We start from the raw sequence: 115,343 nt of genomic DNA, 5'->3' as shown, positions 1-115,343 counted from the left end.
ATCGTCTGCCGCGCGAAGCGGATGCAGGGCGTCAGCGTGGTTCACCCGATGGGGTTCGACGCGTTCGGCCTGCCGGCCGAGGAGCACGCCATCAAGACCGGCGAGCACCCGCGGGTGCAGACCGAGAAGAACATCGCCACGTTCCGGCGGCAGCTGAAGATACTCGGGTTCAGCTACGACTGGGACCGCGAGATCGCCACGACCGACGTTGACTACTTCCGCTGGACGCAGTGGATCTTCCTGCAGCTGTACGACACCTGGTTCGACAAGGAGCAGCAGAAGGGGCGACCGATCGCCGAGCTCGATATTCCTGAGGATGTGCAGGAGCTGGGCGAGGACTTCGCCGCCCGCTGGGTCGACGAGCAGCGGCTCGCCTACCAGAGCGAGGCGCCGGTGAACTGGTGCCCGGCGCTCGGCACGGTGCTGGCCAACGAGGAGGTGATCGACGGCAAGAGCGAGCGCGGCGGCCACCCGGTCGAACGCCGCCCGCTGCGGCAGTGGATGCTTCGCATCACCGCCTACGGCGACCGCCTGGAAAGCGAGCTGGAGGGCCTCGACTGGCCCGAGGGCGTGAAGGCGCTGCAGCGGAACTGGATTGGCCGGAGCGTCGGCGCCGAGGTGGATTTCCGCCTAGCCGAATCTCAATCACCGGCGGAACCCGGCGGTTTTCCCGCCAAGCCCGCCGACGACGTGCTGCGCGTTTATACCACTCGGCCCGACACGCTGTTCGGCGCAACGTACATGGTGATCGCGCCCGAGCATCCGCTGGTCGCGAAGCTGACCACGGGTGAGCGGGCCGACGCGGTCAAAGCGTACGTGAAGGCCGCCTCGTTCAAGAGCGACCTCGACCGCACCGAGCTGGCCAAGGACAAGACCGGCGTGTTCACCGGCTCCTGCGCCATCAACCCGGTTAACGGCGAGCAGATCCCGATCTGGATCGCCGACTACGTGCTGATCAGCTACGGCACCGGCGCCATCATGGCCGTGCCGGCGCACGACGAGCGCGACTTTGAGTTTGCCCAGAAGTACAACATCCCCATCAAAGCCGTCGTGCAGCCGGCGAGCGCCGTCCCGCCGGAAGACGCGGCGAAGATCCTCGCCGGCGAGATGTGCTACCCGGCCGAGGGCGTTGCGATCAACTCTGGCGAGTTCGACGGCGCGCCGACCGCCGAGTTCAAGCCGAAAATCACCGCCTGGCTCGCGGAGAAGGGGCTGGGCCAAGAAGCGGTCAACTACAAGCTGCGCGACTGGCTGTTCAGCCGGCAGCGGTTCTGGGGCGAGCCGTTCCCGATCCTGCACGAGCTGAACGACGCCGGCCAGCCGACCGGCCGCGTGCACACCGTGGCCGAGGAAGGCCTGCCGGTCGACCTGCCGCACCTGGACGACTTCAAGCCGCACGGCCGGCCCGAGCCCCCGCTCGACAAGGCGCCAGACGAGTGGCTCTACCCGGTCATCGACGGGGTGAAATACAAACGCGAGACCAACACCATGCCGCAGTGGGCCGGCAGCTGCTGGTACTACCTGCGGTTCCTCGACCCGAAGAACAGCGAAGCGGCCATCGACCCCGAAATCGAGAAGGCGTGGATGCCGGTCGACCTCTACATCGGCGGCGCCGAGCACGCGGTGCTGCACCTGCTCTACGCGCGGTTCTGGCACAAGGTGCTGTACGACCGCGGCGTGGTGCACACCCGCGAGCCGTTCCAGAAGCTGGTGAACCAGGGCATGATCCTGGGCGAGAACAACGAGAAGATGTCCAAGAGCCGCGGCAACGTGGTCAACCCGGACGACGTGGTCGGCGAGTACGGCGCCGACTCGCTCAGGCTGTACGAGATGTTCATGGGCCCGCTGCCCGACAGCAAGCCGTGGAACATGGACGGCGTGGCCGGCGTGCGGAATTTCCTGGGCAGAGCCTGGAGGCTCGTCATCGACGAGCGGGCCGAGGCGATGGCGCTGAGCAACGCGATCACCGACGCCGAGCCGACCGAGGAGCAGCTTCGCACGCTGCACGCTGCGATCAAGGCCGTGACCGAGGACATCGACAAGCTGTCGTTCAACACGGCCATCGCGCGGCTCATGGAATTCACCAACTTCTTCACCAAAGAGGACTCGCGGCCCCGGGCGTGCATCGAGCCGTTCGTGCTGCTGCTGTCGCCGTTTGCACCGCACATCGCTGAGGAGATGTGGCTCGCCCTGGGGCACAACACTTCGCTCGCCTACGAGCCGTGGCCCGAGTTCGACGAGAGCCGCCTGAAGCAGGACACGATCGAGATCCCGGTGCAGGTGAACGGCAAGGTGCGGTCAAAGGTTCACGTACCCGCAGAGGCGACCCAGGGCGAAGCGCTGGCCGCCGCCAAGGCGGACGAGAAGATCGCCGACCAGATCGCCGGCAAGGAGATCAAGAAGGAGCTGTACGTGCCGGGAAGGCTGGTGAACCTGGTGGTGAAGTAGCAGCGGCGCGGCGTCCGCCGACGGTGCGCAATCCGCCTCCTGCGCACGATGGGAGGAGTGGGGCGACTCCGACGGAAATCATCACACGGTCGCAGGAATTGCCACAGAGTCGCACAGCCTCGTAAGAAGTTCACGATCGGATCTCTGTATCGACGACCCTAGCTGTGTTAGGTTGTCGCATAAGCGCGGGGTTGTCCCCGTGGCTCTTCTCTCACGTACGAACGTACTACGGCCCGGTTGGCCGGTATGGCAGGTGCATCCATGAAAAACGTCGTTGCAGTTGTGTTGGGTGGCGGTCGCGGGACGCGGCTGCAGCCGCTTACTACTTACCGCAGCAAGCCGGCCGTGCCGTTGGCCGCCAAGTACCGGCTGATCGACATCCCGATCAGCAACTGCCTGAACGCCGACCTGAACCACGTGTTCGTGCTCACGCAGTTCATGACCGCCAGCCTGCACCAGCACATCCGCGGCACGTACCGGTTCGACGCGTTCGGCGGCGGCTTTGTCGAGATCCTGGCCGCGCAGCAGACCATGGACGCCGACGCCACCCTCGACTGGTACCAGGGCACAGCCGACGCGGTCCGCAAGAACCTCCGCTACCTGCTGCAGCCGGGGTTCGACTACGTGCTGATCCTGTCGGGCGACCAGCTCTACCGGATGGACTTCGCCAAGATGCTGGCCGAGCACCAGGCGAGCGGCGCGGACGTGTCGATCGCCGGCAAGCCGGTCGACCAGTCCGAGGCGTCCGCCCTCGGCATCATGCGGCTGGACGACTCCGGTCGGGTGATCGGGTTCGTGGAGAAGCCGCAGACGCAGGAGCAGCTCGACCAGGTCCGCATGGACCCGGCCTGGATCGACGCCCGCGGCGTCCAGAGCCACGGCCGCGACTGCCTGGCCTCAATGGGCATCTACCTGTGGAACCGTCAGGCGATGGTCGAGGCCCTGGAGCAGAGCGACTCTTCGGACTTCGGCAAGGAGATCTTCCCGAACGCTATCAACCAGCGGCACGTGCAGGTGCACCTGTTCGACGGCTACTGGGAGGACATCGGCACGATCCGCTCGTTCTACGAGTGCAACCTGGCGATGGCGCGGGAGGACTCGCCGTTCTCGCTGGCGGACGCCGCGCGGCCCATCTACACCCGGCCCCGGTTCCTGCCGCCGACCCGCTGCGACGGCGCCACCATCAAGCAGAGCCTGATCGCCGACGGTTGCGAGATCGAGCCGGGCGTGACCATCGAGAACAGTGTGATCGGCCTGCGGTGCCGCATCGGCAAGGGCGCCGTGATCAAGGACTCGATCGTCATGGGCGCCGACATGTACGAGACCGCCGACCAGATCGCCGCGCTGCCGCCCGGCACGCCGCCGCTGATGATCGGTGCGGGCGCCGTGATCGAGAAGGCGATTGTCGACAAGAACTGCCGCATCGCCCCCGGTGTGAGGGTCGTGAACGACACCGGGCAGGACGACTACGGCGAGGGCCGCAACTGCGTCGTTCGGGACGGCATCCTGGTGGTGCCCAAGAACCACACGCTGCCGTCGGACTGGCGGCTGTAGGGCCGCCGGCAGAACCGGCCGAATCCGCATCTCCCGCAGGTTTTTCCGCGAACGTGGACGGGTCTGCCGCCGTACGGCATACTGACTGATAGGCCCCCGCTCCGTTGGCGGCTGGCCGCTTTTCTCTACTGCCCTGGATGCTCAGGAAACGTCCCGAAATGCCGCGTCACCCTCACGCCACGCCCGTCCTGCTCCCCGCCACGCCCGCCCTGGCCGTCCTGCTATCGGTTGGTGCGGCCGGCGTCGCCTGGTCGCAAGAGAAGCCCTCCGCAAAGATCGAGCCCTACACGGGTCCGGCGGTCTACCTGGAGGAGAGCAGCGAGTCCGTGCCGGCGACCGTGGTGGGCTCGGACGTGCAGACCACCAAGTACGACAACGGCAAGGTGCGGATCGAACGCGGCCTGACCAAGTACTCCGATAACAGCCTGGTCAGCAACGGCGTGTACCGCGAGTTTTACCCCAACGGCCAGCAGTTCGTGGACGGACAGTACAACAGCGGCGACCCGGCCGGCGAGTGGTCCTACTGGCACCCGAACGGTCAACTGGCCAAGAAGGTGACCTACGAGCAGGGCAAGCCGACCGGGACGATTGAGCTGCACCGCGAGGACGGCACGCTCGAGGCCCGCCGCTCGTTCGCCGCCGGCAAACGCGACGGCGTGTGGGAAAATTTCGCCGCCGACGGCGAGACGCGGCTTGCCGAGTACGCCTACGCGGAGGGCGTGCCGACCGGCACGTGGAAGTGGTGGTACGAGTCCGGCAAGCCCCAGCGCGAGCTGAGCTACCAGGACGGCAAGACCGAGGGGATCGCCACCGAATGGGCCGAAGACGGCTCGAAGAGGGCCGAGGTGCCCTTCCGCGACGGCAAGCGGCACGGCGTGGCCACGCAGTGGACCGCCGACGGACGCGAGATCTCGCAGAAGTACGAAGACGGCAAGCCGGTCAACAATTAGACCCGCCGGGCTCCGCCCGCACCGCGATGTTCGCGGGTCGGCCGCCGCGTTCTGCCCCCAGCGCTGGGCTCCCTGGGTCCGCGCCGCCGCGATATCCGCTGCAACCGGCCGCTGCACGCGGCCCTCTTTGCCGCCAATTAGCGGCCTGACGGGCGTGGGGGCTGCCTCGTCACGCCCGGCGACGCGACGTACAATCTTGGGTCACGCCGCCTCCCCCACCCTCAGCTGGCGCCCCTGCGGGCGACCCAACCCTCCCGACATCCAGTATGGCTGATACCGAGCCCAACGACAAAAAGGCAGCCACGCCGGAAGAACGCCGCGCCCGAGGTGAGGATCCCAAGCAGCCGTCCGGCAAGCCGCCCCGCAAGCGGCCGGTGGCCCCCGTCGGGTGGACCATGCTGCCGCTGCTGCTGCTGGTAGGGCTGCTCTTCGCGTCCAACTTTGGCGATACCCGCGAGCAGGTGACCTACTCGTTCCTGCTGTCGCAGGTGAAGCAGGGCAACGTCAAATCGGCCTCGTTCGTGGGGTCGCGGCTGAACGGCGAGTTCGTCGTCCCGCCGCCCCGGCCGGCCGCGGTTGCAGCCAAGCCGGACGCGCAGGCAAAGACAGAGGCCGACAAGCCCGCCCCGTCGGACGGCGCGCCCAGCAAGTCCACCAGCACCGACGCAGACACCAAGACAGAAGCGGACGCCGACGCGCCGTCGACCGACTCCGACGACAAGACCACCGACGAAGCGGCCGACAGCGAGCAGGACGCCGCACCGACCGACGACCCACCCAAGCAGACCGCCACTCCTGATGTCGGGTCGGCCGGCAAGCCGCCCGAGACGATCAGCAAGAACTTCTACGTGGTGCTCTCGGGCAACGACCAGGTCGAGAAGGAGTTGTTCGACCTGTTGATCGCCAACGGCGTGGTCGTGACCAACGAGGAGGAGTACCCGATCGGCACGCTCATGACCTTCATCTGGTTCGTGCTGCTGATCGGCATGGTGGTGCTGATGTTCTCGTTCATGCGTCGCGCCCGCGAGCAGATGATGGGCGGCGGCATGCTGGGCAGCGTCACCAAGAGCCCGGCCAAGCGGTACAGCGCCGAGAGCGGCCCCAAGGTGACGTTCGACGACGTCGCGGGCCTGAAGGGCGTGAAGACGGACCTGAAAGAGATCGTCGAGTTCCTCCGGGAGCCCGAGAAGTTCCAGAAGCTGGGCGCCCGCGTGCCCAAGGGCGTGCTGCTCAACGGCCCCCCCGGCACCGGCAAGACGCTGCTGGCCAAGGCCGTGGCGGGCGAGGCGGGCGTGCCGTTCTTCTCGATCAACGGCTCCGAGTTCATCCAGCTGTTCGTCGGCGTGGGCGCCAGCCGCGTCCGCGACATGTTCAAGACCGCCAAACGCAGCGCGCCGGCCATCCTGTTCATCGACGAGATCGACGCCGTCGGCCGCCAGCGCGGCGCCGGGCTGGGTGGCGGCCACGACGAACGCGAGCAGACGCTCAACCAGATCCTCAGCGAGATGGACGGCTTCACGCCCAGCGAGACCGTCATCGTGATCGCCGCCACCAACCGGCCGGACGTGCTGGACCCCGCGCTGCTGCGGCCGGGCCGTTTCGACCGCCACGTCACGGTCGACCGCCCGACGCTCGAGGGCCGCAAGCAGCTGTTCGAGGTGCACACCCGCAACATCCCGCTGTCCGAGGACGTGAACTTCGACCGGCTGGCGCGGGCCACCGTCGGCATGACCGGCGCCGACATCCAGAACCTGGCCAACGAGGCCGCGCTGTGGGCCACGCGGCACAACAAGGCGTTCGTTTCGATGGAGGACTTCGAGTTCGCCCGCGACAAGATCATGATGGGCGCTAACCGTGAGGACCTGCTGTCGGAGGAGGAGAAGAAGGTCACCGCCTACCACGAGGCGGGGCACACGCTGGTCGCCTGGCTGCTGCCGGAGTGCGACCGCGTGCACAAGGTGACCATCATCCCCCGCGGCCGCGCGCTGGGCGTCACGCAGATGATCCCCGACGAGGACCGCCACAACGTGCCGCAGTCGCGGATGCACGCCACGCTCGCGATGGCGCTCGCGGGCCGGGCCGCCGAGAAGATCGTCTACGACGAGTTCAGCGCCGGCGCCGAGAGCGACCTGAAACGCGCCACCTCGCTCGCCCGCCGCATGGTCACCCACTGGGGCATGAGCGAGCGTCTGGGGCCGGTCGCATACTCGACCGGCGAGGAGAACCCGTTCCTGGGCCGTGAGATCGTGCAGGAGCAGCGGCACTTCAGCGAGCACACCGCGCAGGTGATCGACGAGGAGGTCTCGAAGATCCTGCACAACGCCGCCGACCGCGCCCGCACGCTGCTCACCGAGCAGCGCGGCAAGCTGGACGCGTTGACCAACGCGTTGCTGGAGAAGGAGGAGCTGGACGAGGACGAGATCAGCGAGCTGATCGGCCCGCCCGCGCAGGGCGACCTCGCCCCGATCGGGGCGTCGATCGAGATCGCGCCCCCGTCGCCCACCACCACCTCGCCCCGCGACAACGACTGATCACCGCGGCCGGGCCGACCGCCCGGTCCCAACTCCGGAGACCGAGTCCCGTGCTTGACCCCGCCAGCCAGAGCGTCGCTCACATGGTCTACTTCACGCTCAAGGAGCGGACGCCCAGCGCCATCGGCACGCTGGTCGCCTCGTGCCACGAGCACCTGGCGGGGCACGACGGCGTGGTCTACTTCAGCGCCGGCGAAAGGGCGCCGGAGTTCGACCGGCCCGTAAACGACGACCAATTCGACGTCGCGCTGCACGTGGTCTTCAAGGACCGCGCCGCCCACGACGCCTACCAGCAGCACCCCCGGCACCTCAAGTTCATCGAGACCAACAAAGAGTCTTGGGCTCAGGTGCGGGTGTTCGACTCGCGGGTCTAGCCGCGCCCGCCGCCAGCGGGCGCCCGCTGCGCGCAGCGGCCCGGCCGCCGACGCGGCGCCAACTGCTTGATGCGGCAGATTGGCTCAATTAGAGTGCGGGTGGCTACGTGGTCGTTCGACTGTGGGCTTCCTGTCGATGCGGAAGCCGTGTGGCGCCGGGCGGGTGAGGACGCCGCTACCTCGAGTGGGGCTCCTCCGCAACCTCGCCGGCGTTCTGGGCAATCCGGCTGGCGCCGTCTACTCGCGATGCGACACCTGCGAAACCTCGCGATCCTCCTCCCTCTCTCGGCGCTCACGCAGTGTCATCCGGCCGCTGCTGCGCCCTCCGTGGCGAGGATCTGGAACGAGCAGCTGCTGCACGCGATCAGCATCGACACGGCCCGCCCCACGGTGCACGCCCGCAACCTGTTCCACGTGTCGGCGGCCATGTTCGACGCTTGGTCTGCGTACGACCCGGCAGGCCATCAGTACTTCGGCGCAGTGAAGGCCGCCGCGGCCGACACGGAGGCAGCCCGCGCCGAGGCCATCAGCTACGCGGCCTACAACGTCCTGCTGCACCGGTTCGTCACCGGGCCAGGCGGGCTGGGGCCTGGCCGCTCCGCCACGGTCGTCAACATCCGCGACCAGATGACCGCCCTCGGTTACGACCCGGACTTCACGTCGCAAGCGGGCGACTCGCCCGCGGCCGTTGGCAACCGGATCGCGCAGGCGGTGATCGACCACGGGCTCGCCGACGGCGCGAACGAAGCCAACCGCTACGCCAACCCCGCCGGCATGTACCTGCCGGTGAACCCACCGCTGACGGTTGAGGACGTGGGCGTGGCGATGGACGACCCCAACCGCTGGCAGCCGCTCAACTTCCGCGGCGACCGGATCGACCAGTTCGGCAACACGATCCTGCCGTCGACGCAGACCAACCTGACGCCCTACTGGGGGGCGGTGACGCCCTTCTCGCTGACGCCCGCCGACCGCGGTCCGGGCGGGGTATACTTCGACCAGGGCGCGCCGCCGCGGCTCGGCGGGGCGGGGGACCAGGCGTTTAAGGCGAACGCCGTCGCGATGATCCGCTACTCCTCACAGCTCGACCCGGGCGACGGGGTGGTGATTGATATCTCGCCCGCTTCGCGGGGCAACACATTCGACGCGCCCCTCACCGAGTCCTACGCCCAGGCCGGCTACGCGGCGAACCCGGTGACCGGCCTGCCCTACCAGCCTCAGCTCGTCCGCCGCGGCGACTTCGGCCGCGTGATGGCGGAGTTCTGGGCCGACGGCCCCCACTCGACCGCGCCGCCGGGGCACTGGAACGAGATCCGCAACGACATCACCGACCAGATGGAGCTGCTGGGCGTCCCCAAGCAGATGGGCGGCGCCGGGCCGACGCTAACCGACGTCGAGTGGGACGTGAAGAGCATGTTCGCGCTCAACGGCGGCCTGCACGACGCCGCGATCGCGGCCTGGAACCACAAGGGGCACTACGACACGTCGCGTCCCATCTCGTTCATCCGCTACATGGGCAGCCTCGGGCAGTCGTCAGACCCCGGCGGCCCCTCCTACCACCCGGACGGTCTGCCGCTCGAGCCCGGGCTGATTGAGGTGGTGACGGGCGAGACCACCGCCGCCGGCGGCCGGCACGAGGGGCTGGCCGGGCACGAGGGCGCGATCGTGGTGCGCGCCTGGCGTGGGCCGGTGGAGGGGACCGCTCCGTTCGACAACCCCGCCGACCTCAGCGGCGTTGGCTGGATCCTGGCCGAGGAGTGGCTGCCCTACCAGCTCAGCAGCTTCGTGACGCCGCCGTTCCCCGGCTACGTGTCGGGGCACTCGACCTTCAGCCGTGTCGGGGCAGAGTTGATGACCCAACTAACCGGCTCTCCCTACGTGCCGGGTGGGCTGTTCGAGTACGAGATCCCAATCGGCGCCGGGCTGAACTTCGAGTACGGCCCGATCGAGAGCCTGCGGATCCAGTTCGCCTCGTACTTTGACGCCGCCGACATGGCGGCGGAGTCGCGGTTGTGGGGCGGCATCCACCCGGCGCAGGACGACTTCACCGGACGCCGCATCGGGCAACTCGTGGGCGCCGCCGCTTGGGAGCGAGCCGCGTCCTACTTCGGCGTGCCGGTCCCGGAGCCGGCGAGCGTAACGCTGCTGGCGTTCGCGGCGAGCCTCGTGTGGCGTCGTCATCGCAGCAGCTGACCAGCGGGCGGGGCGGCCCGGTCAATCCTCAGAACCGTGGGCGGATAGATGACACCTCCGTGCAGCTCACGCCGCCGCCCTGTATTGGCGCTGGCCTTCGTCGGCGCCGCCTGGGCGTGCGCGGCCAGCGCCCACGGCGTCACGTTCACCGACGTCACGACCGCCGCCGGGATCAACCACGTGCAGACGATCCCGGCGTTAATCGAGGGCCTGCCCGGCGACGCGTTCTTCACCGGCGGGGCCGCGGCCGGCGACTTCGACGGTGACGGGCGCGTAGACTTGGTGTTCACCCGCCTGAACGACTCGGACCTGCTCTACCGCAACCGCGGCGACGGCACGTTCGAGGCCCGCCCATTGACCGCCGGCTTCCCGCTGCCGACCTACACCAACGGGGTCGTGTCCGGCGATGTCGACAACGACGGCGACCTCGACCTCTACATGACCACGGTCAACTACACCCGCAACTACCTCTACCTCAACGACGGCGCCGGTGTGTTCACCGACGCCGGGGTCGCACACACGGCGGCGCTCGCCAGCGGCGTGTCGAGGAGTGGACAGGGGGCGACCTTCGGCGACTACGACAACGACGGCTACCTCGACCTGGCCACCGGGGACTGGGGCAACACGGTCGCGGACTCGCATTCCCGCCTGCTGCGGAACCTGGGCGCCGCCCAGCCCGGCGGCTTCGAGGACGTTACCGCGGCTGCCGGCATCGACGTGTACCGCGCAGACCGCACGTTCCGCTACGCCCCGCGGTTCGTCGACCTCGACCGCGACGGCCACACCGACCTGACGTTTGCGGCGGACTTCCAGACCAGCCAGCTGTTCTGGAACAACGGCGACGGCACGTTCTCCGACGGCACGATCGACGCGGGCGTGGGCACCGACTTCAACGGCATGGGCAGCACCTTCGGCGACTACGATGGCGACGGTGACCTCGACTGGTTCATCACTAACATCACCAACGACCCCCGGTACCCCGGCCCGTTCGGCGGGTTCAACCGACTGTACCGCAACGACGGCGACCGCCAGTTCACCGACGTCACCCAGGCGGCCGGCGTACGCGACTCGCGCTGGTCGTGGGGGACCACCTTCCTCGACTACGACAACGACGGCGACCTCGACCTCGCCGCCACCAATGGCTACAACGGTGCCGGGTGGGAGGACGACCGCACCTACCTCTGGCAGAACACCGCCGGCGTGTTCGCGGACGTGTCTGAGGCCTCTGGCGTGCTGGACCGGGACCAGGGGCGGGGCCTGATCCACCTCGACTACGACGCCGACGGCGACCTCGACCTGCTGGTGATCAACCACGCCGCCGCCCCGGTGCTGTACCGCAACGACGGCGGCAACGACGGCCACTACCTCCGCATCGAGACCGAGGGCGTCGTCTCTAACCGCGACGGGATTGGCGCCTGGATCACCATCACGCCGGACCTGGAGGACCCAAGCCGTGAGCTCGTCTGGGAGATCGACGGGGGCAGCAGCTTCTTGAGTCAGAGCGAACGCACGGCGCACTTCGGCCTGGGCGCTTCGGCCGAGCCGGTCGACCTGGTGACCATCGAGTGGCCCAGCGGCATCGTCCAGCGGCTCTACGACGTCACGGTCGACCAGACGCTGCGCGTTGTCGAAGCTGACGCGTCGCTGCCGGGCGACTACAACGCCGACGGCGTCGTCGACGCGGCCGACTACACCGTGTGGCGCGACAACCTGGGCGCCCCCGCCGGCGCACTGCCCAATGACACCGACGGCGGCCCCGTCGGCGCCGCGCAGTACGCCACCTGGCGGTCCGCCTTCGGCGAGGCGGCCTCCAGCTCACGCTCGGCCGCTCCTGAGCCGCAGGCGGCGATCCTGCTCACGCTCCTTGGCACGGCGCTCCAATGCCGTAGATGCCGGCGCCCGAGCGCGGTCTAACTAGTCGCCCTCAATTAGTCGCGCCCGGGCTTTCGCTAGGGAAATCGATCATGCCGGGATGACTACGTGCTGCCCGCCTGACCTGTAGGCCGCGCGACGCCTGCAGGGGTGAGGCTCTCCCCCCTTCTCTTCGTCGGGGTGAAATTGTTCGGCGCTGCGTCGTCCGGCTGACTAGTTCTTGGGCAGGCTGAGGTCGCGAATGCCCCGCAGCGCGGCTCCGCCGGTGCGGCCAGAAGGGCGGAGAAACTGCTGACCGCCGGGGTTTTGGGGGAACTGTCGCGACCGAGTCGGTTGCGGGCCGCCCGGCATCCATGGTCGGAACGAGACTTGCACGCTACCCTGGACTCCCCACAGGCCTCCCCAACCCCCGCCGAACCAGCGATGCCCGCCACCCGGTCCTACCGCCACACCAAGATCATCGCCACCCTGGGCCCGGCCACCGAGTCGCCGGAGATGCTCGAGAAGCTCATCGCGGCGGGCGTGGACATCCTGCGGCTGAACATGGCCCACGCGTCGCGGGAGTGGGTGATCGGCATCCTGCAGCGGATCCGCGCGGTGTCGGACAAGCTCGACCGCCACGTCGCGGTGATGATGGACATCAAGGGCCCCGAGATCCGCACCGGCGACGTCGAGGGCGCGGTGGAACTGAAACGCGGCGACCGGCTGGAGCTGTGCACCTCGCACGACGACCGCCCGCCGTCCGACGTGCTCCGCGTGTCGGTCAACTACAAGGGGCTGCCGAACGAGGTCACCGAGGGCCAGTTCATCCTCGTCGACAGCGGGCTGCTGCGGCTCAGCGTCGTGGAGAAGGGCGCCAACCACATCCTCTGCGAGGTGCTCACGCCCGGCGTGCTCGGCTCGCGGCGGCACATCAACCTGCCGGGCGTGCACGTGCACCTGCCGTCGCTCACGCTGAAGGACCACGAGGACCTGGCCGCCGGCGTCGAGGCCGGCATCGATTTGGTCGCTCTCTCGTTCGTCCGCCAGGCGGGCGACGTGGAGGAGCTCCGTCGGCACCTCACCGAGCTCGGGTCGTCCGCCCGCATCGTGTCGAAGATCGAAGAGCAGGCGGGCGTGCGGAACATGGTGGAGATCATCAAGGCGTCCGACGCGATCATGGTCGCCCGCGGCGACCTCGGCATCGAGATCGACTACCCGGAGCTGCCGCTCGTGCAGACCGAGCTGGTCAAGGCCTGCCAGGCCGAGGGCCGCCCGGTGATCATCGCGACCCACCTGCTCGAGTCGATGATCACCTCGCCGATGCCGACCCGTGCGGAGATCTCCGACATCTCCAACGCGGTGCGCGAGCAGGCCGACGCGGTGATGCTGTCCGGCGAGACCACCACCGGCGCCTACCCCCTGGAGTCCATCGAGGTCTTCAAGAACGTGATCCGCAGCATCGAGCCGTCGGTCGACTACAAGCTCAACTCGACGATCAAGCTCCGCGAGCCGAAGGCCAAGATGCTCCGCTCGGCGGCCACGCTGGCGCAGGACCTGGGCGAGTCGGGAATCGTGGTGTTCACCCGCAGCGGGTTCCTGGCGTACGTGCTGGGCGCGTTGCGGCCGCGCGGGGTGCCGATCTTTGCGTTCACCGACCACGAGGACATATTCCGCCAGCTCATGCTGCCGTGGGGCGTCGAGCCGTTCCTGATGCCGTTCTCCGAGAACCCCGAGAAGACCATCCAGGACGCGCTGGCGTACCTCAAGCGGAAGAACTGGTGCATGGCCGGCACGTGGCTGGTCGTGATCACCAACGCGCTGGCCGAGGGCCAGGTGATCGACTCGCTGCAGCTGCGGCAGGTGGACTGATTGCATACCCGGATTGCATCGAAAGGACCGGGGCTTGGCGATGTGTTGCAGTTGTTGGACCCGCGTCGTTCGGTTCGCTAAACTGCTGCGTATCACACCAACCCTTGCGTCGGCACGCCTCACCGCAACTTGAGAGTCCTCTTCATGGTTCGAGTGGCACGTCTGTTCGTGCTGGCCAGCGCCTGTTTTGTTTCATCACCGGCCCCAGCGGAACCGGGGAGCGGCAACACCGGCAAGCACACCAAGCCGCGGGTCATCAACACGACCGATCTCGGCGCCGACCCCGACGACGAGCAGTCGATGGTCAGGCAGCTAGTCTGCGCGAACGAGTTTGATCTTGAAGGGCTGGTGGTCGCCACGGGCTGCTGGAAGAAGCGGCAGCACGACGCCAAGATGCTCGATAAGCTGGTCGACGCCTACGGCGAGGTCCAGCAGAACCTGCAGGCCCACGCCGAGGGGTTCCCCGACGTCGAGCACCTGAGGGCGATATCGGTGATGGGGCAGCGTGGCTACGGAATGGGCGATGTTGGCGACGGCAAGGACAGCCCCGGGTCCGAGCTGATCATCGCTTCGGTCGATAAAGACGACCCGCGGCCCGTGTGGGTGATGTGCTGGGGCGGCGCCAACACGGCGGCCCAGGCGATCTGGAAGGTCCGGGCGACCCGTACCGCTGACGAACTGGCCAAGTTCCTCGGCAAGCTGCGGGTGTTCGACATCCTCGGCCAGGACGACGCCGGCGCCTGGATCGCAAGGAACTTCCCCGACCTGCTGTACATCCGCGCCACCAAGGTTTACGGCTGGCAGCCCTCCGACGAGTACCTGAGCGAGCACATCCAGAGCCACGGCCCGCTTGGCGCCATGTACCCGGACCGCAAGTGGGCCACCGAGGGCGACACCCCCGCCTTCATGCACGTCTACCCGAACGGCGTCAACGACCCGGACCGGGTCGACCAGGGGGGCTGGGGCGGCCGTTTCGACATTGCGAAAAAGGCCGGCATCCGCAGCATGTCGCCGGTCAAGAACGAGGGCGAGTTCGACCCCTACCTGATGCACGGCAACACCGCCGAGGGCGCCGCCGCCATCAAACGCTGGGCCGACGCCTACAACAACGACTTCGCCGCCCGCATGGACTGGAGCGTCACGGACGACTACGCCGCCGCCAACCACCACCCCGTGGCGGTCGTCAACGGCGACGCCAACCACCGGGTGCTGGAGCTGGCCGCCGCCGCCGGGTCGACCGTCGAACTCACCGCCGCAGGGACCGGCGACCCCGACGGCGACTCGCTCAGCTACACGTGGTCGGTCTACCGGGAGCCGAGCTCCTACCGCAAGGAAGTCCCCATCGAGAACGCCGCTGCGGATTCCGCAAGCGTCCGCGTGCCGCAGGACGCGGCCGGCAAGTCGATCCACATCATCCTCGAGACCCGCGACGACGGCGCCCCACGCCTGTACGCCTACCGGCGGGTGATCATTAACGCGCAGTGACGCGCCGTCGGCAACCTGCGGGACGGCCTAATCCCAGTTGGCTTGGCCCGAGAGTTCAGAGTAGAATCCAGGCAGCGGAAACGCTCAGCGGCTACTCTTCTCTTTTCTCTCTTCGCTGGGGTGTTGTCATGGCTACCGAATGGTACTGCCGTCTGATGGGTACGGAGATGGGGCCGTTTACCTCCAAGCAGCTCCTCGAGATGGCCCGCAGCCATCAGATCACCCCCGACGACTCGGTCCGCAAGGGCCCCGACGGAGCGTGGGTTGGCGCGGACCGGGTGAAGGGCCTGTTCGAGGACCTGTCGGCGTCGACCATCATCATGGCCAGCCTCCCGCCGGATGTGAAAGCGGCCCTCGACCGCAAGCAGCAGGAGCAGGAGGAGGCCAAGCAGAAGGCGGCCGCCGCGGCCAAGCCCCGCCCGGTGCACTGGCACTACATCGGCGAACAGGGCAAGGTCGGCCCGCTCACCTTCGAGGAGCTGACCGTGCACGGCCGCCAGGGCCGGCTGCAGCCCCACTGCCGCGTCTGGTCGTCCAAGTCGCCCAAATGGTGCGAGGCGCGGGATGTGGAAGGGCTGGAGTTTGGGGCGGTGGACTAGCGGCTAGCTGCGGACGCGATCTGCAACGTGACCGCTCAGACTCCTTCGCACCGATTAGCCACGCTTGCCAGAGCATGGACTGGTTGACGATATCCCCCATGCAGGAGGGCTGTCAGAGCGAAAGCCGAACGCCGCGGATTCTTGTAGAAACCGGCCACCATGCGTGCTCTAATGGCGGCAGTATTCAGGGTATATACTCGGCTCGAGCTGCGCAGAGGTTGCCGTGGCCCGTGGCGTTCGCTGCTGCGCGGTTAGTTGGTGCGATGTGGGCCGCTAGGGTTTTGTCCGTTTTGGGTCGTTTGGCGGCCCCCGATCGGACAAAACGATCGGCGGTATGTTCCTCACAGGAGGGGAAGGCACTGCTATTACAGCGTCAAATGACTCGCCTAGGGAAAGATGGGCACCGAGTTTTGTCCGCTTCGCGCGTGTTTTTGGACAAAACGAATCGGACAGAAGCGTGAGAAAAAGTCAGCGGCGCACCGTGCATCGTTCGCGGTGCTTCACGTTGCGCCGGTGTTTCACGCCGAAGCGGTCTTTGCACTGGCCCTTCGACGCACAGGACGACGCCTCCAAATGCATAAGGGGGGGCTAACGGAGATTCTCTGGCGAATCAGTAGGAGTGATAGCTGTATCGGCTAAAATCTGGCGTTGGCGAGGCATCGTGCGGGTCCGCATGAGATGTGCTCTCAATGACGACTCCCTTCTCAACCCTGATTTCGATCACTGTGCGGTACTGGAATGCCGGGTGGAAGTTTAGGTCTTCGTGCCGTTCCCAGACGAAGTCTCTTGCGAGCAGCAATCCGCCCGTGAAGGGCGTTAGCTCTTCAAGGCCAGAAACTCCGTACTGCTCGCGGAATTGACAGGGGTGGAGTTGCCCCTCTGACCACGATTGTTCATCACCGTTGCATAGGCAGATGGGCCGGGCGAAAACCGATGGCCCTCTCCCCTGCTGGATCAGCCTCCGGTCTTGTTCGCTCAACCCAAGAGTTACCTCATATAGGAACAGCTGGTCATTCCTGATGATGTAACGACAGTGAAAACCTCTCCAGCAATCAGACGAAGCAGTCTGTACTTCGATATTCTGGCTGCTCGGAACGAACAGCCCCTCGCCATAGAATCCGACAATGCCGTATTCAAATTGGTCGTATGAGATGGAGTCTTTGATTTGCGTGGTCATGGCCTAGTCGAAGGTAGTCTAAAGCTTAGCCATCACTGACTAGAGCAGCAGCCTCAAGCGTCAGCAAGTACCACGGAGTGACCCTCCGGAGCACCGAAAGATGGCTACCTAACCTGCACTTGCTTCATCGTCCTGCGCTGATTGACTTTGCAGTGATGACGCGGAGGCAATAAAAAAGCCCCCGCGCCACAGCGTGGCGGGGGGCCTTGAGATTCAGGTTTATGGCGGCCGCTTAGTACCGGTAGTGGTCCGGCTTGTAGGGGCCCTCGACCGGGACGCCGATGTAGTCGGCCTGTTCCTGGGTGAGCTTGGTCAGCTTGACGCCGATCTTCTCCAGGTGCAGGCGGGCGACTTCCTCGTCCAGCTGCTTGGGCAGGCGGTAGATCTTGTTCTCGTAGTCGCCGGTGTTGTTCCAGAGCTCCATCTGGGCGAGCGTCTGGTTGGTGAACGAGTTGCTCATCACGAAGCTGGGGTGGCCGGTGGCGCAGCCCAGGTTCACCAGGCGGCCCTTGGCGAGCGTGAGGATCGAGCGGCCCGAGTCCTTGAAGGTGTAGCGGTCGACCGCGCCCTCCTTCTCGGTCTTGATGACCTCGCTGGTGATCTTGCCCTCCTTCACCTGCGACTCGAGCCAGGCGATGTCGATCTCGGTGTCGAAGTGGCCGATGTTGCAGAGGATGGCGTCCTCGGGCATCTGCACCATGTGCTCGCCGAGGATGATGTCCTTGTTGCCGGTGGTGGTGACAAACAGGTTGCCTTCCTTGCAGGCGTGCTCCATGGTGGTGACCTCGAAGCCCTCCATCGCGGCCTGCAGGGCGTTGATGGGGTCGATCTCGGTCACGATCACCCGGCAGCCGTACGAGCGGAGGCTGTGGGCGCAGCCCTTGCCGACGTCGCCGTAGCCGCAGACCACGGCGACCTTGCCGGCGAGCATGACGTCGGTGGCGCGCTTGACGCCGTCGGCCAGGCTCTCGCGGCAGCCGTACAGGTTGTCAAACTTGCTCTTGGTGGCCGAGTCGTTGACGTTGATCGCCGGCACGGCCAGGCGGCCGGCCTTGGCGAGCACCTCCAGCCGGTGGATGCCGGCGGTGGTCTCCTCGGACAGGCCCTTGATGTCGGCCAGCAGCTCGGGGAACTTGTCGTGCACCATGGCGGTGAGGTCGCCGCCGTCGTCGAGGATCATGTTGAGCGGCTGGCCCGACGGGAACGCGAACAGCGTCTGCTCGATGCACCAGTCGAACTCCTCGTTGGTCTCGCCCTTCCAGGCGAACACGGGGATGCCGGCCTTGGCGACCGCACACGCGGCGTGGTCCTGGGTGCTGTAGATGTTGCAGCTCGACCAGGTGACCTCGGCGCCGAGCTCGACGAGGGTCTCGATCAGGACGGCCGTCTGGATGGTCATGTGCAGGCAGCCGGCGATGCGGGCGCCCTTGAGCGGCTTGTCCTGGCCGTACTTCTCCCGCAACGACATCAGGCCTGGCATTTCGTTCTCGGCCAGGTTGATCTCTTGGCGGCCGAAGGCGGCCAGACGCTCGAACTCTTCGGGCGTGCAGTCGAGGACCTTGTACGGGAGTTTTTCCATTTCAACCTGGGACACGAGGATGCTCTCCTGGAATGCTTCGCTGACAGATACGGCGAGGGTTTATAGGGCGGGATTCAGGGCCGCACAGGCCGCCCCGGCGGGGTTCCTTCCAATCCCGCGATTCTACTGTCCCACGGGCCGCTGTTACAACCCGCAGGGGCTGCCTAGAGGGCCCCAATGCCGAGCGCCCGCCGCGCCGCGGCCACGAACTGCCCGGTCAACCGCGGGTCCTTAACGCCGGGGGAAGACTCGACGCCGCTGGCGGTGTCGACGCCGTGCGGGCGGACGGCCGCCACCGCCTGGGCGACGTTGTAGGGCCGCAGCCCGCCGGCCAGGATCAGCGGCACGCCGCGTCGCCACTGGTCGTGGTCGGTGAGGGCCTGCCAGTCGGCCTGCTGGCCCGACCCGCCGTAGTGGCCGGGTACCGCCGCGTCGACCAGCAACGCGGCGGGCAGCGCGTCGGCCGGCAGGGCGGCCAGCTCTTCGGCAAACACCGCGGTGTTGGGGCCGGCGAGCCGCCTCGCTAGCACCACGGGCCAGGGCCGCAACTCGGCGACCATCGACAGAGGTTCGTCGCCGTGCAGCTGGATGGCGGTGAACCCGCATTCATCGGCCAGCTGGCCGATGCGTTCGGGCGGCTCGTTGACGAACAGGCCGATCCGCTGCACGCGGTCGCCCAGCCGGTCGCGCACCTGGGCGGCAAACTCGGGCGTGACGCAGCGGGGGCTCTTGGCGTAGAAGTTGAGCCCGATGGCGTCGGCGCCCGCGTCCGCCACCATAGCGGCGTCGTCCAGGGTCGTTACGCCGCACACCTTTACGCGGAACATCGGGGCCGTCGGCTGGTTTGGCTCAAGGGCTGGTTTGGTTTAAGCAGCGAGGGGGGCATCGGGACCCCCATCTGGTGGAGTATTGGCCGCACACGCGGTTTAGGCAAGCCTTGCAGGTCTGGCCGAGTTGGCTTGTTTCGAGGGTCGTCCGCTGCCGAAGCAACCTCCGTACGGACCGCCTTCCCCACGCTCTGCCGCGCCCATGTTGTTCGCGATCCAACTGCTGCTCGGGCTCGCGACGCTGACCGCCGCGTTGAGCGTGGCCGCCCGCGCGAAGGAGGCGGAGCCCACCGTTCTGGACGCCGAGCGATCGCTCGGCGCCCCGGTCCGCCGGCTCCCCGGCGAATGTGGCGATGGCCCCCGCATATCGTGAAGCCCCCGTGGGGCCGGCGCCGATCCAAACCGACGTCCGCCCGTGATCTTTCAGTGCGCCCCGGAAACCCGTGATGACCATCCCCACCGCGTCGACGATCGAACAAGAGCGGGCGTTCCCCGCGTACGCCTGCGCCGACCGCTACTTTGCTAGCAGGTCGGCCGAGGAGGCCCGCCGCAGCGTCGACCAGTGCGTGCGCCGCGGCGACGGGCCCGCGCTGCTGATCGGCGCGCCCGGCATGGGCAAGACCATGCTGCTGGAGGTGCTGTCGGCCGGCTTCGCCGACCGGTTCGGCATGGTGTCGCTCACCAGCTCGCAGGTCTGCACCCGACGGGCGCTGCTGCAGGCGGTGCTGTTCGGGCTGGACCTGCCGTTCCGCGAGCGCGACGAGGGCGAGCTGCGGCTGTCGCTGATGCAGGCGTTGCAGGACCGGCAGGAGCTGCCCAACGGCATCGTGCTGCTGGTCGACGAGGCCCAGCTGCTGGCGCCGCGCCTGCTGGAAGAGCTGCGGGTGCTGTCGAACCTGACCCTCCGCGGCGAGCCGATCGTTCGGCTGGTTCTGCTCGGCGGCCCCGGACTCGAGGAGACCTTCGCCGACCCCGAGCTTGAGGCGTTCAATCAGCGCGTAGGCACTCGCTGCTACGTCAACTCGCTGACCTACGAGGAGACCCGCGAGTACGTGCGGGCGCACGTGGCCGCGGTTGGCGCCGACCCGGAGGCGATCTTCACGCCCGATGGGCTCGACGCGGTGTTCCACGCCAGCGACGGCGTGCCGCGGCTCATCAACCAGATCTGCGACCGCGCGCTGAGGGCGGCGGTCGCCGAGTCGCTCGAACAGGTTGACGCGCAGGTGGTGCAGCAGGCCTGGTCTGACCTGCACCAGCTGCCCGCTCCGTGGGAAACCCGGAAGCCGGCCGCGCCGGCGCCGCAGACGCCCGTGTCTGTCGACGCGCCGGGCGTAGTTGAGTTCGGTGAACTCGCCGATCTGACGGACGCCGAACCAGAAGTACACCCGCCGGTGGTCTCGGTGGAGGTCGATCTAGCCGGCCCGCCGTCCGCCGCCCGGCAGTCGGTCTGGAACGCCGACCAGGCGCTTGGCGTCACAACGCCTATCGAGCAGGCGATCCGCGCGTCCGAGCCCGCCGAAGCCGACGACCCGTTCGGCGAAGAGTTCCAAGAAGAAGAGATTGTGATCGACCGCTTCTCGGGCCTTGAGGTGGTGTTCCAGTCCACAACGCCGGTCGTGACCAACACGCTCGACCCCAAGCTGAGCACGATGGCCAGCACGCTCGCCCGCTCGGACTCCTACGAGCCGGACGAAGCGCCGGCCGATGAGTCGTTCGACGAGTTGCTGGAACAGGACGTCGAGGCCCCAAAGGCGCAGAAGCCGCCCGCTCTGCGGCTGCAGCCGGAGGAACTTGAGCTGCTGTCCGACGACGATGACGCCGACGACCCGCGGCTGTCGACCCTGTCGATCGACGCCCGCGCCGACGCCACGGCCGACGACAGCGACATCCTGATCATCGAGAACGACCTGATCGAGGTCGAGGGCGTCAAGCAGCCGATGGCGCGTCGGCAGGAGTACCGCCAGCTCTTCGCCAAGCTGCGTCATGGCTGAAAGCGCGTGGGGTAACGAAGCAGACGCGGGTCGGCCGCGGGCGGCGTTCCGCCCGGCGGGGCCACCGCCGCTGCGATCGGGTGAACCGCCGGCGGGGCTCGTGACGCTGTTTCTCGACGCCGACGAGACGGCGGGCCTTGCCGCCCGGGCCGCGCTCGCGGCGCTGCTCAAGGGCGGAGCGACGCAAGGCGACCGCCTGCTGGTGGAGGTCTCGGACGAATACGCCGACGGCCCCGACCAGCCCGCCGGTCTGCTCACCAAGATTTCCACCGCCCGCGTGTGGCGGACCGGGGTGGCGGCCAGCGGCGGTCGTCTGCGGGACTGGATCATCCTCCTGCAGGAGTGCCGCTCCGTGTACAATAGCACCGCGGTGGCGGGCCTCGGCGCGAGCGTTGAGCTGCAGCAACGCCTCGCCTCGCTGGCAGACCGCACGGTTGTCGTGAGCAGGGCGGGCGCCCGTTCGCTCCAGTTGGCCCACGGGCGGCTGCGGCGGCTCCGCGACCAGGGCGTGAGCCGGTGCGAGTGCTTGTGGCTCGACGCCGCCTAGCCGCGTCCCCACTTTCTCGACTCGCCCCACGCACGGAACGACAACATGGCAACCTTTCTCGTCACCGGCGGCGCCGGGTTCATCGGCTCACACATCTCCACCGGCCTGGTGCAGCGGGGCGGCAAGGTCCGCGTGCTGGACAACCTCTGCTCCGGATTCGAGGCGAACCTGTCGCACCTCGGCAAAGATTGCGAGCTGATCCACGGCGACGTGTGCGACCCGGCGGCGGTCGCCAAGGCGGCGGACGGAGTTGAGGTCGTGTTCCACGAGGCGGCGCTCGCCTCGGTGCCGGCCAGCGTGCGCGACCCGCTGGCGTCGCACGCGGCCTGCGTCACCGGCACGGTCAATGTACTGGACGCGGCCCGCAAGTCGGGCGTGCGGCGGGTGGTGTTCGCCGCGTCGAGCGCCGCGTACGGCGACCAGCCCTTCTCCAGCAAACGCGAAGACGACCCGCACGACCCGTTGTCGCCCTACGCCGCGGCCAAGATCGCCAGCGAGTACTACTGCAAGTCGTTCACCAAGTCGTTCGGGTTGGAGACCGCCTGTCTGCGTTACTTCAACGTCTACGGGCCGCGTCAGGACCCCAAGAGCGAGTACTCGGCCGTGATCCCGATCTTCGTCAGCAAGCTGCTGGCGGGCGAGCGTCCCACCATCTACGGTGACGGCGAGCAGTCCCGCGACTTCGTTTTCGTTAGCGACGTGGTGCAGGCCAACCTGCTCGCGGCCGAACGGCCCGAAGCGGTTGGGCAGGTCTTCAATGTGGGCACCGGCCGGCGGTTCACGCTGCTGCAGCTGATGGCCACGCTCAACGATCTACTCGAACTTAAGGTCGAACCCATCTTCGCTGACCCCCGCGCCGGCGACGTGCGCGAGAGCCTGGCTGACATCACCCGCGCCCGCACCCTGCTGGGCTACGAGCCGAAGCACAGCCTGGAGCAGGGCCTGCGGCAGTCGATCGAGTACTACAAGTCGATCGCCTAGCCGGCTGGACGCCCGCTAAGCAGAAAAATTCGACTCGGGCCCCCGTTTCGCTTACGATGGGCCCCGGACAGATGCTCAAGAGGCGCGACCATGGCTCCCGGCGCCATCCGCCGGCGGTCGCCGCCAAACCCTCCACACGCCCCTCCGCGGTCGATCGACCGCGCGCGGCGGTGTTGTTCCTCCAGGGCCCGATTGCATGAGCATCCGCTTCAAATGCCCCAGCTGCAGCAAGTCCATCAAGATCTCGATGGCCCACGCCGGCAAGAAGGGCAAGTGCCCCGGCTGCAACCAGACGCTGAAGATGCCCAGCGAGGAGCACCTGCAGAAGCTGATGGCCAAGCAGGCGGCCGCCGTCGGCGCGGCCGTCCCGGCGCAGCCGGCGCCCGTGGCCGAGCCGAAGCCCGCGCCCGCGTCGGACGATTTGTTCGGCGACCTCGGCGCCGGCAGCTTCGATGACGACGACTTCAACTTCCCCGAACCGCCGGCGGCGGAGCCGGAGCAGACGTACAACCCCTATGCGTCGCCGCTGAGCGAAGAGTCGGCGGCCGGCTCAGCCGAGCCCAGTGGCGCGGAGGCGACCCGTAAGCGGCTGCTCTCGCACGAGGCCAGTATCCGGTCGATGGGGGCGCTGTTCATTATTGGCGGCGTTCTCGGGTGCTTGGCCGGCATCGTGAACATTGTGCAAGGCATTCTAGCGATGATGGCGGGCGGTGACGCCGCCGTTGGCGGTGGGGTGCTCTTGGTGATTGGTGCAGTTGTTGGTGGGCTGTGTGCATTCCAGTACTGGGTAGGAGCGGGGCTGCGCAAGTGCAATCCTAGTGCTCGTGTGCCGGCGATTGTCCTCTCCGCTATCGGTCTGCTCGGCTTCCCGATTGGAACTTTGATCAACGCCTATTTCTTGTACCTCGTCGCCGGCAAGAAGGGCGCCGAAGTGTTGTCCTCCGACTACCAACGGGTGATCGCGGCGACGCCGCATATCAAGCACAAGATCTCCATCATTGTTTGGATCTTTGTAGCGTTGCTTGTTGCGGTCTTGCTCCTGGTTCTAGTAGCATTCGCGGTTGGTTAAGCGGAGTCTACCTACGGAGTCGTGGCAATCGAGACGCAGTTACCCAAGACCCTTATCGCGATCGCCACGTACAACGAGCGTGAGAACCTGCCTGGCCTGATCGACGCGATCCACCAGCACGCGCCCCACGCGGACGTGCTGGTCGTGGACGACAACTCGCCGGACGGCACCGGCGACTGGGTCGATCAGCACGCGGCGGGCCACCCCTGGCTCGGCTGCCTGCACCGCGCGGGCAAGCTGGGGCTCGGCTCCGCCAGCTACGACGCGTTCCGCCACGCGATCGAGCACGGCTACGAAGTGGTCGCCACCCTGGACGCCGACTGGAGCCACCCGCCCGACCGGCTGCCAGCGCTGCTCGAGGCCGTGCATCAGGCCGACGTGGCGATCGGCTCGCGGTACTGCCCGGGCGGCGCCATCGAGGGCTGGCCGTTGCGGCGGCGGGTCACCAGCTGGGTGCTCAACGCGGTGGCCAGCCGGGCGCTGCGGCTGCCGGTCGGCGACTGCAGCGGGGCGTTCCGCGCGTACCGCGTTGAGAAGCTCCGTGAGGTTGACTTCGACAACGTGCTCACCCTCGGCTACGCGTACCTGGAGGAGTTGCTGTGGCGGCTCCGCCGCCGCGGAGCGACCTTTGCCGAGCGGCCTATCACCTTCCGCGACCGCGTGGCCGGCGCGTCCAAGATCAACCTCCGCGAGGCGGCCGCCGCGCTGCGGGTGATTGCCGTGCTCGGCTGGCGCGAGTGGACCGGGCTGGGCCGGTCGTAGCGGCTGGTGGGCGGCGACTTTCTGGTCCGCGGCCGACCGAATTGGCGGGGCGGGGCCCACCGCCAACCTACGCTTGCGCTGCCAATCATCCGCGTCGTGCGCTCTCTCCGGCCTGCATCATCGGGTCACCCCAGCGGCAGACGCTTCCACCGGATTCCTCCAGAGAAGGGTCACCAGACATGAGCAAGCGAATCGGCATCCTAACCAGCGGCGGCGACTGCCCCGGACTGAACGCCGTGATCCGCGGCGCCGTGAAGAGCTGCCACCAGCTGGGCTACGACTGCGTCGGTTTCCTCAAGGGCTACGAGGGCCTGTACGACCCAGTGCAGTACGTCAACCTCACGCCCGCCAGCACCAAGGGCATCCTCAACCAGGGCGGCACGATCCTGGGTTCGACCAACAAGGGCCGCTTCGCGGCGGTCAAGGGCGTCGACGACCGCGTCGAGATCGCGCCGCACTTGATCGAGGGCGTGAAGGAAACCGTTCGCCAGCTCGGAATCGACGGGCTGATCTGCGTCGGCGGCGACGGCTCGCTCGCCATCGCGCAGCAGTTCCACGAGAACGGCATCCCGGTGGTCGGCGTGCCCAAGACCATCGACAACGACCTGCAGGCCACCGCCTTCACGTTCGGATTCGACAGCGCCATTGAGTGCGCCACCGACGCCCTCGACCGCCTGCACACCACCGCCGCCAGCCACGAGCGGATTATGGTGTTGGAGGTGATGGGCCGCCACGCCGGCTGGATCGCGCTGCACTCGGGCATCGGCGGCGGCGGCGACGTGATCCTCATCCCGGAGATCCCGTGGACGTACGAGAACGTCTGCCACAAGATCCTGCACCGCGAGAGCCAGGGCAAGAAGTTTACGCTGGTCGTCGTGGCCGAGGGCGCCCACCTGCCCGAGGGCGGCATGGTCGGCCAGGAGAAAGAGGGCCAGCAGGTCAAGCTGGGCGGCATCGGCAAGGCCGTGACCGAGGAGATCGAGAAACGCCTGCACCGCGAGGCGCGGCTCTGCATCCTGGGCCACCTGCAGCGGGGCGGCACGCCCACCACGTTCGACCGCGTGCTGGCCACGCAGTTCGGCGCGCACGCGGTGCGGCTGATCGTGCAGGAGAAGTTCGGCCACATGATCTGCAGCCGCCCACCGGAGATGTCGAGCGTGCCGATCCTCGAGGCGGTGCACAAGATCCGCCAGGTCGACCCGAACGGCCCCGGCGTCAAGGCCGCCCGCGCCCTTGGCATCAGCTTCGGCGACCGCGCCGCGGACCAGACCTCCAGCGGTGTGTTCACCATGGAGGAGGACCGCGAGTTCGCGAGCAAGCACCCCGGCGAGCACCTGCTGGAGAGCGTCGACGCCGAACTCGAGGCGGCCCTCGCCCAGTAGGTCCGCGCGGCGAAACTGAAAACACCACGGCCCCGGGCGTTCTGCCCGGGGCCTTTTTGCTGCGCCAGCCGCGGTGCGCGGCTTCAACCCGTGCGGCGCCCCGTTGAGTGTTTGGGGTTTAGTAAGCGACTCTCGATATCAGGTCGATCGGTTCCGATCACGAATCCCCGGTTCTAGGGAGGATCGCTATGCGTACGCGGACACGAGTCACGGTTTGCTTGGTAGGCGTGCTGGCATTGAGCCACTGGGCCGTGGCATTGGATGCAGCGGCAGCCGATTTGGAGGAACAGCAGTCGTCTCAGCAGGCCGAGGAGGTCCGGGTGTTCGCGCTGCAGCATGTGCATTCGGGGATGTTGAAGCCGACCCTTGAGTCCCTGTTCGAACACGACGGGATCAGACTGGCGGACGACTCTCGCAGCAACCAGCTCGTGGCGTTCGGCGGAGCGCGGACCCTGGATCGCCTAGCCGAAGTGGTCAAGATCCTTGACGGAGAACCTGCCGACCACTCGCTATCGCCAGTCTACAATATCGGCGTCACGGTCTGGGAGATCGGTGGCGAAGCCAAGGATCAATTCGACGCCCTCGTCAAGCAGAAGGTCGACGCACCGCTCCCGCTCCACCTGCCGCGTGACGAGTGCGACACGCTTGTGAAGTCGCTGGCGGACGCGGGTGTGATCTCCCAGCCGGTGCGGATGCAGTGCGGTCTGCTCGCCGAGCAGGAGGTCCAAATGGAATCTGGTGCGCGGGTCGCGGTAGAAAAGGGCAGGGCGACCGGTCGCGATGGGCTTGTCACGAAGAACTACTCCTACGAGTCCATGGGCTGCGTCGTGCGGATGCGACTGCGGCAGGTCACCGGCGGTATTGTCGCTGAGCTTCTCGTCGAGGACTCGCGGCTTGTGCCGGCAGAGGCCGGCGGAGGCGCCCAAGACGAACCGAAGGTCGACGCAACCGGCACACCGTTTACGGTTACTTCCAGTACGTTTCAAACGGTGCTCGCCCTTGCCGACGGCGACGCGGCTCTGTACAGCACCGGCGGCGGCTCCGCCGGCCTGCGGCTGCTGTACCTCGTGACCATCACGCCGGAGTAGGCCGCGACGGACCGGCTACTCCTCCTCGTCACCGCTGCCTGCCGTGGCCGTTGCTGTTGCGGGTTGGGCCTCAAGCCACTCCAGCGCCCGCCACGCGTAGCCCGCCTTGGCGAGGCTCACCAGCAGCCCACCGCCGAGCGCAGCGAAGCCCAGGGCGTAGATCCGCAGCCCGCTGCGGAGCGACGCGTTCTCGATCCCGCCGACCGCCAGCAGCAGCCACGCGCAGGCCGCGGCGGCGCCGCTAACCGCGGCCGCGGCTAGGCACCAGCGGTTTCCGGTGGCATGCAGGTACGCCAGCCCGATCAGCGCCACGGCGCTCGCCCCGGCGGCCGGCGTGGCCGGGTTGCCGTGGGCCACCGGCGGCAACACCAGCAGCGTAGCGGCGCACGCGGCCAGGATCCACGCGGGCGCGGTTTCTCGAAGCAGCGCCGACCAGCGGTCACGGCAGACCAGCGGCGTCAGCAGCAGCCACACCACCGCCAGGGTCGTTTGCTCGAGCGGCGACAGCTGCCAGACGGCTTGTTGCGATTGAGCGAAGTTTGACAGGCCCAACGCCGCGACAGCGCCCAACCCGACCTGCAGGAACCACCGACTGAGCGCCGCCCGCACCGCAATCCAGCCGACCAGCACGGCCGTCGCACTCTGCGAGAGTGGGTAAGCGTCGCGGAGCGATTCCGAGCTGGGCGATAGTGAGAGCAGCAACGCGACGCTCACGGCCAGCGACGGCTCGGACCACGCGGCGCGGAGCAGCAGCCCCAGCCCAGCCAGCACGCAGGCGGCGACCGCCGCTGCAAACAACGGGCTGCCGACCAAGTCGTGAGCCACGCCTAACAGCAGCGCCTGCGCGCGGTTAGGCGTGAAGAACGGCTCGGCGAGCATCGGCAGGAGGGCGGCGGCCAGCATGGCGCACCGCTGCGCTGCGACGGACCGGCGTCTCACCCCCAAGAGCAGCACGACCACCGCCGAGGCGAAGACCATCGGCCCGAGCAGCGCCGGCACAAACGCCGACGCGTCCCCCTTGGCCGGCGAGAACGACACGCACAGCGTCCAGGTGCGGACCGCCATCGCCGCGCCGAGGACCACAAAGATCGACCACGGGTAGTAGGGCCACACCCAGCGTGCGCTGCGTGGCGCCAGCTTGTCTGTTCCCCGCAACGCGGCGCCCACCAGGCAGAGCTGCGCCGCGCCCGCCGCCGCCGCGAACCCGAGCACGCCCTGGCACATCGCGATCGAGCGGTCGTTCAGCGAGTGCCAGCCGAGCAGCGGCGGGAACGCGAACAGCACTGCCAGCTGCAAGTAGTACGGCGCCCGGTACGCCAGCGGCAGGCCGAGCCGCAGCGCTCGCAGCACCCATTCCGAAACCACCACAGAGAACACGAATCCCACGCCCAGGTTGATCGACCCGGCCCGCGTGTCGCGCAGGCAGAGCAGGTCGAACACCGTCGACAACGCGGTGAACATCAACAGCAGCACCAGCAGCACGGTGCGGGCGTCCTCCCACAACCGACCGAGCCGGATCACCAGCACGCCCACGCCGGCGAGCGCCAGCGTGTAGCCACAGAACAGCGATGTCAGCAGCGTCCCGTCGCCCACAAGCCGCCCGCCGCCAAACGCCACGTGCAGCCCGTAGAGCACCAGCACCGCGCTGATGAGATAGGTCGGATTGCTGGGGTACAGTCGTCGCGCCCACCGCGAAGATTCGCCGTGCATCGAGTCGTCCTCCAGAAGATAAGCGGCCCGCCGAGATGAGTGCGAGCAGATGAGACAATCAGCGATTCGGCCGCGGGCTGGGCGGGTATTCCCGCTGCTGACCGCTGCGGGTAGGGCCGTCGCGCCCGGCGCGTTGCCCTTCCGGCGAATTCCGCATACAACGGCGGGCATGATCTACCGAAGCTTCGGCCGCACCGAACTGAACATGCCCGTCATCAGCTGCGGCGGGATGCGCTACCAGCAGACCTGGGACGACGCCCTCTTGGACGTCGTGGAGGACGAGAACCAGCGCAACCTCGAGGCGACCATCCGCCGCGCGGTGGAGCTGGGCGTCAACCACATCGAGACCGCCCGCGGCTACGGCACCAGCGAGCGGCAGCTGGGCCTGGTGCTGCCCAAGCTGCCGCGGGACGAGATCATCGTGCAGACGAAGATCGCACCGGAGGCCGACCCTGAGGTTTTCCGAAAGCACTGCCTGGAGTCGCTCGAACGGCTGAACCTGGACTGCGTCGACCTGCTCGGGCTGCACGGCATCAACAACTACAAACTGCACTGGCACGCCGTGCGGCCCGGCGGCTGCCTGGAGGTCGCGCGGCAGCTGCAGGCGGAGGGCAAGGTGCGGCACGTCGGGTTCTCGACGCACGGCCTGCTGCCGCAGATTCTCGACACCATCAACACCGACGCCTGCGGCGGGTTCGACTACGTCAACCTGCACTGGTACTACATCAGCCAATGGAACTGGCCCGCGGTCCAGGCCGCCACCGCCCGCGACATGGGCGTGTTCATCATCTCGCCCAACGACAAGGGCGGGCTGCTGTACAAGCCGTCTGACAAGCTGGTGGAGCTGTGCCAGCCGCTGCACCCGATCGTGTTCAACACCCTGTTCTGCCTGCGGCGGCCCGAGGTGCACACGCTGAGCCTGGGCGCCGCGCGTCCCAGCGACTTCGACCTGCAGCTCTCGGCGATGGAGTTAGTCCCCAAGGCGGACGAGCTGGTGGCGCCGATTGTCGAGAAGCTGGAGCGGGCGCTGTTTGACGCGACCGGCTTCAAGGCCGACGCGGTGCTCACGCAGTCGCTCACCAAGGAAATCCCCGCCTGGGACCAGGACGCGCCGGGCTACATGAACGCCCCCATGGTGCTGTGGCTCCGCAACCTGGCGTTGGCGTTCGACATGGTCGAGTACGGCAAGATGCGCTACAACCTGCTCGGCCGCGGGGGGCATTGGTTCCCCGGCCTGTCCGCCGCGCACCTCGACACCCTCGACGACGAGCAGCTCGCCAAGGCGTTCAAGAAGTCGCCTCACGCCGACAAGATAGTGGGTTGGCTGCGTGAGGCCGAAGACCTGCTGGGCGGCGAGGCGGTCAAGCGGCTCAGCCAGGAGTAGGCGCCAGCGTCGCCGCTTGCTTGAGGGCCCGCCCGGCGGCCGCTAGACTACGGGCCGCCAACCCAAGCCTACGAGCCGCCAAGATGAGCGACCCGCACGCCGACGAGCCGACCGCCAAATCGACCGCCGAGCCCACGGTCGAGATCCCGATCTACTCGCGGGTTGACCAGCCGATCAGCGAGCTGACGTTCCTGCAGCAGTCGCTGCTGTTCGCCGAGCTGTCGCGGCTGTCCTACTTCTCGCGGGGCGAGGCCGGGAGGCTGGCCAACGAGATCGGCCTGCCCGAGACCCGCTACTACGACCGCGACGGCGCCCAGGCGTACGTGTTCGGGAACGACTCGGACTGCGTCGTGACGTGCCGCGGCACCGAGCCGCACGAGTGGAACGACATCCGCGCCGACCTGGACGCGGTTACCGACGTCGCGGAGACCGTGGGCCGCGTGCACCGGGGCTTCAAACGCGAGGTGGACGACCTCTGGCCGCGGCTCGAGAAGGCGCTGCAGAGCAACGAGCGGACCCTGTGGTTCACGGGCCACTCGCTCGGCGGCGCGATGACCGCCATCTGCGCCGGCCGCTGCAAGATCTCGCAGATCCCAGCCAACCCGGCCGGGCTGTTCACCTTCGGCGCGCCGCGGGTGGGCAACCGCCGCTACGTGAACCACGTGAAGCTCAACTACTTCCGCTGGGTCAACAACAACGACATCGTGCCCCGCGTGCCGCCCACCTGGCTCGGCTACCGCCACGCCGGCGTTGAGGTCTACCTCAACCGCAACGGCAGGATCAGCGCCGTCGACGGCCTGATGCGTGCCCGCGATCGCTTCTGGGGCTTCATGCGGTCGCTGCGTCGGTTCCGTATCGACCAGTTCTCCGACCACAACATGGGCGAGTACATCGAGGCGATCCGCCGCGCCGTGCAGGAGGAGGGCGATCCGGCGGGCCAGCCCGAACCCCGCCAGGCCACCGTCCACGGCCCGGTCAGCAAGAAGGCGACGCAGCGGGCCTGAGCAGCGAACGAATAGCAGGACCGAATGCTTGCCTTTTTCCGCAAGGAGCGGTTAGGCTGTGGAAGAGCCGCCGCCGGTCAGGGGCCCGACCGCGGTTTGTGGAACGAAACGCCGCACACCCATGCGACCAGATACTAACGGCCGGGGCCGCGCCCCGAACTCTTCCGCCCCCGCCACGACCCGCCGTTCGTTGCGGATCGAACGGCTTGAGGACCGCCGGGTACTGGCCGCGTTCTCGGTGGACAACCTCAACGACGCCGGCCCCGGCAGCCTCCGCGACGCCATCGAGCAGGCAAACGCCACGCCCGGCCCGGACCAGATCACGTTTGCCGTGGCCGGCACAATTGCGCTGGAGAGTCAGCTGCCCACGATCACCGATTCGGTGGCGATTGCGGGGCCGGGGGCTGAGCTGCTGACGATCGATGCAAGTAACGCCCGGGGCCAGGATAGCAAGACTCGCCACTTCCTCTTCGACGACGGAGTCGAAGACTCCGCGTTCGTTGCATCAATATCGGGGTTAACGCTCACTTGGGGATATATCGCGATTCAGAACCACGAGAGTCTAACGATCTCGGAGGTCCACATTTCAAACAGCGGCGGTGTGTGGCGAGAAGGTGGCGCGGTTACGAACTTGGGATATGCGCACGTGTTCGGTTGTGAGTTCTCGCAGGTTTTGCTCACCGCGGTTAGCAACAATGGGGTAATCCAGCTCGTCTCGTCCCAGATCAGGGGCGGAGAAATCCGTGGAGTGTATGGCGGATTCGGCGTTCACAACGAAGGGATCGCGAGCATTGTTGATTGCGAGATCGATTCGATTCGGGGCCATGGTATCTACAACGGTAATGGAGCCAGTGCTCTGTTGGATCGTAGCCTAGTGACCAACTGCATCGGCGCATCTTTAGCCCGATTCTCGAGTGGGGCGCCGGGAGGAGGTGGGGCGTTCAATGACACTGGCGCTACGCTCGTTGTCCAAAACTCCCGGTTCGAAGGAAACGAGTATATCGGGCGTGATTCTTTCGGGAGAGATCATGGGGGAGGCGCCATCTTTAACGACACCGGTTCGACCCTTGTCGTTGAACACAGCTCCTTTATCGAGAACTCTGCCTATGTCGGAGGGGCAATCCTCAACGGGGAAAACACGTCCGTTACGATAAAGAGCAGCACCTTCTCGCGGAACTCGGCGGAGTGGCGGGGGGGCGTAATCTACACCACGGAGGTTCGAACGACCGAACCGCGTGGGAAGTCTTCCCTTGATATTGACGCCAGCACCTTCTCTAACAACGAGGCGGGGTATCAGGGGGGCGTGCTGTTCGACACGGGGATAACGCGTATCACCAACAGCACGTTCACCGCGAACGTGGCACGAATCAACGGCGGCGCTCTGATCTCGAACTACTTCAGCGACGTGACGATTGCCAACTGCACGTTTTCTGCGAACCGGTTGACAGAGGCGCCTGACTCGCCCGTTGTTGGAGCGGTCGCCAACGACGGACCGTTAGCCATGTATGGCACGATCATCGCAAACTCGATCCATGGCTCTAAGATGGACGGGAGTCCTGGGCGCGACATGGGCGGTGTGGGCGCCGTGACCGGACGGCGGAACCTTGTCGAAGACGGCACCGACGGGCTGCCCGACACAATAACGGGCGACCCTCTCCTAGGGCCGTTGGCGTACAACGGCGGTCCCGCGCTGACGCACGCATTGCTTCCGGGGAGTCCCGCGATCGACGCCGGCGGGGAGTACTGGGGGGCGTGGGGAACGGTGGATCGCGACCAGCGGGGCAGCCCCTTCGGACGCGGCAGAGGGAGAGAAGTCGACATTGGCGCCTACGAGGCCCAGGGCGCCGTCACCGCGGCGCCGGGCGATTACAATCGCGATGGCGTCGTCGACGCCGCGGACTACACCGTGTGGCGAGACCAGTCAGGCCTCACCGTTTCACGTCTAACCGGCGCCGACGGCGACGGCGATGGCCGCGTCGACCAAAACGATTACCGCGTCTGGCGAAGCCACTTCGGGCTGCGGTACGACCTGCCAGTTGCTGAGCCTGGCGATACCGTAGGTGGCCCCGCAGCCGCCGACGCGGCCCTGGCCTTGTGGCGTGAGCCGGCTGGGGAGACCGATGCAACTGAGGAGCCACTCGACACGGCCGTGCTAGCGTCGCGTGTCGGCGCCGATCGGTTGCTGTCGCTGGTCGACGCACCGGCTCGACACGCAGCGGGCGAAGCCGCCGGCGCCCCGCGCAGTCCGGCGGCGGACGAAGCGCCGGCGAGTGGGCCCGGCGAACGCGACGCCCATCGACCGCCGTTCCGCCCAGCGTTCGCTGAGCAGCGACCGTTGCTGTAGCCGGCGTTGCCGCTAGTTGTCGTCTTTCAGCAACTCGGCGTGCAGCTCGGCCAGCTCGGACGCGGGGAGCTTGATCTCGCGGCGGTCGTAGGTCACCAGGCCGTTGATCTCGTTCTCCACGTCGGTAGTCTGGGTGTAGACCGCGCCGGCGATGCCGCGGGACTTCAGCTCCTTGAGCTTGTCGAGCGAACGCACGTAGCGCTGCTTGTACTCGGCCAGGTCCTTGGGCAGGCCGCCGTAGCCCCAGTTGCGGCGCGACTGGTCCCAGGCGTGGCCGTCGACCAGCCAGCCGTGGCCGCCGAACTCGCCGACGACCTTTACGTAGTCGTTGAACCGCCGCTGCCGCATCGGGAATCCCGGGTCGGGGTAGCTGTGGTGGTCGGCGATGTCGCCGGCGGGCCAGAAGTTGCCGCCGCTGGCGATGTTGACCAGCCGCGACGGGTCGCGCCGGCTGTTCCACTCGCCGACCTCGACCGTGCGGTGCTGGCCCCAGGCCTCGTTGAACGGGACCCAGACCACGATCGACGGGTGGCTCTCCAACGCGTTGATCATGCCGTCCAGCTCGCGCAGCCACTGCTCGTGGTGCTCGTCGGGCCACTGGGCGTCGTTGGGGTTGGGACGCATGCGCGTCCACTGCGGCGAGGGCCCGCCGCTCACCTGGTCCTGCCAGACCATCATGCCGAGCCGGTCGCAGTGGTAGTAGTACCGCCGCGGCTCGACCTTGATGTGCTTGCGGATCATGTTGAAGCCGGCCTCCTTGAGGTACTCGACGTCCCACACCATGGCCTCGTCCGAGGGCGGCGTGAGCAGTCCGTCGGGCCACCAGCCCTGGTCGAGCGGGCCCCAGTGGAAGATCTCCTGGCCGTTGAGCGTGAAACGCCAGTTGCCGTCGGCGTCGCGGCGTTTTCCGACGGTGCGGATGCCGGCGTAGGACCGCACGGTATCGACGGTCTCGCCGTCGGCTGAGGTGAGCGTCACCTCCAGGTCGTACAGGTGGGGCGAGTCGGGCGACCACAGCTTGGCGTCCGGGACCGTAAGGGTAAGCTGCTCGCCCGGCTTGCCTTCGGCCTCGGCGACCCGCTCTTCGCCGTCCCGCACGACAATCGTGACCGACGCCGCGGGGCCACCGGCCACGTCCGCCACGCAGGTGATCGTGCCGGCCTGGGCGTCAGAGCCGAGCGTCAGGTCTGAGAGGTAGGCGTCGCCCACGCGTTCCAGCCAGACCGTCTGCCAGATGCCCGACACGCGGGTGTACCAGATGCCGTTGGGCTGGCGGACCTGCTTGCCGCGGAGCTGGAACTCCTCGGTGGCGTCCTCCACACGCACCACCAAGTCGTTCCGCCCGTCGGTGACCGCCTCGGTCACGTCGAGGGTGAACGGCAGGTTGCCGCCCTGGTGTCCGCCGACGCTCCGTCCGTTCACGAACACCTCGCACCGGTAGTCGACCGCCTCGAAGTTGAGCAGCGTGCGCTCCCCTTCGCCGGCCGGCCGGAACGAGCGGCGGTACCACAACGCCTGGTCGTCGTGCAGCAGCTTCTGGACGCCGCCGAGCTTCGACTCCAGGCAGAACGGCACGAGGATCTGCCCGTCCCACTGGTGAGGCGCCGAGCGCTGATCGATTGGCGTGACCGCGTAGTCCCACTCGCCGTTGAGGTTCTGCCACGCGTCCCGCTGGAGTTGCGGGCGGGGGTACTCGGTCCAGGCGTTGTCGGCGGTGACCTGCTCGCCCCACTTAGTGATGAGGTGAGACTCCTTCGGCCGTTCCTGCCGCTTCGCGGGCGGGAGCTGGGGAACGTTGTCGGCGCTCACCAGGTGCACGTCGATGTACTGGGCGCCAATCGTGTTGCGGCAGTGCACGGCGATCAGGTTCGTGCCCTGGCGGATGGAGGCCGCGGCGTCGGGGCCGAGCGGGTGCACGAAGTACTCGCTGGTGTGCTGCGGGAGCTCGGCGACCTGCTTGCCGTTGATGTAGACCACGGCGTCTTCGTCGTGGTGCATCAGCAGCGCCGGCTTGGCCGGAACGGCGTCCAGTTCTACCCGTTTGCGGACCCAGACCTCCGGCGAGAGCCACTCGGTGCTGACGCGGCCGCCGGGCACGCCGAAGCTGCCCAGCCCGCCGTGCCCCTCTTGCCAGTCGGAGTCGTTGAACCCGGGCTCCTGCCAGCCCTGCGGCGGCGCCTCGGTTCGGTAGCGGACCGCGTCGACAACGTCGATCGCCGGGGCGGCTGTGGCCGCGAGGAGTGGACCTAGAAGGGCTACGCCCAGTATCAGACTGCGCATCGAATCGCTCCCTGGATGCCTTGGGGCGGGGTCCAGGCCGCCTCCGATGTCGTATCGAATTCCCCCCAGTATGCGCGGCGGCGGCCCGCTTGAAAACGGACCGGGGCGATTTCGCGGCGCCCCAGCCGCTGGTTGGCCGCCGCAGGCGGGCGCCGCGGCGGCCGTCGCCCTGCGTACGACCGGCGCATCCGGAGCGGCGGCGTGGTTCGCTTATCCGGTCTTGCACGCCCCGGCGGTGGCACCCGCGGAAACTACGCAGCCGGCGACCTACATTGCTATGCCGCCGCAGTCGCGCGTGTGGAAACCCGTGTGGCGACGCGCCTCCCACCAACCAGGCGATCCCCCCAGTCCTTCCTTCCCCGGGACCGACCAACCCTTTCGACAACGACAGAGAGCCAGAGACGATGAGCATCGGTAAGAAGATTCTGTTGGTGAGCCTGCTGGGCACCGTGGCCTGCGCGGCGGTGATTGTGGGGATCGTCTCGGTTGGGCGGACCTACCTGGACGGCATGGTCCTGGACGAGGCCGACCGCACGGCCCATTCGCAGTGCGAGGCCACCACGCACGACGTCTTCGAGATGCTGTCGGTGCAGCAGGCGCTCACCACGCAGCAGCTCAACTCCGCGATCCGGTTCACCAGCTCGCTGCTGAAGGAGAAGGGCGGGGTCGTGTTTGAAGAGGACACGGTCGCCTGGGACGCCAAGAATCAGTTCACCGGCGACGTGGCCAGCGTCGACCTGCCGCGGGTCAGCATCAACGGCGAGTGGCTGGGCCAGAACGCCGACCCCGCCACGCCCGCGCCGTTCATCGACGACGTGGCCGACTGGTCGTACGGCACGTGCACCGTGTTCCAACGCATGAACGACGCCGGCGACATGCTGCGCGTCGCCACGACGGTTGAGAAGACCGACGGCGCCCGCGCAATCGGCACCTACATCCCGGCGACCAACCCCGACGGCCAGCCCAACGCGGTGGTGTCGACCCTGCTGAGCGGCGAGACCTACTACGGCCGCGCGTTCGTTGTCAACAAGTGGTACGCCACCGCCTACGAGCCGGTCGTCGACGCCGAAGGCCGGGTGGTCGGCGCCGTGTACGTCGGCATGCTGCAGGAAGAGGCCGCCGAACTGGCCCAGCGACTGCAGGGCCTGCAGTTCGGCAAGTCCGGCTATGTGTTCGTGCTCGGCGGCAGCGGCAGCCACCGCGGGCAGTACATCGTCTCGCAGGATGGCGAGCAGAACGGCGAGAACGTCCTCGAGATCGTCGACGCCAACGGCCAGCAGCCGATCAAGGCTATCCTCGAGAAGGCCCTGGCCGCCGAGCCGGGCGAGCCCGTGGTCCACGAGTACCTGTGGCGCAACGAGGGTGACGCCGAGCCGCGCGAGCGTATCGCCGCGGTTACCTACTTCGAGCCGTGGGACTGGGTGGTCGGCGTGACCACCTACAAGGACGACTTCTACGCCGCCGCCGAGACCACTCGCTCGGCGCTCGGCTGGATGCTGGTCTGCGTCGGGCTGGGCGCGGTGGCGGTGATCGCCGTGGTCGCGGCGGCCGCTTCGTTCGCGTCGCGGCGGATCTCGACCCCGCTGGTCGCCATGACCGACTCGCTCAAGGACATCGCCCAGGGCGAGGGCGACCTGACCAAGCGGCTGGAGGTCATGTCCAAGGACGAGACCGGCGAGCTCGCCAAGTGGTTCAACGTGTTCATGGACAAGCTGCAGGGCATCATCGGCCAGGTGGTGCAGTGCGCGCACTCGCTGGACGCCACCTCGGGCGAGCTGCTCTCGACCTCGTCGCTGTTGGCCGCCGGCGCCGACGAGACCACCGGCAAGAGCGCCAGCGTCGCCGCCGCCACAGAAGAGATGGCGGTCACCATGGCCAACATGGCCAGCTCCACGGAGGAGATGACCACCAACCTGTCGTCCATCTCCAACGCGGTCGCGGAGATGACCGCCAGCATCGACGAGATCGCCAAGAACGCGGAGGTGGCCTCCACGGTCGCCACGAACGCCAACCAGCTGGCCGACGAGAGCAACGGCACCATCGGCACCCTCGGCGAGGCCGCCACCAAGATCGGGCACGTCATCGAGGTCATCCACGACATCGCCGAGCAGACCAACCTGCTGGCGCTCAACGCCACCATCGAGGCGGCCCGCGCCGGCGAGGCCGGCAAAGGCTTTGTCGTTGTGGCCGAGGAGGTCAAGGAGCTCGCCCGGCAGACCGCCGTGGCCACCGAGGAGATCGGCGCCAGCGTGAAGGACATCCAGTCGTCGAGCGGCGCCGCCGTGGCGTCGATCGCCCGCATCTCGGAGGTCATCAGCGAGATGCGACAGGCGTCGCAGTCGATCGCCTCGGCCGTTGAGGAGCAGAGCGCCACCACCCGCGAGATCGCCAACAATCTCAGCCAAACCACCGGCGCCGCGTCCAACGTCTCGCAGGGCGTGAGCGACTCGGCGAGCGCCAGCAAGGAGGTCTCGCAGAACGTGGTGGGCGTCGACCAGGCGGCGAAGCAGACCGCGTCGGGCGCCGCCACCACCCGGGGCTACGGTGACAACCTGGCCCGGCTGGCCGGCGAGATTAACGAGCTGGTGGGCGGCTTCAAGGTCTAGCCCCGCACGCAATCGAAGCGACTCAAGCGTCGCGTGGCCCCTTCAGCCACGCGACGCTTTTTTCATGCGCCACCTCTCGGCTTCCGGGTGCGGCTACGCTTGCCAACGGTGGTTCCCCGTCCACGAGTTTTGCCCAGGCGCCAGAATCTTCTTGACATCTACTGGTCAACCCGTAGGATGGGGGCGGTTCTACGGGTGGACCCGTAGAAAGCCCGCGACGACGACCCGAGGCCCCGCATGGCCGACCGAATCCCCGAGCCCTCCCGCCCCACCCAGCGTGAGCTGGAAGCCCTCAAGGTGCTGTGGCATAGCGGCGAGGCGCCCGTCCGCGACATAGCGGACCAGATGAACCAGCAGGGCGAGCAGCTCGCCTACACCACCGTGCTCAGCCTGCTGCAGGTGATGGAGCAGAAGGGCCTGGTGGCCCACCGCCGCGACGGCAAGGCGTACCTCTACCGCCCGCTGCTGGAGAAGGGCCGCGCGTACCAGGGGCTCGCCACGGACTTTCTGGAGCGGGTTTTCGACGGCGCCGTCGACGAATACCTGGTGCACGCCATCCAGGGCAAGAAGCTCTCCGCGGAAGAACTGGACGGGCTCGAGGCGATGATCGCCGCGGCCCGCAAACAGAATCAAACCCGAAGCAAGGGCCGCAAGAAATGATCTCGTCCGAAGCTCTCGTCCGCTGGCTGGTCGACTTCCACCTCGCGTCGGCGGCGCTGCTGGCCGCGGCGCTGCTGACCATGCGGCTGCTGAGGCAGCCCGCGCACCGCATCGCGATCGCGTGGGCAACGTGCGGCGCGGTCGCGCTGGCCGGCCTGCTGTACGCGACGCCTGGCTGGTCGAGCATCCCGTTAGTGGCCGCGGCTAGCAGCGTTCAGGAGCAGCCCGTCGGGGTAAACCCGAGCGGCTTGCCCGCCGAGCAGGCAGCACAATCAGCGCCGCTTGATCTGCCGCAGCCGGCATTCGGCGGGGGAGGTGACGCCGCAACCGCCGAGCTGGCAGAAGTCCCATCCACCGCCTTGCCAGTGTTGAACACCGCCGAGCTGGCCCTGTTGGCGGCGGCCGTCGGCGCCGCGTGCGTGCTGGTGTGGCTCGCGGCCGGCAGCGTCGGCGCCAGCCGGCTGGTCGCTGCCGCGCGGCCTGCTCGAGAGGAACTGGCCGAGCTGGTCCAGGGTCTGTGGGGCGGCGGCGCCGCGCCGGCACTGCTGGTGCATGGCCGGCTCGACTCGCCGGTCGCGCTCAACCTGCTGCGTCCCACGGTGCTGCTGCCGGCCTCGCTGGCGGACGAGCCCGCTGACAGCCTCCGCCCGCTGCTCACGCACGAGCTAACGCACCTGCGCAACGGCGACCTGTGGCTGCTGGCCGCGACCCGTTGCCTGATGGTGTTGCTGTGGGCGAACCCGTTGTTCTGGCTGCTGCGGCGGCGGATCCGGTTTGACCAGGAGCGGCTCGCCGACGCCGCCGCGGCGCACGAGGGCGACCGCTTCGCCTACGCCGAGCAATTGGTCGCCTGGGCCCGCGCCGCGTCGACCCCGCCCCGCGTGGCGGGCGCGGTTGGCCTGTGGGAAAGCCGTTCACAGCTGCAGCGAAGGGTCGCCGCACTGCTCGACACGGGCGCCGCGGTCCTCTCGCGCTGCAGCGCCCGCTGGCGGTACGCGAGCGTTGCCGGCTGCCTTGCAGTCGGGGTAGGGGTGTCGCTGCTGACGATGACGCCGCCGTCGCTCGCGCAGGACAAGCCCGAGGAGGCGGACCCCGCCGTCGAGGACGGCGCCGGCCTGACCTACACGGGCGTGGTGGTGGACAGCGAGTCTGGCGAGCCGATCGAGGGCGCCGAGGTGCTGATCCGGATCAGGACCTCTTCCCAGAACCCCTGGCCGGTATTAGGGGAAACCACGCACCCCTCGGGCAAGGACGGGAAGTACAAGTTCACCATCGCCCCGGATCGAGTCAAGGACAAGTACCTGTACATCGAGGTTGAGGCGACCCACCCCGACTACGCGCGGAAGAGCCCGTCGGGTTACGCGCTGAGCATGATCCGCAAGAACGAGGAGCTGGGTGAAGAGCCCTTCTTCAGCCGCATCGAGCTGCGCCCCGCCGAGCATGTGTCTGGCCGGCTGCTGCGTCCGGACGGCGCGCCGGCCGTAGGAGTGCGGGTGCTGATCTATTCCAAGACCAACCCGCTCGACTTCAGCGATTACGGCTCGTTTGCCGACACCAAGACCGACGATCAGGGCCGGTTCGCGCTGAACTCGGCGCTGGGTGGGCCGGCGGTGCTGTGGTTCCTCCCCCAGGATCTGGCGCCCGAGACACACCTGCTCGAGGCGTCGAACCCCGATGCGTGGAAGACGAAGGAGGGCGACAACCAGGGGTACGCGGTGTTCGTGCCGAACGGCGGTGAAGAAAACTCAGAACCCGAGAAGCCGCTTAGGCTCACCGGCGGCCGTACCGACCTGGGCGAGTTCACCCTTACCAAAGGCCTAAAGATGCGGGGCAGGGTGGTGAACATAGATGGCAGCCCCCTGCCGGGCGTGTGGGTGAACGCGAGCCTCCGCAGCGGCCCGGCCAAAAAGGCGATCCGCATGCCGGTGTCCGACTCCATCGAGCGATCGGCCCTCACCAATGAAGAGGGCGTCTTCGAAATGGCGCCGCTGCCCCCCGGCGGGTACCAGATCGTCCCGTCGGAGCGTCCGGAAGAGAACCCCGACCGGTCGCGGGAGGAGCGTCCGCTGCCGGCGACCTTCCTGGTGCAGCAGGTGGAGCTGAACGAGCAGACCGCCGCCGAACCGATCGAGCTGCGCGCCACGGAGACGGTGCGCGTCCGTACGCAGAACCTCGACAGCAAGGGCGAACCAACCCGTGGCCACGGCTACTCGTTGGTGGGCTTCACCACCGAAGACCGCCAGGGCTTCTTCGCCGTGCACCCCGACCCGGACTCCGACGGCGCGACCGACATCGCCGTGCCCAAGGGGCTGTGGCACGTCGAGCTTCGCTTCACCACCAACGAGCACCACTCTCTCCGGGTCCGGCAATCCCCCGAAGCGCCATTGAGCGGGGAGCGAGAGTTCAAGTTCGAGCGGCTGACCGAGGACCTGGGTCCGATCGAGGTAGTGAAGTACAAGGCGCCCATCCTGCTGGTCAAGCCGGTGGACCAGAGCGGCAAGCTGGTGAAGGATACCGAGGTGCAGATCCGGTACGACAACCAAGAGCTGCGGTCGCCGGAGGGGTCGCGTTTCATCCGCGGGGGCGGCGCAGGAGATGTTGGCTTGGAGCCGCAGCAGGACGGCCGTTGGCGGACCAGCCAGCTGCTGCCCGACGAGCCGTTCGAGCTGACGATCACAGCGCCCGGCCGCGAGCCGGCGAAGCAGCGGTTTGAGCTGAAGGAAGGCGAGACCGAAGAGGTCGACATGAGCCTCAAGCCCGCGGCTAAGCAGGCGCCGTAGACGCCGCCCCGTCGCAAGCACCACTTACCACCCACAACCAACCAACTTACTCATCGCGGTGCACGGTGTCGGGCGAGAACGCCGGCAGGCAGACCGCGAGGTACTCGGTCTCTCCGTCGGGGGTGCTGTAGCGGACCCACTCGCCGGCGGAGGTGATGATCGCCTGGCCGGCCGACACGATCTGCGTCGCTTCGCGGCTCTCCACGTGCAGCGCGCCGCGCAGCACGACCGTGTACTCGTCGAACTCGGGCGTCTGGCCGGGCTCGCTCCAGCCCTGCGGGCTGATCATCTTGGCGATGCTCAACGCCTCCGTGCCGGAGTTGACGCGGCCGATAAACTCGTCGATGACCTTGGGCGGCTCGCCGGCGGCCTCGATGCGGGCCGAGGCTTGGATTAGTCGGGGCATGGGTTGGCTCCGGTACGGGGTAACGGGAAACGCGGACCCATCAGGGGAGCACAGAACCGCCGCGGGTGCAAACCGCGGCTACTCGGACTTCGAGCGGCGCTTGGTCGAGGGCGAGCGGCCGCCGGACGGCTTCGAGGCCGGCCGCTTGCGGCTCTCGGGCTTCTTCTCCCGCCGTGCGGCGGCGCCGTTGCGGGAGGGCTTTGCGGCGTCGAGCTGCGGGACCGGCAGCGGCAGGCCGCCGGCCAACGCCAGCAGCTCCTGCTGGCTGCGGTGCGGCTCCTCGCCCTTGCCCGGCTGCACGTGGACGAACCCGCCGTCGGCGCGGAGCTCGCGGGCGCGGGTGTTGTCGCGCAGGTAGGTGGGGATGATCTCCTCGAGGATGCGTTTCTGCAGCTCGGGGTCCTCGATGGGGAACATCACCTCGACGCGGCGGGTGAAGTTGCGGGGCATCCAGTCGGCGCTGCTGCAGAAGATCTGCGCGCCCGACCCCTCGCCGAACACCATGATGCGGCTGTGCTCCAGGAAGCGGTCGACGATGCTCCGCACGCGGATGTTGTCCGACACGCCGGGCTCGCCGGGCTTGAGGCAGCAGATGCCGCGGATCACCAGGTCGACCTGCACGCCCGCCTGGCTGGCGTGGTAGAGCGCGGTGATGGTCTCGCGGTCGACCAGCGAGTTGAACTTGCCGAAGATGCGGGCCTTCTTGCTGGCCTTGGCGCGCTGGGTCTGCTCGTTGATCAGCTCGATGGTGCGGCGGTGCAGGTCCTGCGGCGCGGCGACCAGCTTCTGCCACTCGCCCCGCTGCGAGTAGCCGGTGAGGAAGTTGAACAGCGCGGCCACGTCCTCGGTGATCGCCTTGTCGGCGGTGAACAGGCCGATGTCGGTGTACAGGCGGGCGGTGGTGGGGTTGTAGTTGCCGGTGCCCAGGTGGGCGTACTGGCGGACCTTCTTGCCGCCCTCGTGGCGGACCACGAGCGCCAGCTTGCTGTGGGTCTTGAGGTCCATGAAGCCGAACACCACGTGCACGCCGGCCCGCTCCATGCGGCGGGCCCACGAGATGTTGGCGGCCTCGTCGAAGCGGGCCTTGAGCTCGACCACCGCGGTGACGTGCTTGCCGGCCTCGGCGGCCTCGATCAGCGCGCTGATGATGGGGCTGTCGCCGCTGGTGCGGTACAGCGTCTGCTTGATGGCCAGCACGTTGGGGTCGCGGGCGGCCTGCTCGATGAACCGCACCACCGGCTGGAACGAGTCGAACGGGTGGTGCAGCAGCAGGTCGCCCTTGCTGATGCGGGCGAACATGTCCGCGTTGGGCTGCACGATCTGGCGGGGCGTGAACGGCGGGTCGCGCAGGTCGGGCCGCTCGAGCAGCGAGTTGAGCTCGAACATGGAGGTCAGGTCGAGCGGGCCGTCGATGGAGTAGACCTCGTCGTACTCCTGGGGGTCCTCGGCGCGGCTGCGTTTGATCTCCTCCTCGGCGGCCAGCATGTTGACCAGCGACGCGTCCATCGCGGCGGACGCCTCGAGCCGCACGGCCTCGCTGCGCTGCCGCGCGCGGAGGCGGGTCTCGATCGCCCGGAGCATGTCGTCGCCCTCCTCGTCGAGGAGGTCGATGTCCATGTCGCGGGTCATGCGGAACGCGCCGCACTTGTTCAGGTCGTAGCCGCCGAACAGCTCCGGCAGCCGCGACGCGACAACGTCCTCTAGCAGCACAAAGTCGGACCCGCCGCCCGGGTCGAGCGGGACAAACCGCGGCAGCACCTGCGGCAGCTGCACCACCGCGAACAGCTTCTCCGGGCCGATCCCCTGGTTGCGGACCAGCGTCGCGGCCAGGTACAGCCCGCGGTTGTGGAAGCGGGGGCTGGGGTGCGCCGGGTCGATCGCCATGGGCGTCAGCACCGGGAACACCCGCTGGCGGAAGAACTTGTCGAGCTGCTTGACCTGCGACGACTCGAGGTCGACCTCCTTGTGCAGGCGGATCCCCTCGGCCGCCAGCGCGGGGTAGATCGACTGGTTCCAGCAGGCGTACTGCTGGTCGACCAGCTGCCGCGTGCGGAAGGCGATCCGCTGCAGCTGCACGATCGGGCTGATGCCGTCGGCCGGCGGGTCCTGCGGCGCGCCGGCCGAGAATGCCTGCTCGCGGAGGCCGGCCACCCGGACCATGAAGAACTCGTCCAGGTTGGACGAGAAGATCGCCAGGAACTTGGCCCGCTCCAGCAGCGGGTTGGTCTCGTCCTGGGCCTCCTCCAGCACCCGCGCATTGAAGTCCAACCAGCTTAATTCGCGGTTGATGAAGTGCTCGGGAAGGATCGTGGGCTCGGACATGGCAGGCTAGTACCAGTGTAGGGCGCGTCCTTGCCCGGCTGCTGGGAAAGCCGCCATTTTAGGCAGGTTGCAGGGAATATGCAGCCCTACGCTTCGGTTTGGGTGGGAACCCCACGGATGTTTGCACCGTAGGCCGTAGCGGGGCAGAATGCGGGCGCCCCCAGTCCGGTCGCCGGAGGCCCCGCCCAGTGCACACGGCTTCAGATTCCAGCCCGATTCCCCCACTCCCAGAGGAGCGGCGCGAACGGTTCGTGCTCAGGTTTGGGCTGCGGACCTTGCTGGCGGCGATGGTGTTCGCGTCGGTCGGGGCGTACTGGGGCGCCGGTTGGCGGCGCGACCAGATCCAGTTTGCGAAGGAACGCCAGGTTGTGGAGGAGCTGGCTCAGTGCGGCGCGACGGCGAGATACTTCGACCACGGGGGCGTGAGGTTCCTCGAATTCAAGCCGATCGCCGAGCCCGCCGGCAACGACGACCTGCGGCGGCTCGGGGAGCTACAGTCGGTTCTCCATATCGATCTCCGGCAGACTATGATCGACGACGCTGGGTTGCCGTCGCTCTACGGGCAGACTCAGTTGAGGGTGCTCAAATTGTCGCCACTGCGCATTTCAGCCGAGGCGGTCGCCGAGCTGACCAGCCGCCTGCCGTACACCGACGTTCGGCCCAGTGACTTCTATCCAGCCGCGTCGCTGGCGCCACTAAACCGGCTTGTTAGGGACGGCGTTGTTCACGTGAGCACCAGCGGGCCAGGCTTCCGTACCATTGGGCGCGGTCCAGCGACGCGCATCGCGCACGTGATGCGACTTGGGATCGGGCGCGTGGGGCTTACCGACGCCAACCTTCCCGACTTGTTCCTCGTGTGGCCGAACCTCACACAGATCAGCGTCGACACAGCGCCAGGGATCACCGATGCCGCTGTGCCGAAGCTAGCTAGGTATCCTCAGCTGATACATATCGACATCGCGGGGTCGGCGATGTCCGAGGCGGGCGCTCGATCGCTGGACAAGATGCTGCCCAATACGAGCGTCCGTTGGAGGGAACTCGGCGGGCGCTATGTACGCGGCGCTGGCAAGGAGTACTACACCGGGCAACGCGACGACGAGTGACTGTCGTCGCAGCAGTCGGCTGGTACGGTTTGACCATTCCGGCGGTTGCCGTGCGCCGCTAGTAGTGGCTGCCGCTGTTGCGGATGTGCACCATCGGCGCCAGCTCCTGGTCGGAGAGCGCGCCGCGGATCACCTCGGCGATAAAGATGCGGTGGTCGCCCGAGTCGGCGTGGGTGCGGGGCTCGCACTGCAGGTGGCCGAGCGACTTGCGGAGGATCGGCACGCCCCGCGGGCAGGTGACGATGTCCACGCCCTCGAACGCCGGGGTGCCGGGCTCGAAGCCCTTGCCGAAGTGCTTCAGGTGGATGCCCTGCGACTGGCCGACGAGGTTGAGGTTGAACGGCTGACCCGCGGTGATCCACTCCGCCACGTACCGGCCCTGCTTGATCGCGACGCTCACCATCGGCGGCTCGAAGCCCGCCTGCATGACCCAGCTAGCGAGCATGCCGGTCGCTTTGTCCTCGGTCCCGACGGTGAGGATAGAGATCCCGCTGGGCAGCTTGCCCATGATGCGGTCGATGCCTTCGCGTTGCGGCATGGTGGGTCTTTCGTAGTCGGTGAAGCGGCGTGTTGGCCGGGTTTGGTTTAGTTGCCGTCGAGCTTCGCCTGCACGCTAGCAACCTTCGCCGCGATGCGGCCGCTGGCGCCCTTGCGGTAGTCGAGCTTGATGCTGGCGGTCACGCGGTCGGAGTGCTGGGCCATGAGCTCCACGCACTGCTGGGCGAGCGACAGCACCCGCGGCAGCTCGCCCTCGACGATCGTGCCCATCGCGTTGAGCTGGTAGTCCAGCCCCGACTGGTCGATCAGCGCCACGCACTGCGCGACGTACGCGCTGACGCTCTCGCCCTTGCCCAGCGGGACCACGCTCAGTTCCATCAGCACCATAGTCGCGCCTCGCGAGCAGGGGAATGACCGGACCGCGGCATTCTAGCCGCTAGCAACGCTAGCGTCGACGCGGGGGCTCCAAATCGCCTATTGTGCGGCGGCTTTGATCGCCGACTATTGGACTATTGGGTCGCTGCGCATTCCGCTACTGTTCCCCGCCTCCCGCCCGCGCTCCGCACCGACCGACAACCCCGCGGGTCCCAACCCAGCTGCCAAGACGCATGTGGTACGCTCATACATCCTCGGTCTCACGGACCCTGCTGGCCCTTGCGCTGGTGGGGGGCGTGGCGGGCGGAGCGGTCGGCGTACCGCCTGCGGACCCGTTCCTGCAGAGCACCGCCTACGCCCAGCCGGGCGGCGGCGCCGATCCGATTGAGCTTTCGGATTTCATCAGCGTGGACGACGCGCCCCGCGTCGCGCAGCAGATGCTGCCGCCGGAGCAGGACCTGGCGGACGTGGTGCTGGCGAGCGACCTCTGCTACGACAGCTACGGCTCCTGCCAGCCGTCGCACTACGGCCGCGGCGGCGGGTACTGGTCGTGGCAGTGCCTGCCCGACTCGCTGATCTGGCACTCCTACCTGGCCGGGCCGCGTGAGCCGCGGATCGGCACCAAGTTCCTCAACGTGTCGGGGTCCCAGGAACGGGGCCAGGTGCTGTGGGACGCCACGGTCGGCGGACGCCGAGGCCTGATCCGCTATGGCGACACCAACTCGCTGCGGCCCCAGGGCTGGCAGCTTGACATCGAGGGCGCCGCGCTGGTGCGGCTCAACATCGACGAGGAACGCGACGTCGAGGCGTCCGACTTCCGCTTCGGCATCCCGCTCACCTACGGCGCCGGCAACGTGCAGTACAAGACCGGCTACTACCACCTCAGCTCGCACCTGGGCGACGAGTTCCTGGCCCGCAACCCGTCCGCCACGCGGCTCAACTACGTGCGGGACGCCATCATGCTGGGCGTGTCGTACAACCCGACGCCCAACTGGCGGCTGTACGGCGAGGTGGACTACGCGTTCTTCACGGCCGGCGGCGCCGAGCCGTGGGAGTTCCAGTTCGGCCTCGAGTACTCGCAGGCCGGGCCGACCGGGTTCCACGGCACGCCGTTCTTCGCCACCAACGCGCACCTGCGTGAGGAGCTCGACTACAGCGGCGACTGGACCACCCAGTTCGGCTGGCTGTGGCGCAACTGCAGCGGCAACACCATGCGGGTTGGCCTGCACTACATGAACGGCAAGAGCACCCAGTACCAGTTCCTCAACCACTCCGAGGAACAGCTCGGCCTGGGCATCTGGTACGACTATTGATCGCGGGGCGGGCGCCTTCCTTCGCGGGCCCGATGGCTTAGACTGTCAGGCATGCCCGCCGCCCGCCGCCCGTCGCCGATTACCTCCGCCCTGCTGGTCGCGACGCTGCTCTGCCCCGTCGGCTACGCCGCGGAGGACGCGCCCGCCGGAGTGGACCCCGCCGACCGCGACGACTACCTCCGCCGCTACGGCGAGCTGGCGGAGGTGGTGACGCAGATCGAGGTCAACTTTGCCGAGCCAATCGACCGCGAACGCCTGTTCCGGGCCGCGCTGCGGGGGATGCTCAGCGAGCTCGACCCGTACTCCTCGTACCTGCCGGCCGAAGATTTCGAGCGGCTCAAGCAGCTGGCCGAGGCGGCCCGGCCCACCACCGGCGTCGAGTTCGCGATCGAAGAGGGCCGCATGGTGGTGCTCGGCGTGCGTCCGGGGTCGCCCGCCGAGAAGGCCGGCGTGCAACCGGGCGAGCAGGTCCTGGAGATCGGGGGCGCTCCGACCGAGCGGATGACCCTGACCCAGGCGGACGAGCTGACGCGGGGCGACGCCGCCGGCGTGGCGCTGCTGCTGCGGGCCGACGCCTCCTCCCAGCCGCGGCGGGTCGAGTTGACCGCCAAGCGGCTCACCACCCCGACCGTGACCGGTGTTCGGGTTCTCGAGGGCGGTGTTGGCTACGCGCGTATCGTTTCGTTCACGGCCAACACGGCCGCCGAGCTGCGGGCCGCCATCGACCGTCTCACCGGCGAAGGCGCCCGGGCCCTGGTGCTGGACCTGCGGTTCAATCCGGGCGGGTTGCTGGAGGCCGCGGTCGACGTGGCGGACCTGCTGCTTGACGCGGGCGTGATCGTTTCGATTGTCGGCCGCCATGGCGACCCCCGGGTGATCAACGCCACCGGCGGCGTGGTCGCCGAGGGGCTGCCGGTTGTGGTGCTCGTCAACCGCTACAGCGCCAGCGCGAGCGAGGTCGTCGCCGCGGCGCTGCAGGACCACGACCGCGCACTCGTTGTCGGAGAGCGGACCTTCGGCAAAGGGAGCGTGCAGAGCCTGGTGCCGCTAGACTCCGGACGCAGTGGGCTGAAACTCACCACCGCCGCCTACCGGCGTCCCAGCGGCGGCTCGATCCACCGCTTCGCCGAATCGAGCGAGGCCGACGAGTGGGGCGTGTCGCCCAGCGAGGATGGCGCGCTGGCGCTGACCGCCGACGAGGCCCGGCGGCTGCTCGCGTCGTGGGGCGAGGACGCCGCTTCGCCCGTCGCCGATCGACAACTCGAGCTGGCCGTCGAACTGCTGACCACCGCCGCGAAGAAAGCCGAACCATGAAGCTGCTGTGCATCGAGACCACCTGCGACGAGACCGCCGCGGCTGTCGTGACCGGCGAGCTGGAGGTGCTCTCCTCGATGGTGGCCTCGCAGGAGAACCTGCACGAGCGCTTCGGCGGCGTCGTGCCGGAGATCGCGTCCCGGGCCCACGTGGAGCGGATCCTGCCGGTGATTGATCAGACGCTCGAGCGGGCCGGACTCGGGCTGACGGACCTGGACGCCATCGCCGTGGCCAATACGCCGGGGCTGTCGGGGTCGCTGCTGGTCGGGCTGGTGGCGGCCAAGACGCTGTGCGCCGCCACCGGGCTGCCGCTGGTCGCGATCAACCACCTGCAGGCGCACGTCTACGCGTGCCGCATGGCCGCCGGCGAGGACGTGTTCCCGTGCGTCGGCATGATTGTAAGCGGCGGGCACTCGAACCTCTACCGCTGCGATGGCCCGACCGACTTCACGCTGCTGGGCGCCACCATCGACGACGCCGCCGGCGAGGCGTTCGACAAGGTCGCCAGCCTGCTGGGGCTGCCTTACCCGGGCGGGCCCTCGATCCAGAAGGCCGCCGAGCGGGGCGACCCCAAGCGGCACCGCTTCCCGCGGCCGATGCTGAAGGACGACCGGCTGGCGTTCAGCTTCAGCGGTCTGAAGACAGCCGTGCGGTACCAGCTCATCGGACCGGGCAAGCTCGACGACGCCCAGCCGGTCGAGTTGACCGAACAAGAGGTGGCCGACGTGGCGGCCTCCTTCCAGGCGGCGGTGATCGACTGCCTGGCCGGCAAGGCGGAGCAGGCGATGCGGCAGACGGGATTCGACACGATGTGCGTCGGCGGCGGCGTGGCCGCCAACGGGCCGTTTCGCGCCCGGCTGGAAGAGGACGCCGCGCGGTGCGGCTGGCGGCTGCACGTGCCGCCGTTGTCGCTCTGCACCGACAACGCCGTGATGGGCGCGATCGCCGTCGAACGGTTCCGCGCCGGCAAGTTCGCGCCGCTCGACCTCGACATCGCCCCGGGGTTGGAACGCTAACAGCCGGTTGTGGCCGAGCGTTACCTCACGGGCGAGCGGGCCGTTCACGCCGCCTGCTCTCCGCTGTTGCCGCGCAGATCGTCGTGGAAAACGGCCGCGCCGCGCGATCTAATGGGAGTGTTCGTGCGCCCATATTACCGCGCAGGCTGTTGGGCAGCGGGCGCCACGGTGTGCGTTGAGATCGGAGTCGTTCGCAGGGGAGGACTGTCCGATTCGCGCGCTTGAAAACGGACAAAACCCCACCGGCTTGTTCGGGCGCACTTGACGCAACGGTTTAATTGAAAAGCACTTACAGCAAATCAGGGGAGAAATAGTCCCCGAGTTTTGTCCCCTTCGCGCGTGTTTCTGGACAGAACGACGCAGCCAATACTCCCCGTAGAAATGAGACGGGCCAAAAACAAAGGCGGCCCGCATCAATGCGGGCCGCCTAAGCTTTAGCTCTGTCCAGCTAGGAGCGCTTCGTTAGAAGCCCTTCTGGCAGCTGGGGCAGTAGGAGTTGTCGCGGTACACGGGCTCGTACTGCATAACGGGCTGGGCCTCGCTGGCGGGGCGGAGCACCACGTGACGCTCCGGCTGGGCGCCGGTTTGGTACTTGGTCAGCGACGCGTTCCACGCGTCCTTGCTGATCTTGCCCTTGTGCGTGTGGAGCACGACCTCGCCGGTCTTGTCGACGAACGCAACGTGCGGGAAGGTCTTGGCGTTGAACGCCGCGGCGACCTTCTTGCCGTACTCGGTGCTCGCGTCGATGCGGCACAGGTCGTACTTCTGCAGGGTCTTGTCGTCCTTGGCGGACAGCAGCTTCGCGTCAACTTCTTCACCGGGCTTGTCGAGCACCACCAGCAGCGGACGGTCGTCCGAGCGGACCTGCTCAAGGGCCTTGCCGTAGTCGGACTCCCACTTCGGGGCGTCGGCGACGGGCGAAGCAACCGCCGAAGCGATCGCCAAGGTAATCAAGCTCGTAAGCATCTTCGAATACTCCTTTTTTTGTCGGTCTGCAGCGGCGGCGCCGAAGCTCGACACGCGTCCATCCGGCAAAGGGAAGGGCGGCGCCTGTGCGGAACGCGACGGGGGATGGCCGGGGCACGCGATCGTGAGCGTCCAAGCGACGTCCTTGCGTGACCGAGCGGCCGAACAGGTGGGATGGTGCCGGCGGGGCCGCCAGGGCGACGGCCTCAATAGGTGCGAATCAACGAGGTGCGATGCGTATCAGGGTTGGGAATCTACCGGACCACCGGGTCAGCACAAGGGGGCGGAGTGGGTTCGGAATGCCGATTTCGCAGAATGGGTCAAGGCCAATCGGGGCGAGCACGCACGGGCAGCGTCTCGCACGCGGCCGGTAACCCCAGAGGCTCCAAGGGGTTGTGCGAAGCGGCCGGCGGGCCGCGTCCGCCCCCCAGGCTGGGACAAGATTTTTTGCGCCCGCGGCTATCCTCACCGGCGTTTGGTGAAGCTGGGCGGGACGCGTGGGCTGGCTAGGTTGCGCCCAGCCGCAGCTGGACGTCCTGGCGGCGGCCCTCGCGAATCACCGTCACGGTCACCTCCTGGCCGGGCGAGCAGCGGTCGACGATGGAGAGAAACTCCTGAGCGGTCCGCACCGGCGTGCCGTCGATCGAGACGATGCTGTCCGCGTACGAGCGGTCGATGCGGGTGTCGATGTAGCGCACCGCGCCCTGCCGGCGCTCGCGGCGGACGATGCGGAAGCCGCGCAGCCCGGCGCGGTCGGCGGGGCCGTCGGGCCTCACGCGAGCGATGGTCAGGCCATTGGGAGTCACCGCGAGTTCGATGATGCCGTGATCAGGACGGACGACCTTGCCGTGCTCGATGAGATCGGGCAGGAACCGCCGCACCCGGTTCACCGGGATGGCGAAGCCGACGCCGGAGTTCTGCCCGATCTTCGACGCGATTGCCACGTTCATGCCGATCATCCGCGCGCTGGTGTCCAGCAGCGGGCCGCCGGAGTTTCCGGGGTTCATCGCGGCGTCGGTCTGGATCATGGAGGTCATCGTACGGTTGCGAACGCGGCTGGGGAGCGAGCGGTTGAGGCTCGAGATGATGCCGGTGGTGAGCGTGCCCTCGAGCCCGAACGGGTTGCCCACGGCGTACGCCTTCTGCCCTACGCGGAGGGTGTCGGACTCGCCCATCTCGATCGGCGACAGCCGGTCGGCGGGGGCGTCGATCTTGAGCACGGCCATGTCGTACTCGGAGTCGGCGCCGATGAGCTGGGCGTCATAGGTCTCTCCGTTGAACAGCGTGACCTGGATCTCCTGGGCGTCCTCGATGACGTGGTTGTTGGTGAGGATGTGGCCCTGGCGGTCGATGATGGATCCCGATCCGGAGCCCTTCCCGTGCTGCACACGGAAGAACATGTCCGCCTGGAGCGTGCTGGTGGTGATGTTCACCACGGCCCGCTGAGCGACCTCGTACACGCGGATGTTGGCCAGCTCCTCAGGGGTCAGGTTGATCGGCGCCCGGTCGGCCGGCGCGCCGGCGGGCGCCACCGCGTAGGGCGAAGCCTGATTGGGAGCGGCGGGCTGGGCGAAGGCCGTGGATTCCATCGCCGGCAGGTCAACCAGGCCCGCCATCAGCGCGGCGCCCACAACGGCGCCGACCAGCATGCAGAGGACACACGTGAGTGTTGAACGGTTCCTGAACAGGTGCATGGGATCGGTTGGATAGAAGCAAGTGTTAAGGAGTGAAACTGGGTGGTCCCAGCGGACCGGGAGCCTCCGGCGGCCTGGGCCCCTACGTGTACGATGATCGCCCTGGCTTCGTTCGCCGGCAAGGCCGGTTTGGGCCTGCTGTCGCTGGCGGGCCGGTCAGGTAAGCGGCCAGATCAGGGGGATTAGCGTGAGCGCAACCACCGCGCAGAGCAGCGTCAGCGGGCCGCCGACCCGCAGGTAGTCGCGGGGGTGGTAGCCGCCCGGGCCCATGACCATCAGGTTGGTCTGGTAGCCGATGGGGGTGGCGAAACTCAGCGAAGCGGCGATCGCGACCGCCATGATGAACGGCCGCGGGTTCAGACCGCCGGCGGCCGCGACGCTGATGGACAGCGGGATCATGATCGACGCGACCGCCACGTTGGTAATCGCCTCGGTGAACACCATCGACACAAGGTACACGGTCACGAGCAGCGCGAACGGCACCGCGGCGGGCGGCAGCGGCGACGCCTGGGTCAGCCCGATCAGGCCCTGGGCGATCCAGTCGGCCGCGCCGCTCTTCTCGATCCCCTGCCCCAGGCCGATGGCGGCGGCGATCGTCATGAGCACCTGCAGGTCGATTGCCGACCGTGCCTGCGAACTCGACAGGCAGCGGAACAGGATCATCGCCAGCACGACAGTCACCGCCGCGACCGGCTTCGGGTCGTTGCCCAGCAGGTTGCCGATCGGCACGGGCCCCAGATGAGTCGGCCCGCCGGCCAACGCAATGGTCATCAGCCACGCGATCAGCAGCAGGAACAGCCCGACGGCGATCAGGGCGCGGTCGTGCCGGCGGGCGGACGACCCGTCGATCTGGCTCACCAGGTAGAACTCGCGGTTGTTGCGGTGCTGCTCCACAAAGTCGTTGCGGGTCTGCAGGAGCAGGGTGTCGCCGGGCTCTAGGCGGATGTTGCCAATCTTGTTAGTCAGGCGTTCGCCGTTTCGGTGCACCGCGACGATGGCCGCGTTGTAGCGCTCGCGGAAGTTGGCGTCCCGCACGGTCGACCCGATGATCGGTGAGGTGCGAGACAGCACCGCCTCGGTCAGCTGCCGGCGGGTGCGCTTCTCAGGTTCGTGCTCGTAGCTGTCATCGACGGCAGGCACCAGGCCGGAGATCCGCTCCAGGTCGGCGATCGTATCGACGACGCCGGTGAACACCATCCGGTCGCCGGACTGGATTACGTCGCGGGGCGTAACTGGCGTGATCACCTGGTCCTCGCGGGCGATCTCGATGAGGAACAGTCCAGGCAGGTTCCGCAGTCCGGCGTCTTCGACCGACTTGCCGATTAGCGGGCAGGTCGGCTGCACCATCAGCTCAACTAGGTACTCGCGCCGGCGTTTGGCGAGCCGCGTGGAGGGCTCCGACCGGTTGGGCAGCATCCAGTGGCCGATCGTCAGCACGTACAGAACGCCGACCGCCATCACCGGCAACCCGACCCAGGTGATTTCCAGCAGCCCGATGTCCGACACCTGACTCAGCACGTCGGGGCGGTTCTGCCATGCGCTGGCGCTCTCGCTCAGCTTGGCGTTGCAGACCAGCGTAGTGCTGGTGCCGATTACCGTCACCACTCCGCCCAGGATGGTGAAGTAGCTCAGGGGCATCAGCAGCCGGGAGGGCGAAACATCGCGTTTGCGGCACCAGTCGATCACCACCGGCGCCAGCATGGCGACCAGCGGGGTATTGAGCACCACCGCCGAGATGGGCGCCACGAGCGTCAGCCGCAGCAGGGCGCCGCGTTCGCTCGTGGCCCGCCCTAGCAGCAGGTTTCCGACCCAGTCGAGGGCGCCGGTGGTCCGCAGCCCGGCCGAGGCCGCGAACAGGGCGCCGATGAGGATCACCGCCGGCTCGGAGAACCCCTTGAGCGCCATCTTTGGCGTGATCACGCCCGCGAGCGTAATCACCGCAAGGCCGCTGAGGAACAGCAGCTCAACGGGCACCCGCCGCACCTGCAGGCCGAGGAAGACCAGGGCGGTCACCAGGATGGCCAGCGACCCCTGCCACGTGAGCGCGGGCTGTTGAGCGAGGAGGACGGCTAGGGTCATGGGTTCGGTGCGCGTGGGGCGCGGGATTGGCGTCAGACTGCCTGGTGACCGGGGCGGGTGGTTGCGCTCGCAGAGAGCAACTGGCGGGCCCCCTTACGCGGGGCGTCCCATCCGGGTTTCTTCGGCGAGGCGCGTCCCAGACTCGGCAATAATCGGTGCGGCGCCGGGCGAACTCAAGGGGTCGCTGTCGGCACAACCTGCAGGACCGGACCCTTGAAAATAGCGGAAACTTATGGCGTCCCCGAGTCCGCCCGGATAAACTGGGGATATCTGGCTAAATGCACAGAGTCAGCCAATTTACGCGGTCGCCCCGATTCGGAACAGAGCGGTCGCTAGTTTGAGTTACGCATTCGGAGCGCCTTGTTCGATGGCCCACGAGTCCATGATGAACCTTCTCACACGCCACTCTCTCGTCATCGCCCTGGCCGCCGCGTTGCTGCCGGCGGCCGCGCAGGCCGGGCAGGTTGGCCCCGTCGGCGTCTACCAGCACGAGAGCGGTGACACGTACTTCTCCATGAGCCTGTCGGCGGACTTCGGAGCGGAGCCCGCCCAAGCCGGACGCAACATCGCCGTGCTGTTCGACACGTCGGCCAGCCAGACCGGCATGTACCGCACGACCGCCCTCTCCGCCCTCAAGGCGATGCTCGGCAAGCTGCGGGCCGAAGACCGGGTGCGGCTGTACGCGGTCGACCTGGAGGCCCGCCCCATGGGGGACCGTTTCTCCCCGGCCGGCAGCGCAGCGTTGGGCGCCGCGGTTGAGAAGCTCAAGCATGAGACTCCGCTGGGCTCAACCGACCTGAACAAGGCGCTCAAGGCAGCGGCCCACGACCTCGAGGAGTCGAACGCCTCGAATCGCGTTGTGGTCTACATCGGTGACGGCGTCAGCGCCGCTAACCTGCTGCGTGGCCCGTCCTTCGCGGGGCTGATCAGCGAACTGCGTGACGGCCGCGTCTCGGTGAACAGCTACGCCATCGGGCCACAGCGGGACGCCGAACTGCTGGCGGCGATCGCCAACGGAACCGGCGGCAACCTGTACGTCGACGGCGCCATGTCGCTGGCCGACGAGGCCTCGGGCGTGACCCTGGAGCGAGCCAATGAAGAGAACGCCCGCCGCGGCGCTCAGGTGGGTCGTACACTGGCCAGCTGGGCGCAGGCCGAGGTGGTCTGGCCCAAGTCGGTAGCCGTCAGCGACTCGATCTCCGAGCTCTACCCGGCGGAGCTGCCGCCGATGCGTTCCGACCGCGACAGCATCGTTGTCGGGCGTCTGAAGCCGGACGCCAAGCAGATTCAGATTTCCGCTTCGCTCGGCCACGCCGACCGTCCGCAGCCGTCGGCCTGGCGGCACGCCGTGCCCGAGGCAAGCGAAGCCAATGCCTATCTTTCGCAGCTGGTGGGACAGGCCGAGAGCGATCAGGGCGTTAGCCTCCCGACGCTCGGCACCGCCGGCCTGAACGAAGTCGCCCGCACGCTGAACGCCGGCGTCGAGCAGCTAACCAACCTGGCCGAGAAGGCGGTCGCGACCGGCGACTCGAAGAGCGCCAACCAGATCGCCGAGGCGGTTCTGCGGCGTGACCCGGGCAACCTCCGCGCCAAGACCGTCAAGCGGGTTGTGGCCCGCAAGACGGGCGAGTCCGACGAGCCGACCGACAACCGCGCGGACCTGAATATGGTGCGGGTGGCTCAGGTTGAGGTCGTGGACGCCCCGGCCTTGGGCGACCCGGTAGTTGTCTACGATTCGGCCGAACCCTACTACGACCCCAGCGGCCTGCCGCCGGCCGACGTGGTGCGGGATGACGAGTTCCTCACCGCCGTTGAGAAGCAGAACCGCATCATGGCGGAGCAGCTCCGGAAGGAAGTGCAGGTTGCTATCTCTGAGGCGCGTGACATCATGTCCCGCTCTCCGCAGGACGCGATCCAGTCGCTCAAGCTGATGGCACAGAGCATCCAGAATGCGCCCGAGCTGCTGGCGGACGTCCGCGCGAGCCTGAGCGACCGCCTGGAGATGGCGCTGCGTCAGGCGTCCCGTGCGGCGTCGATCAAGGATGAGCTCGACCGCCAGTCGGAGGAGGCCATCGCCGCCGCCCGCGAACGCATGCAGCTGCTCGACTCGATGGAGCAGAACCGTGAACGCGAGAAGCAGCTGATGGATCGTTTCAACGCCCTGATGGACGAGGAGCAGTACGCCCAAGCCGAAGAGGTCGCCGAGATCGTCCGCACGATTGACCCCGAAGGCGTGACCCCGGTCGCGGCCGACCAGTGGGCCGCGTTCAGCCGGTACCACTACCAGAACCAACAGCTCCGGGCGCTCCGCGCGAAGGCCTGGATTGAAACCCTGGCTCAGGTCGAGCAGTCGGCCATCCCGTTCCCGGACAACCCGCCGATCGTCTACCCGGACGCGGAGTTCTGGCGTCAGATCACCGAGAGCCGCAAGAAGTACGAGTCGGTTGGCATCACCGGCAAGAGTGACTCGGAAGAGCGGATCGCCGAGGCCCTCGCCTCGCCGCTTACCAGCGCCGGCCTGGACTTCCTGGATACTCCGCTGGAGGAGGTCGTCGACTTCCTCCGCACCGAGTACGAGATCGAGATCCAGCTCGACGAGACAGCGCTGGACGATCTGGGCATCGGCACCGACGAGCCGGTCACGGTCAACCTCCGCAACATCTCGCTCCGCAGCGCACTGCGGCTCATGTTCAAGCAGCTCGAGCTCACCTACGTCATTGCCGACGAGGTGCTGCTGATCACCACCGAGGAAGAAGCCGAGACCCGGCTCACCGTCCGCGTCTACAACGTTGGTGACCTGGTCATCGACAAGACGCCTATCCCAGCCCTCGGCGGCGCCGGCGGCGGTGGCGGCGGCTTTGGCGGCGGCGGCGGCGGCCTGGGTGGCGGCGGCGGCGGCTTCGGCGGTGGTGGCGGCGGCCTGGGTGGCGGCGGTGGCGGCTTCGGCGGCGGTGGCGGCGCCTTCAGCGTGCCGGAGGACTTGGTCCTCACTAAGCGCGCTGTCCCAACGAACGCCAGCGCCCCAGCGGTTGTGGCCGAGCCTGTCCGCAAGGCCAAGCGTGCGGCCAAGCCCAGCCCCATCAAGATTGACGATTCGATCCCGGCCGATCAGTTCTGGGCGGACTACTTTGAGGCCGGTGAGGTTGACCCCGCAGCGGTGCGTGAGACATCGCGTCAGCTGATGAAGCGCGGAGACCACGCCGGTGTGGTTGCTCTCATCCAGAACGCGTTGCGGCACGGCCAGCCCCAGCCCTGGATGTACGAGGCGCTCGGCATCGCCATGCAGGTTGCGGGCAATTCGCCGCACGACGTCGAGCGGGCCATTATGTCCGCCGTCGACTTCAGCAGCTCCGCGGACGAGCTGATCCTGATCTCTCACTACCTGACCAAGCTTGAGCTCGATAGCCGGGCGATCCAGGTTCTGCAGCAGGCGGTCAAGCTCGACCCGACGCTGAAAGAGGCCTACCTGCTCGGGATGAAGTCCGCCGAACGCACCGGCGACCTCGACGGCCTCCGCTGGGCCACGGTGGGCATCCTCAGCCGCGCCTGGCCGAGCGACCAGCAGGGCATCGAGGACGAGGCCCGCCGCCTAGCGGCCGCAACGCTCCGGCAGCTTGAGGTCGATGGACGCATCAGCGAGCACGACGCCTACAACGACGACCTGGTCGCCGCCATGCAGCGTGACTGCGTGATCCGCGTCACGTGGACCGGCGACGCCGACGTCGACCTGCTGGTCGAGGAGCCGGACGGCTCGGTCTGCTCGAGCAGCAACCCCCGCACCCCCGGCGGCGGCGTGATGCTGGGCGACACCTTCGCCACCAGTGACGGCCCCGGCCAGAAGGGCTTCTCCGAGACCTACCTCTGCCCGCGCGGCTTCAACGGCGCCTACCAGGCGGTCGTCCGTCGGGTCTGGGGTGACGTGACTGCCGGCGTCGTGACGGTCGACGTGTACACCAACTACGGCGCCCCCAATGAGAAGCACCAGCGTGGCCAGGTGGAGCTCGGCAAGGGCGACTCGGCGGTGAAGTTCGAGCTGGCCGACGGGCGTCGCGCCGAGCGTGTTGACGAGCAGCAGTTGGTCAACGCGATCAATCGTCAGGAGGCGGTCGGACGGGCGGTTCTTGCTCAGCAGCTCGGCTCGATGTCTGACCCGGGCGTGACCGCTCTGCGTCCGGATGACCTGCAGCGGATCCGGCGCCGGCAGTTGGCCGGTGGCGGAGGGGGAGCGGTCGGCTTCCAGCCGCAGATCACCGTCCTGCCTGACGGAACCCAGCTAACGGTCAACGCCGTGGCTACCGCGGACCGCCGCTACGTGATCGTCCGCCCGGCGCCGTCGATCACGTCGATCTCGGACGTCAGCACGTTCACCTTCGCTGGCGCCTCGCAGGACGCCGACGACGGCAATGACGACGGCGACGACGACGGCGACGCGGCCGCTCTGCTGCTGGGTCGGCGTGGCGTGAACGTTGGCGGCGATGACGACGCCGGCGGGAACAACTGAGCCGGGCTAGGCGCCGGGCCAATGGGGCCCAAGCGACTCTCGCTGCAACTCGGTCAGACGGGCTACCCCCGCGGTCGCGGCGGCCACCAGCTGCTGCAGTTCCGTGGCGGAGAAGGTAGCCTCTTCACCGGTCCCCTGCACCTCGACGAAGCGGTCGCCGCCAGTCATCACGACGTTCATATCGACCTCGGCCGCGGCGTCCTCGTGGTAGTTGAGGTCCAGTCGGACACGCCGGTCTACCAACCCAACGCTCACGGCCGCGACGCTATCGCGAAACACGCGTGACGGGTCTGGCGGATCGATATCGATCGACCGGACCGCGTCCACCAACGCGACGAACGCGCCGGTGATGCTCGCGGTGCGGGTGCCGCCGTCTGCGCGGATCACGTCGCAGTCGACGGTGATCGAGCGTTCGCCGAGCGCCTCGAGGTCGACCACCGCCCGCAGGCTGCGCCCGATCAGACGCTGGATCTCGGTGGTGCGACCGTCGACTTTGGCGCGGTCGCGGGGTTTGCGGGGTGAGGTGCTGCCGGGCAGCATGTTGTACTCGGCGGTGACCCAGCCCTTGCCGCGGCCGGCCAGCCACGGCGGCACGTCGGCCGCGACGCTGGCGGTGCACAGCACCATGGTCTGCCCGGCGTGGATCATCACGCTGCCGGGCGCGTTGGACGCGAAGCCGCGTTCGATCTTGATGGGTCGGAGTTGGTCGTCCGGGCGACCGTCGATGCGTTGGCTCATGCCGGGCAGCATAGCCGTGGCGGCGGTCGAAGGGAACCGCGGCGTCCGGAAGCGTGCGGCCGCTACTTGCCGCAGTAGTCGATCGCGCGGGCAATCTCGCTCTTCATGTCCGCGCGGCGGACGATGCGGTCGATGTAGCCGTGTTCCAGCAAGAACTCGCTGGTCTGGAAACCTTCGGGCAGCTCGGTGCGGAGCGTCGCCTTGATGGTGCGGGGCCCTGCGAAGCCGATCAGCGCCTTCGGCTCGGCGAAGATCAGGTCGCCCAGCGATGCGAAGCTGGCGGCGACGCCGCCCATGGTGGGGTTGGTGAGCACGCTGATGAACAGCCCGCCCGCCTGGTCGTACCTCGCCAACGCGGCGGAGACCTTGGCCATCTGCATCAGCGACAGGATGCCTTCGTGCATCCGGGCCCCTCCGCCCGAGCCGCTGGTGATGATCAGGGGCAGGTTCTGATCGGTGGCCCGCTCAACGAGCCGCGTCAGCCGCTCGCCCACCACCGAGCCCATGCTGCCCATGATGAACGCCGAGTCGGTGACCCCGAAGGCCACGCGGCGGGCGCGGATCATGCCGGCGCCGGTGAGCGCCGCGTCGCGGAGGCCGGTCCGCTTCTGCTCGGCGACAATCCGCTGTGCGTAGGGCTTCTTGTCGGCGAAGCCCAGCGGGTCGGTGGGCATAAGGTTGGCGTCCCACTCCTCAAACGTGCCCTCGTCCAGCATGTGCCGGACGCGGTCGGCCGCGCTGAGGTACATGTGGTGGCCGCACATCGGGCAGACATTCATCTGCTCCGTGGCAGTCTTGCGGAAGATGGTCTCGCCGCAATCGCCGCAGCGAATCCACAACCCGCTGGGGACGCCGCGCTTTTCTCGCGGGCCGTTTGGGTTGGTTTCGCCTGTCGCCATGGAGGGGGACCGTTGCATCGACTGCCGAATACGTGCTATCGCGGACATGGGCTTGAGGCCCGACAGGCCCCTATCATACCAATCCCCGCGGGGCGCCACCATGCCACCGGGGGGACCCTGGGGCCGACCGCCTGGGGGCGGATTTACGCATCCTTCAGGGGGACCATCGGCTCCAGCACCTCCCAGCCTGCCTGGCCGGGCCGCCGGCCCCAGAAGTCGGTCAGCTCGTCGTGCCGCAGCACGTGGCGGACCACGCTGGCGAGTGGTTCGGGGGCGACCACCACCACCGAGTCGTGCGACTTGTGCTTCTTCAGCACCTTCCGGAGAACCTCCGAGACGCGGTTCTTGGCCGCCAGCACGGTCTCGCCCTGCGGCGGGCAGACAGTCTCCGGCTGCTCGCGCCACTGGCGGAACACCTTGGGCTGCTTCGTCTTGACGTCCTCGATCAGCATCCCCTGCCACAGCCCGTGGTCCAGGTTTGCCAGCTTGTCCAGCGTCTTGGGCCGCACGTCCAGCGCGGCGCCGACCTGCTTGGCGGTCTGCTCGCAGGACTCGCAGGGGCTGGAGTAGATCGCCTCGGGCTCGAACCCCTCGAGCTGTTCGATGACCTTCGCCACCTGCTCGCGCCCGTCCGCCGACAGCGGGATATCAAGGTTGCCCTGGACACGGCCCTGCTGGTCGTACTCGGTGGCGCCGGGGGTGATTAGCAGAATGCGGAGCATTCATGGTTTCCTGAGGAGGCGGCTCAGCCGTCGCGGCCCGAGCGGGCCAGCTGGTTGAGCGAATCAACGCGTTGCTGGTAGTCGTCCGCTCCAAACACCGCCGTGCCCGCGACCAGCAGGTCGGCCCCCGCCCGCACGCAGTCGGCGATGGTCGACGGGTTCACACCGCCGTCGACCTCGAGCAACGCGTCGCAGGCTGGGTCGTCGCGCAGGCGGCTCAGCTTCTCGAGGGCGACCGGGTCGAACTCCTGCCCGCCGAATCCGGGCATCACGCTCATCACGAGCACCAGGTCGCAGTGGGGCAGGGCGGGGAGGATCGTCTCGAGCGGCGTGGGCGGGTTCAGCGACAGGCCGGCCATGGCGCCGGACTCGCGGATTTCATCGAGCAGCGGCCGCGGGTCGTCGAGCACCTCGGCGTGGACCGTAATGCAGTCGGCGCCGGCGTCCCGGTAGCGGGCCGCGTACTCCGCCGGGTTGTCGATCATCAGGTGCACGTCCAGCGGCAGGTCTGTCACCGCGCGGATGGCCTCGATCACCGGCAGCCCGAACGACAGGTTCGGCACGAAGTGCCCGTCCATCACGTCCAGGTGCAGCCCGTGGACGCCGGTGGCCTCGATGTCCCGGATTTCCTGCTGGAGGTTGGCGAAGTCGCACGCCAGCAGCGACGGCATCAGCACCGGCGAGCGGCTGCCCAGCGAGGCGCGGACGGATTCTCTGTTGCGAAAGTTGGGCATGACCTGGAGAGCGGGCGGGCGAGGGGGCGGTCGGTCGCGGCGGCGTGCGGGCAAGCCGTCTCCGGCACGCTGCGCCCCTGTGCGGCGCGAAGAAGGGTCGTGTTGGGGCGCCGGTGGGCCGGCTGGGGCGTTCTCGCGGGTCGAAAAAAAGGGCCGCGAGTCGCGGCCTGGGTCATCCCTTTGTGCCAAGAACCGCCCCGGGCATCAAGCCCCGCCACTGGCGCCAAACCCGCATCCGCCGGGTGCGAAGGGCGGAGGGCTCGGCCTAAGTTGTTTTGAGTGCTCGCGTTGCGGTGGATGGGTGGCTGGCGGCTAGTCGTCCAGCTCGGCGGCGCGGGGCAGCTGCTCCAGGCTGTCCAGCCGGAAGAACTGCAGGAACCTGTCGGTGGTGAAGTACCGACCCTGCCCGCCCGGTTCCCCGGCCAGCTCGCGTCGCAGCAGGCCCCGACGCACAAGTTGCGACAACAGCGGCCCGCTCGACACGCCCCGCAGTTTGTCCACCGCGGCGGCGGTGGTTGGCTGTCGGTACGCCACCACCGACAGCACCTCCAGCGCCTTGGGCGAGAGCCGGACCTCCTTCACCCGCCCGTAGAACTTGTCCCGCACACGCTGCAGGTCCTCGCGCAGTTGCAGGCGGAAGCCCTCCGCGCGGTCGGCGATCTCGTACGGCGCGGCGTCACGCTGGTACTCGTTGTTCAGCTCGGCGACCGCCGTGCGGACCTCCTCGGGCGTGACGTCGCGCATCTCGGACGCGAGTTCCTCGGCGGTGCGCGGCCGGCCGTTCTCCGCGCCGACAAACAGGATCGCCTCGATGATGCCCTTCGGGCTGACCGCGCTGGGCGGCGGCGCGGGCGCCTCGTCCGGCGCATCGGAGGCGCCGCCGAGCATCTGCGCGAACGCCGCGGTCAGACGCTGAAGCGACAGCGGCGACGGCGCTTCGGTTTGTGGGGTTGGGGACACGGAACTCCTCTATCTCGTGCGTCGGCGCCTACTTCCGAGCGGCTCGGATGTTAGGCGACTTTCCTCCTTAGCGGCAAGATCGTGTAGTGCTAGCATGGGCGATTATGATGCCACAAACACGACGCCAGGCCCGGCGGATCCTAGGGCTGTTCGAGACCTCGCACCTGTGGACTATCACCACTATGGCCGCCTGCGCTCTGGTTGCTTGGGCCGCGGCGGTGTGGCCCGAGCACGAGGGCCTCACCGACGGCGGCCGCTGGGCATTGTTCATCCTGGTGCTGTCGGCCGGGCTGTGGGTCACCGAGGCGATCCCGGCGGTCGCCGTGAGCCTGCTGGCCATCGGGCTGGAGATCGCCATCCTCGGCCGCCCGGGCGGGGTGTTCGCCACCGGCCCCAAGGACTGGGAGATGTTCATCGAGCCGTGGGGCAGCTCGCTGATCTGGTTGTTCTTTGGCGGCTTCTGCCTGGCCGCGGCGGCCGAGAAGACCGGGCTGGACCGCTGGCTCGCGCTTCGGGCGGTCGGGTTCTTCGGCGACAAGCCCGCCATGCTGCTGGTCGGCGTGATGAGCATCACGGCGGTGCTCTCGATGTTCATGTCCAACACCGCCACGGCCACGCTGATGGTCGCGGTCTTTGGACCTCTCATTGTGTCGCGTCCCGTGGACGACCGATTCGTCAAAGCCCTACTGCTGGCGATCGCGTTCGGCGCGAACGTCGGCGGCATGGGCACGGTGATCGGCACGCCGCCTAACGCAATCGCGGCGGGCGTGCTGAGCGAGGCGGTCGGCTCCGGCGCCATGCCGCCGGAGCACGGCGTCGACTTCGCCCAGTGGATGATCCTGGCCGTGCCGCCCGCCGCGTTGATCCTCGTGCTGTCTTGGGGGTACCTCACGGCGGCGTACCTCGGCGGGGCAGCGTTCAAGCCGGTTGAGAACCTGTCGTTCGGCGGGGGCAAGCCGCCCGTGGTGCCGCCGCTCCGCCAGGTGATCGTGGTCGGCACGTTCGTGGCGACCATCGGGATGTGGATCACCAGCCCGTGGCACGGCATCCCGACAACGGTCGTTTCGTTCATCCCAATCTGCGTGCTGACCTCCACGGGCGTGCTGCTGGGCGACGACCTGCGCACCCTGTCGTGGGACATCCTGCTGATGATCGCCGGCGGGCTCTCGCTGGGCGTCGCGATCGCCGAGACCGGGCTGGCCGACTGGCTGGTCGCCCAGCTGCCGCTGGAAGGATTGTCGCCGATGGCCATGGTGTTGGGGTTCGGGTTCCTGACCGTGGTCCTCTCGAACCTGATGAGCAACACGGCCACGGCCAACATCGTGCTGCCGCTGGCGCTGGCCGCCACCACCTCGATCGACGGCCGCCTGGTCGTGCCGATCGCGCTGTGCGCGTCGCTCGCCATGTGCCTGGCCATCAGCACCCCGCCCAACGCCATCGTGTACGGCGCCAAGCGGCTCACCGCCCGCGACCTGCTGCTGGCCGGCCTGCTGACGGGCTTGGTGGGGCCGCCGGTGGCCGCGTTCTGGTGCCAGTTTGCCCTGCGCTGGGTCTAGCGCCGACGCCCGATCACCCTTGTCGCTGGCCCCCGGGCTGGTACGCTGTCGGTTGCTCACGACCGCCTCCCCCCGAGCCCCCGCCATGAAGAAGTACGACTGCATCGTTATCGGCACCGGCCCCGCCGGCCAGAAGGCCGCGATCCAGGCCGCCAAGCTCGGCAAGAGCGTCGCGATCGTCGAGAAGAACGCCGTGCTGGGCGGAGCCCAGGTCAACACCGGCACCATCCCCAGCAAGGCCCTCCGCGAGGCCGTGCTGCACCTGACCGGCGCCAATCGCAAGGGGATGTTCGGCCAGTCGTACCGCATCAAGCAGGACATCGCGATGTCCGACCTCGCGAGCCTGTCCCAGCAGGTGATGCGCCGCGAGTGGGACATCATCCGCAGCCAGTTCGACCGCAACGGCGTCGACCTCATCTGGGGCAAGGCGAAGTTCACCGGCCCCAACCACGTCGAGGTCGACGGCCCCGAAGGGCTGCAGCAGTTCGAGGGCGAGAAGTTCCTGGTGGCGGTCGGCACCCGCCCGGCCAAGCCGCCCCACATCCCGTTCAACGGCCACTCGATCGTCACCTCCGACGAGCTGCTCAAGCTCGACCGCATCCCCAAGACCATGATCGTGGTGGGCGGCGGCGTGATCGGCAGCGAGTACGCCACGATCCTCGCCACCCTCGGCGTGCGGATCACGCTGGTCGAGGGCCGCAGCGACGTGCTCGGCTTCCTCGACCACGAGATCACCGGCGCCTGCCAGTACTTCATGCGGCAGAAGGGCATCACCCTGCGGCTCGGCGAGAAGGTCGAGAGCATCCAGGAGGTCGACTCCACGGTCTCCGGCAAGAAGCAGCGGCTCGTCGAGGCCCAACTCGAGAGCGGCAAGACCCTCCGCGCCGAGGCGCTGCTCTACTCCGTCGGCCGGCAGGGCGTGTGCGGCGCGCTCGGCCTGGATCAGGTCGGCGTCGAGTACGACGACCGCGAACGCCTGCACGTCAACGAGCACTACCAGACCAGCGCCGAGCACGTGTACGCCGCGGGCGACGTCATCGGCTTCCCCGCGCTGGCGTCCACCAGCATGGAGCAGGGCCGCCGCGCCATCTGCCACGCGTTCGGCGTGTGCGACGTGCGCAACTACAACACCGAGCTGTTCCCCTTCGGCATCTACGCGGTGCCGGAAATCTCCATGGTCGGCCGCACCGAGGAAGAGCTCACCCGCGACGGCATCCCCTACGAGGCCGGCATCGCCCAGTACCGCGAGATCGCCCGCTGCCAGCTGCTCGGCGACGACCAGGGCATGCTCAAGATGCTGATCCACCAGGACAGCCACAAGCTGCTCGGCGTGCACATCATCGGCACCGGCGCCACCGAGCTGGTCCACATCGGCCAGGCCGTGATGGCGCTAGACGGCACCGCCGAGTTCTTCGTCGACAACGTGTTCAACTTCCCCACGCTGGCCGAATGCTACAAGGTCGCGGCCTACAACGGGCTCAACAAGCTGGCGCACATCTAGTTGGTGGCTAGTGGTTGGTGGTTGGTGGTTGGGACGGAAGCGTCGCGGCGCTCGGCCCCCTCGCCCAGACTTTTGTCCCTTTTGGCGCTACGCAATCTTAGGGACAAAAGTCGGACCCCATCGCCGGCCCCGAACCTCGTTTCACTCTGGTATAGCAGTGTTTGCGAGTTTTCTCCTGCTGGGCGAGCGGCGACTTTTGTCCACGGGGTGTCGCCCATAGGGACAAAAGTAGCTCACTCGAAGGCAGCTTGTGATAGTGACCGCCCACTGCGGCTCTGTCGCAGCGCGGACCGCGGATCAGTACCCCATTCGACCGCGCAGGGTGGCCGGTTTCTACAACAAAGTAGCAGGAACAAGCTAATAGACGGTCGCCAATAGTAGCACGGTGGTCCTCCACCGTGAGAACTTGGTTGCACGCTGCCCACCGAACACGCTTACCGCTGATCCGCCCCGACGGTCATGCCGTCAGGGATACGGCGGGGACCGCCGTGCTACGAATTGGCGACCGCAACCCTGCGCCTAGCCGAGCTTCTTCAGCGCCTTCTCGACCACTTCGAGCTGCGCCTGCGCGTCGGCCAGCTTGGTGCGTTCCTGCTCGACCACCTCGGCCGGCGCGTTGCTCACGAACTTCTCGTTCTTGAGTTTCCCTTCCAGGCTCTTGGTGAACTTGGCCAGGTTGTCCCGCTCCTTCGTCAGCCGCGTCTTCTCGGCTTCGACATCGATGAACCGGCTCACGTCGACCAGCACCTCCATGCCGGCGGCGGTCTTGCTGGCGGGCATGTCGGGCTCGGCCGGGTCGGGGCCGATCGCGGTCAGTCGGGCGTTGGCCATCTTGGCGAAGTAGGGCTGCATCGGCTCGATCAACGCGGCCGAAGCCTCGTCGCAGCGGACCACGAACTCCAGCTCCTCCTTGAACGGCACGTTCTGCCCCTGCCGCACCTCGCGCACCGCGCCCAGCACCGCCTGGAACTTGGCGAACTGCTCCTCGATGGTCGCGTCGACGTCGGCCGTGTTCGCCTCGGGCCACGCCGCGATGCAGACCGACTCCTCCGCCGTGGCCGGCGTCGGCAGGCCCCGCTCGGGCGCCAACCGACCGAGCAGTTGCCAGACCTCTTCGGTCAGGAACGGCGTCATCGGGTGCAGCAGCCGCAGCAGCCGGTCGAGCGCGTGGGCCAGCACCCGCTGAGCCACCTGCTTGTCCGGGCCCTCTTTGGCGAAACGGGCCTTGGTCATCTCGACGTAGAAGCTGCAGAACTCGTTCCAGGCGAAGTCGTACAGCTCGCGGGCGGCGTCGGCGTAGCGGAACTCGTCCAGGGCTTCGGTAACCTTCTGGGTGACCGTGGCCAGGCGGCTGAGGAGCCAGCGGTCCTCGATCTTGAGCTCTCCGGGAGCTGAAGCTCCCGGCTCGTAGCCTTGGAGGTTGGTGAGCGCGAAGCGCGACGCGTTCCACAGCTTGTTGCAGAAGTTGCGGCCGAGCTCGAACTTCTCACTGGTCACAGCGCCGCGCTCGAGCGCCAGGTCCTCTTCCTTCTCGGCCCACTGCGTGCGGAACTCCCCGCCGCACTTGTCGCACTTCACCCGCGGCTGCACGCGGTTCTTCTTGGTCTGCTTGATCGTGGCGTCGCAGTGCGGGCAGACAAACTCCACCGGCATGCGGACGTCCTGCGTCTCGGTGGTGAGGTACGCGATGCCGAACCGCAGCGCGTCGGCGCCGAACTTGTCGATCACGTCCAGCGGGTCGACGCCGTTGCCCTTCGACTTGGACATCGTCTCGCCGAAGCCATCGAGGATCTTCGGGTGGATAAACACCTGGTGGAATGGGATCTCGCCGACGTTGTATAGGCCCGTCAACACCATCCGCGCCACCCACAGCGTGAGGATGTCCCGCGAGGTGATCAGCACGCTGGTCGGGTAGAACTTTTTGAGGAGGTCGGTCTCCTCGGGCCAGCCCATGGTGGAGTAAGGCCACAGGGCGCTGGAGAACCAGGTGTCGAGGACTTCCTCCTCTCTTGCGAAACCAAACTCATTTTCCAGCGCGCTAGTTAGTATGCGAGCGTTAGGGGACGTTGGATCATCCGATGCACATACTAAGACGCGATCTCCCTGGTAGTCCCAAGACATCTGAACGTCATTGTGATGTTTTGAAAGTAAGTCTAGGACTTGCTCAATGCCCTTCCATGGCAACCCGCGTTCTTCGTACCGTTCCTTTGTCACTGACCAGATTGGGATCCGGTGTCCCCACCACAATTGTCGACCAACCGGCCAATCTCTCTTCTCGGCGAGCCAGTCGACATACCCTTTGGCATAACGGGACGGACTGATTCGGAAGTGTAGCTTGTCCTCGGGTTCGCAATCTTGATCTAGCGCGTCAATCGCAGATTGTGCAAGGCTTCCCATCTCTACAAACCATTGATCGGCCAGGTACGGTTCGATCGGCGTCTTGCTGCGGTCGCTGTGGGCGAGGTCGATGACGCGGTCCTCGCGGTCGGTCTCCGGGTCGTGCAGGCCGAGCTCGGTGAGGTCCTCGACCACCGCCTTCCGCGCGTCCTTCATCGTCAGGCCGCGGTACTTCTGGGGCACGCTGTCGTTCAGCTTGCCTTCGGTGGTCATGATGTTGATCGCGCCGATCGACTGCCCCTCCCCAGAAATACTGCGCTGCCACACCTCGTAGTCGTTGGCGTCGTGCGCGGGGGTGATCTTCACGCAGCCAGAGCCGAGCTCGGGCTTGGCCCACTCGTCAGCGATCAGCGGAATCTGGCGACCGGTCAGCGGCAGCTTGAGCATCACGCCGCGGGCGGCCATGTCGCGGAGCTGCTCGAGCTGCGGCAGCTTCGACTCGCGCCGCTCGGCGAGGGCCTCAAGCTGAGCTTCGATCGGCGGCTTCTCCTTGGCGGGCGCCGCGGCCAGCTTCTCCTTCAACTCGGCCTCGACCTTGTCGAGCTGCATGGCCGGGTCCGGGTGCACAGCCACGGCGGTGTCGCCGAGCATGGTCTCCGGCCGCGTGGTGGCGATCGTGACGAACTCTGGTTCGCCCGGCTTCCGATCCTCAGGCTTCACCGGATACTTGAAGTGCCAGAAGTGGCCCTTGACCTCCTCGTGGAACACCTCGTCGTCGCTGACGGCGGTCTGCAGGAACGTGTCCCAGTTCACCAGCCGCTTGCCGCGGTAGATCTTGCGCCCATTAGGGTCTGAAAAAAGCCTTATAAATGTCTCTCTGACGGCCCGCCCTCGTTTCTTGTCGAGCGTGAAGCACTGCCGGGCCCAGTCGCAGCTGGCGCCGAGCTGCTTGAGCTGGCCGGTGATCCGCTTCTCGTACTGCTCCTTCCACTGCCAGATGCGGTCGATGAGCCCCTCGCGGCCCAGGTCGTGCCGGCTCTTGCCCTCCTCCTGCAGCAGCCGCCGCTCGACCACCGCCTGGGTGGCGATGCCGGCGTGGTCGGTGCCGGGCATCCACAGCACCTCGTAGCCCTGCATGCGGCGCATGCGGCAGAGGATGTCCTGCAGCGTGTTGTTGAGCGCGTGCCCCAGGTGCAGAGCGCCGGTCACGTTGGGCGGCGGGATCACCACCGAGAACGGCGGCTTGTCGCTGGCCGGGTCCGCGTGGAAGTACTGCTTGTCGTCCCAGTAGGCGTACCACTTGTCCTGGGCGGCCTGGTGATCGTACTGGGCGGGGAGGCTGGCGGGGTCGAAGGCTGGCATGGGACGCAGATTACGGGCGAGATGACGGGCTCAGGAAAACGGACAGGATACCAGGATTGCCCGGGCCTGGGCGAGGGCGCCGCCAAGCGGCCGGCTTTCACCACAGAGGGCACGGAGATCACATTGGTTCGCCGGGGCGCGACTGTCCGGCTGGCGGGGAAGGGACTAACCACAAAGGCACGAAGGCACGAAGGCACAAAGCAGCAGGCGTACTACTCTGTGAATCAGTGCCTTGTGACTTTGTGGTTGCGCGGGTGCCGGGGGCGTTTTCACCACGAAGGACACCAAGTGGGGCCGCGAAGAGCCTCGTCTTGGTGTCCTTTGTGCCCTTTGTGGTTCCATACCTAACGGCTTCGACTAGCCGCCAGCCGCCCGGCTTTCCTTGGCCAGCTTGTACTCGAAGCTGTCGACCAGGGCGTCCCAGCTGGCTTGGATGATGTTCTCGTTCACGCCCACGGTGCCCCAGGTTTCGCCGTCGGCGTCGCGGGACTCGATGATCACGCGGACACTGGCCGCGGTGGCGGCCTCGCTGTTGATCACGCGGACCTTGTAGTCGACCAGCTGCATCTGCTGGAGCGCCGGGAAGCGACCCTTTAGCGCCTTGCGGAGCGCGCCGTCCAGCGCGTTGATGGGGCCGTCGCCCTCGGCCACGCGGTGCTGTACCTCGTCGTCGACCAGCAGCTTGACGGTCGCCTCGGTGAGTGGCGAGCCGCCGCGGCTCTCGGTCGACGCGTGGTACTTCACCAGCTCGAAGTGCGGCGCGAACGTGCCGGCGATCCGCTGCACCAGCAGCGCGAACGACGCCTCGGCCGCCTCGAACTGGTAGCCCTGGTTCTCCAGCTCGACCACCTCCCGCAGGATGCGGTCCATCAGCTCCTTGTCCTCCTGCAGGTTGAGCTTGGTCGCCATTGCCAGGATGTTGGAGCGGCCCGACAGCTCGCTCACCAGCACCCGCCGCTCGTTGCCGACGCTCTCCGGCGGGATGTGCTCGTAGCTGTGCGCCACGCGGTTCACGGCGTGCACGTGCATGCCGCCCTTGTGGGCGAACGCGCTGGCGCCCACGAACGGCTGGCTGGTGCGGTAGCCCATGTTGGCGATCTCGTACACGTAGCGCGACAACTCGGTCAGGTGGTCCGTTTGGGCGCCCCCCAAGACTTCGTAGCCCTGCTTCTTGAGCGCCAGGTTGGCCATCACACTGATCAGGTCGGCGTTGCCGCACCGCTCGCCGAAGCCGTTGATGGTGCCCTGCACGTGCGTGGCGCCGGCGTCGACGCCGGCCAGGCTGTTGGCCACCGCCAGCTCGCAGTCGTTGTGCGTGTGGATGCCGACCGGCTTGTCGACCGCCCCGGCCACCAGATTCACATAGCGGGCGATCTCCTCGGGCATCGTGCCGCCGTTGGTGTCGCACATGACGATCCGCATCGCGCCGGCGTCGGCGGCGGCCTTGAGCGTCTTGAGGCCGTACTCCTCGTTGAGCTTCAGCCCGTCGAAGCAGTGCTCGGCGTCGTAGATCACCCGACGGCCCTCGCCCACGAAGTAGGCGATGGTCTCGGCGATCATGTCGATGTTCTCCTGCTCGCTGACCCGCAGCACCTCCTCGACGTGGAACGCGCTGGTCTTGCCGACGATGGTGATCACCGGCGCCTGGGAGTCCATCAGCGACTTCATGCCCGGGTCCTCGGCCGGCGTCATGCCGCGGCGGCGGGTCATGCCGAACGCGCACACCTGGCTGTTGGCGAGCGGCTCGGCCGCGATGCGCTGGAAGAACTCGGCGTCCTTGGGGTTGGAGAGCGGGTAGCCCCCCTCGATGAAGTCGACCCCCACCTCGTCCAGCCGCCGGGCGATGAGCACCTTGTCGTCCAGCGAGAAGTTCACGCCCTCGCCCTGGGCGCCGTCGCGGAGGGTGGTGTCGTAGATTTCGATGCGTTGCATAGCTATCGGCTGTTGGCTGTCGGCTGATGGCTGGCTTCGGTAAGGCCGACAGCCAATAGCCGACAGCCGAAAGCCAATAAAAAAACCCCAAGACCGTTTTCGGCCTTGGGGCTGTGGATTGTAACGTTATCCGCCAAACCGCCCTAAGGCCGCTGCTCCTGGGTAATCACAATAATCCCGACAATCGTCGGCTGTGGGGCGGCGGGGGGCACGGCTGTTCCGGTTCCAGAGGTTGGATGGCGTTTGTCAAAGGCTACCCCGCCCCGGCGGGGCTGTCAAACGACCGCGGCGGGGCAAGATCGGCGGCCGGGCGGCGAATAAGCCGGCCGGGAACCGCTCAGTGGGACGTACCCTTAGCAAGCGACCCACGCGGGGCCTTCCTGGTTCACCAGGGCGGCGGTCAGCACACCAACTAGCGAAAGGCGAGACTCGGCATGTCGGCAATCTTCCTCATCGGCGGTATCGCCCTGGCCATTATGCTGGTGGTGGGCGGCGTGAAGGCGCCCCGGGCCGACCTGCGGTTCGGCGCGTTCGGGCTGGCGCTGGTGGCCCTGGCCATTGGCTTCACGCTGGCGTCGTTCCGGTACGTGCCGGAGGACGCGGCCGGCATGGTGACCAAGCGGTTCGGCGTCGCGGCCCTACCGCCCGGCAAGATCATCGCCACCAACGGCGAGATGGGCCCCCAGGCCGAGGTGCTGCCGCCCGGCTGGCACCTGTGGTACTGGCCCGGCGTGTACGACATCGAAGAAGAGGGCCTGGTGCAGATCCCGGCCGGCAAGGTCGGCATCATCAACGCCCGTGACGGCCGCCCCCTGCCGCCCGACACCACCTACGCGCCCGAGTGGGCCGAGGAGGTCGAGGGCCGCATGACCGACGCCGAGTACTTCCTCACCACCGGCGATGGCTACAAGGGCCCGCAGACCACCGTGCTGCGGCCGGCCTCCTACCGAGTCAACACCAAGCTGTTTGAAGTTGTCCAGGCGGACATCACCACCATCGCCAAAGCGACCGTGGGCGTGGTGAAGTCCAACGTCGGCGACCGGCCGGCGCCGCCGACCGACGACGAGGGCAACCGGCAGACCGGCCGCCTGGCGCGGCTGGTGTCGAAGGGCCAGCGCGGCATCTGGCGCGAGCCGCTCAAGCCGGGGCAGTACTACCTGAACACCGACGCGTTCGAGGTCACGGAGATCTCCACCCGCAAGCAGGTGGTCCGGTACACCGACGCCACCGTGGCCGGCTCGGGGATCCACGAGGAGAGCGAGATCATCGTCCGCACGTCGGACGGCTTCACCTTCCCCGTGGACGTGAGGGTGGAGTACGAGATTGAGCCCGACAGCGCGCCGCTCCTGGTCGCCACCGTCGGCGACGACAAAGACGGGCTGCGGAGCGTGATGAACTCGGCCGTGCGGGCCATTTTCCGCAACAACGCCGAGGGGGTGAAGGCGCTGGACTACGTGCAGCAGCGCTCTCAGCAGGAGAGCCAGTCGCTGAAGATGCTGCAGGACGAGATGACCAAGATTGGCGCCACGGTCACCGCGGTGCGGATCGGCGACGTGGGCGACGAGAAGACCCTCGGCCCGCTCCTCGAGACCCAGACCAAACGCGAGATCGCGATCCAGGAGCAGGAGACCATCCAGGAGCAGCAGCGCGCCGCCGAGCAGCAGAAGGAGCTGACCCGCACCGAGCAGGAGGCCGAGGAAGAGAAACGCCTGGCGACCGCCAAGTACGGCGTGCAGATCTCCGAGCAGGAGAAGGAGCGGAAGATCATCGAGGCCGGCGCCGACGCCGAGGCGGTGCGCATCAAGGCCGAGGCCCAGGCCAACGCCTACCAGCTGATTGCCGAGCAGATCGGCAAGGGCAACGCGGCCCTGGTCGAGGTGCTGAAGGTGGTCGGCGAGAACAACATCACCGTGACGCCGCGGGTGATGGTGGTCGGCGGTGAGGGCGGCGCCCAGTCCGCCGAGACCACCGCCCTGATCGGCACCATGCTCGACTCGATGGTCGGCAAGCAGGCCGAGTAAGTGAACGAGGCGCCGCGGCGCCGCGCATAAAAAAGCCCCGGAGGCGGTCCCCCGGGGCTTTCTGTTTCCAAGCCGTAGTGCCGCCGCTCAGCGGTACGTGATGATCACGCCGCCGTGGACGCGGAAGGCGATGGTCGCCTCGAAGCCGCAGGGCCAGCGGTAGGTGACGTAGCCGCGGCCCAGCAGGCCGGAGCGGGAGTCGCAGCAGACCGGCTCGCCGGTGCAGCAGCTCGGCACGCACACCGGCACCGCGAAGTGCTTGCAGTAGCAGTCGGCCGGGTTGTCGACGCACAGCACCTGCTTGATCGGCGCGCCGTAGCAGCGGTACTTCTTCTTGGCCGACAGGGTCGCCACCTCGCGGACCACCCCGATCGGGCAGCACTCGATGGCGGGCGCGGCCGGCTCGGCGTATTCGACGATGCTCGGCGCCTCGGCCGTGGGGGCGGCGGGCAGCGCCTGCTCCTCGGCGGGCGTGGGCTGAGCGTGGGTGCTCGCCGCGACGCCCATCAGTCCGACAGCGGCGAGGGTCAGCATGCGAGTTCGGATCATCATTTTGCTTCCCATCCTCTCGTAGAAACACACACGGAATCCAGGGCCGCCAACGCGCGGGCCCTCGTTCAATCCTAGCTAACCACGTCGCGGCTTCCGCGGCTGCGGGCGGCTGGCTGAGAATGCCTGACGTCCATTATCGTCAAAACCGGCGCCATTACTACAGGCCGCAAGAGGACCCACGGGGCCGGTTTTACGGGCAGGGCACCCGCTGGCGCACTGCGATCAGTGGCCCATCTGCAGCTGGCGGCTGCGTTCCATGGCCTCTTCCGCCAGCGGGATGTAGCTCATCTCGTCGGTGCCGGCGTAGGCCCGCTGGTAGGTGACCGACAGGGCGGTGAAGCTGAAGGGGTCGCTCGGCTCCAGCTCGCAGACCTTCTTGGCGTGCTCGATCGCCTCGGCGTGCTTGCCGGACCGCTGCAGCACGACCGCCAGGGCGGAGTGCGCCAGGGCGTAATCGGCGTCGTCGGCCAGGATCTCCTGCAGCTTGGCCGCCGCGCCGTCCAGGTCCCCGGCGTCCTTGAGCTTGTCGGCTTCGTTGTACAGTTCGGTCTTGGTCGGCATAGCAGGGCAGGGCGGTTGATAGAGGTTCCGCGGCCCGGCGGGGCCGCTCTGGCGGTAGTATATCGCCGCCCGCCGGCCCGCGACACCGGCGGCCGCGGCGCCCGCCGGCGTGGGCGCCGCTGCTAGACCTGGGTCCCCGGGGGCCTTATATTGCGGGATTCTCCCGATCCCAGGCGCCACGACCCCCTCGCAGACTTTCCGCCCGAGCGACCCATGCAAGCAGCGATCGAAAAGGCCGACACCCTGATCGAGGCGATGGGCTGGATCCGCGAGTTCCGCGACAAGGTCACCGTGATCAAGCTCGGCGGCAGCGTCATGGAGGACGAGGACGCGCTGCGGCACCTGCTGGTGGACATCGTGTTCATGGAAACGGTCGGCATGCGGCCGATCGTCGTGCACGGCGGCGGCGCCGCGATCAGCCGCGCCATGGCCGAGGCGGGCATCGAGCCCAACTTTGTGCAGGGCCGCCGCTACACGGACGACGCCACGCTGGCCATCGTCGAGAAGGTGTTGGCGGGCCAGATCAACGAGTCGATCGCCGAGCAGATCGAGGCCTTCGGCGGCCGCGCGATGCCGCTCAACTTTGTCGGCGAGTCGGACAACAACGTGCTGTTCGGCGAGCGGATCACGCTCGACGGCGAGGACGGGCAGCCGGTCGACCTGGGCCACGTCGGCCAGGTGACCCGCGTCGACCGCGACATCATCGACAACCTGTGCTACGCCGGCCAGGTGCCGGTGATCCCATCGATGTGCGTCGACGAAGCCGGGAACAAGTACAACGTCAACGCCGACACGGCCGCCATGGCGGTCGCCCAGGCGGTGGGCGCCGAGAAGCTGGTCTTCCTGAGCGACGTGAACGGCGTCCGCCAGGACAAGGACGACCCCGACTCGCTGATCCACACGCTCAACGCCCAGAAGGCCCGCGAGCTGATCTCCAGCGGCGTGATCGCCAGCGGCATGATCCCCAAGGTCGAGGCCTGCCTGGCCACCCTGGAGAAGGGCGTCCGCAAGATCCACATCATCGACGGCCGCCTGCGGCACTCGCTGCTGCTGGAGGTCTACACGAACACGGGCGTGGGGACCGAAATAATCGGCGAACCGGCGGCGGCAGTTTAGGGTCTCACGCAGAGTCGCGGAGACGCAGAGGACAGCTAGCGGCTCGAGATCCAGGGTTTGAGCGGTGCATGCTGATCGACTCAATGGAATTAGCGGAGAAATCGTTGACGCGGCGCTAGTAGTACATCGTGAGGTCGGGCCGGGGCTGCTTGAGTCGGTGTACGAGGTAGTTCTTGCCCATGAACTCAAGCAGCGCGGACTCGAAGTGCGGCGGCAGGTTCCCGTTCCCATCGAGTTTCGCGGGATCAGGTTTGACGAGGGATATCGGCTCGATCTGATCGTTGAAGACTCCGTGATTGTCGAGATCAAGTCCACCGAAGCGATCACCGGGGTCCATAAGAAGCAGCTCCTCACCTACTTGAAGCTCATGAAGAAGCCTCTCGGTTTGCTCCTGAACTTCAATACGGAATTGATGAAAGACGGCATTTCAAGAATTGCGAACAACTTACCTGAGAACTAACCCCCAGTTTCCTCTGCGCCTTTGCGTCTCTGCGTGAGGCAATCCGACAATGACCGCTACTACCCAATCGATGTCCGAGCAAACCGCCGCCCTCTTCGACGAGGCGGTCATCCCCAACTACGGCCGGTACCCGGTCTGTTTGGAGCGTGGCGAGGGGAGCCGCGTGTGGGACGATCAGGGCCGCGCCTACCTGGACTTGTTCCCCGGTTGGGGGTGCAACCTCCTGGGGCACTGCCCGCCGAAGGTCGTGAAGGCGGTTCAGGACCAGGTCGCCAAGCTGATCCACGTGCCCAACACCTGGTACACCGAGGCCCAGGGCCGCTGGGCGAAGATGCTCAGCGAGCGGAGCTTCGGCGGCAAGGCGTTCTTCTGTAACTCCGGCGCCGAGGCCAACGAGGCGGCCATCAAGCTGATCCGCCTGCACACGCCGGCCGAGCGGTACAAGATCATCACCTTCCAGGGCGGCTTCCACGGCCGCACCATCGGCGCCGTCACGGCGACCGCGCAGCCCAAGTACCACGAGGGCCTGGGCCCGCTGATGGCCGGCTTCACCTACGCCCCGTTCGGCGACCTCGACGCCGTCCGCGAACTGGTCGACGACGAGACCGCCGGCATCTTGATCGAGCCGATCCAGGGCGAGGGCGGCGTGCGGATCCCGCCCGAGGGCTTCCTGCAGGGCCTGCGGGAGATCGCCGACGAGAACGGCCTGGTGCTGGCGTTCGACGAGGTGCAGGCCGGCTGCGGCCGCACCGGCGAGTGGTTCGCCTACCAGCACGCGTCACTGGGGGACGGGGGCGTTACGCCGGACGTGATCACGTTGGCCAAGAGCCTGTGCGGCGGGGTCGCCGGCGGCGCCCTGCTGACCACGGCCGAGATCGCCCCCAGCCTGCGGCCCGGCATGCACGCGTCGACGTTCGGCGGCAACCCCATCGCTGCGGCGGCCGGCATCGCCACGATCGAGACCATCGAGGAAGAAAACCTGCTGGGCCGCGCCAGTCAGATCAGCGACGCCTTCGCCGCCCGCCTGCAGCCGCTGGTCGACAAGCTGCCGTACGTCGAGGAGCTGCGGGCGTGCGGCCTGATGATCGGCCTGGAGCTGTCGGTCGACGGGTCCCAGGTCGTGCAGCAGTGCATGGAACGCGGCCTGCTCATCAACTGCACCCAGGGCACGGTCATCCGGCTGCTGCCGGCCATGACCCTCACCGACGCCGAGGTCCAGGAAGGGTGCGACATCCTTGTCAACGTGATCGAGAATCTTGAGCTGTGACGCTTCGCCTGCCCCACCCCTCCCGGGTGGGCTGATTTGGCCGACAGCCGAGAACCAGTAGCCGAGAGCCCAACATGCGACACCTGGTTGCCCTGAGTGATCTGTCGAGCAGCGAGATCGAGGCGATCCTCGCCATCGCCGCGGACCTGAAGTCGAAGTTCGTCAGGGGGGTCCGCGAGCCGCTGTTCCCCGGCCGGATGATGGCGCTGCTGTTCGAGAAGCAGTCGCTGCGGACCCGCGTCAGCTTCGAGTCCTGCATGACCCACCTGGGCGGCGGCAGCATGATGCTGGGGGCCGACGCCGGGTTCGGCAAACGCGAGAGCATCGAAGACTTCACCCGCGTGCTCAGCGCCATGGTCGACGTGATCGTTGTGCGGGCGAAGAGCCACAGCACGGTGGAGGACGTCGCCGCGCACTCGACCTGCCCGGTGGTGAACGGCCTGACCGACCTCGACCACCCCTGCCAGGCGCTGGCCGACCTGCTGACCGTCCGCGAGCGGTTCGGCGGACTCAAGGGCAAGAAGATCACCTGGGTGGGCGACGGCAACAACGTGGCGCGGAGCCTGGCGGTGGGCTGCGCGAAGACCGGCGCCGAGTTCGCCATCGCGACCCCCACGGGCTACGAGCTCGCCAGGGAGTTCGTCGACCAGCTGCGGGCCGACTGCCCCGACGCCGCAATCACCGAGACGACCGACCCCCGCGAGGCCGTCGACGGGTGCGCCGCCATCTACACCGACGTGTGGGCCAGCATGGGGCAGGAGGCCGAGGAGGAGCAGCGCAAACGCGACTTCGCCGACTACCAGGTGAACGCGAAGCTGATGGGCGCGGCGCCGTCCGACGCGATCTTCCTGCACTGCCTGCCCGCCAAGCGGGGGCAGGAGGTCACCGACGAGGTGATGGACTCGCCGCAGAGCCTGGTGGTCGAGCAGGCCGCCAACCGGCTGCACGCGCAGAAGGGCGTGTTGGCTTGGCTGCTAGGCGAGCCGGCTTAGGGCCCGCGGCGGTGCGGCGTCAGCCAAAGATCGCCTCGAGCTCCCGCCGCATCACGCCGGGGTCGGCCTCGACGCCCGACCAGAGTTGGATCCCCACTACGCCCTGCTCGACGAGCATCCCCAGCCCGTCGATCACGCGGCAGCCCCGCTGCTCGGCGGTGTTGATCAGGTGCGTGCGCGGCGGGTTGATGATGACGTCGGCCACCACCATCGAGGGGGTCAGCGTATCGAAGTCGATCGCCAGCCGGGCGTCGACATCCGGGAACAGGCCGATCGACGTGGAGTTGACGACGATGTCCGTCTCCGGCGGCAGGCGGTAGTCGCCCTGCCACTCGGTTGCGACCGCGTCCGCCGCGGTGTTCTCGCGGATGGTCTTGGCGATCACTTCCGCCTTGGCGACCGTGCGGTTGACGATCGTCACCCGCGCCGCTCCCGCCAGCGCGAGCTCCACGCAGATTGCGCGGGCGGCGCCGCCCGCTCCGAACACCACCACCCGCTTGCCGGCCGGGCTCTCGATCCGGCCCAGCGAGCTGAGGAAGCCCTTGCCGTCGGTGTTCTCGCCGATCAGCCGGTCGCCGTCACGCACCACGCAGTTGACCGCCTGGATGACCGATGCGGACTCGGCCAGCCCGTCCAGGTGTTCGATCACCGCGACCTTGTGGGGGATCGTGCAGTTGAACCCGCGGAAGCCCATCGCCCGGGCGCCGCGGACCGCGTCCGCCAGGCCGGCGGCGCCGACCTCGATGGTCAGGTAACGCCAGTCGAGGCCGTGATGCCGGTAGGCGGCTTCGACCATCGCCTGGCTCGGGTTCTCGGCGATCGGCTGGCCGAAGCAGCCGGTCAGCTCCTGCTTGAAGTTGAGTTCCTGCATGGGGCGTGCGGGTTCTTTAGTCCTCGTCGTCACGCAGGCTGGCGATCACGCTGTAGTCCTCCAGCGTGGTGGTGTCGCCGACGGTCTCTTTGCCGGCGGCGATGTCCTTCAGCAGCCGGCGCATGATCTTGCCGCTGCGGGTCTTCGGTAGCGCGTTGGTGAAGCGGATGTCGTCCGGCTGGGCGAGGGCGCCGATCTCCTTGCGGACGTGCTGCTTGAGCGCTTCGCGGAGCTCGTCGCTCGGCAGGGCCTTCTTAAGCGTGACAAACACGGCCACGGCCTCGCCCTTGAGTTCGTGCGGCCGCCCGACCGCCGCCGCCTCGGCCACCTCGGGGTGCGAGACCAGCGCGCTCTCGATCTCGATGGTCGACAGCCGGTGACCCGAGACGTTCAGCACGTCGTCGATACGGCCCATGATCCAGTAGTAGCCATCGGCGTCGCGGCGGGCGTTGTCGCCGGCCAGGTACAGTCCGGGCGTCTTGGACCAGTAGACCTCCTTGTAGCGTTCGTCGTCGCCCCAGATGCCCCGGAGCATGCCGGGCCAGGGGTGCGAGATGGTGAGCCACCCGCCCTGGTCGACCCCGACCTCGGCGCCGTTCTCGTCGACGATCTTGGGCAGCACGCCTGGCAGCGGCACGCAGCAGCTGCCCGGCTTCGTGGCGATGGCGCCCGGCAGGGGCGACATCATGATGCCGCCCGTTTCGGTCTGCCACCACGTGTCGACGATCGGGCACTCCTCATTGCCGATTGTCTCGTGGTACCACATCCACGCCTGCGGGTTGATGCCCTCGCCGACGGTGCCCAGCAGCCGCAGCGAGCTGAGGTCGTGCTTCTCGACGTGCTCGTTGCCCCACTTGATGATGGCCCGGATGGCGGTCGGGGCGGTGTAGAACAGCGTCACCTTGTGGCGCTCGACCATGTCCCAGAAGCGGTCCTCGGCCGGGTGGTTGGGCGCGCCCTCGTACATCAGGCAGGTCGCGCCCGCGGAGAACGGCCCGTAGACCACGTAGCTGTGCCCGGTGATCCAGCCGCAGTCGGCCGTGCACCAGTAGACGTCCCCCTCGCGGTGGTCGAACACCCACTCGAACGTCTTCTTGGCGAACAGGTTGTAGCCGGCGGTGGTGTGCTTGATGCCCTTCGGCTTGCCGGTCGAGCCGCTGGTGTAGAGGATGAACAGCGGCGCCTCGCTGTCCATCGGCTCGGCCGGGCACTCGGGCGAGGCCGCCTTGACCAGCTCGTGCCACCAGTGGTCGCGGCCGTGGGTCCACTCGACCGCCTCGTTGACGCGGTCCAGCACGATGCAGTGCTCGACCGTGGGGCTCTTCTCCAGGGCCTTGTCGACGGTGTGCTTCAGGGGCAACGCCTTGCCGCGTCGCCAGGCGGCGTCGGCCGTGATCACGGCCTTGGCGCCGGCGTCGTTGTTGCGTTCGGCGATCGCCTCGGAGCTGAACCCGGCGAAGATCACCGAGTGCACGGCGCCGATGCGGGCGCACGCCAGCATGGCGATCGCCAGCTCCGGGGTCATCGGCATGTAGATCGAGACCCGGTCCCCCTTCTCGATCCCGAGCGACTTCATCGCGTTGGCGAACCGGCAGACCTGCTCCAGCAGCTCGGCGTAGGTCAGCGTCCGCTGGTCGCCCGGCTCGCCCTCCCAGATGATCGCGGCGCGGTCGCCGCGGCCCTCCGCGACGTGCTTGTCGACACAGTTGTAGCAGGCGTTGGTCTTGCCGCCGACAAACCACTCGGCGAACGGCTCGTTCCACTCCAGCGCGGTGTGGAACGGCTCGAACCAGTGCAGCTCCTCCTTGGCCAGGTCGGCCCAGAACTTGGTCGGGTCGGCGGCCGCCCGCTCCCACAGCTGATCGTACGCCTCGCGGGAGGGGATCCGCGACTGCTTGCTGAACTCTGCCGGCGGCGGGAAGAGCCGCGACTCATGCATCACATTGTCGATCTGACCGTGGGGGTCTGCCATCGAGGGCTCCGCGTAGAAAAAGAGAGCGTGACTAGAGATTGGCGATTGTGGCGGAGCAAAATGCGCGTGTCAAACGAGCGTGAACGGCGGTTGCGCACGTTTTTCACGCTCCGGCAACGCGCCGCGTGGATTCCCTTGGGAGCCCGCTGCGGCGAGTTTACGGTCCCGCCGGGCGGCGCTATAATCACGAAAATCGATTGCCCCCGCCGACCCCCTCCCCCCACACGGAAGCCCCCACCTGTGCCTGAACACGTCGTTATTGTTGGAAGCGGACCCGCCGGCTGGACCGCGGCCATCTACGCCGCCCGCGCCAACCTGAGCCCGGTGGTCTTCGAGGGGGCCGTGACCGAGGAGAACCGCCTGAGCGGCACCATGCCGCTGGGCCAGCTGGCCCTGACCACCGAGGTGGAGAACTTCCCGGGCTTCCCTGCGGGTGACCTCAGCGCGTACTTCAAGACGTCGCTGTCCGAGGAGCACCACTACCTGGCCGACATGCACAAGAAGGAGGGCGTGTCGGGCCCCGAGCTGATGCACCTGATGCGTCAGCAGGCGACCAACTTCGGCACGAAGGTCATCACGGACGACATCGTCGACGTCGACTTCAGCGGGCGCCCGTTCAAGCTCACCAGCAGCCAGGGCGAAACCGTCGAGGCCCACAGCGTGATCATCGCCACCGGCGCCCGGGCCAACTACCTCGGCCTGGACTCAGAAGAGATGTACAAGAACCGCGGCGTCAGCGCCTGTGCGGTCTGCGACGGGGCGCTGCCGCGTTTCCGCAACAAGCCGCTGGTGGTGGTGGGCGGCGGCGACTCGGCGGTCGAGGAGGCCGACTACCTGTCCAAGTACGCCAGCACCGTGCACCTGGTCCACCGCCGCGACACGCTCCGCGCCTCGAAGATCATGGCCGAGCGGGCGGAGAAAAACCCCAAGATCCAGATCGAGTGGAACAGCGAGGTCGGCGAGGTGCTGGGCACCGACGGCGACGGCGTGACCGGCGTGACCCTCAAGAGCACGGTCGACGACTCGACCCGCCAGCTGGACGCCGGCGGCATGTTTGTCGCGATCGGCCACACGCCCAACACGCGGTTTCTCGAGGGCAAGGTCGAGATGAACGACAAGAAGTACCTCAGGTGGACCGTGCCGTTCCGCACCAACACGAGCGTCGAGGGCGTGTTCGCCGCCGGCGACGTCGCGGACGACTACTACCGCCAGGCGATCACCGCGGCGGGCACCGGCTGCATGGCGGCGCTCGACGCCGAACGCTGGCTGGCCGCCCAGGGTCTGTAAGCAAGTAACCAGCAGCGTCCCCTGCCCCGCCCGAGCGGGGCCTCGCAACCCAACGGTCTTAACGTATGTCTCAGCCTGCAAAGCTCGCTCTGGAAGACGGCACGGTGTTCACGGGCGTGTCGATCGGCGCCGAGGGCGAGGTCGACGGCGAGGTCTGCTTCAACACCTCGATGACCGGGTACCAGGAGATCCTCACCGACCCCAGCTACTGCGGGCAGATCGTCACGATGACGTACCCGCAGATCGGCAACTACGGGGTCAACGAGGAAGATGTCGAGAGCTCCAAGCCGCACCTTCGCGGCTTCGTGGTCCGCGAGCACAGCCGCATCCAGAGCAACTTCCGCTGCGAGGAGAGCCTGAGCGAGTACCTGCGTTCGCACAACATCGTGGCGATCGAGTCGATCGACACCCGCGCGCTGGTGCGGCTGATCCGCTCGCAGGGCGCCATGCGGGGCGTGCTGTCGACCACCGACCTGGACGACGCCAGCCTGGTCGCCAAGGCCAAGGCCTCGCCCGGCCTGGTGGGCCGTGACCTGGTGCAGGAGGTCGCGCCCGAGCAGGCCGCCGCCTGGAGCCAGCCGCTGAGCACGTGGACCCGCCTGGACGGTCTGCAGCACGGTCCGCAGGATGATTCGGCGCCGCACATCGCCGCGCTCGACTTCGGCATGAAGTGGAACATCCCTCGGCACCTGGTGAACATGGGCTGCCGGGTCACCATCCTGCCGGGCTCCGCCACCGCCGACGACGTGCTGGCCATCAACCCGGACGGCGTGTTCCTGTCCAACGGCCCCGGCGACCCCGAGCCGGTCGCTTACGCCGTGAAGACCATCCAAGGCCTGCTCGGCAAGAAGCCGATCTTCGGCATCTGCCTGGGCCACCAGCTGCTGTCGCTGGCGTGCGGCGCCAAGACGTTCAAGATGAAGTTCGGACACCGCGGCGCCAACCAGCCGGTGCAGGACCTTGGTACCGGCAAGGTGGAGATCACCTCGCAGAACCACGGCTTCGCGGTCGACGCCGACTCGCTGCCCTCCGACCTGGAGGTCACGCACGTGAGCCTCAACGACCGCACCATCGAGGGCGTGCAGCACCGCTCGGCCCCGGCGTTCAGCGTGCAGTTCCACCCGGAGGCCTCGGCCGGGCCGCACGACAGTCACTACCTGTTCGACCGCTTCTGGCAGATGGTCCAGAACTAGCCGCCGCCTCAGGCGACGCGGCTTGGCCCCCCAGTCGGGCCTGACTTGCGGGCCGCTGCGCCCGCCCGCGGGCTTTTCGTTTGCCTGCCCCCGGAACGTGACCTACGTTTCAGATGGCAGAGCGTACAGACTCACAACGGGCAGAGTCTGTCGCTAGGGCAGCCACCTTTTCTAGGCGTGCGCACCAGCGCGCCGGGCATTCTTCTCCAACCCAACAATGGGCGCCTACCCGATGGCAACCGCTGCGCTAGAACCAACCTTTGCGTGCCTGACCGAGTGGTCCGATCAACGGCAGCGGTACGAGGCCGACCTGCAGGAATCGTTCGACGCGCTCGACGCGTTCCAACGACAGCTCGACGCCTGGCAGCGGCGGCTGGCGGACGAGCAGGAGCAGCTGGATGAGCAGCGGGCCCGCCTGAAGGAGCTGGCGGACGCCAACGGCCAGGCCGACCAGTCCGCCGATCAGCTCAAGAGCGAGAACGCCAGGCTCAGCGAAGAGGCCGAGCAGGCCCGCCAGGGGCAGCAGGACCTGCAGCGGCAGCTCGAGGAGGCCCGCGCCGAGCTGGCCCGCGAGAAGCAGCACTGGAGCGGCGAGCTGGAGCGGGTCGCGAAGCTGCTGGAGCAGCAGTCCGCGGCCCCGGCCGACGCGCCGGCCGCCGCCGGGCCCGGCCCGGCCGTGTCTGGCGACCCCGTGCTGGGGTCGGTAGTCGCCCAGTTCAGCAAGCTGCGGCAGCAACGCGCCGAGCGCGGCCACCGCTAGCCGGCCGCCGCGCCCCGACACACCTAGGCACCTCACCTTGAAGACCAATTCCCTGAACCGAGGCGAACCCGTGACAGCAGCCATCCTTACCCCGCTGAGGGCGTGCCTCCGCTGGAGCGAGTGGCTCGACAGCGAGCTGACCATCGGCGCCGCCGGAGTCGCGCTGCTGCTGATCGGCCTGGCGTTCGGGCAGCCGGTGTTGGCCGGCGCCGGCGCCGTCGGCGCGTGCATGGTCGCCCGCAACCTGATAAAGCGGAGCGGCCGCTTTGGTCCGGTTGCCGGCGGTGACGACTGGGCCGGCCCGCGGCAGGGCGCCGGCGGTCCGCAGCAGCAGGACACGCCGCCCCGGGCGCCGCGGCCGCGGAAGCCGAGCACCAGCGAGGGCGACCTCATCGACGAGATGCTGGCCGACCGGCGGTACGCGCTGCTCTTGCGCCCCGAGACCGCCAGCCAGATCGACCGCGAGCAGTACGTGCGGGCGATCCGCGCCCTGGACGAGGCGATGGCGCTCACTCCGGCCGGCTCGGTGCTGGTGGGGGTGGCCGCCGAGCGTGAAACGCTCGGCCACGAGGCGACCGCCAACCTGCTCGAGGCGGGCTCCGAGGCCGTGGCCCGCGTGGAGCCCTGCTACCTGGACCGCTACACGGTCACCAACGCCGACTTCCAATGCTTCGTCGACGCCGGCGGCTACGAGGCCCTCGAGTTCTGGCCGGAGGAGGCGCTGCCGGCGCTGTTCGACTTTGTGGACCAGACCGGCGTCACCTCGCCCCGGTTTTGGCGAGACGGCCACCACACGCCGGGGGAAGAGGACCTGCCGGTGGTGGGCGTCAGCTGGTACGAGGCGGTCGCCTACGCCCGCTGGGTGGGCAAGCGGCTGCCGAACGACGCCGAGTGGACCAAGAGCTGCGCCTGGCCGGTCGAGTCGGCCCCGGGCCGCGTGGCCCAGCGGCGCTACCCGTGGGGCGAATCGTTCGACACCCGCAAGGCCAACCTGTGGTCGGCCGGGCACGGCAAGCCGGTCGCCGTCGACGTCTACCCGGACGGCGCCACCGTGGGCGGCCTCGAGCAGATGGTGGGCAACGTGTGGGAGTGGACCAGCTCCACCCTCGACGAGACCACTCCCCAGTCGGTCAAGTTCCCGTCCGCGCTGCGGACCATCCGGGGCGGCGCTTACAACACGTACTTCGAGAACCAGGCCACCTGCCACTTCCAGAGCGCCGAGCACCCGCTCTCGCGGCGGCCGAACATCGGCATCCGGCTGGCGATCAGCATGGACGTGCTGGCGTCGGCGTCGCAGGGCGCCGGCGAGCAGGCTGTTCAGCCGTAGCGCGCCCGCCCGCCAACACCCCTCCGCCCCCGCCGCCAGGCGGGACGGCCACCGCTCCAACCACAAGCATCAACCGACCATGTCGCAACTCATCAACGTGCCGCTGGAGTCGTTTCTGCTGGCCCAGCGGGCCGCGCCGCTCGACTGCCTGATCTGCGGGACCGAGAACAGCTCCGCCACCGAGCGGTGCAGCCGCTGCTCGGCGCCGCTGGCGATCTCGCGGGCCGCCGCCGGCTCGCGCCGCGCGCCACAGCTGATCGCGGTGGTCGGCGCGCCGGGCGTCGGCAAGACGGTCTACCTGGGGATGATGATGGACATGCTGGTGCGCCGGGTCGGCGGCATCAGCGCGTGCGTTTGCGGGCCGTACTCCATCGGGCTGCAGCAGGCCACCACCACGTCGCTCGCGTCGGGCTACTACCCGGACCGCACCTCGCTGAACCCGGAGGACTGGCACTGGGTGCACTGCCAGGTGGACTGCAGCCGCGGGAGGCGGCGGACCGAGCTGGTGCTGGCGGACGTGTCCGGCGAAGCGTGGCGGCAGGAAGCCGACCGGCCCGGCACGCACCCCGCGCTGGGGGCGCTGCTCAAGAAGTGCTCCGGCATGATGATCATCGCCGACGCGCAGCAGCTGCACGGCGGCGACCACACGGGCGACTTTATTGTGCTCAAGCTGCTGTCCCAGCTGGAGGAGTCCCGGCGGCGGGAAAAACGCTCCTCCCGCAGAGCGAACCGGACGCCGCTGGCGATGGTCTTTACCAAGGCCGACCAGCGCCAGAGCTGCCTGGACGACCCCACGGGGTTCGCCGAGGCGCACGCCGAGGCGCTGCTCCGCGACTGCGAGAACCGCTTCCCCAACACCCGGGTGTTCGGCGCCTCGGTGGCGGGGGCCTCGGCCCAGCGGACCATCGGCGGGCACCGCCGCGAGACGCCCCTGCGGATCGAGCCGCAGGGCGTGGTCGAGCCGCTCGGCTGGCTGCTGAGTCAGATGTAGTTTTCTACCCTTCCCGCACCCCAACCCCGTTCCTAGAACCCACCAGGCAGACCCCCACTCCACACGGCGACCCCTCATGACCTACAACCCCGCCCTTGGCCGCAACCAAGCCGCTTCTCCCACGCCCAAGCCCCACGCGGTTGGCATGGGGGTGCGCGTGCGCTGCGCCTCAGGCGAGGAGCTCACGCTGCAGCAGCTCGAGCAGATTGAGGCCCTGGACGACGCCGTGTTCGCCGCCCTGGACGGCGACGCCACCGCGCTGGACGAGTCGGTCCGCTTGTACCGGCAGACCGCGCGGGACACGCACCCCGCCGCGCTGGACGAGTCGCGTGAGCAGTACCTGAAGAAGGCCGAGGCGATTGTGGCCGACTACCAGGCCGAGCCGGGCGGGTCGCTCGCCAGGACGTTCGCCGCGCTGGAGATCCTGACGCTGGTCGCCGAGTAGGCCGCCCCAAGCGCGGATCCCGCTTTAGAACTCGGCGTTGCCGGGTGTGCGCGGGAACGGAATGACGTCGCGGATGTTGGCCATGCCGGTCACGAACTGCACCATCCGCTCCAGGCCCAGACCGAATCCGGCGTGCGGCACTGTGCCGTACCGCCGGAGGTCCAGGTACCACCAGTAGTCGTCCGGGTTGAGGTCCTGCTCGGCCATCCGTCGCTCGAGCACGTCGAGGCGTTCCTCGCGCTGGCTGCCGCCGATGATCTCGCCGACGCCGGGCGCCAGCACGTCCATCGCGCGGACGGTTTTGCCGTCGTCGTTGACGCGCATGTAGAACGGCTTGATCGACGCCGGGTAGTCGTGCACGATGACCGGCCGGCCGTGCAGCTTCTCGGCCAGGTACCGCTCGTGCTCGGCCTGCAGGTCGGCGCCCCAGCTGACCGGGAACTCGAACGACTCGCCAGACGACTCCAGGGCCGCGATGGCGTCGGTGTAAGTGGTGCGGGCGAAGCCGCCCTCGACGATCTTGCCGAGCCGGTCGCGGACCTCGTTGTCGATCCGCTGCTGGAAGAAGTCGAGGTCCTCCTCGCAGTTGGCCAGCACGTCGGTCACGATCCGCTTGAGGAACCGCTCGGCCAGGTCCATGTTGTCTTCCAGGTCGAAGAACGCCGCCTCGGGCTCCACCATCCAGAACTCGGCCAGGTGCCGGCTGGTGTTCGAGTTCTCTGCGCGGAACGTCGGGCCGAACGTGTACACCTTGCCGAGCGCCGTGGCGTAGACCTCGCCCTCCAGCTGGCCCGACACGGTCAGGTAGGACGGCCGGTCGAAGAAGTCCTGCGTGTAGTCGACCTCGCCCTGATCGGTCCGCGGCGGGTTGGCCGGGTCGAGCGTCGTGACGCGGAACATCTCGCCGGCGCCCTCGCAGTCGCTGGCGGTGATGATCGGCGTGTTGAGGTAGAGGAACCCGTCCTCCTGGAAGAAGTCGTGGATCGAGCGGCAGACCTGGTTGCGGACCCGCATCACCGCGCCGAAGGTGTTGGTGCGGGGGCGCAGGTGCGCCCACTCGCGGAGCTTCTCCATCGAGTGCCGCTTCTTCTGCAGCGGGTAGCTATCCGGGTCGGCCAGGCCGTGCACCACCACGCGGGCGGCCTGCACCTCGGTCGCCTGCCCCTTGCCGCCGGAGGCCTTCACCTGGCCCTCCACCGTGACGCTGCAGCCGGCGGTGAGGTGCTTAATCTCGGACTCGTAGTTCTCCAGCGCCGCGTCGGCGATCACCTGGATGTTGGCCAGGCAGGTGCCGTCGTTCAGCTCGAGGAAGCTGAAGCCCCCCTTCGAGTCCCGCCGGGTGCGGACCCAGCCCTGCAGCCGGGCCTGCTGGCCGATCGCGGATTCCTGCCTTGCCTGGCGGACGGAGAGTCGATCCATCGTTGCGTGTCCTTAGTCGCCAATCGCTTCGAGCGGTTTGGGTTTGATGAAGAAGCCGACCACCACCGCGGCCAGGTACGCGAGCGAGACGCCCAGCGCCGCCTGCCCGACAAACGCCGCGTCCGGGTTCGGGTTCGAGACCTTGTTATAGATGGAGGTCGCCGCCGCCGCGACGGCGCCCACCACGGCCACCACCATCATGACGTTCCACACCGCCCGCGACAGTCCCCGCGGCATGTCGTCGCCCAGGACCTTGCGGCTGTTCATCATCATGAAGAAGGTCGCGTAGGCGATCGGCAGCAGCATGATCCCGAAGCTCGACGCGAAGATCGCCAGCCACATCTGCGCGTCGGCCCGCCAGATGTAGGGCCACAGCGCGCCGCACACGCCGGCCACCAGGGCGCCGACGAAGAACGCCGCGTTGCTCGTGGGCTGCCCGAACGCCTCGCGGAACACGAACCCGTTGATCATCATCAGGATGATGATGGTGGAGAAGCCCATGCCGAAGATGCCCAGGCCGAACACCAGGTTGGCTAGCTCCTGGCCCAGCAGCGGCTCCAGCGCCCTGGACAGGCTGAACGCGTTGCGCCGCACCAGCGACGCGGCCAGCCGCTTCTCTTCCTCCGGCAGGGCCGCCATTGCGGCAATCGCCTCGTCGCGCCCGGCCGGCTCCAGGCCCTCCAGCCCGCCCGCGGCCTGGTCGGGCCGCACCCGCGCCAGCAGGTTCTTCTCGGTGGCGGCGAAGAGCGGGCTCTCTTGGAACTGCGCCGGGTCGGTGCTGAGGAACTGATCGTCCGCCGTGGCGTGGAATGCCTGCGAGGCGGCGATCACCACACAACTAGTGACCAGCACGTAGGGGATCGCCATGCCGGTGGACAGGTCGAACCGCGCCAGCCCGCGGAACGTCTTGTCCCACCCTCGCTGGAGCAGCGAGTAGGGCATCAGGAAGGTCATGTTGATGCCGACCGCGGTGGCCGCGGCGCCGATCATCACGTCGCGTTGCTCGCGCACCAGACGCGACTCCCAGAACTGCTTGGCCTCTTCAGGAAGCTGGTCGGCCAGGGCCTTGAGGTCGCCGGTGGCGTGCCGCGTCTGGTCGAGGTCGGGCAGGAAGCCGGCGAGCACCGCCCCCCAATCAACCAACCCCTCCAGCGACAGCTTGATCACCACGCCGAAGAAGCAGAGCACGATCATCCCGATCAACGCCTTCAGGAAAACGTCGAACAGCTTGGCGGTGGCGCCCCCCTTGATGCTCAGCATCAGGACCGACATCGCGACTGCCAGCAGCACGAACGAGACGCCGTACTTCCACCCCGGCGTTGACTGCACCACGTCGCCCACCACCGCGGGGCCGAGGTTCTGCTCGAGCGCTTCGAAACACAGGCCGAACTGGGGCATGCACCAGATGATGTTGGCCATCATCGTCGCGATCAGCCAGCCCCAGCCCAGCACGGGGTTGATGTGCTGGTTGATCATGCCGAACGGACGCTCGCCCGTGCTCAGCGTGACGTAGCTGATGGCCGACAGCATCACCACGCCCAGCACGATGGCCACCAACTGCAGCCACAGCATGCTCGGGCCGCCCAGGATTCCAAGGAACAGTGCGCCGGCCAGCGAACCGCCGCCCAGCGTGATGGCGCTCTGCAGCCAACCGGGCCCCGACAGCCGCACGTAGGTCTTGAGCCGCGCGCCGGCGCCCGCGGCGTTCGCCTCGGCCAGCATCCTCCGGTCCCGCTCCACTCCCGTTTCGCCAGCCGCACTCGTGTCCGCCATGGGTTGCTCCAGGTCCCTGCCGTCTGCTTGGGCGCGACCTGCGCCCATTGAGTAGTCCCAGAGTCTAATCAAGTTGCCCCGCGGTTGCACGGCGTGTCCCGCCCTCCGATCCGGACAACGCCGTTGTTTGAGAGGCTTGGGCGAATTCTCGCAATTCTTCTAGATTCGATCGTAGATGGCGGCGCAGGCGAGGGTCCCGGCAGGGCGCCAAGGCGTTGCGACGCGGGCAAGGGCGCCCGCCCGTGATCGGAGGCCGATTGTCTCCAGATGCAGGGAGTCAGCCGCGCACCGGCCAGTCGGCCCGGTAGATAGCCCAGGCGGCGAGCAGGGCGGCCGTTCCTAGGGCCAGCAGGGCCAGGTTCATCTGCCACAGCTCGGTGATCCAGCGGCGGTCGTCGAACAACTCGCCCAGCCAGACCACCGCCGTCAGCGAGACCCCCAGCGACAGGATCGCCGCGTAGATGGCGTTGCGCGTCGCGGCGGCGAAGCACGCTCCGGTGGAGAAGAACAGCAGCAGGGCCGCGGCGCCCGTGCCGACCCAGCCAATCGTCACCTCGTTGTGGAGGGTCCACGGGCTGACCTGCACCCACCACACCACCAGCAGGGCAGGGAGCACGAAGCACACCGCCAGCGTGGCCACGCCGGTCGCCGCCGGGACCCAGAAGGCCTGGTCCGCATCGATCGGCCGCGACCGCCAGAACGTGTTGAGCGACGGGCTCAGGTCGCGCAGCGTGGCGCCGAGGCCGACGATCACCGCCACCAGCGGCGCGACGTAGACCACCGGCGCGACGAGGAATAACGCCAGCTCGCGCCGCCCCCGCGCCGAGAAGTCCCCCTCGCCGTTGACGAGGGCCACGACCAGCACCGTCAGGCCGAACAGCAGGCACCCGCCAATGCCCGCCAGCACCAGCGGGCCGCACTCGCGCAGCTCCTTCCACGCCAACGCCACCGCGCGGCTCCGCCGGGGCGGCGCCAGGAAGTCCCGCACCGGCAGCAGCGGCGAGACAGCCGGTTGGCTGTTCCCCGTTCCTGATACCAGTGGGCGGCCATACCGGGTGACGAAGATCGCCGCGAGAGCCACGTGGACCAGCAGTGATATCATCAGCCACGAGAAGCGCAGACCGGGGGTGACGACTTCGATGCCATTCACCTCGACGCGACTCGTCAACGCCGCGAGTGGCCCGAGCGGCCCCAAGGACGTGAGCGTCAGGTACGAGGTGGTGGTGAATCGATTGGTGAGCCGCCAAGAGTCTCCCACTGCCGCGAAGGCGACTAGCAGGATCGTCCAAGCGCCCAACGCACCGACGGACCATACCGCCGCGCGGACCTCGTCCCGGGAGTTGACTCCAAGCGCCGCGGACCACAGGTACGTGCTTAACGCGGTTACGATCGTTACTGCTATGAGGAGGGCGGGCGCGGAAGAGAACACGCCTTTGCTCATGCCCATCTGCCAACGGAGTCCTTCGGCGAGGTCTTCCGAAATCAGCCCTCCCCAGCGGTCGAGGCCCCAGAAGAACAGCACGGCCAGCACCCCGGGCAGTGTAGCCACGACCCCGCCGACAAGGAGCTTGGTCAGCCCCACCCTCCACAGCCCCACCGGCTGGGCCTGGGTGTAAGACATCGTGCCGCGGCTGTTCTCGCCGGCGGCCACGCCGGCGCCGATGAACAGGCCAAACGGGGCGCTCAGCATCCACGCCAGCACCACCGCGGCGCCGCCCCAGTCCTGCAGGCGGTCGGGCATGGTCGCCAGCACGAGCGCGAACACCACGCTGCACAGCGCCAGCAGCTTCCACTGGTGCTCGCGCCACTCTCTCCAGAACAGGTTGAGCCAGATGCTGGACATGGGGGTGATTGGTGGTTGTTGGGACAAGGATCCCCTCAGCCGAGGGGGGAGGATTAGGGTGGGGGCGAAGCTGTTACTCGGGGCGCCCCCCGGCCATCCCCCAAAGGGGGAGGGAGATCGCTAGGCGGTGGTTGTTTCAGGTTCGCGCGTTGTGTTTCCAGTGGTGTTCGTTTTCTTCCCCACGACGTAGGCTTCGAAGATCTCATCGAGGTTCAGGTCGGTCACGCGGCGGAGCTCGCCCCGTTCGGACAGCAGCGACTCGCACGCCGCGGTGCCGGTCACGGTGAGGGCGACCTCGTCCCCTTCGCGTCGTGAGTCGAGCACCTGGCCGGAGTCGATCATCGCGGCGCCCGTGGGCGTGGTGACCAGCTGCTTCACGTCGGCCCGCAGCTCCTCGGTGCCGCTCTGGCGGAGCACCTTGCCGGCGTCGATGATGGCGACCTCGTCGGCGATCGGCTCCACCTCGTACAGCAGGTGAGAGCTGTAGAACACGGTCCGGCCCTCGCCCTGCAGATGGGTGATCAGGTCGCGGTTAAACTGCTTGCGCATGATCGGGTCCAGGCCGAGCGCCGGGTCGTCCAGGATCACCAGCTCAGGCCGGTGGGCGAGCGCCAGCACCAGCCCGAGCCGCACGGTCTGGCCCTTGGAGAGGTGCTTGATCTTGGTCCGCAGCGGCAGCTCGAATTCACCCAGGTACATGCGGGCCAGGTCGTGGTCCCAGGTGGAGTAGAACGGCGCCACGTAGCGTACGATCTCGTCCACCCGCATCCAGCCGTACATGGTCTGGTCCTCGGCCAGGTAGCCGACCCGGTCGCGGACGAGCAGCGGGTCCTGCGCCGGGTCGAGCCCCAGCACCCGGACGACGCCGTCGTTGCGGTTGATGAGGCCCATCATCAGGCGGATGGAGGTGGTCTTGCCGGCGCCGTTGCGGCCCAGGAAGGCGAAGGTCTTGCCGCGCTGGACGTTCAGCGTCACGCCGCTCAGCACCAGGTTGCGGCGGAACCACTTGCTCACGGCGTGCATCTCGATCGCGTAGTCGCTCATGCCGATCCCACTCAGTGGTGGGCCTCCTCGTTCTGCTGGGTTTCCGCGCCGAGCTGCTCCCAGGCCTGGGCCAGCAGCCCGTGCAACTCGTTAGAAGAGAGCCCCAGGCCCTGCGCCTGGCGGGCGAGCTGGCGGAGCTCTTCGACAAGTCTCTTCTCGTGGGCGGCCGCGGCTTTCTTCCCGGCCGTCTTCGCGACGAATGTGCCCTGGCCGTGCCGCCGCTCCAGCAGGCCCTCGCCGGTCAGGCGTTCGTAGACGCGGAGCACGGTGTTCTGGTTGACGGCCAGCTCGCGGGCCAGCTCGCGGACCGACGGCACGCGGTCGCCCGGCTGCAGCCGGCCGGCGGCGCACTGGGCGGCGATCTGCTCGGCCAGCTGCTTGGAGATCGGGACGCTCGAGCCTTTTTCGATGCGGATCAGCATCGCGGGAGCCTCGCTGGGGATAAGTGATTACACAAGTGTAACAGTGGTCACTCGCCTGTCAACGGGAATCGGGGGCGTTTTTCCAGTAGGCTGGAGCCGCCGTCGCCGACGCAAGCGGCGGGCAGCACCAACGCGGACCCGAGGAGCGGCATGCACAAGGCGATCTTGCTATCGATTGGGACACTGCTGGCAGCGGCCACGGCGGGGGCCGACGAGCGTCCAAACTTCCTGTTCGCTATCGCCGACGACTGGGGCTGGCCCCACGCCAGCGCGTACGGCGACCCGGTCGTGCGGACCCCGGCGTTCGATGAGATCGCGCGGCAGGGCGTGCTGTTCCACCACGCCTACGTCAGCTCGCCGAGCTGCACGCCGTCGCGCAACGCGATCCTCACCGGCCAGTGGCACTGGCGGCTGGGGAGCGGCGCCAACCTGTGGTCCGACTTCCCGGCGCGGCTGACCACGTACCCCGAACTGCTCCGCGGCGCCGGCTACCAGGTCGGCGCCACGGGCAAGGCTTTCGGACCGGGGCGGGTCGAGCCCCAGGGCAGAGAGGTCGCCGGCAGACGCTACAAGAGCTTCGAGAAGTTCCTCGAGCAGCGCAACGCCGACACCCCGTTTTGCTATTGGCTCGGCAGCTCCGACCCGCACCGCCCTTACCAAGCCGGCTCGGGCGCCGAGAGCGGGATGGACCTGTCCGCGATTGACCTGCCGGCGTGCTTCCCGGACAGCACCGAGGTGCGCAGCGATGTGGCCGATTACTACTGGGAGGTGCAGCGGTTCGATCGGCTGGTCGGCGCCGCCATCGCGGAGCTCAAAGAACGCGGCCTGTGGGAGAACACGGTGGTGGTCATGACCGGCGACCACGGCATGCCGTTCCCCCGCTGCAAGGCGAACCTGTACGACTCTGGCACACGCGTGCCGCTGGCGATCAGCTGGCCCGCGGGCGGCGGCCAGGCGGGGCGCGAGTCTAGCGACTTCGTCAGCCTGACGGACCTGGCGCCGACATACCTCGCGTTGGCTGGCGTCGAGCTCCCGGAAGAGATGACCGGGCAGAGCATCGCCCCGGTGCTGCTCGGGAAGACGGACGAGGACCAATGGCGGCCGAGGCCCCACGTGCTGTTCGGCAAAGAACGCCACACGCCCACGCAGGAGGCGCCCGACCGCGGCGGGTACCCCTGCCGCGCAATCCGCACGCACGACTACCTCTACATCCGCAACTTCAGCCCGGACCGCTGGCCCAACGGCACGCCGAACTACCAGCAGGCGTTCGTGCCGGGCAACTGGTACTCGGACTCGGACAACGGGCCGACCAAGACCTACATGGTTGAGCACCGCGGGCAGGACGCGACGCACCAGCGCCTGTTCGAGCTGGCGTTCGCCAAACGACCCGCCGAGGAGCTGTACGACCTGACCGCCGACCCGGACCAGCTCCATAATGTCGCCGACGAGCCGCGCCACGCCGATGCGCGGCGGCGGCTCAGCAACGCACTACTTGCCGAGCTCCAAGCCACCGGCGACCCCCGCGTCGGGGGCCGGGGCGCCGAGCTCGAGGCGCACCCTTACTACGGCCAAGGCCCCAAGCACCCGGACTGGCGCCCGGCGCCGGGCGCCGCGAGCGGTCCGAAGTGAGGTAAGCCGGCGCGCCGCCCGCCACTCTGTCGCGACGCGTGCGTGGAACAAGAAGGCACGGGGTTCAAGCGAAGAGCAGCGGGCGGCGCGCCGGCCGTGCGAGGCTAGTCCGGCAGGACCTCGTCGCCCGCGCGGGTGGCGTGGGCCCGCCAGACCAGCAGGTCGACGTTCTCTTGGAACAGCCGCACCGAGCCGTCCACGAAGGCGGTCTGCACGCCGCCCGGGTGGTAGCTGCGGGAGGTGATGGCCGCGTAGGTCGGCGGCGACGAACCGCCCGAGCTCTTGCCCTCCTGCCACGAGTTGTAGTCGACGTCGTAGGTGACGCCGTTGTCCTCGAAGGGCACCTCGGTGTTGGGGGTCATCACGGCGGTGAAGCCGGTGTGGTGCACGCGGCCGTCCGGCCACTCGGTGTGCCCGGTGGCCGGGTCGAGCTTCGACTGGCCGGCCGAGCCGACGGCGGCGACCACGTCGGCCACCGTTGCCGGGATGTCCGTCGAGGCGGGGCCGCCGTTGCGCCGGTACGGGGTCCAGGCCTTCACCTCGGCGGCCAGCAGCGTGTTGCTGGTCCCGTCGGTCACCTTGGCCAGGCGGAGGTTGCTGTTGGGGTAGAAGATCCCGTCGCCGCCCTGGTTGGCGGTCGGGTCGTAGACGAACCACGTGCCGAAGTTGAAGCCGTAGGTGGTGGAGTACAGCAGCGGCCGGCCGCTGCCCGGGTCGCGCGGCTCGCCGGCCCGCTGGTCGCTGGGGCACTGGAACGCCGCGATGCGGACGCCGTTGATGGCGAGCTGGTCGTCCCAGGCGAGCTCGACGTCCACCAGGTCACGCAGGCTGCCCTCCTCCAGGTAGTCCAGGATCCGCCCGTGCACGCCCCACGAGCCGTTGTTGTTGCTCGACAGGTCCCGCGGGTTGACGATCGCGCTGGGCGGCAGGTGCTTGAACGAGCTCTCGTAGTTGTGGATGCCGAGCGCCAGCTGCTTGAGGTTGTTGGCGCACTGGGTGCGGCGGGCGGCCTCGCGGGCGGCCTGCACGGCCGGCAGCAGCAGCGCGATCAGCACGCCAATGATGGCGATCACCACCAGCAGCTCGACCAGGGTGAACGCCGAACGATGGTCGCGGGGGGGGAGGTGGGGCAAGGCGGGCTCCGTCGGAAGGGGGGAAAGGGGAGGGCGACAAGTAGGGCAATCCGCGTGCCCAATCTAGTCGCTCCAACCCGCGTTTCCAGGTGGTGCACGGCAACCCCGAGCGATTCCACTCTGCCAGTCAGCGTCGCACGGGGGCGGCGACGCCGCTCACGCCGCTCAGGTGTCGCGCGGGGCGACACACGGTCGCTGGGCGCGACAGGCCCCGGCGCCCCCACCCGGCAGCGGGTAAGATCGCATTGATGCGTTGGCCCCTGAGAAACCAGATCCTGCTGCCCGTGCTGGCGGCGTCGGTGGCGAGCGTCGTGGTGATCGGCGGCGCGAACGCGTGGATCGCGTACACCGCCGCCCGCGACGGGGCGGTTGCCCGCCTGCGGGGTGTGGCGGATGTGCTGTCGCGGTCGAGTTTCCCGCTCACGCCCACGGTGCTGCGGCAGATGAGCGACCTCACCGGCGCCCAGTTCGTGCTCACGCCGCCCGACGGGCGGCCCCGGGCGACCAGCCTGTCCGAGGCGCCCGCCGCCATGCCGGTCGACGCGCTCGTGGCCTCGCCCGAACAGATCACCCTCCGCCGCGTGGCGGAGGTCAACGGCACGAGGTACCTGCACGCGGCGCTGCGGATGCCGGCCCGCGCGGGCCGCCCCTCAGACGAGGTGCTGCACGTGCTGTTCCCGCAGGCGGACTACCGGCGTTCGCTGTGGGCGGCGGTTGCGCCGCCGCTGGTGGTGGGCGGGCTGTCGCTGGCGGCGGTGGTGCTGGCGGTCAGCGTGATCGCCCGGCGGATCGGCCGCACCACCGCGCGGCTCGGCGGCGAGGTCGGCCGCCTGGCCGAGGGCGACTACACCCCGCTGGCCAACCCGCCCCGCGACGACGAGCTGGCCGATCTGTGCGCCGCCATCAACCGCACGGCCGAGCGGCTGGGGGTCTACGAGCAGCAGGTCCGCGGCGCCGAGCGGGCCAAGACGCTCGCCGCGCTCGGCGCCGGTCTGGCCCACGAGATGCGCAACGCCGCGACCGGCTGCCGCATGGCGATCGACCTGCACGCCGAGGCCTGCGGCGCCGGCGCCGACGAGTCGATTACCGTCGCGCGGCGGCAGCTCCGCCTGATCGAGAGCCAGCTGCAACGCTACCTGAAGCTGGGCGCCGACGATTCGGAGGCCCGCGAAGAGCGGGTTGCGCCCGACGAGCTGGTGGCCGCCGCGCTGCCGCTGGTCACGCCCGCGGCCGACCACGCCGCGACCCGCTTCGAGTGGACTCCCGGGGTGCCCCAGGTAACACTGGTGTTGGACCGCGAGGCGATCACCCAGGTGGTGATCAACCTGTTGCAGAACGCCCTGGAGGCCGCCGCCGCGCACGCGGCGGCGGGCGGCCCGGCGGGCGTGGTGTCGGTTGAGTCGGACGCGACCGACTCCCACTGGCGGCTCCGCGTGGCCGACAGCGGCGCCGGCCCAGACGCCGATGTCGCCGCCGCGATCTTCGACCCGTTTGTGACCAGCAAGCCAGAAGGCGTGGGGCTCGGCCTCGCCCTCAGCCAGCAAGCGACCCGGCGGCACGGCGGCAGCCTCACCTGGCGCCGCGACGCCGACCGCACCTGCTTCGAGCTCTCCCTCCCACTTGCGACTTAGAGAACGCCATGGCAAAGCTGCTCGTCGTTGACGACGAATCCTCCATCTGCTGGGGCATCGCCCGGCTGGGAGAAGGGATGGGCCACCGGGTCACGACCGCCGGCTCGGTCGAGCAGGGCCTCGACGCCGCGGCCGCCGACCCGCCGGACCTGATCATCCTGGACGTCCGCCTGCCCGGCATGGACGGGCTGACCGCCATGCGCCCGTTCCGCGACCTCGTGGGCGACGCGCCGATCGTCGTGATCACCGCGTTTGGCGACCTGCAGACCGCGGTCCGCGCCGTCAGCCAGGGCGCGTTCGAGTACGTGCTCAAGCCGTTCGACCTGGCGCAGATCCGGTCGGTGATCGAGCGGGCGCTGCGGCCGGCGCCGGTCCGGGCCGACGCCGGCGACCAGGCCGCCGACGGGGAAGCCGCGCTGGGGATGATGGGCCAGTCGGCCGGCATGCAGGCCGTGTTCCACAAGATCGCGCTCGCCGCGCACGCCGACGCGCCGGTGCTGCTGCGCGGCGAGACCGGCGTCGGCAAGGAGGTCGCCGCCCACGCGATCCACCACAGCGGCCCCCGGCCCGACGCGCCCTTCGTGGCGGTGAACGTCGCGGCGCTGAGCCCGACCGTGGCCGAGGCCGAGCTGTTCGGCCACACCGAGGGCGCGTTCACCGGCGCGCAACGCACCCGCAAGGGCCTGCTCGCCCAGGCGGACGGCGGCACGCTGTTCCTCGACGAGGTGGGCGAGATCCCGCTATCGATCCAGGCCAAGCTGCTCCGCGCGCTCGACCAGAACGAGGTGCTGCCGGTCGGCGCCGACCAGCCCGTACCGACGCGCTTCCGCACCATCGCCGCCACGCACCGCGACCTGCGGGCGATGGCCGCCGAGGGGGAGTTCCGGCTGGACCTGTACTACCGGCTGTGCGCCTACGAGATCGAGCTGCCGCCGCTCCGCAGCCGCCGCGAGGACATCGCGCTGTTGGCTAGCAGCTTCGTGCACAGCCGCCGGCCGGAGTCGACCCTCTCCTCCGAGGCGGTCGCCGAGCTGGAGTCGCGTGAGTGGCCGGGCAACGTCCGCGAGCTCCGCAACGCGATCGACCACGCGCTGGTTGTTTCGCACTCAGGCGACATCTATCCGGAGCACCTCCCCGCGGCCGGCGGGGCGCCGGTGGCCGGGTCGGACGCGCCCGGCGGGCTCGACTCGGCCCTGGCCGCCCGGGCCCGGGCCCTGATGGCGGACCCCACCGCGGCGGGGGACGTCTACAACCGCTACCTGGAGCAGGTCGAGCCGCCGCTGCTCAAGGCCGCGTTCGACCTGCACGGCCGCCAGTGCGCCCCGGCGGCGCGGGCCCTCGGCCTGCACCGCACCACCCTCCGCCGGAAGCTTGACCAGCTGGGCGTGGACGCCGCCCCGTAGCCGGCCGACCGGTTTGGCGAGAAAGCTATTGCGGTGCGGCGCCGTGGTCGACAATATTCAGCGGTCCAGGAACGCCGCGCAGCGGGGGACGCCGCCGGCCCGATCCACGCCCGACCTGTGGAGTTGTTTGTTGCGATGAGCTACGCCCTGTCCGCGTGTGTTGTCGACGCCGACCAGCTGACCCGGATGGTCGGCTGCGGCGACGAGTCGGTTGTGCAGCAGGTGATGGAGGCCGACCCGGAGGCATTCGATTACGAGCCCGACGACGACGAGCTGTCGGTCGCCCAGGCGCTCCGGCACCTGGTCATGGGCGAGCCCACCCAGCCCGACGACGCCCACCAGTACGGCTACGCCCTGCAGGCGCTGTGCAACCACGCCGGCGAGACCATCCTGCCCGACGTCTGGGGCGGCGTCCGCTGGGCCGCTGTCGAGGACTGCGGGCTGGAGGACCTGCTGACCCAGACCGGCCCCCCGATCGCCCTGCCCGAGAACGATGACTTCCCCGCCATCGGCCACCTCAAACGCAGCGAGCTCGACGCCGCTCTCAAGGCCGCCCGCAAACGCCGCGACAAGGTCCTCGACGAGGACCTGGAGGACCTGCTGGACGAGTTCATCGACTGGCTCGAAGCGGCCCGCAGCGCGCACCTGGACGTGGTGTTTTTCTACCACTAGGGCGGCGCCCGATGGCGCCAGCCAGGCCGCGACGCGTCAACGAGAAGCGGGCGGCCCGCTTGGGGCCGCCCGCTTGGTTCCACTCAGTCTGGCGCGCCCGTCGCTAACCCCGGCGTCGGGCGGCTGCTGCGAACGCTGACAAACACATAAGCGCTAGCGAAGCCGGCTCGGGAACGGCGCGATAGCCGATGCCGTCGTACCAGGTGCGTTGGGCCTGATCCGCCTGGTTTGGTTCGTCGTCGATGTAAACGGCGATCTCCGTCCCGGTGACCTGCCCGAGCGGAACCTCGTACAGCCGTCGGTTGCCCTCGCCCACCATCACGTCCGACGTGAATGGATTGCTCGCCAGGCTCGAGCTCAGCACGGTAGCGTCAACGCCGTCGTAGAACTGGACAACGCCCGGGCTCGCAGGGTCGTACACCGGCAGGTCGCCGGCCTCGTCAACTAGCGACGCGCCCATCCGCCAGGTGTTGCTGCTGTCGCTCCAGAAGTAGGCGAACACGTCGTACGTGCCCGCCGGCACGGTTGCCGAGGTCACTAGCCGCTGCGCATCGTCGGGCGAGCCGCTGGTGCCGGCGTTCTGATAGATGGTTGCGTTGTTCGAGAAAGCGCGCACGTCCCACAGGCCGTCGCCTGCCGGTCCCTGCGCCGCCAGCGGAGTGAAAACGCCGCCGCCGGCGGATGGGGCCACGGCGGTGTTGCCGCCGGCGCCATCGGTTGCGTCAACGTAGACAGTGGCCGCCGTCGCCGATGAGGCGACCATCGCGGCGGCGCACGCCAGCGCAGAAACGCGGGTCCAGGTGATCTTCATTAGACGAGTAGCCTCACAGATGCAGAGTGAAGAAGCAGCGAAAAGCGCCGGCAACGAGCCCGATCTGGGTCCGCCTCCGGCCAGTCAAGCTGCGTGCCGTGACGCAGCTCCATGGGTCGAGGATGTCCTACCCGCACGTAGATGCCAAGGACCAGACGCATTTGCAGAATCGATTTGCGCGATGGCGGTTTGGTTGGCGGGCTTCGGCGGCGGGGTAGCGCAAACGGAGTATTGAATGCCCGCAGTAGCGCGCGTGGTTGAAGTCCCGTAAACTAGGCATCGCGTCCAACTTCAGCGTTCTTGGTAGAAACCGGCCACGCAGCGATATCTAATGAGGGGTTGCCAAAGGCCACATGTCAGACCACATGGTGCTGGCGGTGGTACGGGCTTTGTCCTTTGTGGTGAGCACGAGGGGACAAAACCCCCGCCGGTCAACTCACGGGATTCGCTGCAAACCTATACCGCAGAAAGGCTTGGGCGAGATGCAGGGCGGAGCTGCGCGGAGAGTTTTGTCCGCTCCGCGCGTGTTTTTGGACAAAGCGAGGGGGAGGATGGAGCAGAGCTCCACTTTTGTCTGGGCCCCTCGTCTAGCCTCTCGCGCCGAAGGGGAGCGGAAAAGAATAGCGTGCCGCTCCGCACCAACCACTAACCACTAACTCAATACCGCGATTCGGCTTCCTTCAGGCAGGCCTTGATCTGCCGCACGGCCTGGCGGAGGCGTTCCTCGTTCTCCACCAGGCTCATCCGCAGGTAGCCCTCGCCGGCGGGGCCGAAGCCGCTGCCCGGGCTGACCGCGACGTTGCCTTCCTCGAGCAGCATCATGGCGAAGTCCATGGTGCTCATGCGGCTGCGCCAGGGCTCGGGGATCGGCTGCCAGACGAACATGCCGGCCTTGGGCCGGGCGTCCTCCCAGCCGAGCCGCACCAGGCCGCCGCACAGCGCATCGCGGCGTGACTGGTAGATGACGCTCTGGGCCTCGACCGCGGCGTCGGTGTGGCGGAGGGCCATGATCGCCGCGACCTGGATCGCCTGGAACATGCCGTAGTCGTAGTAGCCCTTGATGGTGGCCAGCGCCTTGATCATCTCGCGGTTGCCGGCGCAGAAGCCGACCCGCCAGCCGGCCATGTTGTAGCCCTTGCTCATGGTCGTGAACTCGACGCCCACCTCGGCCGCGCCGGGCGAGGCCAGGAAGCTGGGCGGCTTGTAGCCGTCGAAGGCCACGTCGGCGTACGCGAAGTCGCTGATCACCATGAAGCCGTACTTCTTGGCGAGCTTGACCACCTCGTCGTAGAAGCCCTGTTCGACCACCACGCTCGACGGGTTGTGGGGGTAGCACAGGCAGAGCAGCTTGGGCTTGGGGTAGAGCGTCTCGCAGGTGTAGGCGATGTTCTTGAGGAACCGCTCGTTGTCGGTCACGTCGAGCGTGATCACGTTGCCGCTGGCCAGCGCGATGGCGTACACGTGTATCGGGAAGTACGGGGCGGGCACCAGCGCGGTGTCCCCGGGGCCCATCATCGCCAGGCACATGTGGCTGAAGCCCTCCTTGGACCCCAGGCAGACGATCACCTCCTCGTCGGTGTCGAGCCGCACGCCGTACTTCTTGAAGTACTTGGCGCCGACCTCCTTGCGGAGGTTGGCGATGCCGTTGGACTTGCTGTAGCGGTGGTTGCGGGGGTCGCGGGCGGCCTCGGTCAGCTTGTCGATGACCAGGCTCTCGGGCGGGTCGGTCGGGTTGCCCATGCCCAGCTCGATGACGTCGTCGCCGGCGGTGCGCTTCTCGTGGATGCGCTTGTTGATGCGGCCGAACAGGTAGGGCGGCAGGCGCGTGACGCGCTGCGCCACCTGGATCTTGAAATCGCTGGTCGGCTCGTAGCTGCTGGGTTGGTTGTCGTCGGTCATCGGTGGGCCTGGTGGGAGCTGGCTGCGCAGCCGCGGCGGCGGCCGGCGCTCGGCGTGCTAGTGTACGCCCCAGCAGGGACCCCTTGAAGCGCCGCAAGTTCGCGGCCGCAGGGCAGGCCCAGGGTCGGTCTAGCCGGCCCGCTTGATGGCCGGGGCGACCTCGTCGGGCGTCTGGCGCTCGGCAACGGCGTCGTGGATGGGCCGGATCGCCACACTGGCGGGGGCCCGACGCTCGCGGACAAAGCCCCGCGAACCGCCACGGAAGAAGTCGCCGAACTCGGCCGCCGCGCCGGTGCGGAACCGCTCGCCGAGCAGCTCGGTGCGTTCGTCGAAGCCGAGGCCGCTGCGGTAGTACAGCCGGTAGGCCTCTTTGATCCGCTTGACCTCCTCCGGCGAAACGCCCGCCCGCTTCAAGCCGATGCGGTTGAGCCCAACCAAGAGCGAGCTGTCGCCGTCGATCATCACGAACGGAGGGACGTCCTGAGCTACCCGCGCCAGCCCGCCGACCATCGCGATGCGGCCCACACGGCAGAACTGGTGCACGGCCGAGCCGCCGCCCAGGTACGCCCGGTCGCCGACCTGCACGTGGCCGGCCAGCAGCACGTTGTTGGTCAGCACGACGTTGTCGCCGATCAGGCAGTCGTGCGCGACGTGGGCGCCGACCATCAGCAGGCACTCGCTGCCGATGCGGGTCTCGCCGTCGGCGTGCATCGCCTGGTGGATCGTGACGTGCTCGCGGAGCACGTTGCGGTCGCCGATCACGACCGGGCCCGGGTTCTCGATCCGGTTGAGGTGCTGGGGACGGCCCCCCAGCACGGCCCCCTCCTCCACCACGTTGTCCGACCCCAGGGTCACGCCCGATTTGATGGTCACGTGGGCCGCGATCTGGCAGCGGTCGCCGATGCTGGCGCCCGGCTCGATAACGCAGAACGGTCCAATCGAAACTCCCACGCCGACGTGGGCTTGGCGGCTGATTCGGGCCAATGGGTCGTGGGCCACGGTGGTTCCTCCTTGGGCGGTACGATCGTCCCGGGGTGCGCCCCGCGTGGTGCGGGGCCGCGGCGGGCGTCTTGGGCGGTGGTCGCCAGCTCCAGGTATCGGACGCGCGGGTCTCGCGGGCTTAATCAACCATGCCGGTTTTGCCTGCTGCAAACGGTCCCCACCCGCCAATGGAGGGGCTCTCGTCGGCGTGCTAGCGGGCCCTTCGGAAGGCCGGCGGGGTCGCTCCGCCGCCACTGGAACATTGCTCCGAATCTTGCAATGATGCTGGGCCCCGCTTCACCAAAGCTACACATACTCCCACCCCATGCACGACCTGAAGCTCCTGAGCGGCCGCGCGAACCCTGCGCTAAGCCGAGAAATTGCCGATCACCTGGGCGTGCCCCTGGGGAAGATCTCGCTCGGCAATTTCCCCGACGGCGAGATCGCGTGCAAAGTGGACGAGGACGTCCGTGGGCGGGACGTGTTCCTCATCCAGCCCACCTGCCCGCCGGTCAACGAGAGCCTCATGGAGCTGCTCGTGATGATCGACAGCTGCCTGCGGGCCAGTGCGGAACGGATCACGGCGGTCATCCCCTACTTCGGCTACGCTCGGCAGGACCGCAAGGACGAAGGCCGGGTGCCGATCACCGCCAAGCTGGTGGCCAACATGATCACCCGCGCCGGCGCCGACCGCGTGCTGACGATGGACCTGCACGCCCCGCAGATCCAGGGCTTCTTCGACGTGCCGGTCGACCACCTGTACGGGGCGCCGGTCCTGAACGACTACTTCCTGCACGACAGCGGCATCGCGCTGGACGACGTGGTGATCGTCAGCCCCGACGAGGGGAGCATCAAGCGGGCGCTCGGCCACGCCAAGCGACTGGGGGGCACGGTCGCAATCATCGACAAGCGGCGGGTTAGCGCCACAAAGACGGTGCAGGCGAACATCCTGGGGGGGCCGATCGACGGGAAGGTCGCCCTGATGTTCGACGACATGATCAGCACCGCGGGCTCGATCAAGGGCGCCGCCCGGGTGCTGCACGACCACGGCGTCAAGGAGATCCACGTCGCGACCTCGCACGCGGTTCTTTGTGGTTCGGCGATGGACAACCTCCGCGAGGCGGACCTGACCAGCCTGGTGTGCACCAACTCGATCCCTCTGCGGGACGATCAGAAGCTGCCCCAGACCAAGATCCTCAGCGTGGCCCCCCTGCTGGGCGGAGCGATCAAGGCGATCCACCGCAACGAGTCGATCAGCAAGCTGTTCCGCTGACAGTTTTTCCACCGGCGGTTGGCATAAACCGACCGCTGGCCGGAGAGTTTCGCCAGCCTCCGCGGCCGCTGTTTTCGGTCCAGGCGGCAGGTTGCTGGAGCTGGCAGGCGGCAGGCCGGCCCAAACACCCCTTGATCTCAGCGGGAATCCTGTCACAATCTGGGATTCCCGGCTGCCCGCTAGCGGCGGCCAGGCGGGCGCGTCACCGCTCCAGGCGGCGGTGGCGGGACCAGCGTCAACACCCCGGAGCCGTCCAGCGAGCCAACCCGCCGCCGGGCGTGGGGCCGGTTTCTTTTATTGACTCGGAGTCGCTACGTCATGTCGGACATCCTCAAGGCCGAACCGCGCGAGAAGGTCGGCAAGCTGCACAACCGCCGCCTCCGCGCCACGGGCAAGATCCCCGCGGTGCTGTACGGCCACGGCGAGGGATCGGTCAGCCTGTCGCTGGCGAAGGAGCAGCTGCGCACGGTGCTGCGGCACGGCGGCAAGCTGGTCGAGCTGCAGGGCGCGGCCAAGGGCCAGGCGCTGCTGCAGGACCTGCAGTGGGACGCTTTCGGCAAGAGGCTGCTGCACGTCGACCTGCTGCGGGTGCACGCCGGCGACCGCGTGACGGTTGAGATCCCGGTCGAGCTGAAAGGCGACGCCCCGGGCGAGCGTGAGGGCGGCGTTATCGAGTTCGTGCACCACACGGTCAGCATCGAGGTGGCGCCGGCGGGGATCCCCGAGAAGCTGCACATCGACGCGTCTGGCCTGCACATGAACGAAGCGGCCCACGCCGCCCAGATCCTCGACCTGCCCGAAGGGGCCAAGGTCCTGCTGGACGAGGGCGAGGTGATCGTCCACTGCGTGCCGCCTGCGGGCGAGGCCGCGGAGGACGAGGAGGGCGCCGTCAGCGGCGCCGCCGAGCCGGAAGTGGTCGGCAAGAAGGACGAGGAAGCGGACGGCGAGGAGTAGCGGAGTCCTGGTCGGTTGCTGGTCCGCCCCTTGCCGGGCGGCCGCTGTGCCGGCCGGGGGCGGGGACCCACAGCCATGAAGTTGATTTTCGGGCTGGGCAACCCCGGTAAGAAGTACGACAAAACGCGGCACAATGTCGGGTTCGAGGCGCTCGATCGGCTGGCCCAGCAGTGGTCGGCCGACACGCCCCGGGCGAAGTTCGACAGCCGCGTCGCAGAGTGCCGGATTGGGCAGCAGAAGTCGCTGCTCGTCTGGCCGCAGACGTTCATGAATCGCAGCGGGATGGCCGTGCAGCAGGCGGTGTCGTTTTATAAGACGCCACTGGAAAGCGTGCTGGTCATCTGCGACGATTTCAGCTTGCCGCTGGGCAGGCTGAGATACCGGGCCAAGGGCTCCTCCGGGGGGCAGAACGGCCTGAAAGACATTATCCGCGCCGTTGGCTCCGAAGAGGCGCCGCGGCTGCGGATCGGCGTCGGGCCCGTGCCCGAGCGGTGGGACGCCGCCGACTTCGTCCTCGGCAGGTTTAACGCCGACGAGGCGGACGACGCGGACGAGGCGATCCGGCGGGCGGCCGAGTCGGTGGCTGTGTGGGCGGAGCACGGCATCGTCGACGCGATGAACCAATACAACTAGGCGCCAATACAACTTGGCAACGGGCACACGCGACGCACCGCGCCGCGTTTAACGAATTTCATGCGGCGCCAGGCGTCGCGTTAACGGATGATTTCGGAGGTGGGCGGCATGGCCGACAGCGTCTACGAAGGACTGTTTATCTTTGACGCCAACAAGTTTGCGCGTGACCAGAGCGCGGCGTCGACTAGCGTCGAGCAGGCGATTTCCGAGCTCGGCGGCGAGGTGCTGGTGAGCCGCCTGTGGGAGGAGCGCCGGCTGGCGTACCCCATCAACGGCCACCGCAAGGGCGCCTACTGGCTGATGTACTTCAAGCTGCCGGGCGCCGAGGTCACAGCCCTCAACCGCCGCTGCGACCTGAACGACTTGGTGCTCCGCCAGCTGGTGCTGAAGATCCACCCGCGGCTGGTCGAGCCGATCCTGGCCCACGCGACCGCTTCGCCCGAGGAAGAGGACGCCCCCGCCGAGGAGGCCGCGGGCGAGCCCGCCGGCACCGGAGCCTAGGGCGGCCGCCACGGTCCCGGGTTTGCTTGCTTCGGCAGCGGGTTTGGGATAGCCTAAGCAGGAGTTCTGGACGTTTGTTCAGTGGGCACGCGACCGCACAGGAGATGCACTCATGGCCAGCTACAACCGCGTAATCCTTGTCGGCAACCTGACGCGCGACCCCGAACTGCGATACATCCCCAGCGGCACCGCCGTGGCCGAGATCGGTCTGGCAGTGAACGATCGGGTCAAGAAGGGCGACCAGTGGGTCGACGAGACCACCTTTGTCGACGTCACGCTCTGGTCGCGGACGGCGGAGGTGGCCAACGAGTACCTCAGCAAGGGATCGCCCGTGCTGATCGAGGGTCGGCTGAAGCTCGACTCGTGGGAGAAGGACGGCCAGAAACGCTCGAAGCTGAAGGTGATTGCCGACAAGATGCAGATGCTCGGCGGCCGCAGCGGCGGAGGGGGGGGCGGCGGCGGACCGCGCGGCGGTTCGGACGCCTACAGCCAGCCCGCCTCCTCGTCGGCCGGGGCGAACATCCCGCCCGAGGACGACATCCCGTTCTAATAGCTACCGGTTGGCGCCGCCCGGGGCCGACCATGAAACAATATACGCAACCGCCGGCCACGCCGGCTGACCGGTTCCACTAGTCCCGCAGACAGTCCTATGCCGACCCAGCAGAAGAAGATCAAGCGTAAGTCCAGCAGCCTGAAGCGTCTCCCGAAGGGCCCCCACGGCGGCTACCAGGTGCTGCTGATCCAGTCGGTCGAGCACCTTGGTTCGCAGGGCGAGGTCGTGGAGGTCAAGCCGGGCTTCGCGCTCAACTACCTCATCCCGCAGGGGCTGGCGACGGTCGCCTCGGAGCACCACCAGCGGATGGTGGAGAAGCACAAGGCCAAGCTGCAGCAGCTCGCGATGCTGCGTCAGGCCGAGCTCCGCAGCCGCGCCGCCGAAATCAGCCGGCAGAGCGTCACGATCGAGGCCCAGGCCACCGAGGAAGGCCACCTGTACGGCAGCGTCGGCGCCCCGGAGATTGTGGCCGCGCTCAAGAAGGCCGGCATTACCCTCGCCACCGACCAGGTCAAGCTGGACGGCGTGCTGAAGGAGCTGGGCCTGTACACCGTCAAGTTCCGCCTGTCGGCCGACGTCGAGGGCGAGCTGAAGGTCTGGGTCGTCCCGGCGGTCGGCGCCGAGTAGCCGACGCCTCGGCGTCCGAGCCTCGGCGGGTCGCCGCCTCCGGCGACCAATCATTCTTGAAGGCTGGTCCGAAGTCGTGGCCGGCTGCGCTGCGCATTCCTGGTTGATGGAGCGACTGCCATGGCTGCGGGAGCAGAGAACGGCCGCAAGCGGGACTCGCGCCTCCGCTTCGATGGGGACCAGCGGGCCACCGCCAAGGACTTCCTCGGTCGCACACCGCCACAGAGTCTCGAGGCGGAACGGGCCGTTCTGGGCAGCCTGCTGTTACTGCCCGAGGTGTTCGACGACGTCGCTCTGCTGGTCAGCGCCGAGGACTTCAGCGACGACGCCAACGCGCGGCTGTTCCGCCACATCCAGACCATGCACTCGGACGGCGCGTCGATCGACGTGGTGCTGCTGGTCCAGCGTCTGAAGGACGCCGGCGAGTACGACTCGATCGGCGGCGGCGCCTACCTCGCGGAGATCGGCGAGGCCGTGCCGACCGCGGCCCACGCCGAGTACTACGCCAAGATCGTCCGCGAGAAGTCCATCCTGCGGTCGCTGATCCACGCGGGCGCCGACATCCTGCAGGACGCCTTCGACGAAACGATGGAGCCCCGCGGCGTGCTGAGCCGGGCCGAGGAGCGGGTGTTCGGCATCCTCGAGGAGAAGGGGCAGGGGCAGGTCAGCTCCATCCGCGACGTGCTGCAGGCGTCGCTCGCGCGGATGAACGAGCGGATGAAGGAGGGTCACGACCCCGGCGGCGTCGAGACCGGCTTCGACGACTTCGACGAGATGACCGGCGGCATGCATGGCTCGGAGCTGATCATCCTGGCGGCCCGGCCTAGTATGGGCAAGACCGCCCTCGCGATGAACATCGTGGAGCACGTGGCGGTCGACTGTGGCAAGCCGGTGCTGTTTGTGAGCCTTGAGATGTCGGCGCTCGAGCTCGCCGACCGGCTCCTCTGCTCGCGCGCCAGGGTCAGTGGGCACCGCCTGCGGAGCGGGCAGATCACGGGGGAAGAGAGCCGCAAGCTGATCGACGTGGCCGGCGACATCAGCTCGGCGCCGCTCTACATCGACGACTCGCCCAGCCGCACGATGACGGAGATCTCGGCCGTCGCCAGGCGGCTCAAGCGGCGTGACGGCCTCTCCCTGATCGCCATCGACTACCTGCAGCTGATTGACCCGGACACCCCGAGCGACCCGCGACAGGAGCAGGTGGCCAAAATCGCCCGCCGGCTGAAGGGCCTAGCGCGTGAACTGGACGTGCCCGTGCTCTGCCTGGGCCAGCTCAACCGGCAGGTAGAGAACTCGCGCGACAACAAGCCGCAGCTGAGCAACCTGCGTGAGTCTGGCGCCATCGAACAGGACGCCGACGTGGTGATGTTTGTGCACCGCGACGAGTATTACCAGACCAACGAGGAAGACCGCGAGCGGGTGCGGGGCGAGGCCGACCTGCTGATCCGCAAGCAGCGTAACGGCCCGGTGGGCGACGTCAAACTGACATGGCTGCACGATTACACGCGGTTCGTGAACGCCGCGCCGCAGCCCTACGACGACCTGCCCAGCTTCGGCGGCGAGGAGTCGTTCTAGCTGCGGTCGGCCGCGGCGATCCTTGGCCGCGGGGTCGCGAACCGCTAGGCTGCAACGCCAGCACTTGGCTTGCCGCCCCGCCGCCCCGCACGCCCCCGCATGTCCGCCAGGTTCCTACGCCAGCTTGCCAACAAGTACTGGGTGGCGGTGCTGTTGGCTTGGGTGGTGCTGGCGGTAGCGCTGCGGTCCGCAGCGCCGCCGTGGGAGTCGGTCGCGTACGAGGGCGATCTGGAGCACCTGCCGCGTACAGCGGCGAGCGTCGCGGCCGACGAGCTGCTGCACGAGGCCTTCCCTGCCGAGGCGACCAACAGCGAGCTTGTCCTGCTGTTCGACCGCGGCGGCGACCCCCTGACGGTCGACGATCGCCAGTTTGTGCTCGACCTGGCGTTGCAGTTCCAAGCGGCGGAAGACCTCCCCGTGGTCGGCGTTTGGCACGCCAAGAGCCCGCTGGTGAGCCGCATGCTGTTGGCGCCGGGCGAACGCGCCGAGATGGTGATCCTGCGGCTCAGCAACCCGCTGATGGCGGTCGACAACATCCGCGTGTTGCAGGCCGTGACCGAGCGCGTTGACGAGCGGATGTCGTGGGCGCCTCCCGGCCTGCGGTTCGCGGTCACCGGGTCGGCCGCCATCGGGGCCGACACCCTGTCGGCCGCGCGCGACAGCCTCAGGGCGACCCACCGCGCCACCCTGCTCCTGGTGCTGGGCTGCCTGATTCTGATCTACCGGGCGCCGCTGCTGGTGCTGATCCCGCTGGCGACCATCGGCTTGTCGGTGTCGGTGGCGACCAGCCTGATCGTGATCCTGGCGGACTACCTCGGTCCGGGCGGCGCGTTGGACATCGGGTTGAAGGTTTTCACCACCACCAAGGTGTTCGTCATCGTCATCCTGTTTGGCGCCGGCACCGACTACTGCCTATTCCTCATTGCCAGGTACCGGGAGGAACTTCAGCGGGGCGTGACGCCCAGGCGTGCGCCGGGCATCGCCCTGCGGAACGTGAGCGGCGCGCTGGCCGGCAGCGCGTTGACGACGATCCTTGGCTTGGGGGTAATGGCGTTCGCGGAGTACGGCAAGTTCGCCTCGAGCGGCCCCGTCATCGCACTCTGCCTGGCGGTCGCGCTAGCGGCCTGCGTGAGTTTCGCGCCTTCACTGCTGCGTGCGCTGGGCGCCCGCGTGTTCTGGCCGGTCGGTGTGGGCCCTCCGCGTGAGGCGCTCGCGGAGTCAACTGGCGTGTGGGCGTGGGTGGCCGACCTCGTGCTGCGGCGGCCGGCTGCCGTGCTGCTCACCTGCGTCGGCCTCATGACGCCGCTCGCCTGGGTGGGCTGGCGCGCGCCGACCGAGCACAACCTCCTGGCGGGACTCCCGCGTGAGAGCGCCTCGCTCCGTGGGGCGGGCATTGTCGGCGAGTACTTCGGCGAAGGCTGGCTGGCGCCGATGAAGCTGCTGGTCCGACTGCCGGGCGCCGACCTCAGCGTGCCTGACGCGCGGTTCGACGTTTCGCTGCTGCACAACGCGCTGTACGACCTGCCGTCGATCCAGGACGTGCGGAGCCCTTACTTGCCCACCGGCGGCGACCCAAAGAACCAGCGGCGGTTCTCCTTCGGCGCGCTCTACAGTTCCGCCGCGGCGGGCAGCCCGCTGTCGATCAACACCTTTGTCTCGAGCGCGCCCGGGCTCGACGGGGAGGTGCTGCAGATGTCGCTGATCCTGGCGGCCGAGCCCTTCAGCCTGCAGGCCCGCGAGATGATCCCCCGAATCGCGCAGGCGCTCGCGCACATCAAGCAGCTCGAGACCCTGCGCGGCGAGCCCAACCCCTGGCGGGACGCCGAGTTCCGCCTGGGGGGAGCGACGCCCGGCCTGGTCGACCTCCAGCGCGTCGCGGCGTCGGACCAGCGCCGGATCCAGCTGTACAGCGTCGCGGCGGTGCTGGCGGTGCTGCTGGTGCTGATCCGCCGGCCGCTAACGTGCTTGTACCTGGTCGCGACCGTGCTGCTCAGCTACTGGGTGACGCTGGGCGCCACGCACCTGTTTTTCAGCTGGCTGTGGGGCGACGCCTACCAGGGGCTCGACTGGAAGGCGCCGATCTTCCTGTTCGTCATCCTGGTGGCGGTTGGGCAGGACTACAACATCTACCTGACCACGCGCGTGCTCGAGGAGCAGCGGCGGGTCGGCCCGCGTGAGGGGCTGCGCCGCGCGATTGTCCAGACCGGCGGCATCATCACCAGCTGCGGAGTGATCATGGCGGGCACGTTTGTGTCGATGATGGCGGGCAGCCTGCGGGGGATGATCGAACTAGGGTTCGCGTTGTCCCTAGGCGTGCTGCTCGACACGTTTGTCGTCCGTACACTGCTGGCGCCGTGCTACTTCTCATTGCGTCTGCCCGGCCGCCATAGTTTGGACGCCGGCGACGCTACGGGCTAGCGCCGCCGTCGGCCCGATACGCCGGCCGCGATCGCCGCGAGCAGCACCGCCGCTGGTTCCGGCGCAGAAGCCGCGCCCGCGCTCGCCAGCGTCCGACCATAGTTGGCCCGCCAGGTCAGGTACTGAGCCTCGCCGATCACGCCGCCGTCGATGTCGTTGGGGAGTCGTCCGGGCGGCCGGCCTACAAAGTCACGCCAGGCGGTGTAGTCCGCGGCGTCGACGGCGCCGTCGTCGTTGTAGTCGCCCGGCAGGAAGTTGGGGCTGAGCTTGAACACCTCGCCCGTGCCCGGGTTCGAAAAGAAGTTGTCGCCAAAGTCCAGGATGTAGAGGTTCCCGGCGTTGTCGGCGCTGAAGGAGGCGACCCAGGCGATGCCGTCGTTCAGGGCGTCCTCTAGCTCAATGGTGTGATCGACAATGTCGGTCAGCGAGGCGCCGTCCCACGCGCCGCTGTAGACGGTCCCGTTGACGAAATCGCCGAAGAAGTAGCGGTTGTTGATCAGGTAGCCCCCGGTGACCGACTGGCCGCGGAGCGAGGTTTCGCCCGTGTAGCCAACCGAGGCCGCGTTGACGCCCGGGTGCAAGTAGTCGAAGAACGGGTCGATGTCGTTGGGTCCTTTCGGCCCGCCCACGCCGGAAACGGGCGTTGCGATGGTGCCTTCCCGCGCCGTCCAACCGTAGTCCTCAATCTCCGGCGACGCGATCTGCTCGGCTGAGAGGAAGTTGAGTTCCTCGACCTGGTTGAACCCGACCTCGGCGAAGAACAGGTTTCCCTGCTGGTCGAACGACGCCCGGTACGGGTTGCGGTGACCAAGCGAAACAACTTCAATCCCGTCGTGGGTGGCGTCGCTCGCGGAGCTCGCGAAATCGGCCTCGAGGTCGAACCGCAAGATCTTGCCGTAGGGCGAGTTCGGGTCCTCGATCAGCGCCGGGTTGAACTGCGTCTGGGCGGCTTGGGTCCCGCCGTCCCCGGTGGTGACGTAGAGCTGATGCGACGCGTCGCCCGGTTGGAAGCCCACCCAGTTGATGGTGTGGAAGTTGTTGGCCAGACGCGGGTAGTCGAGCAGCGTGCGGCTGAGCGTCGGCGCCCCGGCGCCCGAGTCGTGGAACTCGAGCAGGCGGTTCCGGTCGCCGCCGCCCGTGTTGCTGTTCATCGCGACGTAGAACAGCCCGTTATTCCCAAAGTCGGGATGGAACGCCAGCGTCGCGATGCCGCCGTCGGCGTTCACGGCGCCGTGCAGGTCGAGGTAGGTGCTGCTGGCGTTGGTTTGCGGATCGAACCGCAGGATCCGACCGACTTCCGAGTTGATGTTCGACGCCTCGGTGCGCTCGACGATGTAGAGCGTGTTGTTGTCGTTCGGCGCCTGGGTCACGTAGGTCGGCTGCGTGAAGTCGCCCGGGTCATTGAACGCGCCCGGGATCTCGACGCCGCCGATCCTCTCAATCAGGTACTCGTGACCACCAATTGACACCGTCTGTGCCGACGCGCCAGCGAGCGTCACCAGCGACAACAACGACAGATACCCAAAGCGCAGTACCATCTCGACCACCTGCAAGAGTGCTTGAACAGAGCGCGTAGAATCTTCCAACGAGCGGTCGAACCTCGCAGAGAAACGGGTCTACGGCGCAGGCGGAGTCGTTTAAGACAAGGCGACCAACTTCACCCAGGGGACCAGGCCTGAGCTGCTTCGAGTATAGCGGCCGACTGTTAAGACTGCTTTAAGATGGCGTTCACACGCAACCGGCCCGCGTACTCGGCGGACCGCTGCTGGCGCTAATAATCGACGTCTACCCACTGCTTCTTGTCGTTGCTTGCCAGCACGGCGTCGCAGATGGCGATCTCGTTGTGGCCGTCAACGAAGGTGGCGAAGTCGCCGCCGGGGCGATTCCCCGCAATGAACCCGTAGACGTTGCGGAACAGGTTCTTGGGCGCGTCGGGGTACGCCTCGTTGTGGCCGCCGGGGTAGTGGGCGTACTCCTGGGC

The 115,343-nt window shown here is 68.0% G+C and carries 88 protein-coding genes (2 of these 88 only partly in view); 54 read left to right on the top strand and 34 right to left on the bottom strand.

Annotation, left to right across the window (positions count from 1 at the left end; translation table 11 throughout):
* From leuS to KOR34_RS15340, 10 genes are all read left to right on the top strand, one after another.
* On the top strand, nucleotides 1-2,448 hold the 3' portion of the coding sequence (leuS, locus tag KOR34_RS15385; protein ID WP_146565470.1) for a leucine--tRNA ligase. The gene continues 186 nt to the left of window position 1, outside the view; 2,448 of the gene's 2,634 nt are visible here — the last part of the coding sequence; the start codon falls outside the window, past its left edge; the stop codon is at nucleotides 2,446-2,448.
* Nucleotides 2,449-2,709: 261 nt separating this feature from the next.
* Nucleotides 2,710-4,002 carry a glucose-1-phosphate adenylyltransferase gene (locus tag KOR34_RS15380; RefSeq protein WP_146565468.1) on the top strand — a complete coding sequence of 431 codons (1,293 nt, stop codon included), beginning with the start codon at nucleotides 2,710-2,712 and terminating at the stop codon, nucleotides 4,000-4,002.
* A gap of 158 nt (nucleotides 4,003-4,160) precedes the next feature.
* Complete coding sequence (locus KOR34_RS15375) at nucleotides 4,161-4,952, top strand: toxin-antitoxin system YwqK family antitoxin (RefSeq protein WP_197531438.1); 792 nt, start codon at nucleotides 4,161-4,163, stop codon at nucleotides 4,950-4,952.
* A gap of 266 nt (nucleotides 4,953-5,218) precedes the next feature.
* Nucleotides 5,219-7,483, top strand: a complete 2,265-nt coding sequence (ftsH, locus tag KOR34_RS15370) for an ATP-dependent zinc metalloprotease FtsH (RefSeq protein ID WP_197531437.1) — start codon at nucleotides 5,219-5,221, stop codon at nucleotides 7,481-7,483.
* Nucleotides 7,484-7,533: 50 nt separating this feature from the next.
* Nucleotides 7,534-7,857 carry a Dabb family protein gene (locus KOR34_RS15365; RefSeq protein ID WP_315852855.1) on the top strand — a complete coding sequence of 108 codons (324 nt, stop codon included), beginning with the start codon at nucleotides 7,534-7,536 and terminating at the stop codon, nucleotides 7,855-7,857.
* A gap of 327 nt (nucleotides 7,858-8,184) precedes the next feature.
* A complete protein-coding gene (locus KOR34_RS15360; RefSeq protein WP_146565464.1) occupies nucleotides 8,185-10,047 on the top strand; it encodes a vanadium-dependent haloperoxidase in 1,863 nt (620 codons plus the stop codon).
* 84 nt (nucleotides 10,048-10,131) lie between these two features.
* Nucleotides 10,132-11,961, top strand: a complete 1,830-nt coding sequence (locus KOR34_RS15355; protein WP_197531436.1) for a CRTAC1 family protein — start codon at nucleotides 10,132-10,134, stop codon at nucleotides 11,959-11,961.
* 381 nt (nucleotides 11,962-12,342) lie between these two features.
* A complete protein-coding gene (gene pyk, locus KOR34_RS15350; RefSeq protein WP_146565461.1) occupies nucleotides 12,343-13,770 on the top strand; it encodes a pyruvate kinase in 1,428 nt (475 codons plus the stop codon).
* Between the two features lie 144 nt (nucleotides 13,771-13,914).
* Nucleotides 13,915-15,255, top strand: a complete 1,341-nt coding sequence (locus KOR34_RS15345) for a DUF1593 domain-containing protein (protein WP_146565458.1) — start codon at nucleotides 13,915-13,917, stop codon at nucleotides 15,253-15,255.
* Between the two features lie 128 nt (nucleotides 15,256-15,383).
* Complete coding sequence (locus KOR34_RS15340; protein WP_146565456.1) at nucleotides 15,384-15,854, top strand: DUF4339 domain-containing protein; 471 nt, start codon at nucleotides 15,384-15,386, stop codon at nucleotides 15,852-15,854.
* Between the two features lie 610 nt (nucleotides 15,855-16,464).
* Here KOR34_RS15340 and KOR34_RS15335 read toward each other — a convergent pair.
* The 3 genes from KOR34_RS15335 to KOR34_RS15325 all read right to left on the bottom strand — a co-directional run bounded on the left by KOR34_RS15335 (nucleotide 16,465) and on the right by KOR34_RS15325 (nucleotide 19,437).
* A complete protein-coding gene (locus KOR34_RS15335) occupies nucleotides 16,465-17,031 on the bottom strand; it encodes a hypothetical protein (RefSeq protein ID WP_146565454.1) in 567 nt (188 codons plus the stop codon).
* A gap of 232 nt (nucleotides 17,032-17,263) precedes the next feature.
* Nucleotides 17,264-18,625: an adenosylhomocysteinase gene (gene ahcY / locus KOR34_RS15330; RefSeq protein ID WP_146565452.1), complete on the bottom strand. Its 1,362-nt coding sequence runs from the start codon at nucleotides 18,623-18,625 to the stop codon at nucleotides 17,264-17,266.
* 149 nt (nucleotides 18,626-18,774) lie between these two features.
* Complete coding sequence (locus KOR34_RS15325) at nucleotides 18,775-19,437, bottom strand: phosphoribosylanthranilate isomerase (RefSeq protein ID WP_146565450.1); 663 nt, start codon at nucleotides 19,435-19,437, stop codon at nucleotides 18,775-18,777.
* 202 nt (nucleotides 19,438-19,639) lie between these two features.
* On the opposite strand from KOR34_RS15325, the gene KOR34_RS26745 reads away from it, so the two are divergent.
* The 8 genes from KOR34_RS26745 (at nucleotide 19,640) to KOR34_RS15290 (ending at nucleotide 27,257) form a co-directional block, all read left to right on the top strand.
* A complete protein-coding gene (locus KOR34_RS26745) occupies nucleotides 19,640-19,810 on the top strand; it encodes a hypothetical protein (RefSeq protein ID WP_197531435.1) in 171 nt (56 codons plus the stop codon).
* 73 nt (nucleotides 19,811-19,883) lie between these two features.
* Nucleotides 19,884-21,428 carry an ExeA family protein gene (locus tag KOR34_RS15320; protein ID WP_146565448.1) on the top strand — a complete coding sequence of 515 codons (1,545 nt, stop codon included), beginning with the start codon at nucleotides 19,884-19,886 and terminating at the stop codon, nucleotides 21,426-21,428.
* A 100-nt stretch (nucleotides 21,429-21,528) separates the two neighbouring features.
* Nucleotides 21,529-21,975: a hypothetical protein gene (locus KOR34_RS15315; RefSeq protein ID WP_146565446.1), complete on the top strand. Its 447-nt coding sequence runs from the start codon at nucleotides 21,529-21,531 to the stop codon at nucleotides 21,973-21,975.
* 45 nt (nucleotides 21,976-22,020) lie between these two features.
* On the top strand, nucleotides 22,021-22,956 hold the full coding sequence (locus KOR34_RS15310) for an SDR family oxidoreductase (protein ID WP_146565445.1): 936 nt from the start codon (nucleotides 22,021-22,023) through the stop codon (nucleotides 22,954-22,956).
* Nucleotides 22,957-23,152: 196 nt separating this feature from the next.
* Entirely contained in the window at nucleotides 23,153-24,025 is an 873-nt protein-coding gene (locus KOR34_RS15305) for a hypothetical protein (protein WP_146565443.1), read from the top strand.
* 21 nt (nucleotides 24,026-24,046) lie between these two features.
* Nucleotides 24,047-24,787: a polyprenol monophosphomannose synthase gene (locus tag KOR34_RS15300; RefSeq protein WP_228714623.1), complete on the top strand. Its 741-nt coding sequence runs from the start codon at nucleotides 24,047-24,049 to the stop codon at nucleotides 24,785-24,787.
* Between the two features lie 179 nt (nucleotides 24,788-24,966).
* The gene (locus KOR34_RS15295; protein ID WP_146565441.1) at nucleotides 24,967-26,169 is read left to right on the top strand and encodes a 6-phosphofructokinase; all 1,203 of its coding nucleotides are present in this window, start codon (nucleotides 24,967-24,969) and stop codon (nucleotides 26,167-26,169) included.
* Nucleotides 26,170-26,357: 188 nt separating this feature from the next.
* Nucleotides 26,358-27,257: a hypothetical protein gene (locus tag KOR34_RS15290; protein WP_146565439.1), complete on the top strand. Its 900-nt coding sequence runs from the start codon at nucleotides 26,358-26,360 to the stop codon at nucleotides 27,255-27,257.
* A 15-nt stretch (nucleotides 27,258-27,272) separates the two neighbouring features.
* Here the strand turns inward: KOR34_RS15290 and KOR34_RS15285 are convergent, their stop codons facing one another.
* A complete protein-coding gene (locus tag KOR34_RS15285; RefSeq protein WP_146565437.1) occupies nucleotides 27,273-28,967 on the bottom strand; it encodes a hypothetical protein in 1,695 nt (564 codons plus the stop codon).
* Between the two features lie 169 nt (nucleotides 28,968-29,136).
* On the opposite strand from KOR34_RS15285, the gene KOR34_RS15280 reads away from it, so the two are divergent.
* From KOR34_RS15280 to KOR34_RS15270, 3 genes are all read left to right on the top strand, one after another.
* Nucleotides 29,137-30,351 carry an aldo/keto reductase gene (locus tag KOR34_RS15280; protein ID WP_146565435.1) on the top strand — a complete coding sequence of 405 codons (1,215 nt, stop codon included), beginning with the start codon at nucleotides 29,137-29,139 and terminating at the stop codon, nucleotides 30,349-30,351.
* A gap of 83 nt (nucleotides 30,352-30,434) precedes the next feature.
* Entirely contained in the window at nucleotides 30,435-31,355 is a 921-nt protein-coding gene (locus KOR34_RS15275; RefSeq protein WP_146565433.1) for a lipase family protein, read from the top strand.
* A 331-nt stretch (nucleotides 31,356-31,686) separates the two neighbouring features.
* Nucleotides 31,687-33,699, top strand: a complete 2,013-nt coding sequence (locus KOR34_RS15270; RefSeq protein WP_146565431.1) for a choice-of-anchor Q domain-containing protein — start codon at nucleotides 31,687-31,689, stop codon at nucleotides 33,697-33,699.
* Nucleotides 33,700-33,711: 12 nt separating this feature from the next.
* Here KOR34_RS15270 and KOR34_RS15265 read toward each other — a convergent pair whose 3' ends face one another.
* Entirely contained in the window at nucleotides 33,712-35,979 is a 2,268-nt protein-coding gene (locus KOR34_RS15265) for a glycoside hydrolase family 2 protein (RefSeq protein WP_146565429.1), read from the bottom strand.
* A 404-nt stretch (nucleotides 35,980-36,383) separates the two neighbouring features.
* On the opposite strand from KOR34_RS15265, the gene KOR34_RS15260 reads away from it, so the two are divergent.
* The 3 genes from KOR34_RS15260 to KOR34_RS15250 all read left to right on the top strand — a co-directional run bounded on the left by KOR34_RS15260 (nucleotide 36,384) and on the right by KOR34_RS15250 (nucleotide 42,025).
* Nucleotides 36,384-38,585 (top strand): methyl-accepting chemotaxis protein, encoded by a 2,202-nt coding sequence (locus tag KOR34_RS15260; RefSeq protein ID WP_146565427.1) that lies wholly within the window; start codon nucleotides 36,384-36,386, stop codon nucleotides 38,583-38,585.
* 237 nt (nucleotides 38,586-38,822) lie between these two features.
* Complete coding sequence (locus KOR34_RS15255) at nucleotides 38,823-39,245, top strand: BlaI/MecI/CopY family transcriptional regulator (RefSeq protein WP_146565426.1); 423 nt, start codon at nucleotides 38,823-38,825, stop codon at nucleotides 39,243-39,245.
* Entirely contained in the window at nucleotides 39,242-42,025 is a 2,784-nt protein-coding gene (locus tag KOR34_RS15250; RefSeq protein WP_146565424.1) for a M56 family metallopeptidase, read from the top strand. Before KOR34_RS15255 ends, KOR34_RS15250 begins: the two co-directional genes overlap by 4 nt.
* Nucleotides 42,026-42,071: 46 nt before the next feature.
* Here KOR34_RS15250 and KOR34_RS15245 read toward each other — a convergent pair whose 3' ends face one another.
* Together KOR34_RS15245 and ppk1 are read right to left on the bottom strand one after the other, a co-directional pair.
* Nucleotides 42,072-42,431, bottom strand: coding sequence for a cupin domain-containing protein (locus KOR34_RS15245; protein ID WP_146565422.1), 360 nt, complete (start codon nucleotides 42,429-42,431; stop codon nucleotides 42,072-42,074).
* Nucleotides 42,432-42,509: 78 nt separating this feature from the next.
* A complete protein-coding gene (ppk1, locus tag KOR34_RS15240) occupies nucleotides 42,510-44,753 on the bottom strand; it encodes a polyphosphate kinase 1 (RefSeq protein WP_146565420.1) in 2,244 nt (747 codons plus the stop codon).
* Between the two features lie 188 nt (nucleotides 44,754-44,941).
* On the opposite strand from ppk1, the gene KOR34_RS15235 reads away from it, so the two are divergent.
* A complete protein-coding gene (locus KOR34_RS15235) occupies nucleotides 44,942-45,856 on the top strand; it encodes a hypothetical protein (RefSeq protein WP_146565418.1) in 915 nt (304 codons plus the stop codon).
* A 58-nt stretch (nucleotides 45,857-45,914) separates the two neighbouring features.
* Here KOR34_RS15235 and KOR34_RS15230 read toward each other — a convergent pair whose 3' ends face one another.
* A complete protein-coding gene (locus KOR34_RS15230) occupies nucleotides 45,915-46,394 on the bottom strand; it encodes a flavin reductase family protein (RefSeq protein WP_146565416.1) in 480 nt (159 codons plus the stop codon).
* Nucleotides 46,395-46,441: 47 nt separating this feature from the next.
* Complete coding sequence (locus KOR34_RS15225) at nucleotides 46,442-46,741, bottom strand: MTH1187 family thiamine-binding protein (protein ID WP_146565414.1); 300 nt, start codon at nucleotides 46,739-46,741, stop codon at nucleotides 46,442-46,444.
* A gap of 221 nt (nucleotides 46,742-46,962) precedes the next feature.
* Between KOR34_RS15225 and KOR34_RS15220 the strand changes: the two genes are divergently transcribed.
* Genes KOR34_RS15220 through tsaD form a run of 3 tightly spaced genes read left to right on the top strand, consistent with a single transcriptional unit; the run spans nucleotide 46,963 to nucleotide 50,372 of the window.
* Nucleotides 46,963-48,042, top strand: a complete 1,080-nt coding sequence (locus KOR34_RS15220; RefSeq protein ID WP_146565412.1) for a DUF1207 domain-containing protein — start codon at nucleotides 46,963-46,965, stop codon at nucleotides 48,040-48,042.
* A gap of 51 nt (nucleotides 48,043-48,093) precedes the next feature.
* Entirely contained in the window at nucleotides 48,094-49,356 is a 1,263-nt protein-coding gene (locus KOR34_RS15215; RefSeq protein WP_146565410.1) for a S41 family peptidase, read from the top strand.
* On the top strand, nucleotides 49,353-50,372 hold the full coding sequence (gene tsaD / locus KOR34_RS15210; protein ID WP_146565409.1) for a tRNA (adenosine(37)-N6)-threonylcarbamoyltransferase complex transferase subunit TsaD: 1,020 nt from the start codon (nucleotides 49,353-49,355) through the stop codon (nucleotides 50,370-50,372). The genes KOR34_RS15215 and tsaD overlap by 4 nt, the downstream gene beginning before the upstream one ends.
* 462 nt (nucleotides 50,373-50,834) lie before the next feature.
* Here tsaD and KOR34_RS15205 read toward each other — a convergent pair whose 3' ends face one another.
* The 3 genes from KOR34_RS15205 to KOR34_RS15195 form a co-directional block, all read right to left on the bottom strand.
* The gene (locus KOR34_RS15205) at nucleotides 50,835-51,338 is read right to left on the bottom strand and encodes a hypothetical protein (protein WP_146565408.1); all 504 of its coding nucleotides are present in this window, start codon (nucleotides 51,336-51,338) and stop codon (nucleotides 50,835-50,837) included.
* A gap of 506 nt (nucleotides 51,339-51,844) precedes the next feature.
* The gene (locus KOR34_RS15200) at nucleotides 51,845-53,032 is read right to left on the bottom strand and encodes a S1C family serine protease (RefSeq protein ID WP_146565407.1); all 1,188 of its coding nucleotides are present in this window, start codon (nucleotides 53,030-53,032) and stop codon (nucleotides 51,845-51,847) included.
* Between the two features lie 156 nt (nucleotides 53,033-53,188).
* Nucleotides 53,189-55,111 (bottom strand): SLC13 family permease, encoded by a 1,923-nt coding sequence (locus KOR34_RS15195; RefSeq protein WP_146565406.1) that lies wholly within the window; start codon nucleotides 55,109-55,111, stop codon nucleotides 53,189-53,191.
* A 385-nt stretch (nucleotides 55,112-55,496) separates the two neighbouring features.
* Between KOR34_RS15195 and KOR34_RS15190 the strand changes: the two genes are divergently transcribed.
* Nucleotides 55,497-59,612 carry a VWA domain-containing protein gene (locus KOR34_RS15190; protein ID WP_197531434.1) on the top strand — a complete coding sequence of 1,372 codons (4,116 nt, stop codon included), beginning with the start codon at nucleotides 55,497-55,499 and terminating at the stop codon, nucleotides 59,610-59,612.
* Nucleotides 59,613-59,618: 6 nt separating this feature from the next.
* On the opposite strand, the gene rph is transcribed toward KOR34_RS15190, so the two are convergent.
* The 5 genes from rph to scpB form a co-directional block, all read right to left on the bottom strand.
* Entirely contained in the window at nucleotides 59,619-60,350 is a 732-nt protein-coding gene (gene rph, locus KOR34_RS15185; RefSeq protein WP_146565404.1) for a ribonuclease PH, read from the bottom strand.
* Nucleotides 60,351-60,412: 62 nt separating this feature from the next.
* The gene (accD, locus tag KOR34_RS15180; protein WP_146565403.1) at nucleotides 60,413-61,297 is read right to left on the bottom strand and encodes an acetyl-CoA carboxylase, carboxyltransferase subunit beta; all 885 of its coding nucleotides are present in this window, start codon (nucleotides 61,295-61,297) and stop codon (nucleotides 60,413-60,415) included.
* 95 nt (nucleotides 61,298-61,392) lie between these two features.
* Nucleotides 61,393-61,971 (bottom strand): histidine phosphatase family protein, encoded by a 579-nt coding sequence (locus tag KOR34_RS15175; RefSeq protein WP_146565402.1) that lies wholly within the window; start codon nucleotides 61,969-61,971, stop codon nucleotides 61,393-61,395.
* Between the two features lie 23 nt (nucleotides 61,972-61,994).
* A complete protein-coding gene (gene rpe, locus KOR34_RS15170; RefSeq protein WP_146565401.1) occupies nucleotides 61,995-62,705 on the bottom strand; it encodes a ribulose-phosphate 3-epimerase in 711 nt (236 codons plus the stop codon).
* 312 nt (nucleotides 62,706-63,017) lie between these two features.
* Nucleotides 63,018-63,665, bottom strand: a complete 648-nt coding sequence (gene scpB / locus KOR34_RS15165) for an SMC-Scp complex subunit ScpB (protein WP_146565400.1) — start codon at nucleotides 63,663-63,665, stop codon at nucleotides 63,018-63,020.
* A 107-nt stretch (nucleotides 63,666-63,772) separates the two neighbouring features.
* On the opposite strand from scpB, the gene KOR34_RS15160 reads away from it, so the two are divergent.
* Complete coding sequence (locus KOR34_RS15160) at nucleotides 63,773-65,221, top strand: SLC13 family permease (protein WP_197531432.1); 1,449 nt, start codon at nucleotides 63,773-63,775, stop codon at nucleotides 65,219-65,221.
* Nucleotides 65,222-65,306: 85 nt separating this feature from the next.
* Nucleotides 65,307-66,722, top strand: coding sequence for a Si-specific NAD(P)(+) transhydrogenase (gene sthA, locus KOR34_RS15155; protein ID WP_146565398.1), 1,416 nt, complete (start codon nucleotides 65,307-65,309; stop codon nucleotides 66,720-66,722).
* 519 nt (nucleotides 66,723-67,241) lie between these two features.
* Here sthA and KOR34_RS15150 read toward each other — a convergent pair.
* Nucleotides 67,242-70,421: a valine--tRNA ligase gene (locus KOR34_RS15150; RefSeq protein ID WP_146565397.1), complete on the bottom strand. Its 3,180-nt coding sequence runs from the start codon at nucleotides 70,419-70,421 to the stop codon at nucleotides 67,242-67,244.
* A gap of 357 nt (nucleotides 70,422-70,778) precedes the next feature.
* Nucleotides 70,779-72,353 carry a citramalate synthase gene (gene cimA / locus KOR34_RS15145; protein WP_146565396.1) on the bottom strand — a complete coding sequence of 525 codons (1,575 nt, stop codon included), beginning with the start codon at nucleotides 72,351-72,353 and terminating at the stop codon, nucleotides 70,779-70,781.
* A gap of 434 nt (nucleotides 72,354-72,787) precedes the next feature.
* Between cimA and KOR34_RS15140 the strand changes: the two genes are divergently transcribed.
* Entirely contained in the window at nucleotides 72,788-74,374 is a 1,587-nt protein-coding gene (locus KOR34_RS15140; RefSeq protein ID WP_146565395.1) for an SPFH domain-containing protein, read from the top strand.
* A gap of 87 nt (nucleotides 74,375-74,461) precedes the next feature.
* Here the strand turns inward: KOR34_RS15140 and KOR34_RS15135 are convergent, their stop codons facing one another.
* Nucleotides 74,462-74,923 (bottom strand): hypothetical protein, encoded by a 462-nt coding sequence (locus KOR34_RS15135; protein ID WP_146565394.1) that lies wholly within the window; start codon nucleotides 74,921-74,923, stop codon nucleotides 74,462-74,464.
* Between the two features lie 225 nt (nucleotides 74,924-75,148).
* On the bottom strand, nucleotides 75,149-75,487 hold the full coding sequence (locus KOR34_RS15130) for a tetratricopeptide repeat protein (RefSeq protein WP_146565393.1): 339 nt from the start codon (nucleotides 75,485-75,487) through the stop codon (nucleotides 75,149-75,151).
* Nucleotides 75,488-75,700: 213 nt separating this feature from the next.
* Between KOR34_RS15130 and argB the strand changes: the two genes are divergently transcribed.
* From argB to argF, 4 genes are all read left to right on the top strand, one after another.
* Nucleotides 75,701-76,603: an acetylglutamate kinase gene (argB, locus tag KOR34_RS15125; protein WP_146565392.1), complete on the top strand. Its 903-nt coding sequence runs from the start codon at nucleotides 75,701-75,703 to the stop codon at nucleotides 76,601-76,603.
* A gap of 64 nt (nucleotides 76,604-76,667) precedes the next feature.
* The gene (locus KOR34_RS15120; protein ID WP_146565391.1) at nucleotides 76,668-77,063 is read left to right on the top strand and encodes a GxxExxY protein; all 396 of its coding nucleotides are present in this window, start codon (nucleotides 76,668-76,670) and stop codon (nucleotides 77,061-77,063) included.
* A gap of 70 nt (nucleotides 77,064-77,133) precedes the next feature.
* A complete protein-coding gene (locus tag KOR34_RS15115) occupies nucleotides 77,134-78,330 on the top strand; it encodes an aspartate aminotransferase family protein (protein ID WP_228714621.1) in 1,197 nt (398 codons plus the stop codon).
* A 74-nt stretch (nucleotides 78,331-78,404) separates the two neighbouring features.
* A complete protein-coding gene (gene argF, locus KOR34_RS15110; RefSeq protein ID WP_146565389.1) occupies nucleotides 78,405-79,322 on the top strand; it encodes an ornithine carbamoyltransferase in 918 nt (305 codons plus the stop codon).
* 19 nt (nucleotides 79,323-79,341) lie between these two features.
* Here argF and aroE read toward each other — a convergent pair whose 3' ends face one another.
* Together aroE and acs are read right to left on the bottom strand one after the other, a co-directional pair.
* Complete coding sequence (aroE, locus tag KOR34_RS15105; protein WP_146565388.1) at nucleotides 79,342-80,193, bottom strand: shikimate dehydrogenase; 852 nt, start codon at nucleotides 80,191-80,193, stop codon at nucleotides 79,342-79,344.
* 16 nt (nucleotides 80,194-80,209) lie between these two features.
* The gene (gene acs, locus KOR34_RS15100) at nucleotides 80,210-82,165 is read right to left on the bottom strand and encodes an acetate--CoA ligase (RefSeq protein ID WP_146565387.1); all 1,956 of its coding nucleotides are present in this window, start codon (nucleotides 82,163-82,165) and stop codon (nucleotides 80,210-80,212) included.
* Nucleotides 82,166-82,405: 240 nt separating this feature from the next.
* Here acs and KOR34_RS15095 point away from each other — a divergent pair, with 240 nt between their 5' ends.
* The 6 genes from KOR34_RS15095 to KOR34_RS15070 all read left to right on the top strand — a co-directional run bounded on the left by KOR34_RS15095 (nucleotide 82,406) and on the right by KOR34_RS15070 (nucleotide 88,168).
* Nucleotides 82,406-83,452, top strand: a complete 1,047-nt coding sequence (locus tag KOR34_RS15095; protein ID WP_228714620.1) for an NAD(P)/FAD-dependent oxidoreductase — start codon at nucleotides 82,406-82,408, stop codon at nucleotides 83,450-83,452.
* Between the two features lie 65 nt (nucleotides 83,453-83,517).
* Nucleotides 83,518-84,645, top strand: a complete 1,128-nt coding sequence (gene carA / locus KOR34_RS15090; protein ID WP_146565385.1) for a glutamine-hydrolyzing carbamoyl-phosphate synthase small subunit — start codon at nucleotides 83,518-83,520, stop codon at nucleotides 84,643-84,645.
* Between the two features lie 232 nt (nucleotides 84,646-84,877).
* Nucleotides 84,878-85,405 carry a hypothetical protein gene (locus tag KOR34_RS15085; protein WP_146565384.1) on the top strand — a complete coding sequence of 176 codons (528 nt, stop codon included), beginning with the start codon at nucleotides 84,878-84,880 and terminating at the stop codon, nucleotides 85,403-85,405.
* Between the two features lie 70 nt (nucleotides 85,406-85,475).
* The gene (locus KOR34_RS15080; RefSeq protein WP_146565383.1) at nucleotides 85,476-86,732 is read left to right on the top strand and encodes a formylglycine-generating enzyme family protein; all 1,257 of its coding nucleotides are present in this window, start codon (nucleotides 85,476-85,478) and stop codon (nucleotides 86,730-86,732) included.
* Nucleotides 86,733-86,811: 79 nt separating this feature from the next.
* Entirely contained in the window at nucleotides 86,812-87,723 is a 912-nt protein-coding gene (locus KOR34_RS15075) for a TRAFAC clade GTPase domain-containing protein (protein ID WP_146565382.1), read from the top strand.
* 76 nt (nucleotides 87,724-87,799) lie between these two features.
* Nucleotides 87,800-88,168, top strand: a complete 369-nt coding sequence (locus KOR34_RS15070; RefSeq protein ID WP_146565381.1) for a hypothetical protein — start codon at nucleotides 87,800-87,802, stop codon at nucleotides 88,166-88,168.
* Nucleotides 88,169-88,192: 24 nt separating this feature from the next.
* Here KOR34_RS15070 and asnS read toward each other — a convergent pair whose 3' ends face one another.
* From asnS to KOR34_RS15045, 5 genes are all read right to left on the bottom strand, one after another.
* Nucleotides 88,193-89,587 (bottom strand): asparagine--tRNA ligase, encoded by a 1,395-nt coding sequence (asnS, locus tag KOR34_RS15065; protein ID WP_146565380.1) that lies wholly within the window; start codon nucleotides 89,585-89,587, stop codon nucleotides 88,193-88,195.
* 12 nt (nucleotides 89,588-89,599) lie between these two features.
* Nucleotides 89,600-91,360, bottom strand: a complete 1,761-nt coding sequence (locus KOR34_RS15060) for a divalent metal cation transporter (RefSeq protein ID WP_146565379.1) — start codon at nucleotides 91,358-91,360, stop codon at nucleotides 89,600-89,602.
* Between the two features lie 277 nt (nucleotides 91,361-91,637).
* Nucleotides 91,638-93,203, bottom strand: a complete 1,566-nt coding sequence (locus KOR34_RS15055; protein ID WP_146565378.1) for a hypothetical protein — start codon at nucleotides 93,201-93,203, stop codon at nucleotides 91,638-91,640.
* A gap of 120 nt (nucleotides 93,204-93,323) precedes the next feature.
* A complete protein-coding gene (locus KOR34_RS15050) occupies nucleotides 93,324-94,247 on the bottom strand; it encodes an ABC transporter ATP-binding protein (protein WP_146565377.1) in 924 nt (307 codons plus the stop codon).
* A gap of 11 nt (nucleotides 94,248-94,258) precedes the next feature.
* On the bottom strand, nucleotides 94,259-94,669 hold the full coding sequence (locus KOR34_RS15045; RefSeq protein ID WP_146565376.1) for a GntR family transcriptional regulator: 411 nt from the start codon (nucleotides 94,667-94,669) through the stop codon (nucleotides 94,259-94,261).
* A 150-nt stretch (nucleotides 94,670-94,819) separates the two neighbouring features.
* Here KOR34_RS15045 and KOR34_RS15040 point away from each other — a divergent pair, with 150 nt between their 5' ends.
* On the top strand, nucleotides 94,820-96,298 hold the full coding sequence (locus KOR34_RS15040; protein ID WP_146565375.1) for a sulfatase family protein: 1,479 nt from the start codon (nucleotides 94,820-94,822) through the stop codon (nucleotides 96,296-96,298).
* 104 nt (nucleotides 96,299-96,402) lie between these two features.
* On the opposite strand, the gene KOR34_RS15035 is transcribed toward KOR34_RS15040, so the two are convergent.
* A complete protein-coding gene (locus tag KOR34_RS15035) occupies nucleotides 96,403-97,431 on the bottom strand; it encodes a DUF1559 domain-containing protein (RefSeq protein ID WP_146565374.1) in 1,029 nt (342 codons plus the stop codon).
* Between the two features lie 248 nt (nucleotides 97,432-97,679).
* Between KOR34_RS15035 and KOR34_RS15030 the strand changes: the two genes are divergently transcribed.
* From KOR34_RS15030 to KOR34_RS15020, 3 genes are all read left to right on the top strand, one after another.
* Complete coding sequence (locus tag KOR34_RS15030) at nucleotides 97,680-99,062, top strand: sensor histidine kinase (protein WP_146565373.1); 1,383 nt, start codon at nucleotides 97,680-97,682, stop codon at nucleotides 99,060-99,062.
* A gap of 8 nt (nucleotides 99,063-99,070) precedes the next feature.
* Entirely contained in the window at nucleotides 99,071-100,465 is a 1,395-nt protein-coding gene (locus KOR34_RS15025; protein WP_146565372.1) for a sigma-54-dependent transcriptional regulator, read from the top strand.
* A 135-nt stretch (nucleotides 100,466-100,600) separates the two neighbouring features.
* The gene (locus KOR34_RS15020; protein ID WP_146565371.1) at nucleotides 100,601-101,137 is read left to right on the top strand and encodes a DUF7691 family protein; all 537 of its coding nucleotides are present in this window, start codon (nucleotides 100,601-100,603) and stop codon (nucleotides 101,135-101,137) included.
* Nucleotides 101,138-101,240: 103 nt separating this feature from the next.
* On the opposite strand, the gene KOR34_RS15015 is transcribed toward KOR34_RS15020, so the two are convergent.
* The 3 genes from KOR34_RS15015 to lpxA form a co-directional block, all read right to left on the bottom strand.
* Nucleotides 101,241-101,948 carry a PEP-CTERM sorting domain-containing protein gene (locus KOR34_RS15015; RefSeq protein WP_146565370.1) on the bottom strand — a complete coding sequence of 236 codons (708 nt, stop codon included), beginning with the start codon at nucleotides 101,946-101,948 and terminating at the stop codon, nucleotides 101,241-101,243.
* 657 nt (nucleotides 101,949-102,605) lie between these two features.
* Nucleotides 102,606-103,847: an aminotransferase class I/II-fold pyridoxal phosphate-dependent enzyme gene (locus KOR34_RS15010; RefSeq protein WP_146565369.1), complete on the bottom strand. Its 1,242-nt coding sequence runs from the start codon at nucleotides 103,845-103,847 to the stop codon at nucleotides 102,606-102,608.
* Nucleotides 103,848-103,976: 129 nt separating this feature from the next.
* Nucleotides 103,977-104,846: an acyl-ACP--UDP-N-acetylglucosamine O-acyltransferase gene (lpxA, locus tag KOR34_RS15005; protein ID WP_197531430.1), complete on the bottom strand. Its 870-nt coding sequence runs from the start codon at nucleotides 104,844-104,846 to the stop codon at nucleotides 103,977-103,979.
* 307 nt (nucleotides 104,847-105,153) lie between these two features.
* Here lpxA and KOR34_RS15000 point away from each other — a divergent pair, with 307 nt between their 5' ends.
* The 8 genes from KOR34_RS15000 (at nucleotide 105,154) to KOR34_RS14965 (ending at nucleotide 113,362) form a co-directional block, all read left to right on the top strand.
* Nucleotides 105,154-106,101: a ribose-phosphate diphosphokinase gene (locus KOR34_RS15000; protein WP_146565367.1), complete on the top strand. Its 948-nt coding sequence runs from the start codon at nucleotides 105,154-105,156 to the stop codon at nucleotides 106,099-106,101.
* A 318-nt stretch (nucleotides 106,102-106,419) separates the two neighbouring features.
* A complete protein-coding gene (locus KOR34_RS14995; RefSeq protein ID WP_146565366.1) occupies nucleotides 106,420-107,055 on the top strand; it encodes a 50S ribosomal protein L25 in 636 nt (211 codons plus the stop codon).
* A gap of 75 nt (nucleotides 107,056-107,130) precedes the next feature.
* The gene (gene pth / locus KOR34_RS14990; RefSeq protein WP_146565365.1) at nucleotides 107,131-107,688 is read left to right on the top strand and encodes an aminoacyl-tRNA hydrolase; all 558 of its coding nucleotides are present in this window, start codon (nucleotides 107,131-107,133) and stop codon (nucleotides 107,686-107,688) included.
* Between the two features lie 108 nt (nucleotides 107,689-107,796).
* The gene (gene rpsF / locus KOR34_RS14985; RefSeq protein ID WP_146565364.1) at nucleotides 107,797-108,189 is read left to right on the top strand and encodes a 30S ribosomal protein S6; all 393 of its coding nucleotides are present in this window, start codon (nucleotides 107,797-107,799) and stop codon (nucleotides 108,187-108,189) included.
* 112 nt (nucleotides 108,190-108,301) lie between these two features.
* Nucleotides 108,302-108,739: a single-stranded DNA-binding protein gene (gene ssb / locus KOR34_RS14980; protein WP_146565363.1), complete on the top strand. Its 438-nt coding sequence runs from the start codon at nucleotides 108,302-108,304 to the stop codon at nucleotides 108,737-108,739.
* Nucleotides 108,740-108,838: 99 nt separating this feature from the next.
* Entirely contained in the window at nucleotides 108,839-109,369 is a 531-nt protein-coding gene (rplI, locus tag KOR34_RS14975) for a 50S ribosomal protein L9 (protein ID WP_146565362.1), read from the top strand.
* A 120-nt stretch (nucleotides 109,370-109,489) separates the two neighbouring features.
* Nucleotides 109,490-110,944: a replicative DNA helicase gene (gene dnaB / locus KOR34_RS14970; RefSeq protein WP_146565361.1), complete on the top strand. Its 1,455-nt coding sequence runs from the start codon at nucleotides 109,490-109,492 to the stop codon at nucleotides 110,942-110,944.
* Between the two features lie 99 nt (nucleotides 110,945-111,043).
* Nucleotides 111,044-113,362, top strand: a complete 2,319-nt coding sequence (locus KOR34_RS14965) for an MMPL family transporter (protein WP_146565360.1) — start codon at nucleotides 111,044-111,046, stop codon at nucleotides 113,360-113,362.
* Here the strand turns inward: KOR34_RS14965 and KOR34_RS14960 are convergent.
* The gene (locus tag KOR34_RS14960; protein ID WP_146565359.1) at nucleotides 113,359-114,900 is read right to left on the bottom strand and encodes a PQQ-dependent sugar dehydrogenase; all 1,542 of its coding nucleotides are present in this window, start codon (nucleotides 114,898-114,900) and stop codon (nucleotides 113,359-113,361) included. The genes KOR34_RS14965 and KOR34_RS14960 overlap by 4 nt on opposite strands.
* A 233-nt stretch (nucleotides 114,901-115,133) precedes the next feature.
* Nucleotides 115,134-115,343: the end of a Gfo/Idh/MocA family protein gene (locus tag KOR34_RS14955; RefSeq protein WP_146565358.1), read on the bottom strand. The gene runs 939 nt beyond the window's last position; only the last 210 of its 1,149 coding nucleotides appear in the window; the start codon falls outside the window, past its right edge — the gene reads right to left on this strand; its stop codon occupies nucleotides 115,134-115,136.

It is taken from the genome of Posidoniimonas corsicana (assembly GCF_007859765.1).
Classification (GTDB): domain Bacteria; phylum Planctomycetota; class Planctomycetia; order Pirellulales; family Lacipirellulaceae; genus Posidoniimonas; species Posidoniimonas corsicana.
The sequence above is the reverse complement of the archived record's forward strand: the minus strand, read 5'-3'. Positions and strand labels throughout refer to the sequence as shown.

Excerpts from the sequence above, each read along its gene's own strand:
- KOR34_RS15290 (WP_146565439.1), top strand. The coding sequence starts at position 26,358 with ATGCGTACGCGGACACGAGTCACGGTTTGCTTGGTAGGCGTGCTGGCA.
- rph (WP_146565404.1), bottom strand. The coding sequence starts at position 60,350 with ATGAGCCAACGCATCGACGGTCGCCCGGACGACCAACTCCGACCCATC.
- KOR34_RS15070 (WP_146565381.1), top strand. The coding sequence starts at position 87,800 with ATGACCTACAACCCCGCCCTTGGCCGCAACCAAGCCGCTTCTCCCACG.
- KOR34_RS15205 (WP_146565408.1), bottom strand. The coding sequence starts at position 51,338 with ATGCTTACGAGCTTGATTACCTTGGCGATCGCTTCGGCGGTTGCTTCG.
- pyk (WP_146565461.1), top strand. The coding sequence starts at position 12,343 with ATGCCCGCCACCCGGTCCTACCGCCACACCAAGATCATCGCCACCCTG.
- KOR34_RS15305 (WP_146565443.1), top strand. The coding sequence starts at position 23,153 with ATGAGCATCCGCTTCAAATGCCCCAGCTGCAGCAAGTCCATCAAGATC.
- KOR34_RS15215 (WP_146565410.1), top strand. The coding sequence starts at position 48,094 with ATGCCCGCCGCCCGCCGCCCGTCGCCGATTACCTCCGCCCTGCTGGTC.
- acs (WP_146565387.1), bottom strand. The coding sequence starts at position 82,165 with ATGGCAGACCCCCACGGTCAGATCGACAATGTGATGCATGAGTCGCGG.
- KOR34_RS15255 (WP_146565426.1), top strand. The coding sequence starts at position 38,823 with ATGGCCGACCGAATCCCCGAGCCCTCCCGCCCCACCCAGCGTGAGCTG.
- tsaD (WP_146565409.1), top strand. The coding sequence starts at position 49,353 with ATGAAGCTGCTGTGCATCGAGACCACCTGCGACGAGACCGCCGCGGCT.
- KOR34_RS15320 (WP_146565448.1), top strand. The coding sequence starts at position 19,884 with ATGACCATCCCCACCGCGTCGACGATCGAACAAGAGCGGGCGTTCCCC.
- KOR34_RS15285 (WP_146565437.1), bottom strand. The coding sequence starts at position 28,967 with ATGCACGGCGAATCTTCGCGGTGGGCGCGACGACTGTACCCCAGCAAT.
- ftsH (WP_197531437.1), top strand. The coding sequence starts at position 5,219 with ATGGCTGATACCGAGCCCAACGACAAAAAGGCAGCCACGCCGGAAGAA.
- KOR34_RS15340 (WP_146565456.1), top strand. The coding sequence starts at position 15,384 with ATGGCTACCGAATGGTACTGCCGTCTGATGGGTACGGAGATGGGGCCG.
- carA (WP_146565385.1), top strand. The coding sequence starts at position 83,518 with ATGTCTCAGCCTGCAAAGCTCGCTCTGGAAGACGGCACGGTGTTCACG.
- KOR34_RS15115 (WP_228714621.1), top strand. The coding sequence starts at position 77,134 with ATGTCCGAGCAAACCGCCGCCCTCTTCGACGAGGCGGTCATCCCCAAC.
- asnS (WP_146565380.1), bottom strand. The coding sequence starts at position 89,587 with ATGGATCGACTCTCCGTCCGCCAGGCAAGGCAGGAATCCGCGATCGGC.
- KOR34_RS15345 (WP_146565458.1), top strand. The coding sequence starts at position 13,915 with ATGGTTCGAGTGGCACGTCTGTTCGTGCTGGCCAGCGCCTGTTTTGTT.
- KOR34_RS15140 (WP_146565395.1), top strand. The coding sequence starts at position 72,788 with ATGTCGGCAATCTTCCTCATCGGCGGTATCGCCCTGGCCATTATGCTG.
- KOR34_RS15375 (WP_197531438.1), top strand. The coding sequence starts at position 4,161 with ATGCCGCGTCACCCTCACGCCACGCCCGTCCTGCTCCCCGCCACGCCC.
- pth (WP_146565365.1), top strand. The coding sequence starts at position 107,131 with ATGAAGTTGATTTTCGGGCTGGGCAACCCCGGTAAGAAGTACGACAAA.
- KOR34_RS15085 (WP_146565384.1), top strand. The coding sequence starts at position 84,878 with ATGGCAACCGCTGCGCTAGAACCAACCTTTGCGTGCCTGACCGAGTGG.
- dnaB (WP_146565361.1), top strand. The coding sequence starts at position 109,490 with ATGGCTGCGGGAGCAGAGAACGGCCGCAAGCGGGACTCGCGCCTCCGC.
- KOR34_RS15280 (WP_146565435.1), top strand. The coding sequence starts at position 29,137 with ATGATCTACCGAAGCTTCGGCCGCACCGAACTGAACATGCCCGTCATC.
- KOR34_RS14960 (WP_146565359.1), bottom strand. The coding sequence starts at position 114,900 with ATGGTACTGCGCTTTGGGTATCTGTCGTTGTTGTCGCTGGTGACGCTC.
- KOR34_RS14995 (WP_146565366.1), top strand. The coding sequence starts at position 106,420 with ATGTCGGACATCCTCAAGGCCGAACCGCGCGAGAAGGTCGGCAAGCTG.
- ppk1 (WP_146565420.1), bottom strand. The coding sequence starts at position 44,753 with ATGTCCGAGCCCACGATCCTTCCCGAGCACTTCATCAACCGCGAATTA.
- KOR34_RS15325 (WP_146565450.1), bottom strand. The coding sequence starts at position 19,437 with ATGTTCCGCGTAAAGGTGTGCGGCGTAACGACCCTGGACGACGCCGCT.
- KOR34_RS15055 (WP_146565378.1), bottom strand. The coding sequence starts at position 93,203 with ATGTCCAGCATCTGGCTCAACCTGTTCTGGAGAGAGTGGCGCGAGCAC.
- accD (WP_146565403.1), bottom strand. The coding sequence starts at position 61,297 with ATGTCCGCGATAGCACGTATTCGGCAGTCGATGCAACGGTCCCCCTCC.
- KOR34_RS15225 (WP_146565414.1), bottom strand. The coding sequence starts at position 46,741 with ATGGTGCTGATGGAACTGAGCGTGGTCCCGCTGGGCAAGGGCGAGAGC.
- KOR34_RS15045 (WP_146565376.1), bottom strand. The coding sequence starts at position 94,669 with ATGCTGATCCGCATCGAAAAAGGCTCGAGCGTCCCGATCTCCAAGCAG.
- KOR34_RS15135 (WP_146565394.1), bottom strand. The coding sequence starts at position 74,923 with ATGATCCGAACTCGCATGCTGACCCTCGCCGCTGTCGGACTGATGGGC.
- ssb (WP_146565363.1), top strand. The coding sequence starts at position 108,302 with ATGGCCAGCTACAACCGCGTAATCCTTGTCGGCAACCTGACGCGCGAC.
- KOR34_RS15060 (WP_146565379.1), bottom strand. The coding sequence starts at position 91,360 with ATGGCGGACACGAGTGCGGCTGGCGAAACGGGAGTGGAGCGGGACCGG.
- argB (WP_146565392.1), top strand. The coding sequence starts at position 75,701 with ATGCAAGCAGCGATCGAAAAGGCCGACACCCTGATCGAGGCGATGGGC.
- KOR34_RS15050 (WP_146565377.1), bottom strand. The coding sequence starts at position 94,247 with ATGAGCGACTACGCGATCGAGATGCACGCCGTGAGCAAGTGGTTCCGC.
- KOR34_RS15335 (WP_146565454.1), bottom strand. The coding sequence starts at position 17,031 with ATGACCACGCAAATCAAAGACTCCATCTCATACGACCAATTTGAATAC.
- KOR34_RS15160 (WP_197531432.1), top strand. The coding sequence starts at position 63,773 with ATGCCACAAACACGACGCCAGGCCCGGCGGATCCTAGGGCTGTTCGAG.
- KOR34_RS15175 (WP_146565402.1), bottom strand. The coding sequence starts at position 61,971 with ATGCTCCGCATTCTGCTAATCACCCCCGGCGCCACCGAGTACGACCAG.
- KOR34_RS15000 (WP_146565367.1), top strand. The coding sequence starts at position 105,154 with ATGCACGACCTGAAGCTCCTGAGCGGCCGCGCGAACCCTGCGCTAAGC.
- rplI (WP_146565362.1), top strand. The coding sequence starts at position 108,839 with ATGCCGACCCAGCAGAAGAAGATCAAGCGTAAGTCCAGCAGCCTGAAG.
- KOR34_RS15245 (WP_146565422.1), bottom strand. The coding sequence starts at position 42,431 with ATGCCCCGACTAATCCAAGCCTCGGCCCGCATCGAGGCCGCCGGCGAG.
- KOR34_RS15275 (WP_146565433.1), top strand. The coding sequence starts at position 30,435 with ATGAGCGACCCGCACGCCGACGAGCCGACCGCCAAATCGACCGCCGAG.
- KOR34_RS15040 (WP_146565375.1), top strand. The coding sequence starts at position 94,820 with ATGCACAAGGCGATCTTGCTATCGATTGGGACACTGCTGGCAGCGGCC.
- KOR34_RS15260 (WP_146565427.1), top strand. The coding sequence starts at position 36,384 with ATGAGCATCGGTAAGAAGATTCTGTTGGTGAGCCTGCTGGGCACCGTG.
- KOR34_RS15310 (WP_146565445.1), top strand. The coding sequence starts at position 22,021 with ATGGCAACCTTTCTCGTCACCGGCGGCGCCGGGTTCATCGGCTCACAC.
- rpe (WP_146565401.1), bottom strand. The coding sequence starts at position 62,705 with ATGCCCAACTTTCGCAACAGAGAATCCGTCCGCGCCTCGCTGGGCAGC.
- KOR34_RS15020 (WP_146565371.1), top strand. The coding sequence starts at position 100,601 with ATGAGCTACGCCCTGTCCGCGTGTGTTGTCGACGCCGACCAGCTGACC.
- rpsF (WP_146565364.1), top strand. The coding sequence starts at position 107,797 with ATGGCCGACAGCGTCTACGAAGGACTGTTTATCTTTGACGCCAACAAG.
- KOR34_RS15130 (WP_146565393.1), bottom strand. The coding sequence starts at position 75,487 with ATGCCGACCAAGACCGAACTGTACAACGAAGCCGACAAGCTCAAGGAC.
- KOR34_RS15030 (WP_146565373.1), top strand. The coding sequence starts at position 97,680 with ATGCGTTGGCCCCTGAGAAACCAGATCCTGCTGCCCGTGCTGGCGGCG.
- sthA (WP_146565398.1), top strand. The coding sequence starts at position 65,307 with ATGAAGAAGTACGACTGCATCGTTATCGGCACCGGCCCCGCCGGCCAG.
- KOR34_RS15150 (WP_146565397.1), bottom strand. The coding sequence starts at position 70,421 with ATGCCAGCCTTCGACCCCGCCAGCCTCCCCGCCCAGTACGATCACCAG.
- argF (WP_146565389.1), top strand. The coding sequence starts at position 78,405 with ATGCGACACCTGGTTGCCCTGAGTGATCTGTCGAGCAGCGAGATCGAG.
- KOR34_RS15295 (WP_146565441.1), top strand. The coding sequence starts at position 24,967 with ATGAGCAAGCGAATCGGCATCCTAACCAGCGGCGGCGACTGCCCCGGA.
- KOR34_RS26745 (WP_197531435.1), top strand. The coding sequence starts at position 19,640 with ATGTTGTTCGCGATCCAACTGCTGCTCGGGCTCGCGACGCTGACCGCC.
- KOR34_RS15190 (WP_197531434.1), top strand. The coding sequence starts at position 55,497 with ATGAACCTTCTCACACGCCACTCTCTCGTCATCGCCCTGGCCGCCGCG.
- KOR34_RS15010 (WP_146565369.1), bottom strand. The coding sequence starts at position 103,847 with ATGACCGACGACAACCAACCCAGCAGCTACGAGCCGACCAGCGATTTC.
- KOR34_RS15025 (WP_146565372.1), top strand. The coding sequence starts at position 99,071 with ATGGCAAAGCTGCTCGTCGTTGACGACGAATCCTCCATCTGCTGGGGC.
- KOR34_RS15075 (WP_146565382.1), top strand. The coding sequence starts at position 86,812 with ATGTCGCAACTCATCAACGTGCCGCTGGAGTCGTTTCTGCTGGCCCAG.
- cimA (WP_146565396.1), bottom strand. The coding sequence starts at position 72,353 with ATGCAACGCATCGAAATCTACGACACCACCCTCCGCGACGGCGCCCAG.
- KOR34_RS15250 (WP_146565424.1), top strand. The coding sequence starts at position 39,242 with ATGATCTCGTCCGAAGCTCTCGTCCGCTGGCTGGTCGACTTCCACCTC.
- aroE (WP_146565388.1), bottom strand. The coding sequence starts at position 80,193 with ATGCAGGAACTCAACTTCAAGCAGGAGCTGACCGGCTGCTTCGGCCAG.
- KOR34_RS15265 (WP_146565429.1), bottom strand. The coding sequence starts at position 35,979 with ATGCGCAGTCTGATACTGGGCGTAGCCCTTCTAGGTCCACTCCTCGCG.
- KOR34_RS14965 (WP_146565360.1), top strand. The coding sequence starts at position 111,044 with ATGTCCGCCAGGTTCCTACGCCAGCTTGCCAACAAGTACTGGGTGGCG.
- KOR34_RS15380 (WP_146565468.1), top strand. The coding sequence starts at position 2,710 with ATGAAAAACGTCGTTGCAGTTGTGTTGGGTGGCGGTCGCGGGACGCGG.
- KOR34_RS15220 (WP_146565412.1), top strand. The coding sequence starts at position 46,963 with ATGTGGTACGCTCATACATCCTCGGTCTCACGGACCCTGCTGGCCCTT.
- KOR34_RS15230 (WP_146565416.1), bottom strand. The coding sequence starts at position 46,394 with ATGCCGCAACGCGAAGGCATCGACCGCATCATGGGCAAGCTGCCCAGC.
- KOR34_RS15195 (WP_146565406.1), bottom strand. The coding sequence starts at position 55,111 with ATGACCCTAGCCGTCCTCCTCGCTCAACAGCCCGCGCTCACGTGGCAG.
- KOR34_RS15200 (WP_146565407.1), bottom strand. The coding sequence starts at position 53,032 with ATGCACCTGTTCAGGAACCGTTCAACACTCACGTGTGTCCTCTGCATG.
- KOR34_RS15015 (WP_146565370.1), bottom strand. The coding sequence starts at position 101,948 with ATGAAGATCACCTGGACCCGCGTTTCTGCGCTGGCGTGCGCCGCCGCG.